Origin of the sequence: Flavobacterium sp. Arc3 (genome assembly GCF_041431375.1) — a bacterium.
Classification (GTDB): domain Bacteria; phylum Bacteroidota; class Bacteroidia; order Flavobacteriales; family Flavobacteriaceae; genus Flavobacterium.
In genome coordinates this window covers 1-115,343 of record NZ_JASMRI010000013.1, presented here as the reverse complement: position 1 = coordinate 115,343, position 115,343 = coordinate 1, and the positions used below count along the sequence as shown (strand labels likewise).

The following is a 115,343-nucleotide window of genomic DNA, read 5'->3' as shown; positions in this document are numbered from 1 at the left end:
CCATTACTATTGAGTCGCACCAATCTTCCTACTGCCGTGCCATTAAAATGCGTAAAAGAGCCTCCAATAATAATTTTACCATTATCTTGTAATAATGTGGAATATACTTTCCCATCAACACTGCTTCCTAAATTAAAAGAAGCATCGACTGTGCCGTCTGGTTTTAACCTAGTTAAATAAGGCAATGAAATACCATTAAAATATAAATATTCACCACCTACAATAAGATCCCCATCAGGTTGTAAAGCAACAGCCCTAACTGTGTTGTCAAAACCATCTCCTTGAAGTCCATCATCAGCGGTGTTAAATGTAGTATCTAACATGCCTTGCTGTGCCATAATACTTCCCGAAAAAAGTAAACATATCAAAAGTAAATAACAACGTAGTTTTGCATTCATAATGAAAAGGCATTAAAGATTAATACTGAGAAAAGACATTTTTTTAAGTAAGAAAACTGCTTTTAATTTTTTTAACTCAGTATTTACTGAACCAGCCATTAACAAACAATATCTTATAAAAGTATTCTTATTATTCTCTTTCTACAATACCCACTTTTAGTGATTTTTAAAATATAAAACACTGAATTTAAATACATACCAATAAAAAAGCATTAGCTATTTAAATCTGTAAAATATTTTCAAAACACAAGCTTTGTTTTAAATCTATGAACCCAATAAGAAAAATTGTTTCACTACAAAACCTTACTTTTTTAAAAAGCAACACCCCATTACACAATCGTATAATGGGGTGTTCTTTAACAGCTGTAACTGTATGTTTAAAATATAATCTTCTTAGTAACTACGCTATTATTTTGCAGCACAACCTTGACGATTAAAACTTGATCAGTATTTCCCATGTTGCTAATGATAAATTCATTTTTGTCTATTTTTGATTTTAAGAAAATTTGCTTCCCTGTTACATCATAAACAAATACTTTGTCTATATAATCTATTGATGCATTAATTTTGATTTCATTATTTTTACTTGTAATCACAACTTGATTTTCTAACACCTCAAAATCATTAGTTGCTAAAGTTACTTTATCAACATAACTTAATACAAAACGCTCATTGAAAGTCCCTGTTTCGGTGGTAAAAGTATAAGCACCCTTTTTTAGGTCATGAGTAGTATCAGTCAATCTATCCTCTAAATAAACAGCCATAGTAGATAAGGCTCCATCGGTTTTATCAATTGATATACTAAAATCTCCTGCGATAGTAGAACTATACCCAAGAGGTACAGCATCGTTCTCTTGAATAGGAAGTGCCCTACCTTGAATCGTTAAAAGGCTACTATTATTAATACTATAAAAATTGATAAAACTGTTTCCGTTAAAACTTAATGCATCGTAACCCCTATCGTAACTATTAGTTGCTCCGGTCATATAGCCTAATAGCACTTGTTTGAAAGCACCTTGAGTATTGGTTAAATTTAACCAAATTCTGCTTTTCTCTATTTTAGTAGTTGTAGTTACTTTTTCCGATTTCGAAGTAGAGACCGATTTTAAGAAACCGCTATTATCAAGGATTTTATCACCATCCAGTCTCATACTGTTAACAAACTTAGCTTGCCCTCCAGTAGTAGAACCCCTAGCAAAAAAACTTTGACCTGCTGCAATATAACCTGTCACCGAATTAGTTCCTCCTACTTTAGTAAAAGGTGAATAATCATCTGATGTATAGGCATACGTCCCAGAACCCGCTTTTTCGGGAGCAATGCCTGAAGCTAATTGTATAGCTGATTTATGCGTCCAAAAATACAATGCCCCTTCAAGAAAATCTGTTGTCCCTCCAGAAACATCTATATTCGCTGTTAGAAAGGCCTCACCATCTATAGCCGATGGATAAGGATTCCCTATCAGATTATTTTTCCCTGCTCCTACTATGGTTACTACTTTCTCACCATTGTTTGGCGCTCCAATAAAGTTAGCAGTCAAGGTAATATTACCTGTGTCAAACCATGTACCTGCGCCTCTAACGATATATCCTTTACCAGTATCCATTATTGTATTTGCATTAGCATTTACCCATGAATTTCCTGAACCATTAAACGAATAATACAAAGTACCCGTTTGTATTGCAGACAATTTAGCAAGAGCCACTGGTGATGACCAATAAACATAATCTGTTTTTAAGATTTCAGGAGTAGTTCTTTTGTATATTATATTTCCTGAGTTACTAGCGTTGTCATTTATTTGTACTAAACTGGCATTGTTTTCGAAGGTTAGTGTACCCGAACCTAAAACCTTTACTTCATTTACAATTTTCATCGTTTTTCCAGACTTAATGATAACGTTTTTGCTTCCTGTTACTATACATGAGCAGCCATTTACATAAGCGTCAACACTATAATCTTCAGTAAATTTAATCGCTTGTAAAATAGTAGGAGTACCATCAGACCAGGCTCCATTCCAAGTGTTGGTAATAGCAGGGTTAATAATAACATTTACTGATGCTATTGACGTACATCCGACACTATTTTTTATTGTAAATGTATGTGTTGTTGCTGTTAAGCCAGTCACAGTATAAGTTGTTCCACTTCCTCCTGCTACTATTGGACTCGCAACTCCAGTTTTATATAAATCCCATGTTCCTGATGATGGTAATCCATTCAATACCACAGTTCCGGTTGGAGTAATACAATCTGGTTGAGTGATTGTACCTACTGTAGGTCGTTCTGGCGTTTCCAACATTGCTGCATTGCTAAATGATCCAGATGCTGCCGAAGTACACGTCCCTTTCTTTGAAGTAACAGTATAAGAAGTACCGATGGTCATTCCACCTACCAATCCACCCGCTCCCACTGTCGGGCCTGTTGGTGTAAAAGTATAGGCGTTAGACGCAAGGTAATTGCTGATATTTGTTGATCCTGCTGCATAACAAGTTGCTGCTGTGGAAGATATTGTTGAAACTGATAGTGTTGCAGGCTGCGCATTAATAACCACATCAGCTGAAGCAGGAGAACCGCAAATTGCACTTGGAAATAACTGCGATTGTGGAATAATTTGAGACGTTTGACTTGGACTACTCCACGACAGCCTTGACACCGCACCACCAGCATTTTCATAATACTCTAATACGATATTATATTTTACACCCGCAGTAAGTGTTATACTACCTGATCTGTCCGCTGGACCATGGTCATTCCAATCATCAATGAGTTTTACACCATTCACCCATAGTCGGACACCGTCATCACTATTGGTTGTAAAAGTGTAATTTTGACTGTATAGCGGCTCTACTTGTCCCGACCATCTTACTGAAAATCTATCGTTAGGAATTGAAGCGTCTGGACTTAGTCCTCCCCAATTGAAATCAACTCTGGGATCTATACGGGTTAACACAGGTGCTCCAGTAAAATTCGCATTGTTAAAATATTCTCCTTTTAAACCTTTCCTTGTATCAACTACTGAATAGGTGTATGTATTTGGAGATAGACCTGAAATAGTTGTACTGGTTCCGATTCCTGTTGTTGTAGTACCTCCAGGATATTGTGTCAATGCCCATTCAGGAGGCAAACCGTTTAAAACGACACTTCCTGTTGCCGTCGTGCATGTTGGCTGAGTCCTGGTTCCTATTGTTGGAGCTGTATTTGTCGCAGATACTATGATTGTCCCAGTGGCATTTACAGAGCCACAGCCTCCTGTTAGCGGAATGCTATAATCATATATTCCACTAGCAGTTGGCGTTCCACTAATCGTAATAGTATTTGGAGTAAAACTTGATATAACTCCAGCAGGTAATCCCGCAGCCGCACCTATTCCTGTAGCTCCCGTAGTTGTATGCGTAACAGCAGTTATTGCTGTACCCACACATACATTAGGAGAACCGAAAACAACTGTAGCAGTATTGTTTGCATTTACCGTAAGATTGGCTGTTTTTCCAGTAAATGTAGTTTCACAACTCCCTAAAGTCAGTTTAGTAACTGTGATCGTGCTAGATCCAGCCGTTGTTAAGCCCGTTACAGAAAAACTACCAGTCCCAGCAGTTGAAACCGTCATTGTTGCGGTTAGCCCCGTTGCTGATGGTGAACTTCTGTTATAAGTCACTGTATAATTTCCTATAGGTAACCCTGTGCTTGTTGAGCTGATTATAGCTGTTGAAGTTCCTGACATACATGCATTAGTCGCGGAAACACTATTTATTATATAAGTTGGACATGGAGACGTTACATTTACGGTATAATCTTCCGCTTGACCATATCCACTGCCACTAAAGCATGGATCGTCAGAGGTATTATAATAATATTTTATCACCCTCATACTAGTAGATCCAAGACTCGCACCTAAAGGAACAATAATGTTATTATTAGTAGCTTTTCCACCGTCAATACCATTTGAATTTGTAATGGTCCCTACATCATATTTTTCATTTGCATTATTTCCATATACACCATTTTTATCCCAATCAATATATACTTTAATACTTTCAGTATAGTTTCCTCCTGTATTGCCTTGAACAGAAATTGAATTTGTAGAACCTCTCACTACAGAAGCTGTAGGAGAACAAAAAACTTCTAAACTTGGACCTCCGAGGTCATTTGTTGTCGTTTTGTTAATACCTGCAAATGTGACATTTGTAATTGGCTCCACACCAGAGTTAAAACTAGGAGTACAATAATTATTTAATGAAGAAGTATAGGTGACTTCTATTCTTCCGTTTCCGCCTTTACCACTAGAACCACTACTTGTGCCACGTTCTCCTCCTCCTCCTCCAGGAAAAAAACCATCTTCACCGTTACCGGAGGTTCCTCCATTTCCTCCACTTCCTCCTCCATTAGTTCCACTTGCTCCAGTTCCAGTAGTAGTACTATTTGCATTTCCCCCATTGTTTCCACTGTTGGTTGTTCCAGCTGCAGCACCACCTCCAGCTCCTCGAGTTGAGGTGCTAGTACCACCGTTACCTCCATTCCATACTATATCCCCAGTACTTGCACTAGCACGCCCACCTCTTCCAGGGTTACTTCCACCATTACCACCATTACCACCTTTTGCAATCACAACACTTCCGAAACTAGAATCTTCTCCGTTGTCACCTGTTCCTCTTGCGCCTCCCGCACCAACAGTTACTGCATAGCTGGCACCAGCACTTACACTAAAAGTGCTTTGAGCAAAGGCACCGCCGCCGCCGCCGCGGTTGTAGGAATTATCCCCACCACCACCAGCCCCCCAAACTTTGACGGTTATAGAAGTTACATCGCAAGGAACAGTAAAGGTGCCTGAGAAGTTAAAAGGTATCATAGTCTGTCCAGAACTTGCACTAGCTACCAACATCAAGCAAATAAAAAGGAATAAATTAGTTGTTTTTGATATACAAAAAAGGGCATTCTTGGGGTAAAAATTCTTCATGTGGTATTTAATGATTTCGTGGTAAATCTTTTAGCAAGTGGTTTTTTTGTAAGAAAAAAAACTATTTGCTATTGTGCGCTAATTAACTAAAATAGATTTTCGCAAAAAAATAAACTCGCTCATCTGTACTGTTTATTCGTTAAAGTACATGGATTAGAAAATTCTTACAAAATACTAATTTCACCGCTTCTCTAATTTTAATCACTTAGTAACAAACTTATTTACATAAGAAACATACCCTTGGTTGTGTCAATTTTACCCTTTTTTTTGATTCTAAAGCACAATTACTCTTAAAGAAAGGAACGCACTTCCTCCACGCTTTTCTCAAAATTAAAACTGAATTTATTAAGCTAAAAAATTTAAATTAATGCACATTTAGACAGGCTTAAAATGCGAACAATGAGAAACCCACACTACAGAGAGAACTATAAAAATAGAGATGCTATTATAAGATTTCATGAACTAATATAATTATAATACCAATCTATTAAACACTTTAACATTAGCACTATTTCAATTTAGAGAAATCAAAAAAGGGTCGAACAGTACTAGCTTAACAAGCCAACATCCTTTTAAAAAGACATGAAACTCAAGCAAAAGTCATATTATTTGTAAATCCAATTAAAAACCCGAAATTTGAATCCAAAACTTCCAATAATATCAAATTTAAACCGAGCATGAACGATGTATATTCCATTAAAGACGCCACAAAAAAAATAGAACACTATTGTGCGTATCAGGAACGTTGTCATGAAGAAGTAGAGTCTAAACTGCGATCTATGAAAATGGACTCAGATGAAATTGATCAAATTATTGCTAGACTCATATCTGACAACTTCCTTAACGAAGAGCGCTTTGCTTGCAGTTTTGCGCGTGGAAAACATCGTATAAAACACTGGGGAACTATCCGGATTACAAACGAGCTTAAATTCAGAAAAATAAACTCTCGTTTGATTACCACAGCTCTTAAAGAAATCACTCCAGAAGAATACTTAGAAACTTTTCAGAACCTGGCTGACAGAACTTGGGAAAACAGCTCAGAGACGAATGCTTTGAAAAAGAGAAAGAAATTTTGCGACTATCTGCTTCGGAGAGGTTTTGAGAGCAATTTAGTCTATGAAAAAGTTAAGGAATTAGAGGTGATGGAACGCGAATGAGACAGATTTTACTTTTAAACATATAAGTCATATAAGTATTTCCTGAGAATGCAGTTAAAACGCTCTTTAGTAAATGATATAAGATCATATAAGTGGCGTATAAACGAAATATAGATCGAAAAGATAAAAAAGTCAAAGAAGTAGAGGCAATGGAACACGGATGACACGGATGTTGCGGATCAAAACGGATTTTTTTTTAAATCATTTGAATCTGCGGCCAAAAATAGCACTGAGATATTTACTTTTCTAATCAGTGGAAATCTATTAAATCTGCGGTAAAAAATAGCGCTGAGATATTTACTTTTTTTATGAGCTTCGTGTGGAAAAATGATATGCATTGCTCAAATAGCAACACACAAAAGTATCTTGATGAAAAACAGGAAGAGACACGCTATGTCAAGTGAACGTAAAAAGAGTATACAAAATCCAACACTAAATTAGCATTATTATACACCAGTTTATAAATCCTAAAAAAATGCCTGTCGAGTAGACAGGCATTTTGCTATTCTTCTTTTAATTCGTCAATTACTTTCTTGATTTCTTTGGCATACTTTCCATAAAAAAGTTCTGCATGTGCCTTTATAAGAGACCAACAGCCCGTTAACCACAAAACAAAACCAATTATCAGTCCAACAAACAGTATTTCTGGACTTTGCATACCTTCAACTATTTTTATGATTTTTTCCGTTTTTGAACCCAAAGGAATTAGAATCATATAAATAAAACCAAAAGGAATAGAAACAGTAGAGATAATTTTATAGACTTCCATAAATAATTTTATTTCATAATAGGTTTCATACAAATTGTCTTTTGTGCTAATATTTTTATTATTTACAATTTTATAAAAGTCTTTAATTTTTATTAAAAAATAGGTACTGACCATAACTGATATGAAATACACTAGGTAAAAAAGCACTAGATAATTCAAATTAAATTTAATAAATACTGGTACAAGCCCACACACAAGGATCAAGATTTGAAGGTAGGCCTCCCTTTTTAAACCTTTTTTTATATGAGTCAGGGGCATACTGGCTGATTGTATTTTTTCTAGATGATTTGGCACCCTAATTTCTCCTGTGTTTTCATTGTTCCACGCGTTCTGTATATCGTTAAAATCCATATCCTTGATTTTTAATTATTTCTTTTAATTTTTCTTTTGCTCTATTTAATTTCACTCTGGCATTCCCTTCAGAAATACCTAAATTGTCTCCAATTTCCTTATGCGAGAAACCCTCCAGTTGATAAAAAATAATAGCCTTATCTATTTTTTCTAATTTTTGAACTGCTTTATAAAAATGTTCAATTTGGCTTTCCTTAATCTCTGAATCGTCAGTTTCTTCTTTGATATTTTGAGATACGATCTCATATTTATCGACTTTTCTCTTTTCTTTCTTTAGAAAAACGATAGCTGTATTAATAGCCACCCGGTACATCCAAGTCGAAAACTGACTCTCGTTTCTAAACGAATCATACGATTTCCAAAGTTGGCAGACAATCTCCTGAAATAAATCCTGTTGATCATCGTGATTGTCCATATACATCTTAGAAACTTTATATAAAATTCCTTTGTGTTTTTCAATCCGGTTTAAAAATTCTGGTTCTTTCTCTTTCAAAATGGTATTAATTCAGAATAGGTTTAACGGTATACCCTTTTTTTCTCAATAGATTTATCACTCCTTGTTATCCCAATAAATGACCCGCTCCTACAGCAAAAAATGTGCTTTTATCTTTCATCATATTCGGCATATTAACAATCCAGTTTTCATTTCTCACATCTAATAACCATTTTCTGGTTTTTTCATTCATCACTTTAGGAGCCGTAATGTCTTTATATATTTCTGGAAGGTTTTCTTGAATATAATTTTGAACTAACTTTTTTGCATCATCATCATTTGACTCTTGCAACAGTGTTATCACCTCCACATCAGAATAAGCATTACTTAAAAAATCATTTTGCGATTGAAGTGTTTCAAAACCAGCAATACTTTTACTTGAACTTTTAGCCATTTCAATAAATTCCATTTCATACATTTTAATATCAGCGCAGCCAAAGGATTTCATAGTAATCAAACTCATTACTGCCATTATACTGAATTTATCAACTTGTTTGACTGTCATTCCTGTTCTCTTTTGCAACAAAACATCAAAATCATTTAATTGTTGCGGACTCAATGTTTTACTCAATGGTTCTTTTCCATATATAAATTGCTGAGCACTGCTTATTTCTTTTGGATCGGCTAAATTCACCTCTAAGACTAAATTGTCAGTAGAATCAAAAGCTTTCTTGGTTTTATCAGATAGAAAATAATCATTTCCACAGATCATATGAATCGTGCCATATAAATAAGAGGATTTCGATAATCCATTTCCTGAAATTTCCCATAACAGCGATTTTTCATTTAACGGTGCTGAGGCTGCTTTTTTTGCTTGTGCAAATACTCCGCTGGAAATTAACAATACTGCTACTACTGCAATTGATTTAAATAATTTTTTCATAATAATTTGATTGATGATTGATTTTTGATTTGATGATTGAAACTCGTTAAGAATTACTTACTATATTTTGATCTTAAGACCGAAAGTACGCCAGCCAAAAAGAAGCAAGACATCATCAATAACATTTCAAATTTTGGCTTGTCATAAACGTATTGGTTTACTACAGCATGGCCAAGTCCAATTGAACTGATAAAAATCATAACAGGTCCGAAATCATTTCTTTCGCTAAATTTTTTTGTTGTTACTGTTCTCATAATGGTTTTGTTTAATTTGATTACTACTCGTAAGTAATTAAACAAGTAAAACGTTACAAAAAATTTAAATTTATTTTTTGTAAGCTAACAAAAACTAGGGTTTGCACGATATTTTTTTTCGAAAAGGAATACGAAAAAAAGTCTATTGAAAGAGAAACTTGCTCAACAATCGCAACAGTTCGCTAATTTCTTCTGGAGAATTATAACTGTGCAAACAAAAACGAAGTCGTTCCTGCCCTTCGGGAACCGTTGGCGAAAGTGTCGCTTTCACATCAAATCCTTTTTCTTGTAGTTTTTGGGCTATAGATGTAACATTTTCTTTACCCGGAATGATGGCCGATTGTACTGCTGATTTACTGTGTACAAACAATTGTTTCAGTCCTAACATGTTCTTTTCCTGATTGAAATGAATGATGTTTTTGCGAAGTTGCGCTATGGTTTGTTGTTCTTGTTCTAAATGTTGATATCCAGTCAAAATCGCGGTAACGGAACAGAGCGAAAGCCCTGTGGTGTACTTAAAACTTTGATCCAAATTTACTAAACAATCCCTCAATTCAACCGAACCTACAATCGCTGCTCCCTCACATCCTAAAGCATTTTCGAAAGTCAAAATACGAGCAAAAATAGGGTCTTGCAAACCTGTCATTTGAACGAATCCTTCGCCTTTTGAACCAAAAACACCCAAAGCATGTGCTTCATCAACTACTAAATAACAATGGTGCTTATCTGAAATCCGCACTAATTCTTCCAGATTGGGACAATCGCCATCCATAGAAAAAACAGATTCGGTTACGATATAAATCCTTGTTGGGTCTTGGGTTTTAGGTCTTGGGTTTTGGATTAACCTTTCTAAATCTTCAAAATCATTGTGATTGAATTTACAGGCTTTGGCACTCGACAGTTGAATTCCGTCAAGAATAGACGCATTACACAATTCATCGTATAAAATCAAATCTCCTTTTTGAGGAACTGCACTAAAAAAACCAATAGTAGCATCGCAACCCGAATTGAAAATTAACGCTGTTTCGGTTTGATGGAAATTAGCAATAAAACCTTCTGTTTCCTGATACAGTTTGCGGTTCCAGGATAAAAACCGGGAACCGGTCGCTGCTTCTTCAATGCATTTATTTTTACTTAAATACTCCTGCCTGTCCTTAAAAATAATCTCTGACTGAGAAAAACCTAAGTAATCATTCGATGCGAAATCGATTAAATCATTGGGCAAAGCGCCTTTCTGCAAAGCATCGTTTTGTTCCTGTTGATTTAGTTCCGGCTGTATTGATTTTGAAAAACATTTCATATACCGAAAATATAAAAAGTCTGCCGATAATCTGGAACTTTAAGTTTAGATTGTTATTGTCTATCTAAAATTATATTGTACTCCAAACAATAAATTACCTTTTGGCATAGGAACTAAATTCGTTTCTGTATACTCCGTGTTGAAAATATTGTTGGCAAACAAAGAGAGCTCAAAAGCATTTAAAGCATAGGAAGCACCCAAATCTACAACTGAATATGAATCTCCAGCAATTCGTTCCGCATAACGATACGAAATCGTATTGCTGAAATTTTTCAGGAATTGCATATTGTAACTCCCCACAAACTGATTCTTTAGTGAATTCAAAGAATACTGTGAGAAAGTAAAGGTGCTTTCTTCTATATCATTCTGAATAAAAGAATAACCAAATTGTAACTTTTGAGCAAATGAATTAAGATTAAAGGTATAAAGCAGTTGCGTTTCAAAACCTTTGGTGGTAACATCCTGAATGTTTTGGGCTTGCCAGGGATCCGTAAGCTCCATTTTTACGTAATCAATTAAATGATTAGAATTGCGATTAAACACTGCCGCAGACACATTAAAATTAGAGGTATTCCATTTCAAACCAATTTCTTGCGAAAATGCTTTCTCAGGTTCTAAATCAGGATTACCTATCGTAGTTGGAGATTTATAATTCAAATCAGTAAAAGTTGGAATTCTGTAAGTATAACCCAAGTTACCATATACCTTCAGGTTATCAAGCAATTGATATCCAACATCTATACCTGGAAAAGCAAAAAATTTGAAGTCAGAAAAATAAGTCACAGCTACTCCCGGAGTAATATCTAATTTTTTATTGAACAATTCAATACGCTGCTCTAAAAACAAAGTACTTAGAAAACGGTTATTATCCCCAAGATTATTACTCGAAAGAAACACTTTAGCCGTTTCTATACCAAAGCCGGTAACACCGATATTTGACGTATACGATCCATTTAATTCTGCAGCAATTTTGTTTGAAATATGCAAATTCCTGTAAACAGACGGATTCTTCCTGATAAAAATATATTCGTCTTGATTACGTCTCCAATATACCTTTGGTTTCCAGGTAAAATTACCCTTTTTAATAATCGTTGAAAAACCAACTAAACTAGCATTAGTTTCCTCATATTGCTCAGTAGCTGCTGGCGAAGAATAAAAACCATTTGCCCCAAAGTTTTTTTCCGAAAGAGCAACCAACATCGTTATTGGCAATTTGTTTTTATTAAAAACACTCTTCAACACAAAATTCTGATTGTCAAAATCTGTATTATAGCGATAGCCATTCGATATGTTTTTTGAAAAGTGCAAAATATGATTGCTTTCATTCAAACTAACTCCTGCGGTAACAGCAGCACTAAATTGACCATAAGAACCCGCCTGAAGCCTTAATGAAGCATCATTATCAAGCGAATCCTTTGTAACGATATTGACAGCGCCGGTAAAAGCATTTTGACCAAATACACGACTTGCTGGCCCTTTTATAATTTCAATTCTCTTAATAACTTCAATCGGCAAAGCTAAATTCATCGAGTGATGTCCAGTTTGAGCATCATCTACCTTGAATCCATCTATAAGTAGCAGCGTTTGATCAAAACTTCCGCCCCGTATATATAAGTCTGCTTGCATACCACTAGTACCGCGACGTCTTACATCAATACCTGCAATTTGCTGCAAAGCATCGGCAACATTTGTCACTCCGGATTTTTTTATATCCTCGGCAGTAATCAACTGAATGGTTCTGGAATTTTCCTTGAAAGGCAAATCAATCCTACTGGATGTAATAACAACTTCTTCTAAGGTATCTGTCTTTTGTGCGTTTTCCTGTGCATTTACTATGAAAGAACAGATAAAAAAAAAGGCTGAAAAGTATTTCTTTTTCATTTATTAAAGTATTGAATTATTTTAAAACGTTGCAAAAGTAGTACCTTTCCGGACTACTAAAATAGTCCAGTTTTGAAATGATAGATAGTCCGGTTAATGCGTTGTTAAAAAGGCTGATCCACTTTGATAAATCAAGTGCCAGCCCTGTGTATATACAAATCTCCCAACAAATCATCAATGCTATTCAGCGTAGTTATTTAGCAGGAGGCTCTTTATTACCCGGAACTAGAATCTTTAGCCAATTAATACATGTGCACCGCAATACAGCCGTTGCGGTATATGATGAATTAGCTTCTCAAGGTTGGGTTGAAATAATTGCTAACAAAGGGACTTTTATATCAGTTCCAGAACAGAGAACAGCCACAATAAAAGCGGGTTCGAACCAATTAGGAGACATTTATAACTTTGCAGAAACAACTGGATTTCCCTTTCAGCCCTCTTTTCATTTATCATCAACGCAAGAATTTTCAGAAGCAAAGTATGAACTAAATGATGGGCAACCCGATTTAAGGCTACATCCCATTCATGAATTTTCAAAATGGTATGGCACTTCCATGAAACGCAAATCATTGATTTCGAAATGGAATCAAAATAAAAAAACAAGGTATTCTGTATTTGAAAACCAACTGTGTAATTACCTAAATGCTACAAGGGGACTTCACATAAAACCAAAAAATGTCATCAGCACCAGAAGTACAGAAATGAGTTTGTACATCATATCGCAACTTTTAATTCGCCCAAAAGATGTAGTTTTGGTTGGGGATCTGAGCAGTTATGCTGCCAACATGATTTTCCAACAATCAGGCGCCATTATCAAAACAATACCCATTGACGAACAAGGCTTAGATGTCGATTATATTAAAACACATTTTGTAAAAGGGGCAATTCGCTGTGTTTATATTTGTGCCAATCGTGATTATCCTACAACCGTTTCATTAACAGCAGAACGTCGCTTAAAACTGTTACAACTTGCAAAGGAATACCAGTTTGCCATTATAGAAGATGATTATGACTATGATTTTCAGTTTGAAGGCTTGGCTATGCTACCTATGGCCAGCTCTGATGCAAATGGAATGGTAATTTATTTGGGAAAGCTTGGGCAGTCTCTATTTCCCAGTTTTCAAACAGGATTTGTCGTAGCCCCAGAAAATTTAATTTCAGAAGCCAAAAACTACTTGCAAATGTTAGACCGTCAAGGCGATTTAACACAGGAACAAATGCTATCAGAACTGATTTATGAAGGTGAGATTCATCGATTGCTCAAAAAAAACATCCTAGTCTATAAGCAAAGACGCGATTTTTTATACCAATGCCTTGAAGAAAACTTTAAAGATGCTATCCGTTTTAAGAAACCAACGGGCGGTTTGGCAATATGGTTACAGTTTAATACAGTACTTCCATTGGTTCAACTTTCAGAACAAGCGCTACGCTATGATTTGTTTTTGCCTAAAACCATACTTTATCAAGACAAAGACACTTGCGCTATTCGTCTAGGCTTTGGCCATTTGAATGAAGAAGAAATAGAGATCATAGTAAAAAAACTGAAACAGGCTTATGATTCGACCTTAAAATAAAAAAGCCTAACAGTTAAGTTAGGCTTTCCTTATATATTCAAATTATTTTAGTCGACTAAAACAATTACTTTATTGTCTTTCATTTCTAAAGTTCCTGCAGAGATAGCTAATGTATAATTATCCGCATTTACTTTAGTAAACAATCCTGATGTTTCTTTATCAAACTCAAAACTAGCAGCAGTAATACTTACTATTCCTTTTTGAAGTAATGAAACTATTGGTGCGTGATTATTTAAAATTTGAAAACTTCCATCAACACCAGGTACAGATATTGAAGTTATTTCTCCTTTGAATAATGATGCTTCCGGCGATACTATTTCTAATAACATATTTTTGTAGTTAAAGGTTTAAAAGTTCAAAGTTTAAAGTTGCTTGTGAACCTTAAACTTTAAACCTTAAACTATTTTTTAAGCTTCTGCTAACATTTTTTCTCCTGCTTCGATAGCCTCTTCAATAGTACCTTTAAGGTTAAATGCTGATTCTGGCAAGTGATCTAATTCACCGTCAATAATCATATTAAACCCTTTTATAGTATCTTTGATATCTACTAAAACCCCTTTTAATCCTGTAAACTGCTCAGCTACGTGGAAAGGTTGAGACAAGAAACGTTGAACACGACGTGCTCTAGAAACAGCTAATTTATCTTCTTCTGATAATTCTTCCATACCTAAAATTGCGATAATATCTTGCAATTGTTTGTATTTTTGAAGAATCTCTTTTACTCTTTGTGCACAGTCATAATGCTCATCACCAAGAATTTGTGGTGTTAAGATACGAGAAGTAGAATCTAACGGGTCAACCGCTGGATAAATACCTAACTCAGCAATTTTACGAGACAATACTGTTGTTGCATCCAAGTGAGCAAACGTTGTTGCTGGTGCTGGATCTGTTAAATCATCTGCAGGAACGTAAACCGCTTGTACAGAAGTAATAGATCCTTTATTTGTAGATGTGATACGTTCTTGCATCGCTCCCATTTCTGTAGCTAATGTTGGTTGGTATCCTACTGCAGATGGCATACGACCTAAAAGTGCCGATACCTCAGAACCTGCTTGTGTAAAACGGAAGATATTATCAACGAAAAACAAAACGTCTTTCCCTTGATCTGTTCCAGCTCCATCACGGAAATACTCAGCAATAGATAATCCAGAAAGCGCTACACGAGCACGAGCTCCTGGTGGCTCATTCATTTGACCGAAAACGAAAGTAGCTTTAGACTCTCTCATTCCTAGCATATCAACTTTAGATAAATCCCATCCTCCATTTTCCATAGAGTGCATGAATTCATCACCGTATTTTATAATTCCTGACTCTAACATCTCACGAAGTAAGTCATTCCCTTCACGTGTTCTTTCTCCTACTCCTGCGAATACAGAAAGTCCACCGTGACCTTTTGCAATATTGTTAATCAACTCTTGAATCAATACTGTTTTACCAACACCTGCACCACCGAACAATCCAATTTTACCCCCTTTTGAGTAAGGCTCAATTAAATCAATTACTTTAATACCTGTGAATAAAACTTCAGATGAAGTTGATAGATCTTCGAATTTAGGAGCTTGACGGTGAATTGACATTCCGTTTTCTCCTGTTTTTGGTAAGTTTCCTAGACCATCAATCGCATCTCCAATTACATTGAATAAACGACCATAAACATCAGCACCAATTGGCATTTGGATAGGATTCCCTGTTCCAACTACTTCATAACCTCTACTCAAACCATCTGTTGAGTCCATCGAAATGGTACGAACTGTGTTTTCACCAATGTGAGATTGTACTTCAAGTACTAATAAAGTACCATCTTTTTTTGTGATTTCTAATGAATCATAAATTTTTGGAAGTTCAACATCTACGCCGTTGAAAACTACGTCAACTACTGGGCCAATGATTTGGGCAACTTTTCCTATTACTTTTGACATTACTTATGTATTTATTAAATAGCTATTTAGGTTTATGAAATAGAACTAACCAAAACTTATCGATTAGACCTTTTTATCAGGGTGCAAAGATAATTTTTTAAAATAAAAAATCAACACCTTTTTCTATAAAAACAAGAAAAAAATAATGCATTGTTTAAAAATCAATTTTCAACAAATAAAAACAGCAATATTTGGTTAAAAATAAAAAGCCATTCATCTCTCGACGAATGACTTTTATCTATTATTAAAACCCCACTAAATTAAAGCGAGCTTGGAAATAAAATTCTATAATTCCCTAGATCTACTTCTTTTAAATTAGAGCCATACGTGGCATTAATAGCACTAATGAATTTGTTCGCAAGCACTGCGTATCCTCTTGGAGAAGGATGAACACCATCTGTTGAAAACCCACCACCAGTAATAAAAGCACCCGTTACTGCAAATCCGTTTGCTGTAAATCCACCATTTGAAACCTGACTCAACAAAGCATTAGAATCAACAAAAGCTAAGCCTTTTGCCGTTGCAACTGCTTTAATTTTTGCATTATAAGCATCCGTAGCAGTTTTTACCAAAGCTACTTCACTTGCAGTTAAGGTCGATTTATCTTCCATCGGATAGGTCACTCCTATTGTACTATTGTCTACTGGATAACCTGCTTTTGTAGTCCCAATTAAACCACCTGCGGTTAACAATATATAATCTCTAGTTGCTGCCGCATTACTAGCATGACGGGCTTTACCATACAAATTTCCTAAAAACCCGGCAGTTGCTGCAGGGTACTTAAATGGAGCTGCTTGAAAAGCCGCAGTAAATAAGGCCGTAGCATCATAAGCTAACATTTCATCTGCAATTAACAATGGATTAGATGAACTTACAGTTAATGCCTGAAAACGAGCCGACTGCCCTACTGACGCCAACATACTATTCATAGCTCCAAATAATGGATTTAACGCCCCAACTTGCGAAGCGTTTAATGGCACAGGGTTTGCCGCTATATATGTAAAAAACGGCAAAGTATTCACATAAGGAATATTTGCCACAACTCCTTTTGCTCCTCCAGAAGTTAGCGAATTCACTAAGGCTTCATATGTAGCATCAAAACCAACTCCCGAAACTCCCGCTGAAGGAGTTATAGGGTTTGAGCCATCACCTCCAGTTGTAGCATAACCTAAAATATCATTATTTCCTATCCAAAGTGAAAAGAAAGTTGGCGCTTGAGACATTGCATAATCCAAAACAGAAGCAGCACCATCTTTTGGAGCAAAACGAACATAATAAGGATTCGCTGTTCCTGCTAGTATACCTAAAGGACTACCGTAAATTTTCGATAATAAATTAAAACTTTTTGCACCAGGAACGCCACAATTATTATACGGACCAGCAGCAGCTATGGAAGTTAAAATCTCTGTCGAAGGAGTTCCCGCAACTGCAACTGGCGCTCCTCCGCCAGTCGATGCTAATCTCGCTCCAGAAGCAATAGTTCCATTAATTTTAAAACCACCTATATTGTCAGCCATAAATGGGGTTTTAAATTCTCCACCACCAACTGTTGCAAATTTTTGTGCCATTATATTATTATAAGAAGATTTCTGACCTTCTACAAACAAGGCTCCATCTGAGTAACCTGCTGCCATTGAATCTCCTAATGAAACAACTTTAGAAAAATTAGCAGATCCCGCCGTTAAAGGTAATCCGTCAGATGAATTTGAAATTACCGTTACGTCATCATCACTATTACACGCTACAAAGCTTAATGAAACCAATAGTAGCCATTTGAAATTTTTTATCATGGTTGTATTTTTTTTTAAAATTTTAAAAGTATTACGGGTTAATTGTCCAAGAAGCAAAATATTGTTGTCCTATCAATCCAGCACCTAATACTTGCGCGTATTCTTTACCACCAATATTTGAAGCCCCTAACTTAAGTGTTGACTTTAATTTAGGCATTTCATAATTGATTTGAGCATCAATCACAGTAGCAGCATCGATCATACCATCGACCATACTAGATTGCCATAAATACGCACTACTATATCTTCCACTAACATTGAAACCAAAATTTTTGAATAATTTTTCGTTACCGAATGATGCTTTTACTTTGTTTTTTGGAGTATTAAAACCGGCTTCAAAACTTGGATCTTTTGCTTGATCATATTTAAATTCAGCATAGTTATAATTAACACCTACTTCAAAATCTCTATATACTTTTTTAGAAAGACCTATACCAAAACCAAGAGATTCAATCTCAACTTTAGTATTTGTATACAATTGAAAAGCTCTGAAATTTCCAGTTGAAAGAGCGTGTACAGACTGAAATCCTAGGTCTGTTGCACTTGGAGTAGCGTTTGGCGAATCTTGAGCCGTACCATATAAGGGCGCAACCACATTAAGATTCCCAATGAAATCATTATAAATATTATAATAACCATTAATATCTACTGAAACCCCTTCAATAAGTGAACGATACCCTAATTCAAAAGCTTTTACTTTTTCTGGTTTAACATAATCAACATTAGTTTTCTTCAACAATGTAGGATTTCCAGCTGCTGAAAATGCAGCAACCGATGTAGCCGTATAAGAATTATTATAAGCATTCAACCCATTAATCGTAACAGTTGAACCACCAGCAAATGCCTGACCTGTAGCTGTTGAAACAGGAAGAACTTCGCTAAATCTTGTTAAGTTATCCGGAGCTGACCCTAATAAAACTGCACTACCTACATCAAAACCGATGTATTGATCTTGAGTAGATGGATTTCTAAAACCGGTTTGAAATGAAGCTCTAAAATTATGCCTTCTACTTTCACCACCAGAATATACTAAAGAGACTCTTGGAGAAACATTCCCATCAAAATTTTGTGCTTTATCATAACGCATAGATCCAGTAAATTTCAACCTGTCATCCATGAATTTTTTTGTTAACTGCGTATAAACTCCATACTCATTGTACAATATAGGTCCATCTTTATCAGTATAAATTCTACCGTGCGAATTTAGCTGGTATTCTCTATAAGAACCACCTACTTGAATTTCAGCAAATTTGATAAGATCTTTAAAGTTATAATTAGCATCTGAATGATATATCTTCGAATTGTCAACCAATTTAGACCCCGAAAGCACACTTGCTTCATTAGTCACTTTATCAAAAGCAGACTTAAATGCAGCCGTGCCAGGAATTAACCTTCCCGTATCTGCAGCATTTCTTGCAGCAATATGTGCATTTTCAGGTGTTGAACCAGCTAAGGTAGCACCAGCATAAGTTGCTGCATACTGCCCAAACCAAGTTTTATCATCTTTCCAAACTCTATTAATATTAATCCCAGTAAAAAGCATGTCATAAGAATTTCCTCCATCTTCTGTAGTAGTATATCCTCTCACGAAAAAGTTTTTACCTTTCACCTCTAATTTATGTTGTTGCATAAAAAAGTTATTCAAGTAATACCTATTCGCACCTTGATAAACCGCATTTCCATAACCAAACTTACTTTGCCAAATAACTTCCAAATTTTCGTTTCCAAAAGGTCTATAATGTAACGAAAAGTCAATCTTAGTATTACTAGCCTTATTATCCGTTAGATCAGTTTCATTATACCCAGTTCTACTTACATTATAGTTAGGAAGTATATTATTAAACGCTGTATATTGCGACTGAGTGATAGCCCCCGCACTAAACAGTCCTGCAGCAACTCCTTTTATATTTGTAGTAACTTCATCACCATAAACATTTATACCGTCATAATTCACATGACTCCTATCTCTTCCCGCAACAGTCTTGTCATCGTAGTTCGTAGCATACCAGTCCGTACCACGCATATAGGTAAAGTTAGCTTTTGCAGCTAGCTTAGGACTAAATGCATGCGCCATTCTAATTCCATAATCAACATAGTCGTTTGAACCAGCCGCTTTTTGACTCGTTTGTCCAAATTTTGCGTAAGCAGTAATTCCTTGGCTTGTAAATGGACTTTTACTATTCATAAATAAAATACCATTAAATGCATTTGCACCATATAAAGCAGAAGATGCCCCAGGCAGTAACTCTACACTTTGAACGTCAATTTCTGAAATTCCAATCATATTTCCCAATACAAAATTCAATAAAGGAGAAGCATTATCCATTCCATCAACCAACTGCATAAAACGCGTATTTGCTACAGTAGCAAAACCACGGGTATTAATAGACTTAAAAGAAAGACTACTAGTATTCATCTGCACTTCTTTCATGTTTTCTATACCGTCATAAAAAGTAGCAGATGCCGACTTTTTAATATCAGCAATTCCCATTCTTTCGATGGTAACAGGAGACTCTAAAACTCGTTCAGGAGTTCTTGAAGCCGAAACTACAATTTCATTAAGCAGGTTCGACTCATCTTTTAAAATAACATTCACCTTTTGGTTCTTTGATGAAATAGTTACTTTTACAGAAACAAATCCAACACTAGAAATCTCAACTACATAAGGTAATTGGCTTGTTGAATTTAAAGTAAACTTCCCCTCCCCATCAGTAATTGTGCTGGCAGTGCCTCCAACAATCCTAACGTTGGCTCCAATAACTGATTGCGCGTCACTGTCAGTAACCGTGCCTGAAATTGAATTTTGAGCAAAGCTTAGGCTGCAAAAAAACAATGTTAATAAAAGTAAATAAATTTTCATTTGGTTAGTTTTTTTTATGATTAGTGCTACCAAAATACAAATATTTTTGATATCAACATCAAAATGAGTAATTAATTAAATATACGGTAATATATTTAGATGATTTTAACACAATTGCATCAATATGATTTTTATATTATAACACGATATATTGTTAAAAAAATACAAAAAACTATGCACGCATAAGGAAATCAGCCAAAAATTGAATTAATCATAAAAATGTGTCTTTTTGACTTTATTCCATAAAAAAAGCGAGATAAATATCTCGCTTTTAAAATCTATTGTAAAATACTGCCTATTCAACAGTTACTGATTTTGCTAAATTTCTTGGTTGATCTACATTACAACCTCTCATAACTGCTATATGGTATGATAATAACTGCAATGGTATTGTTGTAATCAATGGAGACAATGCATCTGAAGTTTCAGGAATTTCAATTATATAATCTGCTAATTCTCGAACTTGAGTATCTCCTTTAGTAACAATAGCAATAATTCTACCGCTTCTTGACTTAATTTCCTGAATGTTACTTACGATCTTATCATAATGACCTTGCTTAGGAGCAATAACCACGACGGGCATTTGCTCATCAATTAAAGCAATTGGCCCATGTTTCATTTCGGCTGCAGGATAACCTTCAGCATGAATATAAGATATCTCTTTAAGCTTTAAAGCGCCTTCTAGTGCCACTGGAAAGTTATAACCACGTCCTAAGTACAAACAATTAGGCGCGTCTTTAAAAGTAGCTGCAATTTCTTTTGCGCGATCATTAGTTTCCAATGCTTCTTTAACTTTCTCAGGAATCAACTCTAACTCTTGTAAATACATATGGAAATCCGAAAGAGATAATGTTCCTTTGGCTTTTGCCAAACGTAAAGCAATCATGGTCAAAACTGTAATTTGAGTAGTAAAAGCTTTAGTAGAAGCAACACCTATTTCTGGTCCCGCATGTGTATAAGCACCTGCATGAGTTTCTCTTGAAATAGAAGAACCTACTACATTACACACTCCAAAAACAAAAGCTCCTTTCTCTTTCGCTAATTTAATAGCAGCCATTGTATCAGCCGTTTCACCAGACTGTGATATAGCAATTACTACATCATTACTATTGATAATGGGATTTCTATATCTAAACTCTGAAGCATATTCTACTTCAACAGATATTCTTGCAAACTCTTCAAAAATGTATTCAGCAACTAATCCCGCATGCCATGATGTACCGCATGCAACAATAATAATTCTGTCTGCGTTTAAGAATTTTTCTAAATTATCCTCAACACCAGCCAATTGAACAATTCCCTCATTAGCATGTAATCTTCCTCTATACGTATCTTTAATTACACTAGGCTGTTCGTATATCTCTTTCAACATGAAATGATCATAACCCCCTTTTTCAATTTGCTCCAAATTCATTTGAAGTTCTTGAATATAGGGATTAACCAAAGAATCGTCTTTAATTTTTCTTACTTTCATGTCTTTATGCAACCTAATAATAGCCATCTCGCCGTCCTCTAAATACACCGCATTTGAAGTATATTCTATAAATGGAGAAGCATCTGAAGCAATAAAATACTCGCCCTCGCCAATACCAATTGCCAGCGGACTACCTAAACGAGCCGCTACAATTTCATCTGGATTTTTTTTATCAAAAACAGCAATCGCATAAGCACCCACCACTTGATTAAGCGCAATTTGAACTGCTTTTCCTAATTTAATATTATCTCTTTTTTGTACTTCCTCAATAAGATTAACAAGTACCTCTGTATCTGTATCTGAATGAAAAACATACCCTCTTTTAATTAATTCTACCTTTAAGGGAGCATAATTCTCAATAATTCCATTATGAATTATCACTAAATTCCCAGAATTAGAAAGATGAGGATGTGAATTTACGTCATTAGGAACACCATGTGTCGCCCAACGCGTATGTCCAATCCCAATTGTTCCATTAGTTGTGATTTCTTTTGAAGCTCTTTCTTCAAGATCCACAACCTTTCCCTTTGTCTTGCATAATTTGATGTCATCACCATCATATATCATGACACCTGCGCTGTCGTATCCTCTGTACTCGAGTCTTTTTAATCCTTTTATAACTATAGGGTAAGCTTCTCTATGACCTATATATCCAACAATTCCACACATACTCTTTTAATTAGGTTTTGTATAATAAATTTCTAATTTCAATCTTTTATCATCAGCAACTGCTGCGCTACTACCGTAAAAAATTGTTCCTAATGGACTCATAACTGAAGCCTTAGGGAATTGCGAAATAACACCACTTGTTGATCTTAACTTATATGAACTTATGGTATTGATGTCTTCTGTAACTACTATACCTAATTTTACATTTGTAGAATCGGCATTTTTAATTAAATTTCTAATATGATTTGTAATTCTTACTTTATAAGTATTGTCTTCCGTTTTTTCTGTATTTAAAATACCTCCAAAAACAGCTTTTCCAGCACTTCCATCATTATAATAATCTACAATAGGACGATTATTATTTAAATCATATAGATAGATACGATTCGGTTTAGCCGCAGTTCCTAAAGCAGTAGGGTCAACATGGAAAACAATACTAGCTTCATTTATCAACCATCCGCTATCTCTAATTGTTTTTAATTCAGTTGTATTAAAAATTTCCAAAACTGACATCGAACCTTCACCACCTTTTATATATAATTTCGAGTCTCCAAGTGTTGTATTAATATTAGCAGTATTTGTCGCATTAGCATACGAAGTATTTGTATTACTTTGCTCTAATAAGCTTACTGAATTTCCTGTAAGTTTAAGTACAATCGACTTTTCAATTCTTGTAGCATCAGAATCAGATGTATCCTCTTTATATTTAATAGTAATCTTACCTTGTCTAAAGTCTAACAAAGCCATATTAGAAGAACTACTTCCTGATTTCTCAACTTGAAAATATAATCCTCTAAAGTATTCTTTAAAAACATCATTAGTCACCAACTTACCTGAAGCCGAGGCATCAATAATTTTTGTTTTAAAATAACTAGTATTCAAATCCAAACGCATTCCTGGAGCAACGCGAGTAATCACATCTTTCCCGTCTGTAGTTACTGTAGTTTTATACTGAGCAGCACTAAAGAAAAAAGCATCATTTTGACTTTGATCCAAAGAGCTATTCAAACGACTACCTACCTTAGCAGTATTGAAATCAGAATTTTGATTAGTATAATATTTTTGAGCTTCCTGAAAATTAGCATTAGGATCTAAATCCCTCATAAAGTAACCTGACTCGTAAACACTCAACTTAATTTTACCAACTGAAGGACCTTGAATTGAATCCAACTCATACGTTCCATCCCCACTAGCATCAGTAGCGGTTAATGTACTGAAATACGGGATTGTTAAAACAACACTTTCAATTACTGGATTCTTGCCAATCGTTGGATTAATAGTTTCTAAAACGATTTGTGTTGCAAAACTTGCAGTCGTTGTTCCAAAAGCAGGGTTGTCATAAATCCCTAATGCATTTACAGCAAGATTATTGGATTGTATAGGCCCAACTTTTTGATTATAAGCAACAACATTAGATGTATATTTTACAAAATCAAAATGGTTATCCCCTATTAAACCATCTCCAATTGAATTATAATCTTTATCACAAGAATAAAGAAAAACAACACAAGCCACTAATAGAATTTTCTTAAAAAAAGAATTATTGTACATATTCGATAATAAAAGTTTAAATTGATAGAACCACGTCTCTATAAAAGTTAGAATACGCTTCCGCGAATTCATCTTTAGGGACGAAAGGTAAAAAAGGTTTTCCTGAAGATTCTATAAATTTTGTTAAACTTGGAGACAGACTATCTGAAGCAATAATAACAGCATCAGAATGCTTAATCGTTGCTTTAATAATACTTTCATAATCCGGCGTTTCTAAATCAGCAATAGCATCTAAAGGAACTCCGTCAAGTTTTATTTTATTTATCATTTCTGCATCTAAAGTTCCTTCAAAAGACTGACTATAAACAGAAGTAACGATTTTTGTATCAGAAAACAACGCTTCGTTTTTATAATAATGTTTCATATAGATAGGCAACATTGCTGCCATCCAGCCATGAACATGAATAATATCCGGAACCCAATTCAGTTTTTTAACCGTCTCAACTACTCCTTTTGCAAAGAAAATCGCACGCTCATCATTATCTGCATACATCACACCTTCTTCATCAGCAAATGTCGCTTTCCTTTTGAAATATTCATCGTTGTCAATAAAGTAAACTTGAATCCTCTCTTTAGGTATGCTAGCCACCTTTATTATCAAAGGCATATCCAAGTCATTTACAACCAAATTCATCCCTGAAAGCCTAATTACTTCATGTAACTGGTGTCTTCTCTCATTAATATTCCCATATCTCGGCATAAAAATTCTGATTTGCCCACCCTGATCATTAATCATCTTTGGCACGTCGTAAGACATTAAAGAGACCTCGTTCTCAGCTAAGTAGGGCACCACTTCAGATGATACATATAATATCCTCTTATCTTTCATATTGTAATTTGCTTAATTTATTGGTAATAAAAACCATGCAAAATTACAAAAATTTATGCAGTTATTAACTAATATATTATGTTTGCATTAAATTTAAACAAAATGCCCATGCCTATTTTCTATGGAAAAGCAGCTTTGATAGACTATTTGAAATCTATTAAGACTCAAAAATCTACCATTGGTTTCGTCCCCACGATGGGTGCATTACATCAAGGACACCTTTCCTTAATGCAACAGTCATTGACTGAGAACAACACTACCGTGGCTAGTATTTTTGTAAATCCCACTCAGTTTAACAACCCTGAAGACTTATCAAAATACCCAAGAACATTAGAGGCAGATATAGATAAAATAAACGGATTAAGTACTGATATTATTTTATATGCCCCCACTGTAGATGATATTTACGAAGGAAAAGTACTATCCCAAGCTTTTGACTTTGCTGGATTAGAAAATCAGATGGAAGGAAAATTCAGACCAGGCCACTTTGATGGAGTAGGAACAATCGTAAAACGTCTTTTCGAAATCGTAACGCCTACAAATGCATATTTTGGAGAAAAAGATTTCCAACAGTTGCAAATCGTAAAAAAGATGGTCGCTAAAAACACGCTTAACGTCAATGTTATAGGATGCGATATTTATAGAGAACGTAGCGGTCTCGCTATGAGCTCCAGAAATGAGCGATTAACTGATCAAGAGCGATCAGATGCGGCTCTAATTTTCAAAACATTAAATCTCGCCAAAGAAAAATTTAAAACAAACAGTGCAACAAAAGTGACAGAATGGGTAGCCAAATCATTCGACACAAACAATTCTTTTGACTTAGAATATTTTCAAATTGCAGATGAAAAAACACTCAAACCTTGTTTAAGAAAAAGTAGCACTAAAAAATACCGCGCTTTTATCGCGGTTACCATCAATAACATAAGATTGATTGACACCATTTCATTAAATTAATTTACTTTTGTAGTATGCAAATTCAAGTATTAAAATCAAAAATTCATCGGGTAAAAGTAACCGGAGCCGATTTAAACTATATCGGTAGCATTACTATTGATGAAAACCTGTTAGAAGCCTCAAATATAATTGAAGGCGAAAAAGTTTCCATTGTAAATATCAATAATGGAGAACGCTTTGAAACTTACGCCATAAAAGGAGAGCGTAATTCAGGTGAAATAACTCTAAATGGACCTGCCGCAAGAAAAGTCCAAAAAGAGGACATTATCATTATTATCTCTTACGCTACCCTAGAGTTTGAAGAAGCAAAAACCTTCAAGCCCTGGATTATTTTTCCAAATGAAAAAGACAACTCATTGACTTAAAATAAAGTCATAGACAATTTAACGCTTTTTATAAAAAGACAATGGAAGTAATTCCACTGTCTTTCTTTTTTTAATTTAACTTTGAGATTTAATTCCTTTAATCCTTATGTCGAAAGTAAAAACTTCTTTTTTCTGTCAGAATTGTGGCGCCCAATATGCCAAATGGCAAGGACAGTGTAACTCCTGCAAAGAGTGGAACACCATAGCCGAGGAAATCATCCAAAAACAAGAAAAAGTAGCTTGGAAAAGCGAACCAACTGCAACAAGTAAAGCACCCAAGCCTTTAAAAATAAATGAAATCGATTCTACTCAGGAAATCCGTATGGATACTACTGACTCTGAATTAAACCGAGTACTAGGAGGCGGAATCGTTCCTGGTTCCCTAATATTATTAGGCGGCGAACCCGGAATAGGGAAAAGCACATTATTGCTTCAAATTTCGTTAAAGCTACCCTACAAGACTTTATATGTTTCAGGCGAAGAAAGCCAAAAACAAATAAAAATGAGAGCCGAAAGAATCACTACTTCAAGTGAAAATTGCTACATCCTTACCGAAACGAAAACGCAAAACATCTTCAAACAAATTGAAGCTATTGAACCCGAAATTGTAATAATCGATTCGATTCAAACGCTACATACTGACTATATTGAATCTACAGCAGGAAGCATTTCCCAAATCCGGGAAACAACAGCTGAGCTAATCAAATTTGCCAAAGAAACGAATATTCCCGTTATTCTGATTGGTCATATTACCAAAGACGGTAATATTGCCGGTCCAAAAATATTGGAACACATGGTCGATACTGTTTTACAGTTTGAAGGAGACCGCAATCATGTCTACCGTATTTTACGGTCCTTAAAAAATCGTTTTGGTTCTACGGCAGAAATAGGAATTTATGAAATGTTAGGAAGCGGACTACGTGAAGTCTCAAACCCATCTGAGATATTGATTTCGCATAAAGACGAAGAACTTTCAGGAACTGCGATTGCTTCTACCCTAGAAGGTATGCGTCCGTTAATGATCGAAATCCAATCCTTAGTCAGCACTGCCGTTTACGGAACACCTCAGCGCAGCACAACAGGTTATAATGCGAAACGCCTCAATATGATATTGGCCGTTCTGGAAAAAAGAGCTGGTTTTAGGCTTGGCGCCAAAGATGTATTTCTAAACATAACGGGAGGAATTTCTGTAGATGACCCAGCTATCGATTTAGCTGTGGTAGCTGCCATTTTATCCTCTAATGAAGACATCCCAGTAAACAAGGATTTTTGTTTCGCTGGAGAAGTAGGACTATCAGGAGAAATTCGTCCTGTAAACAGAGTAGATCAGCGCATTCAAGAAGCCGAAAAATTAGGATTTTCCACCATTTTTGTATCCAAATACAATAAAATCACATTAAAAAATACCGGAATAAAAGTGCAACTTGTGGCAAAAATAGAGGACGTAGCCAGCATGTTATTTGGGTAACAAAACATTCATGACTAAAAGCAAAACTAAAATACTGTTATAGCAGCATAATACTCTTTGTTTTGATATTTAGTTATTTACCTGTTAATTTTTAAGTTATTCTTAATTTATATCGTATTTTTATAAAACGAACCTGTTTTTCATTTCAAAGACCATAAAGCGTTGGCATTTGATAAAAAAGGGTTAGAATTTATCAATCTAAAAGCCATTTTAGAATAGGTATTTAATATCATTTTTCTTTTTAAAATTAAAATTCTCTACTATAATTAATAACATTATTAAACGTATAAAAGATGAAAAAGCAAACAGGTATTTGGATTGACTCAACAAAAGCAATCATCGTAACTCTTGAAGACGGAAAGGAAGCAGTTAGTGAAATTCAATCCGATCTTGAGAATAGGGTATATCATGATAAAGAAGGCGACAAAGGGAGCTTCTTTGGCGGTCAACATATTGATTCTCAAAAATCCTTTGACGAAAGAAAGAAACATCAAATCAACAACTATTTTAAAGACATTATATCCACTGTTAATGAATCTGATGAACTTTACATTTTTGGACCTGCAGAAACAAAAACGAAACTCCAACAAAAAATTAATGATGAAAAATCGACTATTGCAAGTAAACTTAAATCTGTTGAAACGGCGGATAGCATGACTTCCAATCAGATTATTGCCAAAGTAAAAAAATTCTACAATCAAAAATAATACTACTTACCGCACAAACATGGCAGTATTTAAAATATAAAACATCCTGTTAAAAAACTACAATAAATAATACTGTAGTTTTTTTTTATGTCCAAAATTAAAATTTGAGTCCTACCCAATAATTATTCGAATTAAAAAAAGAGAGTAACATATATTCATTTAAATTTGTTTCTCAATCGATTATTAAAATAGTCTACAATTTATGAAAACTGGAAAACAGAAAATAATTTTACTTCTGAAAGTACTTATAGTATTCCTACTACTAATTACTTTTGGTTTTTTTATTTTTAGAGATTCTATTTTGCAGCAAGCAATCGGAGGCGTTTCATCAAAAATTGAACAAAAATACAACAGTAAGTTATCTATAAAAGAAGCTTCTTTTGACGGATTTTCAGGAATAAGCCTGACTGAAATCACCTTAGTTCCTAAAGATGCAGATACATTGTTTAGCATTCAAAAAATGAAAACCAGTATTAATTTCTGGCATTTATTACTGGGTAATGTACAACTAGGTACTCTGGAAATTAAAAACGGAATGGTACAACTCACGCAGAAAGGGAATGTGAAAAATTTTGCCGCTTTCCTCAAGAAAGACGATGAGGAATCTACTACCAATAACAAGAGAGATTATGCCGCTTTTGCTTACAGAATTATTTCGAAAGCCTTAAACCTTATCCCTACAGATATGAGCATCGAAAACCTGAAGTTCAAGATCGATGATAATGGCAAAAAAGCAACTATCGACATTAAAAAATTAGTCCTTTCTGATAAAGAGCTCGAAACTTCAATAGATGTTCAAACCAATACTTTTGCGCAGCACTGGAAAATTAGCGGTTTTGCCGATCCACGAAATAACAAAGCAGACATTAGAATCTTTAATAAAGATACCGGAGCAATCAAAGTACCGTATTTTGATGAACGATACAATCTAAAATCTAGCTTTGATTCGATTCGGTTAAATATTGAAAATATCGATAAAAGCGGTGGTGAATTGCACATTGATGGTTTCACCTCCATTACAAACTTTAGAATGAACCACCCAAAAATAGCCAGCAAGGATGTCGTAATTAAAAACGCACGGTTTGACTATCGTTTCTTAATCGGTTCCGATTTCATATCAGTAGATAGCAGTTCCACGGTCCAATTCAATCAGGTTAAATTCCGCCCCTACATTTCCTATGATACAGAAGCTGACACGATCTACAAACTGAACGTGGTTATTCCGAAAATGAAAGCCCAAGATTTCATCTCCTCACTACCTAACGGATTATTTACCCATTTTCAAGGAATGCAAGCCGAAGGGACTTTTGATTATAAACTGGATTTTAAATTCAATAAAAATAAACCAGACCAACTTGTTTTTGATAGCAATATCAATAAAGAAAATTTAAAAATAACTAAATACGGAGAAGCCAACCTAAACAAGCTCAATGGCGAATTTATTTACAGAGCGATTATAAAAGATGTGTTGCAACGCCCAATTTTAGTAGGTAACGCTAATGCAAATTACACGCCGATTAATCAGATTTCACCCTACTTAAGAAAATGTGTTTTAACAACAGAAGACCCCTCTTTCTTCTCCCATCACGGATTTATAAACGAAGCATTCAAACAGTCGATTGTCAAAAATATAAAAACAAAAAAATTCTCCCGTGGCGCTAGTACCATAAGTATGCAATTAATAAAAAATGTTTTTCTAACCCGTGAAAAAACAGTTTCTCGAAAACTAGAAGAAATTTTATTGGTTTATATTTTAGAAAACAACCGCATCGTAAGCAAAGAACGCATGCTCGAAGTTTATTTTAATATTATCGAATGGGGACCTAACATATATGGGATAGGCGAAGCCAGCCGCTTCTACTTCCAAAAAAGCCCTTCTGAACTAACGTTCAACGAGTGTTTATTTCTGGCTCGAATTATACCTAGCCCTAAAAAATTCATGTATCAGTTTGATGACCAAGGCAAGCTGAAATATTTTGCCATTAAACAGGAATCATTTTTAACGAACATCATGACTAAAAGAGGGCTACTAAGTATTGACGACACGATTTACAAATCACATCCCCTACGTATTTCAGGTGCTGCAAAATCATATCTTCGATTAAAAGAACAAGATTCAATCCCACTTGACACGCTGTCAATTAATGAAGAGTTTGAGTTCTAAACAAGAAACTCCTTTAAACACAAAAGCCCAATTAGTATGAAACTAATCGGGCTTTTGTACTATTTGAGGCAATACATCTTATTAAGGAGCTGGATCAGGAAATATAGCCTGAACTTCGTCAATTGCTTTCAAAATTTCATCTGACAATGATACTTGAATAGTATCTATATTTTCTTTTAGCTGTTCCATCGTTGTAGCTCCAATAATAGTACTGGTAACAAAAGGCTGTTGTGCTATAAAAGCCAATGACAATTCCGTTAAGCTTAACCCATTTTTACGGGCAATTTCTTGATACAGTTTAGTTGCTTCAGTACATTGCTCGCTGTTGTACCTTGAATATTGAGGAAATAAATTAATCCTTGCTTTAGGATGCTTTTCTCCCGTTAGGAATTTTCCAGACAGGACTCCAAAAGCCATTGGAGAATAGGCTAACAAACCCACATTTTCTCTATAACCTACTTCAGCTGAACCATTTTCATAAAGCCTATTCAATAAAGAGTAAGGATTTTGGACCGTTTTTATCCTTGGCAAATTATGGTGCTTACTTTCTTCCAGAAAACGCATGATACCCCACGGGGTTTCGTTAGAAAGTCCGATGTGCCTAATTTTTCCTTCCTTTATAAAATCACCCAAAGTATCTAAAACGGCGTGAATATTATCTTCCCAACCATCTTCTTGCACTTTAAAGCCTCTCTGCCCAAAAAAATTAGTTTTTCGTTCTGGCCAATGCAATTGATACAAATCAATATAATCTGTTTGCAGACGTTGTAAACTATGATCTAAAGCATATTTTATACTTGCAGGTGAAAAATCATTTTTATCACGCATATAACTAAAATTAGGGTTAGGACCTCCAATTTTAGATGCAAGAACTACTTCTTCCCTCTTTCCGGTTTTTTTGAACCAAGTTCCCAGAATTCTTTCCGTGCTACCATAAGTTTCCTCACGTGCCGGAACAGAATACATCTCAGCTGTATCAAAAAAGTTAACTCCTTGTTCAAGTGCATAGTTCATTTGCTCATGTCCTTCTGCTTCTGTATTTTGTTCACCAAAAGTCATAGTACCTAAGCATATTTTGCTGACTTTTATTTCAGTATTGGGTAAGGTTGTATATTTCATTTATTCTAATTTAAGAAGATAAAGATACAAAGGTAGATTTTATTGATAATGTTCTACGAAGGTATTAACAGATATTTTAGAAACTCAAGACGTATTTAAATACAAAAAGATTCAGAGTTCTCACTCTAAACCTTTTTTAAATCAAAACTACACAACTTAGTTTATTTCATTCAACATTTCAGCGATTTCATCTAGTCTTGGCGTTAAGATAATCTCAATTCTTCTGTTTTTTGCTTTTCCTTCTGCTGTTGCATTGCTAGCCAATGGCGAAAATTCCCCACGTCCTGCAGCAGTTAAGTTTTGCTTATTAATATTTTTATTTTCGCTTAAAATAGCAACAATTGCAGTCGCTCTTTTTGTCGATAAATCCCAGTTATTCGCAATGGGTCCAGAGCTAGAAAAACCATCATCATCAGTATGACCTTCAATCAAAACTGAAATATCTGGATTGTCACCCAAAACTTTTCCTAGTTCTACTACCGCTTTTTTACCCTCAGCACCTACTGAATAACTACCTGAATTAAAAAGCAACTTATTCTCCATAGAGACATAAACCTTTCCATTTTTTTGTTCTACTGTTAATCCTTTCCCTTCAAAACTGTTCAAGGCTTTAGATAAAGTTTCTTTTAATTTCTTCATAGTCGCTTCTTTTGCAGCAATCAAAGATTCCATTTCTTGCAAACGCTGTGAGCTTTTGTTTAAACGCTCTTGTTCAATTGCTAACGCCTTTCCTTTAGCATCTAACTGAGCAAGCAAATCGCGATTTTTACTCATGTTGGTTTGTAAAGCCTCATTACTATTTTTCTCCAATGCTTTATAGGACTCATTAAGCAAATCCATTTTATTACTTAAAGCACCGTAATCAGCAAGCCATTTATCACGCTCTGACTTCACTTTACTTAGCTCTGAGTTTAGCGCATCACGATCTAGTTCCAGTTGATTCTTTGCTTGTAAAAGGTCTGAGTTTTCGTCAGCTAAAGTTCTGTTTTCTTTCTTTAAATCCGTGAACTTATTTTCTAAATCATTGTAGATTTTCTTGGAAACGCAAGAAGTTGAAAGTGCTACAATTAACAGTCCTAGTGAAATTCTTTTTATCATTTTTTATACTTTAAAATTATGCTTTATTATAATTATTAATCTATTCTATCTCTACTAAAACGGGACAGTGGTCAGAATGTTTTGCTTCGGGCAAAATAAGTGCTCTTTTTATTCTTTCTCGCAAAGGTTCACTGACTAAACAATAGTCAATTCGCCAACCTTTATTACTTGGTCTTGCAGTAGGAACGCGAACGGTCCACCACGTATAGTTATCTGGTTCTTTGTTTAAAAAACGGAAACTATCAGTGAATCCGTTTTTCAAAAATGTATCAAGCCATGCTCTTTCTTCAGGTAAAAACCCAGATACTTTTTTATTTCGAATAGGATCATGAATATCTATCGCTTCATGACAAATATTATAATCGCCGCAAATTACAAGATTAGGAATGGCATCCTTTAAATCTGTAATGTAATTTTGAAAATCATCCATAAACATAAATTTATGATCTAATCTTGCACTATTTGTTCCTGAAGGCAGATATAAACTCATCACTGATAAATCATCAAAGTCCACACGAATAGTCCTTCCTTCGAAATCCATATGCTCAATCCCTGTTCCAAACACAACATTATTCGGTTTTACTTTTGATAAAATAGCCACCCCGCTATATCCTTTTTTTGTAGCCGGAAACCAATAATGATAAGGATATCCTGCTAATTCAAAATCCAATAGCGGCAGTTGTTCCGGAGACGCCTTAATTTCCTGAAGACAAACTACATCAGGATTTGCCTGCTGTAACCAATCAATGAATCCTTTAGAAATTGCAGAACGAATTCCGTTAACATTATAAGAAATAATCTTCATTTATATAAAATTTTGAATTTCAAAAGTAATAAAAATACAAATGAAACAGTGGAAAAAACAAGAAAATCCAATGCTTCAATAGCCTAATAATAGACTTTTTGTCTATCTTTGTTGTTCGCTCAAAAAACAATACGTAAATGGGTTTAGTTACCGCAAAAGAAGTTGCAAAAGCAATAAATGCTGAAAAATATGGAGTTCTCGGAACTTTTTCCGGTTGGCTTTTAATGAAAGCGCTAAAAATATCTAAGCTCAATGAATTTTATGACGGTAATAAGCATTTGAAGGATGTTGAATTCTTAAATGCCATATTAGACGACTTACAAATAAAATTTGAAATACCCGAAGAAGATTTTAAAAGACTACCAAAAGAAGGTGCCTATATAACCATTTCTAATCATCCATTAGGTGGTATAGATGGTGTTTTGTTATTGAAATTAATGCTTGAAAGAGAACCAAATTTCAAAATAATAGCAAACTTCTTATTACATAGAATCGAGCCTCTTAAAAAATACATCATGCCGGTTAATCCTTTTGAAAATCATAAGGATGCTAAATCAAGTGTGATAGGGATCAAGGAAACTTTACGTCACTTGAGTGATGGAAAACCTCTTGGAATGTTTCCTGCAGGCGAAGTTTCTAGCTACAAAGACGGAAAACTTATGGTCGACAAACCATGGGAAGAAGGAGCTATTAAGGTAATCCGTAAAGCGCAAGTTCCCGTTGTACCTATTTATTTTCATGCTAAAAACAGTTGGTTTTTTTATTTCCTTTCTAAAATTAGCGGAACCTTTCGTACTGCAAAATTACCGTCAGAAGTTTTTAGTCAGAAGCATCGCGTCATAAAAGTCAGAATCGGAAAACCTATTTCTGTCGCAGAGCAAAACGAATACAAAACAACAGAGCTTTATTCTGAATTCTTGAGAAAGAAAACTTACATGTTGGCCAATCCCTATGAGAAAGAAAGTAAATTATTGACCACGCCACATTTAAAAATTCCAAGAAGTCCTAAAGAAATAGCTACTCCTGCAAATGGAGAGAAAATAATTGCAGAAGTCGATGCCTTACGAAATACGGATTGCAGACTATTACAGAGTAAAAACTACGAGGTGTTTTTTGCGGAAGCAAATTCAATTCCGAATATTCTTCATGAAATCGGACGATTGCGTGAAATTACTTTCAGAGAAGTAGGAGAAGGAACAAACGAGTCTATCGATCTAGACAAATTTGATCAATACTACCACCATCTTTTCTTGTGGGACGATGAGGCAAAGAAAATCGCAGGAGCATATAGAATGGGATTAGGCTCAGAGATTTACCCAAAATATGGAATCGAAGGTTTCTACTTGAATGAACTTTTCCGTTTTGAACCAGAACTTCATGACATGATGAATAAATCTATAGAAATGGGACGTGCATTCATCATCAAAGAATACCAACAAAAACCGATGCCGCTTTTCCTTCTTTGGAAGGGAATCATTCATACCACTTTACGTTTTCCAGAACATAAATTCCTTCTTGGAGGCGTAAGTATAAGCAATCAATTCTCTGATTTTTCTAAGTCTTTGATGATTGAATTTATGAAATCAAATTATTACGATCCTTACATCGCACAGTATATTCATCCTAAAAAAGCGTACAAAGTAAAACTTAAAGATGCTGATAAAGATTTTATCTTTAATGAAACTGAGGCCGACTTAAATAAATTCGACAAAATTATCGATGAGTTGGAACCAGGAGTTTTGCGTTTGCCAGTCTTAATCAAAAAATACATCAAACAAAATGCAAAAGTAGTTGCTTTTAATGTTGATCCACTGTTCAACAATGCTGTTGATGGTTTGATGTACATTAGAATCTCTGATATTCCAGAAAGTACAATGAAACCTGTTATGGAGGAATTTCAGGCAGAACTGGAAAGAAAACTAGCTGAAAAAGAAGATTAGTTAGCTCTAATCACGTCCAAATAAAAATAAAAAAGTCTCGACAATGTCGAGACTTTTTTATTTTTAAAACCATGCTTTTTTATTTACTTGATAGGTTTGATAAAACTCCTCATCTGATTTAGTTAAGTACACAATTCCTTCTATAAGTCCTAATAATGTGGTCACTGCACCACAAGTACAGAGACTAATAACCAACCATATTATCCCTTCTTTTGTATATCCCAAAAGGAATTTATGAATTCCAAACGGCGCTAAGAGAATCGCTAATAAACCGGCTGCTATTTTTTTATTATCTTCATGAACCGGTTGTGGACTATTCCAAGCTTCATGTTTTGAGTTTTCCATAGTAGTTGATTATTTTATAAAAATTAGTGAGAATAAATATATTAAACTTTATTTAAAAACGCGATCAATCGGCTCCCAAAGTTCAATTTTGTTCCCTTCAGGATCCAAAATCCAACCAAATTTACCATAATCAAAGCTCTCCATTTCTCCCACAATACTGACACCTTCCACCTTTAACTGCAACAATAGATTATCTAAATTATGTACTCTAAAATTCTGCATAAACTGTTTTTTACTTGGCTCAAAATAAGCCGTATCCTCAGCAAATGGCGACCATTGCGTAGAACAATCGTTTCCATTACTATCTTTCCACCAAAAAGTAGAACCGTAATCGTCTGTCTTTAACCCTAAGTGTTTGCCATACCAAGCAACCAATTCTTTAGCGCTTTTTGATTTAAAAAACAAACCACCTATTCCGGTAACTCGTTTTTCATCGACCGCAATTTTATCTTCGCCAAAATACTTCACTTTAATTTTATCTACTATCACTTGCGCTAGCCTTTCATGGCTCTCAAAAGTCCATCCAGCAACGTGAGGTGACAGTATCACATTATCTGCTCCTAATAAATATTGAAATGCTTCAGGCGTGTTCTTATCTTGAAAAAGAGTTTCAAAAGATAATTTTTCATACTCTAAGACATCCAGCCCTGCACCTAGAACTCTTCCCGCAGTCATAGCAGCCACTAAATCTGCTGTTACAATATTCTTACCTCTAGACGTGTTAAAAACCCAGAAAGGCTTGGCAAAAGCCTTGATAAAAGCTGAGTCAACCATTTTATTAGTTTCTGGTGTCCATGGAAGATGCAAACTCAAAACGTCCGCCTTCTGCTGTAATTCTTCCAGAGAAACTTGTTTTGCATTGGCATCACCAACATTGTCTAAAATATCATAGCATAATACTTCAACATCAAAACCACGTAGTTTTTTAGCAAAGGATTTTCCCATGTTTCCATACCCAATAATCCCTACCGTTTTACCGTCTAGTTCATGTCCTCTATTGCTTTCTCTGTTCCAATGTCCGGATCGAATTTCTCTATCTGCTTTATTTAAATTATTGAAAAGCGACAAAATCATTCCTAAAGTATGCTCTGCTACCGCATTTCTATTCCCTTCGGGAGCAGCAATGAGCGTAATGTTTTTTGACACTGCATAATCACAATCGATACTTTCAAGGCCAGCACCCACGCGGGCTATAAACTCTAAATTAGTGGCTTTGTCTAAAAAGGCTTTATCAATTTTGAATCGACTCCGAATTACAATCCCTTGGTAAGACTCTATTTTGGACTCAATTTCCTCTTTCGAAGAAGTAAAATCCTCGTGATTTTCGAAACCCAATTCTTGCAATTGCCTCATTAAAATGGGATTGTTGCTATCAATATGAAGAATTTTAATATCCATGAAAATGTTTCTAAGTTAGAAATCAAAAATAATAAAAAAACATGGTTTATAGTTTTAATAACCGAATAGATTCAAATTTCGACCTCGTGAAGCATAAAAAAACCATCTCCAAATTATTTAAATTTAGAAATGGTTTCCCACTTAATACTATTCCTATTGAATACTACTATAAGTACCTTCATTTAAAACACCTTGTCTAACCCTTTAAAATGGAGAAGCTTTTTGCCCCCCATATAAAAAATTAGAAATTCTCTCGTAAAGATTGTAAAGTAAATTTTTCATCATAATGTATATTAATTGTTAATATTCAATTATACCATTAGTCAGAAAAGTCGATGTAGATTTATAGGGCTTTCGCTAATTTACGATAAATTACATTTGAAAGAAAACACCCCGTCTTCTTTTCGACGAACTGCGTTTTAATCCGACGAACTACCTGTTATTTTTATAAATTAAAAAAGGCTAAAGCCTTAATAAACAATGTCTTAAAAAGATGATTAACCTTTTATCTGATTCAGAGAAGTTTTGATTCCACGTATCAATGAGGAGCTAAATCCATGCATTTCCATTTCGTTAAGTCCTGCAATGGTACAGCCTTTAGGAGTTGTTACTCTATCTATTAATTGTTCTGGATGTACCTGTTCTTCCATAAGCATTTCGGCAGCCCCTTTCACCGTTTGTGCCGAAATAGCTAATGCCGTTTTCCAATCAAACCCTATTTCGATACCAGCTTGCATCGATGCTCTAATGTAACGCAATGCAAAAGCAGTTCCACTTGCTGCCAAAACAGTAGCGGCATCCATCAATTTCTCATCAATAACTGGTGCTGTACCAAGATCCTCAAATAAAGAAATAACGGCCTCAGCTTGTAGTTTATTATTTTCATCGAATGAAATACACGTTGCTGATTCCCCAAATTGGGCCGCAATATTAGGCATGATTCGCATCGCCTGATTGTTGCCCCCTATTTTTCCTTGAAGCGCTTCGATAGACAAGCCACTCACTGCCGAAGCGATTGTTTTATTCGTTATTTTAGGCAGTATATCAGCCAAAACGACATCAACTTGATATGGTTTTACAGTAAGGATAATTACGTCTGCTTCTTCGATATTATGTGTATTGTCTGAAGAAATCGTTATTCCCGCCTGTTCGAGATACACAATACTAGCCGTATTTCTTCTAGTAACGGTAACCTGATTATTTTTCGAAAATTTAGATATCCCTATTGCGATTGAAGTCCCAAGGTTTCCCCCTCCTATTATATGTACTTTCATTTCTATTTTTTGGTTTTTTGGTTTTTTTAAATCAATAACTTAGCCATCAGTAAAAAGGTATTATTTTTTAAAATCAGAACCCTATAATTAAAAGCCTAATATAATTCTTGCAATTGAGAAATAGATAAGAATCCCACAGATGTCATTACTGGTCGTGATAAACGGACCTGTTGCTAATGCAGGGTCAATTCCAAATTTATCTAGCAACAACGGCACGAATGTTCCTATAAGCGAGGCAATTATAATTACCGAAACTAATGCAATAGTAACAATTAAACCAATGACAATTTCGACATTCAAAAGAAAATGACTTCCCACGAATAATATAACTGCGAGAATTAAACCATTAAGCAAACTTAGAGAAACTTCTTTCATCAAACGACTAAATAAAGATCCCGTCAAGGTATTGTTTGCCAAACCTTGCACAATAATTGCCGATGATTGCACCCCTACGTTTCCTGCCATTGCCGCAATTAGTGGGGTAAAAAAGAATAATTCTCCATGCTTTAACATAGCGCCCTCAAATAATCCAAGTACTTTTACGGAGATAAAACCTCCTAACAGCGCTAAAACTAACCAAGGCAAACGTGCTTTTGTATGCTCTAAAATACTATCATCAGCTTCTACATCCTTAGAGATACCCGCAGCTAACTGGTAATCCTGATCTGCTTCGTCCCTGATGACGTCAATAATATCATCAATAGTAATCCTCCCTACTAAACGTCCCATCTCATCAACAACAGGAATAGCTTCTAAATCATATTTCTGCATGATTCGGGCCACCTCAACATCTTCAGTATCTACGTTAACGGAGTTTAATTTCCGAATATAGATATCCGTAATATTTGTTTTTGTTGACGTGGTTAATAAATCCTTTAATGAAAGTCTTCCTTTCAACCTATTTTCATCATCGACCACATATATAGAATGTACCCGAGAAACGTTTTCGGCCTGGATACGCATTTCTTTAACGCAAGTCAGAACATTCCAGTTTTCATTCACTTTCACTAACTCTTTCCCCATCAATCCCCCGGCAGAGTTCTCGTCATAACGCAATAAATCAACAATATCTTTTGCATGCTCAACATCATTCAATTCAGAGATTACTTCGGCTTTTAGATCCTGAGAAAGTTCGGCGATAATATCGGCCGCATCATTCGTATCCAGCTCATCTAATTCCTCCGCGATCTCTTTTGCCGAAAGGCGACTTAATATATTTTCACGCAGGTCATCTTCTAGTTCCAGAAGAATTTCAGCGGTTTTATCACTGTCTAATACTTTAAAAATATAGGTTGCCTCATCAAAATCAAGCTCATCCAAAATCTCAGCAATATCAGCATGGTGCATGTCATTCAATAAGGCTTCCAGTTCCTTATCGTTTTTATTGACAATGTGTTGCTCTAATTCGAGTATTAAGTTTTTGCTGATTTTAAATTCCATCCGCTTCTATTTTTTGGGTAAGTTCTATAAATTGCGCAACGTCTAACTGTTCTGGGCGAAGGTCAAAGATTGGATCTTCTCTTAGGCTATCAGATAAGTTCATTGTTTTTAAGCTGTTTCTCATGGTTTTACGACGTTGCTGAAAAGCCGTTTTCACTACGGTGAAAAATAATTTCTCCCCACAAGGCAAACTATAATCTTTCTTTCTTCGCAAACGTAAAACACCTGATTTTACTTTTGGTGGCGGAATAAAAACATTTTCATCAACTGTAAACAAATATTCTGCATCATAAAAAGCTTGTACTAAAACAGAGAGAATTCCATATGCTTTAGTTCCTTTCTTTTCACAAATACGCTGTGCCACTTCTTTTTGAAACATTCCTGCAAATTCAGGAATCTGATCACGGTATTCTAATGTTCGAAAGACAATTTGTGTCGAAATATTATAGGGAAAATTCCCAATGATAGCGAACTGCTTTCCTTCAAAAATTTCGTTTATGTTATATCTCAAAAAATCTTTTGAGATAATCTTATCCTTTAATTTTGGATAATTTTCGTCCAAGTAGGTTACGGATTCGGTATCGATTTCTATTACATAGGTCGTAACAGGTTTGTCTAATAAATATTTAGTCAAAACACCCATCCCTGGTCCTATCTCCAATATATCATCATACCCTTCCAAGTTCAACGTGTCGGCAATATCCTTAGCGATGCTTTCATCCTTCAGGAAGTGTTGTCCGAGGTGTTTTTTGGCTTTTACTTTTTCCATTTTTATGCTGAATTAATTTCAGTATCTTTTGTTACTATTAAGGTACTAAGACCCAAAAATATTTATTTTATTTCTTTAGAACATATCGTTTTAAATCTTCTAATATATAACGACATGAGGTTACTTCGTTTTTCGAAATGACATGAATACTGACCTTATCACTAAATTTAGTGTTCAGAAATCACTTCCAATTCTGTTCTAAACGCAAGCATTTTTTCTCCAAATAACTTGGATCCTTCTTCACGAAATCTTGGAGCATCTTCCTGATAATATTTCTCCAGTGTCTCCTTACTATCTGTTGTGTACTGTGCTGAATAAGTCACACCGCCCATTTCTTCTTCTATTAATACACGAACTAATCTGGCGGCAGTAAATTTGCCTGTAGCCAAAATTTCAGGAATGTGCTTGTGCTGCATCCATATCATCCATTGGTCGTGAACACTTTCATGTATGTTTGTGGTAACGTTGTATATTATCATTTCTTCCTTTTTAATAGTTGATTTGCTTAACCGCTTAAACGATTGAACATTTTCTTATAAATTACTATCTCCCCGCAATTGCCTGAAATTTTTTCTGGCTTCTACAAAGTAGATACTGTCTTCATGATTGAAAATTATCTTTTCATATAACGGCTTGGCTTTTTCTACCTCTTTCAGCTTTTTATTATAAATCTCTGCCGAGAAAAACAAAGCCTCATCAATGTAAATTCCGTCGTTATGATGATCAATAATTTCTTGATATTGGCTTAAAGCCAAATTATATTCGGTTGTTTTCTCATAAATCTTCCCTAAACGCAATAAGGTTACCGCTTCAATTTCCTGTCCCTTATACTTCTTTAAGATCGATTGAAACTGAGCTATCGCTTCCTGATTTCTATTTTGATATAAAAGATAATCTCCTTTTGCGAATTCCTTCAGGGCTGTTTGTGTCGAATCAGCCGCAGTATTGTCATTTATCAACAGGAAATATTCTAAAGCATCATTTGCTATTAGTTGGGTATTGGCTGATTTTAGCTCCTTGAACTGTTTCAATGCCCACGCAAAATCAGTTTTAAAATAGCTCGTTTTAGCGGCTTTTAAACTGGCTTCATGTGCTACCACATCATTTTTTAAATCCATCTCAATCTGAGAATAATAGATCAATGCCTGATTGAATTTTTCTTCGAAAAGTAAAATATCCGCTAATTCCATTTTGGCCTGCGCAACTTTATAATCATCCAATCGTAAGTCAAGCGCTTTTTTGATAATTGCTCTTCCTTGTTCTGGATTTTTTAAATTAAAAGCCACAAAATGTGCCTGAATTAATTGCAAAGATAGGGTAAAAGGGCTGATTTCATATTCTGTCAGCAAAGCTTCTATTTCTGCATTAATATTTGCAAAATCTTTTTCCTTCGCCTTTTCTATTTTTATACTAATCAAATAGGTTTGTGCCTGGATAAGCAATTCTAAATCTTTTGTGTTCTCTAGTACAAATCCTAAAATTTCAACTGCCATTTCCTGATCGTCTTCTTCAACAGCAAGATGTGCTAAATTGACAATATTAGACAGTGACTCCGGATTGCGTTTGTAAATGGCTTTCTCTTGAATAAAGGCTTTCGAAAACTCTTTTTGCTGAACATAAAACCAACTCAGATAACGGTTCCAAAACAAATCTTGACTTTTTTGTACTCGAAGAATTAATCCTTTTCTGAGCATCTCACTAAAATTACCATCACTATCATCAGACATGAATCGAGACAATTGATTTTGAATCATTATCGAATTTTGCGGAGTAGCAAATGATTCATCCAGAAAAGTGGAAATCATCATTTCTGTGTTACCTAATTGCCCGTAAAGCAACCCAGTTTGATAATTAAAATTATATTTGGGCTCTACCTGCGAGGCAGTTTTATAGGATTTTAAAGCATAATCTAATAATACTTTTTTCTCAAATGAATTGGCTATGCCATAGACTTCATTTGGATTTTTATTGATTCGATCTATCGCTTGATCGTAGTAATTTTTGGCTTTAGCCTCATTCTTTTGTAGCTGAGCATTGTAACCCAATTCTACTAAAAGGTTTCCCTGATTGTATTTGCTAAGTCGGGTTTGAATCGCTTTCTCTGCATTGTCAAATTCCTGTAATTGTTGGTAACAATCAACAGTCCTTAAAAAATACTGCATATTTTGAGGGACGCTGAGCAATAATTCCTCATACCCCATTTTAGCTTTTTCAAAATCGCCTTTATCATAGTAATATTGCGCTAATTGTTCGTTTTGAGAAAAACAAATCAATGAAAAAAACAGAGTTATATGTAGAAAGAGTTTTTTCATTATTCTTGTTTATAATCGCAACAAACATTTCCATCACAAAGCTGAGTTAACCGAAAATTCGCAAATTATTTTAAATAAAACATACAATTTGCGAATTTATGGTCAATAAAAACTGCCTATAATTAATCTATAATATCAAATCCGCAGTATGGACGTAAAACCTCTGGAATTACGATTCCTTCTGCTGTCTGGTAATTTTCAAGGATTCCTGCCAAAACTCTTGGCAAAGCCAATGAACTTCCGTTTAAGGTATGTGCCAATTGGTTTTTACCGTCTTTATCTTTGAAACGCAATTTTAAACGATTGGCTTGAAAAGTTTCAAAATTAGATACAGATGAAATTTCTAACCAACGGTCTTGTGCTGTAGAAAACACTTCAAAATCATAAGTCAATGCCGATGTGAATCCCATGTCTCCACCACAAAGGCGTAAGATTCTATATGGTAACTTCAATTCGTTAAGAATGTCTTTTATATGTTCAACCATTCCGTCTAAAGCTTCATATGATTTATCAGGATGCTCCACGCGTACGATTTCTACTTTATCAAATTGATGCAAACGATTTAATCCGCGTACATGCGCTCCATAAGAACCTGCTTCACGACGGAAACATGGTGTGTAAGCTGTAGTTAGAACAGGCAACTCATTTTCGTTTAAGATTACATCTCTAAACATATTTGTTACTGGAACCTCAGCCGTAGGAATTAAATATAAATTATCAGTTGCATCGTGGTACATCTGTCCTTCTTTGTCCGGCAATTGTCCGGTTCCATAAGCAGATGCTTCGTTTACCATATGAGGTACTTGAACCTCATTGTATCCCGCTGCAGTATTTTTATCTAAGAAATAATTGATTAACGCACGTTGCAATCTTGCGCCTTTTCCTTTATAAACCGGAAATCCTGCTCCGGCGATTTTATTTCCTAACTCGAAATCAATAATATCGTATTTCTTCACTAATTCCCAATGTGGTTGCGCACCTTCGTGTAAAACAGGAACTTCACCCGCTTCAAAAACGTTTAAATTTTCCTCAGGCGTTTTCCCTACCGGTACAATATCAGCTGGAAGATTAGGTAAAGTATATAGTTTCTCGGTAAGTTCAGCAGCAAGTGCATCTGCGATTTCTGATAACTTCTTACTTTTCTCTTTGTTTAAAACCGTTTTTTCTTTCAGAATAGCGGCTTTTGATTTCTCACCGTTTTTCATCAATTCGCCTATGTCTTTGGACAGTTTATTAGATTCAGCTAAAATTCCGTCTAACTCTACTTGCGTAGCACGACGTTGTTCGTCTAGTTTTACGACATCTTCCACAACACTTTTGGCATCCATATTTCTTTTTGCCAAAGCTTGGATTACTTTCTCTTGATTCTCTCTAATAAATGCAATTTGTAACATAGCTTGAATTTTATAACTCTTGGGTTTTTATCTCTATAAAGAAAGCAAATTTAAGGAAATGTTTGAGACTTATCAGACAAAGTTTTGGGGAAATAACTATTTATGTCGCTCTTTTTCGATTAGCGCATCTCTGTGTAATACCATAATAATAGTTATTTCGCAAAGACGTGCTCAATTCACGCTCAGAAACGCTATGTTTATTTGTTTACCTAAAATTAGAACGTGAATCAAACTGATTGCTGTGGATTTCAAAAACTACTTTGCAAAACTCTATGCTTACCTTTTCCGCATTCTCCACGATTCTCTGTGTATCTTTTTACTAATTCAAGATTCTTATTATATTAACTCCATTTTTTTTAATTTCTATTTTATTCACTTGTTTAATTAAATTATATACATATATTTGGAAAACCAAATTGGTTACCCAGTTTTTTGTATTGCTCAATTTGCTGATTTATACTATTATTTAAACGATTTTTACCTTAGAAGAATCATTCCAATTGATTCACCAATATAAATCGTTGACTAATAGATTAATGTCGGTTTAATTTTAAAAAAACTATGACAACAAGAAGAGAATTTATATCAAAAACAGCTTTTGTCGCTGGCTTAATGCCATTTGCTTCTTTTCCTTTTTCAAATTTATTTGACGAAGAATATAGCGATATCTTAGATGTAAATATTTTTTCTAAACATCTTCAGTTTTTAGATTACAAAACGACTGGTGAAATCGCTGCCGAAATGGGTTTTTCTGGCGTCGATCTCACAGTACGTCCAGGAGGCCATGTGCTTCCAGAAAACGTAAAAACCGACTTACCAATAGCAGTAAACGCAATTAGAAAAAGTGGTATTAACTGCACCATGATTACCACAGCTATTGAAAGTACAAATAATCCGCTGGACATAGACATCCTTCAAACTGCTGCTGCAAATAAAATCACCTACTATCGTCCCAATTGGTATAAATACAAAGAAGGGCAGTCTATGGAAGATGCTTTACTTTACTATCAAGAGGAAATAAGAAAATTAGGCATGCTAAACAAAGAATTAGGACTCATAGGTTGCTATCAAAATGTTGATGGTACCGTTGTGGGAAGTTCTTTTTGGGAAGTCAAAAAAATTATTGAAACCGTAGATCCAAAATATTTTGGCTCGCAGTATGACATTAGACATGCGATGGTAGAAGGAGGGAATTCTTGGCAAAACGGTCTTCAACTTTTAGAGCCCAACATTAAAACTATTGTTCTAAAAGATTTTAAATGGGGAAAAGTTAACGGGAAATGGGAAGCAATCAATGTACCCGTTGGCGAAGGAATGGTAGACTTCGATAAATATTTTAAATTATTAAAACACTATAAATTAAAACCGCCTGTATCCCTACATATTGAATATGATTTAGGAGGGGCAGAACAAGGGAAGCAAAAAATTACGGTAGATAAAAAAATAGTTTTTGATGCGATAAAAAGAGATTTAAAGAGCGTACAAAAACTATGGAAAGAAGCCTAATAGCTAAAATAAAAACTAAAAATAATTTTGAAAATTAATTGATAATGAAAAGAATCGTATCCATTTTAAGTCTGCTAATTTTACTTGTTTCTTGTAAAGAAATAGCTGTAGCAAACAACTTGAAACCAAAAAACAACATCAAAGTAAAGAATCTAACCGAGCTTCAGAATGCTATAAAAAACAGCACTGCTGGTGACAACATCATTTTAGCTAACGGTATTTGGAAAGATGCTGAAATTAAATTTTACGGAAAAGGAACAAAGGAAAACCCTATCGTTTTGAGAGCCGAAACTCCAGGAAAAGTTTTCATCGAAGGAGTTTCTAACTTAAAATTAGCAGGTAGCTATTTAGAAGTAAGAGATTTATATTTCAAAAATGGATATACACCTTCTAATGCCGTGATTCAATTTAAAATCAACAATGATTCTATTGCTAACAATTGCAAAGTCACGCAATGTGTTATTGAAGAATTCACTCAACCTGACAGAGATGTAAGCGACCATTGGGTAGAATTTTGGGGTAGACACAATGAGCTAAGCAATAATTATATTACAGGAAAATCTAATTTTGGACCAACAGTACGAGTATTCCTTGATGGTAACGAACATGTTAATAACTACCACCAAATAATAAACAACCACTTTGGACCAAGACCTCGTAAAGGAGGACCACATGGAGAAACGATTCAAATAGGCGATAGTGAAACTTCAATGACGCCTTCCTACACGAACGTTTACAACAACTTATTTGACCGTTGCAATGGTGAAGTAGAAATTATTTCGAGCAAATCTAACTTTAACGAATTCAAGAATAATGTGTTTTTTGAAAGTGAAGGGTCTTTAGTTTTAAGACACGGAAATTATGCTAAAATTGACGGAAACGTTTTCATAGGAAATGATAATTCTGACCAAATGGGAGGTATTCGCGTCGTAAATACAGGACATTGGATAACAAACAACTATTTCTACAAAATAAACGGAAATTCATTCAGAAGTGCTATTGCAGTTATGAACGGGATTCCAAAATCATCTTTAAATCGCTACAACCAAGTTACAGATGTTGTTGTAGCCCACAATTCTTTTATTGACTGTAAATCACCTTGGCAATTTAGCGTAGGTTCTAATGTAAGTCAAAAAGAAGTATTGCCTAAATCTGAAATTCGTTCTGCACGTCCTGAGCGCGTAGTAGTAGCAAACAACTTAATTTACAATGAAACTCCAGATACAAACCCTATCGTAAACTATGATAAAGTTGATGGTGTTAATTTTAAAAACAACTTCATTAACAACGAAAATAAAAGTGAAGTTAAGCCCGCAGGATTAATCAGTAAAGATTTTGCAGTTACTAAAGCAGCAACCGATTTATTTGTATTGAAAGAAAACAATCCAGATGTTTATGCAGGATTTGACTTTGAAACAATTAATAAAGATTTCTTTGGAAACGATAGAACTGCAGCTAACAACAGCGTTGGTGCAATTGTAAATCCAATTAAAGCAAACCCTATTTTAGTCGATAAAAGCAAATACGGAACCAACTGGTTTTTAGTTGAAAAGCCTAAAGCTGCAGCAAACAAGATAAGCGTCTCTAGTTCAACAGAACTTGTAAACCAACTTAAAAAAGCAGTTTCTGGAGATATTATTGTATTGAAAAGCGGCACTTTTAAAGTTAACGAAGCGCTTCTTATTGACAAAGAAATTACCATTACTTCTAGCGATGCTAAAAAGAGATCTAAACTAGTATTTACTTCCGCAAAAACGGCTTTTGAAATGCTACCTAAAGGAAATTTAATTCTAAAAGACATTATCCTTATGGGGAATAAGTCGCAAAATGCCTTTACAACTTTAGACAAAAACATGAGTAAAGCTTATGATTTACGTATCGAAAATACAGCCATTTCTAACTTTAAAAATGTTTTAGAAGTATCAAAAGGATCATTTTCAGATACTATTTTAGTTAACAATTCAGTGATTACAGATTGTGAAAATGGTTTTCTTCTAAATAAAGAAACGAATGACGGTGGAGATTACAATGCCGAATTTGTAACTTTTACCAACACTAAATTTGATAACATTCAAGGATTAGTTTTAGATTATTACCGTGGTGGTTATGACGAATCAACCATTGGTGGAAACCTAAAACTTCAAGGAAACACTTTTACAAATTGTGGAAAAGCACAACCAGAACACATTTTAATTAAAAATAGAGGGGTTGTATTTGTGGAAATTTCGAACAATACTTTTACAAATAACCCTGTAAAAACAATTGCGGTATTATGGGGAGAAAAAGGACAAGAACCCGTAAACAATACAATTACCAATTCAGGGAAATTTGAGATTGTTCAAAATCTAGAAATGAAGTTGATGTACTAATGATTCTAGTTATGAAATACTTAAAAAATAGCCTCATTGCTTTAAGCTGTGTCATTTCTATGAGTAGTTATGCCCAAAATATTGCTGCTGAAAAAGTCATTGCTAACAATAAATTAGTTGACTATTTAAAACCCGATGTACAACAAGTACTTGGTGGTGTAAACGCAGTAACTGATGCTAAACTAGCACAGTATTTTAGAGACAAATTTTCGGAACGATATTTTTACAATTGGAAAAATAATGACGCCCGTTTCAAAGCCTACGAATCTTCTTATCCTGACGCTAAAAATGGACATATTGAACGCGCTTTAGATCATATGGGTAAGTATCCTGCCGTTGCCCACTGGAAACTGCCCTATACATACCAAAATGGCGAAGCAGTAAACGCCTATGCTATGCGCCACTTAGCACGCCAACACAAAATGGTGGATGTTGCTATGTACTACAATTATCAAAATAAAAATCCAGCGTATTTAAGCTACTTTAAAAACCAGCTAAAATCACTTAATACAGCTTTAGAAGCCAATAAATATGAAACCATAGAAGATGGTAATGGAACCTATGAAGCCTTTCGATCTGGTTATCGAATACTGAACTGGTTAGAGATTCACAATATGTTCTTGGGAGAAAAAGAGTATTCTGACGAAGATCAATTAACTACCATTGCGACCTTACTACAGCATGCTTCTAATCTTTACGAAAGTAATACCGAGTTTGTTCCAGGAAATCATCAAACACGAGGCATGTCTGCCTTAGCAATGCTTTCCATTTTATTTAAGGATTTTAAAGATTCTGATAAATGGAACGAGCGTGCTATGACTATTTTAGAACAGCATTTATCTAAAGAAATCAATGCAGACGGATTTCAGTTTGAGCGCACGGTACATTATCACATTAGCGATATTGACACCTACTATTATGTGTATCAATTAGCAAAAAACAGCAATATAAAAGTAGGCGAAGTTTGGGAAAACAAACTAAAATCGCTGTTTACCACCTTAACTAAAATTGGATTTCCAGATAAATCAGCACCCGTTTTTTCTGATGACACAAACGAACCTTGGGCAGAAAAAAATGATATCTCAGGAGCATTAACATTGGGTTATTTACTCTTCTCAGATCCTGAAATGGGTTATTTTGCTAATAATCATGTGGAATCGGATATGTTTTGGTTTTTGAATGATGCGCAATTAAAAATGCTAAGTAATCTCGAAAAGAAAACCCCTCAATTTACCTCTGTAGATTTTCCCGAAACTGGCTATTACATTATGCGCCAAGGCTGGAACAAAGACGATAAAATGATGGCTATTTCTAACGGACTAGATCCTGACAAACCAGATCATCAGCATGGTGATATGCTTGGAATTCAGGCGATGGCTAACGGACAGGTTATTTTACCCAATTATCAAGTACGCTATTCACTTAAAGATTATGAATTTTTCAAAAATTCTATGGTTAAAAACGTGGCTTTGGTTGATAATGAACTACAAGGAAAAGAGTATGGAGGCAATCAAGGAGGAAGTGGTTTTGGTAAATTTAAAACCTTACCACACCCTAAAACGATTGCTTGGAAAACCAACAAAGATTTAGATCTTTTTATAGGAAGTCATGATGGGTTTGAAAACATTGGAGTCAATTATTCGAGACAAGTTATTTATTTAAAAGATGATTTTTGGATTGTGAAAGACAACTTCACAGCAGACAAACCGCATACCTACAAACAAGTTTGGCAAGGTCATTATAGCAAAGAACTCGCACCTAAATTGCTTCGTTCCTCTTTTAACGATGGTTCCGGAAGTGATATCTACCAATTGACAGCTACTGACTCAGTGTTAACTTCAGGAGCAAGAGGTAAAGAATGGGCTGTGGTTTCTAAGAACAATAATTCGGCATATAGTTTTATAACCGCAATTGTTCCTTTTAAGAAATTTGAAGATAGAATAGATGAAGAGATTAGCAACCTAAAAATAAAAGGATGGGAAGTAAATAGTTCAAAATGGACTAGTGAAGGGGCGCAAGTAAATTCATTATCTAAAGAAAATATTTCGGTGTTTTTCTCAGTTAAAAAGCTACGACTAAACGGTATTCAAATTAGTTTTTCTGAAGAAGGGGATGTCTTTATAAAGCTCGACAAAAACAAACTGACAATTCAATCGTTAAGTAAGAATGAATTGCAAATGACATTTACAACTAAAAAAACAACTAAAAAGGCGTTGCTTAAGCCGGGAGAATCGGTAGAATATGACTTTAAATAGCAACACACCATTTTAACTCCTTTAGCGGTTTAATATAAAATAGCCACTAATTACCTCAAACCCGGGATAATTAGTGGCTATTCTTTTTTCATTCTATAACTTACCGTTATTAAAACCTATTCTTTTACTTTTAGCTTTTATCAACAATCCTGTTAATAGAGCTTGTCAATATTAGATCCGAACAAACTTTTTAGCCGACTTGATTTTACGAAGTCATATCATTCAAACCTCTGATGTTTCACAGAGGCATAGAGCCTGCTTAAAATGAGCTACAGTATTGATTTAGCAAAATTTAGTACTGGATAGTCGTCATGGTTATTTTAACTGTTAAGAAGCGACCTTTTTAAAACTTTACCTACATATCAAAAAAAATATACCGACCTAAAATTCAAGTCGGTATATCTACTAAAAACAAAACTAATCAACTAATTCTATTTTTGGGGATTATTTTTAACAACCCCTATTTTGTACTAGTTTCTATTAAAGAACTATTTGTTCATTACAAACATTTAGCTCTGATTTAATACAATAAACCCAAAGAAAACTAAATTTTTAAAAATTATTTCAACCCTAGTATCCAGGATTCTGAGGCAATAAGTTAGGATTTCTTGTTATCTCATTTGCAAGTATTGGTAGTAAATAATCATCATCAGTAAAACCTGCTTTAGCACCTTCTAATCCAGAAGCACTAAATACGTTATATGGCGCACCGCCCATTTTTCTTCTAACAATGTCATACCATCTTATACCTTCAAAAGCAAGCTCTAATCTACGCTCTTCTAATACATCTGCAACAGTAACTGCTCCAGTAAGGTCTGCCGGTAAAGCATTTGCACCAACTGTAACTTCAACACCACCTTTCTGAGTTGCACCACCTTTTCTAGCTCTAGCTCTTACCTCATTGATATAAGTACGTGCTAATGCATTATTAGTTGTTATAGATGCTTCGGCAGCAATTAATAATACCTCTGCATAGCGAATCATAGAATAGTTATGACTTGTTGCTCTAGCATTTATACGAGCAAATGCTCCTGGATAACGATCGTATTTAGCGATATAAGGTTGATTTTTAGCAAACTTATGGCCACTTATCGTAAAGTTAGTATAAGGCACTAACGTCCCATTAATTGATGCTCCATCAGACATACTTACTGCTCTTCTATAATCGTTTGCATTCCAAGTTGTATATACTTTAAGAGCTGGAACAGCAACAGACCAACCTCCACCTTGATTTCTATCGTCTCCTCTAATACCCGTTATTGGGGCCAATTGATCATAACCATTGTCAGACCCCTCAAAATTATTATAATCTAATGCAAATATTGGTTCTTTAGAAGCATCGATTTTATTGGCATTAAATAAATTTTGAAAATCTCCATCTAAATCTAAGTTATAAAGTGCTTTATTATCAATCACATGTTTAGCTTCACTGAATGCTTTTCCTAAAAGCACAGCATTATCTGTATTCCCTGCCATTGTTAAATACACTAAAGCCAGATAAGAATGTGCTGCTGCTTTTGAAGGTATTGCTCTTGATGTAGTTGTATTGGGTAACCAAGTTATTGCATATTCCAAATCAGCGATAATATTATCATACACTTGTGCTGCTGGTGCTCTACTTATAGTTGCCGATGCTGGTATTGCTGGACTATCCATATAAGGAACAGCTCCAAACTGTCTTACTAGATGAAAATACATAAACGCTCTTAAAAAATGAGCTTGTGCCGTAATTGGATTTTTAACCGCATCAGCTACATCTACATGCGTAGCACCTGCAATAGCCTCGTTACAAGCAGCAATTGCTTGATACGATCTTGGCCAAAAGTTGTCAATCATTTTATTATCAGTCAAAGTAGTAAGATTGTTCATCTCCATTCTTTCTGTTTCTGTAGATGCAAGACCCACCATATCAGAACGTAACATTAATGCTATGGCTTGTTTTCTTCCCCAAAACTGTTCGTTAATCATGTGCCCATAAGTAGCATTCACTGCTGTTTGTATATCTTTTGGAGTGCTAAAAAAACCTTCCGGTGACAACAAACCTACAGGCTCTTCTTCTAAATTTGAGCATCCGACGATTGATAAACCTACCAATAGCAGGATTAAATATTTATATGTTTTCATATTGTATATTTTTAATTATTTGATTAAAATTTCAAATTAAGACTAATATTTACAGATCTAACTGTTGGATAATTTCCAAAATCAAACCCTTGAACGGTATTAGACGATCTGCTATTATCACCACTTCTTCCAAAATAATTCACCTCAGGATCTAAACCAGAATACTTTGTAAAAGTCAATAAATTTTGCGCGCTTACCGTCAATCTTAGGTTTTCTACACCTAAACTTTCAATAATTGTCGATGGAAAATTATACCCTATCGCTATGTTTTTCAATCTAATATAGCTACCATCTTCTACAAAACGAGAAGATATCTCTCTATTACTATTATTTCCAACACGAGGTGTGTTTGTGTCGGTATTGGTAGGAGTCCAAGCATTATTAAAAAAGTCTTGAGTCGTATTTGAATCACCATTAAACAACTGTACATTAGTCATATTAAAAATATCTCCACCTTGAGAACCTTGGAAAAAGATGTTCAAATCAAAATTTTTGTAGCTAAAGTTGTTAGTTATACCAAAAGTATAATCTGCATTAGGATTACCTATTATCGTTTTATCCGCTGCTTCAAGTTTAGTATTACCATCAGTATCTGCAAATAATGGATCTCCTGCTACACCACCTGGTAAAGTAAGTGTTCCTGCAGGTAAAGCACCTCCTTGATAAACCCCTTTATATTCATATCCCCAAAAAAGTCCAACTTCTTCACCTACTCTTAAAATAGAAGTGTTACTAATAGTACCTGACATATAACTTGGAGCGGCATTATCAAACAAATCAATACCTTTTACTAATTTTACTACTTTGTTTTTATTAGAAGACAAATTAAAATCCGTAGTCCAACTAAAATTGTTATTAGTAATATTTTTAGTGTTCAAAGTAATTTCAAATCCTTTATTATTAATCTCTCCTAGATTAGCTAAAATTTTATCATTAAGGTAACCTAAAGTTTGAGGTAAACCCGTATTTTCTAAAATTAAGTCTTTAGTATCAATGTTATAATAGTCTAACGAAAGCGATACCTTGTTATTTAGCAACCCTAAATCTACACCAAAATTTGTTTGGTATGAAGATTCCCATTTCAAGTCTGGATTAGCCGGTTGGTATGGCGTAATAGTATTTACAGTTTGTCCATTACTAGAAGCATAAATACTTGAATAACTTGCTAAGGATTGGTACGGGGCAATTGATGGGTTACCCGTAACACCATAACTTGCTCTTAATTTTAAGTTGGAAATAGTTTCATTATCTTTCAAAAAGTCTTCTTTTGATACTTTCCAACCTATTGCACCTGAAGGAAAAATAGCATACTTATTATTGGCTGCAAAATTTGATGCACCATCTCTTCTTACCGTAGCAGTTAATAAATATTTATCATTATAATCATAATTTGCTCTAGCAAATTGAGATAGAATTTCCCACTCACTTAAAGAAGAACTTGGTTGTAAATAAGTTGCTCCATTTCCTAGATTGTAAAAAAAAAACTATCGGAAAGAAAACCACTCGCCCCAGCAGAAAATCTTTCTGTTACATTTTTTTGATAAGAATACCCTGCCAATAGCGTTAAATCTCCTTTACCTATTTCTCTTTTATAAGTCAAATAATTTTCACTCAAAATATTTGAATTTCGGTAATTTTCGATTGTAGCTCTTCCTCCACCGGAACCTGATTTTATTAATGTTGATGGAAGAAAAATTCCTCTAGTTCTATTTTCATTACTTAAACCAAAAGTAGTTTTAAAAGCTAGTCCCTCTATAATATCATAGTTGGCATAAAAATTTGCTCTAAAGTTATCCGTTTTAGTATTGTCTATTCTCTCCGTTGCAACAGCGTACGGGTTATCAACTTCGTCCCCTATTTTATCATTTGTAGAAAAACTTCCGTCTGCCTCTCTTATTGGTTTATCTGGCGCCATTCTCATTGCTAATGTGATCACATCATCTCCACCTCCAGAAACTGAACCGTTTGATTGGGTAGCAACTCCATTTTTAATTGCTCTACTTCCAAAAAGATTAAGCCCTAATTTTAATTTATCAGTCACTTGTGCATCTACGTTTGTTAAGAACGTTGCTTTTTCAAAATCAGAATTAATTATAATACCATCTTGTTTAAAATAATTACCAGAAGCATAAAAATTAATTTTATCGGAACCTCCAGAAAAAGAAAGTTGATGATTCGCTGTACTACCACCTCTATAAATTAAGTCCTGCCAATCTGTATTTGCAGTTCCTTGAACATATGGAGTACTACCACCACCATTCGTAATTATCCTATTTTGATAAGTCGCAAAATCATCTGCATTTAATAAGTCTATTCTGTTTGCAGTATTTTGAGTAGCATAGGTACTATTCATTTCAACAGTTAATTTTCCATTTCTACCTTTTTTAGTAGTAACCATAACCACCCCATTAGAACCTCTAGAACCATAGATAGCAGTTGCCGAGGCATCTTTTAAAACCTCAATAGATTCAATATCACTAGCCTGTGGCATAGTCGCTCCCACAAAACCATCTACCACAATAAGAGGAGAACTGCTTGCACCAATAGAAGTGTTACCTCTAATTTTTATAGCGATAGGCGCTCCTGGCTCACCACCATTATTAGATTGAACAACTACACCAGCTGCACGTCCTTGAAGAGCTTGAGCTGCGTCTGCTACAGGAAATGCATTTATTTCTTCGGCCTTAATCGAAGATACAGCTCCAGTGATATCACTCTTTTTTCGAGAACCATAACCAACAACGACAACCTCGTCAAGTTGACTTTCATTCTCAACCATAATTATATTAAGTGTCTTTTGATTTGTTATAGTAATAGATTGCTTTACATAACCTAAATACGAAAATTGGAGTACATCTCCACGCTTAACTTCCAATTGGAAATTTCCATCGAAGTCAGTTACCACTCCATTTGTCGTTTTGGCAACAATTACGTTGGCACCAGGAATTGGCATTTTTCCCTCATCTGATACCGTACCAGATATTTTATATCCGTCTTGTGCAAATAATGATACATTGAATATCAATAGTAGCATTAATGTTAGTTTAATTTTTAAATTCATGGTCAATTTGTTTGTGATTAAATTAGTTAACTAAAGGATTAAACAATCCTTTTAAATTAAATTTCGCATTTCATTTAGAAGTAATATTTTATTGGTTAGTAATTAAATAATATTGAATCCTGAAAATTGACGCACCAATCTGGTTTACCAATCTGATTCACCAAATATATGTATTATTTTTTTGTTAAAAAAAATATTTTTGCTGTTTATTCAAAATAATGGGATTAAAAAACCAATAATTAAAAAAAAACGAGTAAAAAATTGCTCTTTTAGCATAAAAAATGAGCTTTTTAGAAATAGACGTAGAAAGCAACTCATCGTAGACTATAAAAGGTTTAAGAATGTTTTTCATTTCTAAAGTCTGGCTAATTTAAAATCGCTTTTTCATCAACTGGTTTACCAGATTTCAAAATTTTAGTAATTTTTAAGATAAATAATTTAATTAACAGTCTATTTCCTATATTACTGTCAATTACAGAGCCTTTTACAGCATGTAAAACGCTTCTATACATAAATTAAAATCAATAAAATCCGTATTTTAAATACAATTATGTAATGGAATTTAATAATAATAACGAATTGTGTTTTTTATTTCATTTTTTTAAATTTTTCTATCCTTTCCTATTTTTTATTGGTTAAAAAAAAGTTAAGTTTGCTTTGCTGATTGGTTAACCAGTTTGGTTGTTTAGTTTTAATTAAAATCAAGACTCAATATTTTAAACATACTCAATCGATGTAGCAATAAAAATTGAAAGGCTATTTCAAACAAAAAAAACTAACAAAAAGGATTAAATTATGAAAAAAACGATTTTAATGTTTCTCCTGGTTTTCTCATCTATTATGAATGCTCAGACTGATAAAATTAAAATATCAGGAAAAGTTGTTGATAATACTGGTCAAGCTATTCCCAATGCCACTGTTTCTGTCGATGGCAATAGTATCGTAACTGATTTGGACGGGAAATATTCAGTAGTAGCAAATAGTGCAAAGTCAGCACTAAGCTTTTCTTATTTAGGATTTGATACAAAATCAGTTCTAGTGGGTAAAAACACAGTCATTAATGTTTCATTACAGGAATCTAACAATGTCCTTAACGAAATAGTTGTAGTAGGATACGGAACACAAAAACGTTCCAGCGTTACAGGATCTGTAGCTAAATTGAAGAGCGATAAAATTGAGAATGCACCAGTATCACGTTTAGATCAAGCAATTCAAGGAAAAATTGCGGGTGTTAGAGTACAAAACATATCATCAGAAGCAGGAGCTACTTCTCAAATAAACATTAGAGGTATTAGTTCTGTTAATGCTGGTTCTGGACCACTAATCGTGGTAGATGGACAACCTATGGCTGACGGAATGGGATCTGTAAACAACGCTGATGTAGAATCGGTTGAGGTTTTAAAAGATGCTGCATCTGCTGCTATTTACGGATCTAGAGGTGCAGGAGGAGTAATCTTAATTACAACAAAAAAAGGTAAGGAAGGTAAAACTAAATTTAAATTTAGTAACACAACAGGTATCAAAAGCGCTTCTAAAACTTATGATGTTATGAGCACAACAGAATATGTAAATTTATTATATCCTGAATCTGCTTTACGTATTAACGATCCATTATGGACTGGAGGAACTACTCTTGCAAATACTATTGGATCTTTGGGTAAATTTCAATCTCAATATGCTATCGAAAAAGAACTTTTAGATGGTAAAGGAACAGATTGGCAAGATGAAGCATTAAGAACTGCCTTTTACCAAGATTTACAATTCAATGTGTCTGGTGGTAGTAAGAAAAATAGCTTCTACATCTCAACAGGATATCAGAATGATCAAGGTTTGATGTTGAAAAGTAATTACCAAAAATTAAATTTCAGATTTAAATTTGATTCTCAATTAACAGATAAAATTAAATTAAACGTTAATTTGAATCCTTCGAATACTCAAACTGAAAAGCCTGCTGCTAACTTTATAGATTTTGCTAGGTTCCCAAGTTTTATGCCAGTTTATCATACTCAAAAAACTGCCAATTACATTAACGCACAAGACCCTACTAGAAACATAAAAGCAGGAGATTTTGCAGAGGATGATGATTTTTCAGGAATATCATACTCAAGTATAGATCCACAAGGAAACCCTTATACAGTATCTAACAATACAAACAACAGACCTTTTAATACCTCGAATACAAATCCTATTCGTAATTTAACTCAGCAAGACGATCACACAAATGATTTCCGTTTTCAAGGAAGTGCTGGATTAACTTTTAACGTAGCTAAAGGTTTGTCCTTCAAAACGACTCAAAGTATTTACTTTAGAAATTCAGAAAGAACACAAACTGGTGAAACAAATGCAGCTAGATTTGGAAACCCAAATTATGCGACTTACACAAGTTCCCATTTTTACGATTTCTTAACTGAGAATACTTTAAATTACAACAAAACTGTTGGAAATCATGATTTCACAGCCTTAGCTGGTGCTACCTATGAAACTACAAATACTAAGTCACTAGTAACTGCAGGTACTACATTTTCAAGTGAAAGCATTCGTAATTTAAACTGTGCTACAGTTATTTTACAACCTGTTCAATCAAACATCACTACAGGTTTAACATCATTCCTTGGAAGATTAAATTATGCCTACAAAAACAAATATTTACTTAGTGCTAGTTATCGTACTGACGGAAGCTCATTATTTGACGTAGGTAACAAATGGGGAGGTTTCCCAGCGGTCTCTTTAGGATGGGTAGTATCAAAAGAAAACTTTTTAGCAGATGTTACAGCTATCAATAGATTAGCATTTAGAGCTTCTTATGGAGCTACTGGAAACAATGCTATTACACCATTTTTATACCAATCAACATTAAATAGTTCTAACTATGTAAGCGGTATAGGAAACGGTACTGTTTCAACTGGACTTGCAAATTTAGCGAGTGTTTACAGTAACAAAGACATCACTTGGGAAAGAACGTTCTCTACCAACTTAGGATTTGACTTGTCTATGTTTAAAAGTAGAGTAAACTTAAATATTGATGTTTTTCAATCGAATACTGAAAAATTATTACTTGAAAATTCAGCGCTATTAATAACAGGATCAAGCTCTATAATTACAAATGCAGGTAGTTTACAAAATAGAGGATTTGAAGTTGAGCTATCTACTGTAAATATTAAAACAAAAGATTTTACTTGGACTACTGACTTTAACATTTCACAAGCTAAAAATAAAATTACCGAACTAGGAGATAAAACATCTTTAATATCACCTACAATTGATGGTAGAAATGGATTAAACAACTACGCTATCGTAGGACAACCATTAATTAGCTTCTTTGGCTACAAAACAGATGGTGTATGGAATAGTACTGCCGATATTAATGCTGCCAAAGCTGCTGGTTTAACTTCTACCTTAACAGGTGATCTTGTAGAAGGTGGATTGAAAATTGTCGATGTAAACGGGGATAAAGTAATCGACACTAAAGACCGCGTTATTTTAGGAAATCCTTATCCAGATTTGACTTGGGGTTTTACAAACTACTTTAAGTACAAAAACCTAGATTTAAATTTCACATTACAAGGAGTTATTGGAGGAGATTTAATCAATGGTGATGTTAATTATAACGAAATCAAAGAAAGAGTAACAAATTATATGGGGAATAGATGGGTAAGTCCTAGTAATCCAGGAGATGGTAAGACACCTTACTTAACAAATGGAGTTAACCCTTTATTTACTGATGCTGCTGTAGAAGATGCTACCTACTTTACATTAAGAGAAGTTGCTCTTGGGTATAATTTTGATGCGTCAAAACTTAAATTATCTAATTTAAGATTTTCTTTAACAGGACAAAATTTATTATTTGTGAACAACAATAGCTATAAAGGTATTAACATCGAAGCTAGAACATCACAAACAAGTCCATTAATTGATGGATATCAAAGAGGTGGATTCCCAATACAAAAAACGGTTCTATTTGGTGTAGAAATTGGTTTTTAATAAAATAATTGATAAGAAACGGAATCGTTTTAATGAATTTTTTAGAACTTTTTAAAAATATAAATATGAAAAATTACAACAAAATAAATAAACTCTTTATTTTATTTTCGGTTTTTTCACTAGCAAGTTGTTCAGACAGCCTAGACGTTGAAAACGTAAATACGCCAACTCAATCGGACTTTTACAAATCCACATCTGATTTTACTGTTGGGTTAAATGGTTGCTACAGTACTTTAAGAGCACCTATAGCTTATGAATGGATGTTAACTGAAGTACGCTCAGACAATACCTACCTTAATAACTATGGAACTACTAATCCTCAAAATTTACAAATAATAAGTAATGATGTTTTTGAGGCGCCTTCATTTGATTTGTTTATCGAGCAGTATTGGGCGACAACTTACACAAGCATACGTAGTATTAATGGTTTAGAGGACGCACTTGGTGTTACTTACAATAAATCAGCTGGAACGATTGATTATGGAACGATTAGCGGTACTTTTCCTTTGTCAGTTTCTGAAAGAAAAAGAATTGCCGGGGAAGCTTCCTTTATGCGTGCATATCACTATTTTAATCTAGTAAGAACCTATGGAGGTGTATTTTTGTTAGATAAAATTGTTACACCAGATGAAGCATTATTGCTTTCTAGATCAAGTGTTGCAGATATTTATAAATTCATAATTGCGGATTTAAAAAACGCAAAAGACAACTGTACTACTGCAAAATATGCTGCAACAGCAGGAACTGGTGGAGCTGCAACTAAATGGGCTGCAGAGGCATTGTTAGCTAAGGTATATCTTACTTTAGGTCAAAAGTCAGATGCACTATCTTTATTAACTGATGTAATTTCTGGTAGTGGGCATAGTCTTCTTACAGCCGGTACTACTCCGTATGCCGATGTATTCTCATCTACTAATGAATTAAATGCGGAGATTCTTTTTGCTATTCGCTTTAAATCCGGATCATTAGGATACGGTAGTTCTTTATCGAATTTATTTTCAAGTACAACAGATCAAAAAATAAGTGGTTTAGTATACCCAACTGGAACAAGAGGTGGATACAACAACCCAACTCCAGAACTGTACACCTCTTATGCGAGTACTGATACAAGAAGAGCTTTTAATATAAAAACAAAGACTGCTACACCTGCTACTTCTCAATTATTCTGGTCAGGAAAACATAATATAGCGGTTGCTAGTCTAAATGACTCTGAATTAGATTGGCCTGTATTAAGATATAGCGACGTATTGTTGATGTATTGTGAAGCTGTAGGTGTTTATAACGCAACTACTTTAGGTTATTTAAACCAAGTGCATACGAGATCAATTACGACCGCTATAACTGCCGCAAACGTAAGCACACAAGCAAACTATGAAAAAGCGGTTGCTAACGAAAGAAGATGGGAATTTGCTATGGAAGATCAAAGATGGTTTGACTTGTTGCGCTTTACAACGACAATGCCAACAGTAAGTGCTAAAGCCGTTATGAAAAATCACTTCTTATTAATGAATACTTACTACACACAGTTTAACAATCCATATACAACTGCACAACTACAAGCAAAAGTTGATGATCCAAAATTTGAGTTATCACCAATTCCAAATGTTGAAATTGTAACAAACACTAAAAATGCAATTACTCAGAATCCTGGTTACTAAACATAAATGTTTTTATTAAATTTAAATAGAAGTTAGTTTTGGAGTTTTGTTTTTGTAACACTCAATGACCCTTGTTTTCCTCGACAAGAAGTTATTGGGTGTTTTTTTTTATGGCATAAGCTGTCCTGATAATTATTTTTACAGAAGCGAATTAGCTAGAGGCAGATAAAAAAAAATCCCAACTTACAAATACATGTAAGTTGGGATTTTTAGTGAATCAGTCTTTCGACTAAAGGGGTATTCTTAAATAATTTTAGCTTCTAAGGTCACTAATAATTTCGATACACTTTCTTGTTAGAGATTCTATTTTTTCTAAATCAAAATTACCATCAGCATCAGCTTTGATTAATTTCGAACCTAATCCTACGCAAGTCACGCCTGCTTCAAACCAAGCTGTTAAGTTTTCAACTGTTGGCGAAACTCCTCCTGTAGGCATTATAGACGTCCAGGGCTGGGGCCCTTTGATTCCATTTACAAATTCAGGTCCGTAAATATCTCCAGGGAATAATTTTACAATTTCGCAGCCTAATTCTTCTGCTCTTGCAATTTCAGTTAATGTTCCACATCCTGGGGACCACAATACTTTACGACGATTACAAGCAATTGCAATATCTTCCCTAAATACTGGTGTCACAATGAAATTAGCACCTAACTGCATGTATAATGAAGCAGCTGCCGCATCTGTTACAGAACCAACTCCTAGAATCATTCCTGGAAGCTCGGCAATGGCATATTTGTTTAAAGCTCCGAAGATTTCGAAGGCAAAATCACCTCTACTAGTAAATTCTAACAAACGGGCACCTCCGTCATAACATGCTTTCAACACTTTTTTACTTACTTCTACATCTTTATGATAAAACAAAGGAACAATTCCTGTTTGTTTCATTACTTCTGCTACTTCTATTCTTGTAAATTGAGCCATAGTTTTTTATATATTTATCTTGAAACTTTTCCTGAGAAATCACCCGATAGTAATTTTTCAATTTCTGGTTTAGTTACTAAATTATAATCTCCTGAAATAGTGTGTTTCAAACAACAAGCTGCAACAGCAAAGTTCAAAGCTCTTTGTTCGTCCATAGGTTCTTCATTCAAACCATAAATTAACCCACCCATAAATGCATCACCACTACCCACTCTATCCACAACTGGAGTCACCTCTTGAACAGCAGCATTGTACAACTTATTACCATCATACATGACACCACCAATTCTTTGGTGAGAAGCACTTACAGAATAACGCAATGTTGTAGCTACGTATTTCATTCCAGGACAGAGTTCGAAAATTTTATCATACAAAGCGGGTAATGCCTCACTTTTTGTATAATCCGGATCTACCTTATCTAAACCTAACATAAAATAAGCCGTATCAATATCGCCCAGAATTACATTACTGTACTTTAACATCTCTGGCATTACGTCTTTGGGTTGTTTACCATAAGTCCACAATTTTGCACGGTAATTCAAATCGGTTGAAATAGTTAAGCCCAATTCATGAGCAATTTCGATTGCTTCTAAACAAGCTTCAGCTGCATTTTGAGACAAAGCTGGTGTGATACCACTCCAATGAAACCAAGTCGCTCCTTTTAGAATTTTCCTCCAGTTAATTTCTCCTTTTTGCAAATTAGCCATAGAACTATTCGCTCTATCGTAGATCACGTTACTAGCACGTGTGCTAGTTCCTGTTTCTAAAAAATAAATTCCCAGTCGGTCACCACCAAACAAAACATTGTCGCAACCTACATTAAGTTTACGCATTTCTTTTAAGGCACTAATTCCTAATTCATTATTAGGTATCTTAGTCACATAATCTGCAGTCATACCATAATTGGCTAATGAAACTGCCACATTAAATTCACCCCCACCATAAGTAGCCTTGAAAGATTCTGCTTGAGAGAATCTCAAATGTCTATCGGTCGATAAACGGAGTAAAATTTCACCGAAAGTGATCACTTTTTTCATCTTTATTAAATTCAAAATTTATTAAAAAACAATTAACTACAAAGATAGAAAGCAAAGTAAAACTTTGCTTTCTATCTTAAATCGGTTTAAAAACAACCGTTTTTTTTTAGGTTGTAACTTAATTTATTTTTAGCTAAAAGCCAAATCTCTATCGATATCAGTCCTTTCCAGTTAATGACGAGAATTCATCAGGAGCCAAATTTGCTACCTCACAAGTATTTCCTCCTCCTCTTAATGGTGTTCCAGCTGCAAAATTTGTACGAAATTGATCTTTTATTATCTCATCGTGAAATCAGTTGCAATCATACCTAGATTCAAAGCATTTACTCAAATCCCTTAAGTCCCTTATTTTATAAAAAATTAATTATATCCCTAGAGCTTGACCTCCACCAATTTGGATCGTTTCTGCTGTTATGAAAGAAGCATCAGTACTCGCTAAGAAAGCAACTACATTAGCTACTTCTTCTGGCTCACCAAGTCTTCCTAATAAAACACTACTTTTCCAAGAAGCAAAAACTTCAGGTTTAGTCGCTTTAATTTGAGCGTGAAACGGAGTATCAATTGTACCAGGAGATACTGCATTTACTCTAATTCCGTATTCAGCTAAATCTTTAGCTAAAGCTCTAGTGATCGATTGTACTCCTCCTTTAGAAACTGCATAAATACCAGCTCCAGGTCCTGCACCGTTCCATGCAGCATTTGAAGTATAGTTAATAATTGAAGCATTTTCACCTTTTTTAAGGAAAGGAATAGCAGCTCTTGAAGCATAAAATACAGAATCAAGATTCAAAGCCATAACGAATTTGTATTCTTTAGTTGTCATTTCTTCAAATCTAGCTCTAACACCAATACCACCAGTGTTATTTACAAGAACATCAATTTTTCCATATTTTTCACCAATTTTAGTGATATTAGCAGTTACTTCTTCGTCATTTGTCATGTCAAATCCGTAATATTCAGCTTTGATTCCAGCAGCAGTAAGTTCTGCAACTTTCTCAGCACCAACTTTATCTTCTATACCGTTCAAAATCACAGTATATCCATCTTTACCTAATCTTTTAGCTACTGCAAAACCAATTCCTCCTGTTGCACCAGTAATAACTGCAATTTTTCCTTCTACTTTACCCATTTTACTCTATTTTAATTATTTAAAATCCTTGTTTTTTACTCTATTTTTTATGCTATTTATTTTATGCTACCGGCTGTATTCTTTTTATTAAAAATAGTATTGATCCTATAGTCAACGGAGCTAATACCGCTATAATAATAAATGCTGGAGTATAAGAAACTGTTGTGATTTTTGGTATCAACCAGTTCATGATAATTACTGATACTGCTCCAACACTTCCGGCTAAACCGGCTAATGTTCCCACAGATGGTCCTTTAAACAAATCACTTGATAAGGTTTGTAAGTTTCCAATAGCAAATTGAAAACCAAAAAGTACCACAGCAACAATGTATATGAACGACATAGCGCTTTCTCCATCGACGAAAAAGATAATTCCTAATAATCCCGCTAAAATCAATGCACAACCAATTCCAATCGTAATTTTTCTTGCGGCATCAACTGATTTTGTTTCAATTAATTTTCCGCAATACCATCCACCTACAAGACTTCCTGCCATTCCTCCTAAATAGGATATCCAAATAGTAGAACCAATTTCGACAATACTAAAACCATAAGCAGAATGAAGGTACAATGGCATCCAGCCCACAAACAACCACCAAATAGGCTCTATGAAAAAACTAGCTACTAATACTCCCCAAGCTTCCTTATGTTTTAAAATACTTGCAACGCTTAGACCTTTTTCCTTTACAACAGCAGCACCATGATCCACTTTACTACTATCAGCAATACTACTACCAACAATAAGATTTAATTCTTCTTCAGTAATCCAAGGGTGCTTCGCTGGTGTTGATTTATTAATAAACAACCACGGAATAACCCATAAAACTCCTAAAGCACCAATGATGATATAAGTCATTCTCCAACCGTATGCTCCATATAAAAAGGCAATAAGAACGGGAGCAATAACACTACCTAATGAAGCTCCAGCATTAAAAATACCTTGCGCAATGGCTCGTTGTTTTACTGGAAACCATTCGCCATTACTTTTTACAGCACCAGGCCAGTTACCCGCTTCACCTAATCCTAAAAGTCCTCTAAAAAGAGTTAATGAAAATAATCCTCTGGCAAATGCATGGAAAATGGAAGCTACAGACCACAAAATAATCGATACTGTAAAACCCAAACGAGTTCCAATAATATCATACAATTTCCCTGATAAAAACTTTCCTGCCGCATAGGTTATCATAAAGATATTTAGCATAATCGCATAGTCAGCTTCATCCATTCCTAAATCTTTACCCATCTCTGGCCACATGATTCCAAATGCAGTTCTATCTATATAATTAATTACTGTAGCTAAACATATCAATGCTATAATCCACCATCTTAATCCTTTTACTTTCATATTTTTACCGTTTATTTTAAGCTTTTTTTTCGCTTTAAAAAAAGCCAAAAAATACCTATACCTCTATTTTTCAATAAGGTGAAATTTGTATTAAAATCTAAAAAAGAGTTGTTTTTTAAGTTCTAAATGCACTGTAGCTACTAAGTACATTTTTCACGACTTATTTCATTTATTATTCTTTTACATTATAACAATATTCATATAATGCTTTGAAATGTTCCTTCATTTTTTGTTTAGCTAACTGTGGATTTTGATTAACAATGGCATCATAAACCTCGGTATGTTCCTTAATCCTTTCGAGACCATCACTCTCATTTTTATCACAAACGTGATATTTTTCGAAGTTGGTTAAAATTTCAGGAGTAATGATTAACATTAAACTATTAATCGTACTGTTTCCACTCGCTTTGGCAATAGCCAAATGAAATATTAAATCTTCTTGTACCGCATCTTCACCAGTAACTACTTTGTCTGCATAAGCATCTAAAGCCGCTTTGATGTTTACCAAATCTTCTTCAGTTCTTCTAGTAGCCGCTAGGCGAACGGTTTTCAATTCGATTAAAATCCTTGTTTCTACCAATGATTTAAAATCAGATGTTCCCAATCTCAAAATGTCATCTATTATACCATTGATGGCTATTTTACCAATGTTTGCAACAAAAGTTCCACTTTGAGGAATTGATTTTAGTATACCGTAAAATTCCAATTTCTGGATTGCATCACGAACACTACTTCTACTCGCCCCAAATTTTTCTGATAGCATACGCTCTGACGGAAGCTTATCCTGTGGTTCTAAATTTTTATAATTTATATAATCTCTAATTTTTCCAATGATCTCATTTAAGGATTCCTTATTATCTTTTCTGGCAATTACTTCTAACTTCATACATCCTAATTTTAATTAAAAACTCTGGTTAACCAGATTGGTTGGTAAATTTATAAAAAAAAACAATATAGAAATTAAAAAGTACTATTTTAAAAAACAACCTATTAAAATTCTATTAATGAGATGTTTCTAAAGAATATATTTTCACTTTAGCAAATGAACCTGCATTCTTCGATTGGAAATAATTTCCAGCCTTAAAATAATTCTCAAAAACGCCCCATTTTTTAATATTAATGTCATTATAAACTAAGGATTCAGAATTATTTAGAATCACTTCTAATCTTCCGTCAGAAACTTTAATTTCTAAGGTAAACTTGTTAAAATCAACTTTTTCTTTAAAATTAATCCCTTCATCGTCAGCCCAAGCATCTGCTGAAAGCATTTCTTTTAAAGATGCATTACGATTTTTCAGCACTTTAGTTTTCACTCTAATCTTTCCTTGATCCCAATAAATTTTCAATATTGGAGCTGCATTATTGTCTTTTTGACCTATTAAATCTCGTTGTGCATCTGATAGTCTACCATGAATTTGCGCTATAATAACGCGGCTGTACTTCCCGTCGTCCTCTTTAGAAACTTGATCAATAGCATAAGTCCCTTTCATTCTTCCTCCTTGAGCAAAAGTCCAGTTTACATCTTTATCACCTACTGTCATCGTTTCTCTCAACTCTGATCTTGAAAAATGACTATTAGCCGTTGATGTCCCTGATGGATAAGCATAGAAAACAATGGATCTATCTTTTAAGTCTTCATACATATACTTTTTAATAGCATCATTTGAAGCAAAATCCAATATTTCAGGATAGTCTAAATCTAAGGTTTTACCTGGCTTATTAGGGTCTTCCCCTGGCGTTGTCACTGTCCAGTGCGACAAGTCAATATTTGTCTTATTCTTCTTCTCTTTTCTATCCTGAGCATAACTAACAGTAGCGATAGTTAATGACGTAAGAAGTGCAATTTTTGAAAATTGTAAATTCATTTTTATAATTTTATTTTAAAATTTACTTGCTTAAGAAACTAGTGTTTAATAACCTACCAGTTTGGTAAACCACTTTGGAGAACCAAATATAGAAACTAATTTCAATTAAAAAAAATAAAAGTCTCTTTTATTTATATAAACCTTTAAAATAGTGTTAATTTTTTAATTTTCAGCATATTGAAAGACAACGAACGTGTTACAAACCTAAATATATCCTCTAGCATATAATTAAAAGACAATACTATTTTTGCACTTTAAATAAGCGTATCGATGTTAGCTTTTACAACTTCGAAAAACTTTAAAAAAAAATAACCGCAAAACATTCTAATGAATGCCTTGCGGTTTACCTCCAACCAAATATTTATTTAAACTAATAATGCTCTTTATTCATAAAATCTTCGCGTATTGGACTGAATACATCAATCAAAACACCATCAGCCAAACATAATGCACCATGCAATACATGAGGCGGAATATAAAAACAGTCTCCCCCTTTTAGCAATTTCTTATCATCACCAATACTTACTTCGAATTCACCACTAACTACATACGTTACTTGTGCATGGTAATGCTCGTGCAAAGGCCCGATACTTCCCTTTTTAAAATCCACATTCACTAGCATGATCGTATCATCATAACCCATGATTTTGCGTTTCACTCCTTCACCTACTACTTCCCACTCAATCTCATCTCCTAGTAAAAACTCTTTACTTGCTCCAAAACTTTGCATATTGATTTATTTAATTGTTGAACTATAATGTGCTCCAACCCATGAATGGGTTTTTCCTTTTATTTCTAATGTGTGATTTTGATCTGCAGAATTATTTGCTGTTGCTAAGATAAACAAAGAAATACTTCCATTTTTATTTTCGATAGTTACTGCTACATAATTATTATCTTCATACACTAATTCAACATTAGCAACCGAACTAGAAGCATTCAATGCATTCTCCGTCACAGTACTGTAGCTTCCATGTGTTTCTATAACATTGACAAAAGTGGCTTTTCGACTATTTTTTCTACGAATAATAATTCCTGCATCTCTTCGCAAATTAAAACTAGGATCATTAGCTCCTAAACGAATTAATAACAACTCATCATCAGGCTTTGTTGCCGAAGTCAGTGTGTAAAAACTACCATCATGCATCCAAGAGAATTTACTGTTTCCTGTCCCAGCTTTTCCTATTCCTTCTTTCCACAAATGCTCGTATCCAAATGATTTCCCTAAAGGCTCCAATGTTTTAGGAGTTTCATACTTGAAATTAGCAGTCATCATTTGTCCTAAATAATAAAACGGTAAATCATACTGATTTGCAGTTTTTGAATCCACTTGAAAAATATCTAATAACAATGGTCTTTGATAACCTTCTGCCTCCAGCATCACCATGGTACGATGCATTTTTGTTCCAGGGTAAGCATTATCTTCTGTCGCACTAATGATTTGAACTTTAGGATTGCTGACATCAAACAAATATTTTTTGGATGAAAACAGAGTCCCCTTTTCAAAATCTCCATCAAAATGAGAAGTTTCATTTTGAATAACAGTATTGTGCGCTATAGTTTGCTTTGCCCAAGTAGAATTCTCCTTCAGATAATTTCCGCCGCCTTTTTGTTCAATATTAACAAATCGTGCCAAACCATAATCTTGTAAAATCTCTGAACTATTATTATAATATGAAAATGACAATTTATCAAAATGTCCATGGCTCGATCCCTGAGCGGCATATTTCATGACCAAAGTCAATTCATCATCTTTGGTTTTATTTCGAATAATGGCCACACCACCTTGTTCCCCATCTGATCCATCAGACAAGTCAATCGATTTTTTCACAAATGGCTTTGCCAATTTATTTTTAACTCCTAAAGCCACTGCCATACCTGAATTATCTAACTGCACACGCCCTTGTTTTTCAGCAATAGACAACAAAGAAGCGTCTCTACCACCATATAAATAAGCAATATCCACAGCCGAAACTAATTCTCTTGAATAATACGACATTCCTTTTTGACCATCATTCAAAGGAAAAAACTCTCCATCTGAATTTGTCAAATTCAACAATGCATAAACAGATTTAACTAAAATTCCGTTCTTGTATTCAAAAATCTTTAAATCAGGTTTAGTATTCTGTAATGCTTCTGCAAAAACCATAAACGGGTACATCGCATAACGTTGATAATAAGGTCCTTCATTATAATATCCATCTGGTGAAAAAGGTTCATCGACATTTGCTAAAAACCCTGTTTTTTGACCTTCTTTTTTTATTAACCCACCATCATTATCTTTCATCCCTACCGGCAAAGTATCTTCTTTAAGGCCATTCAACGCTCTATCTAGTAATTCGGCGTCATCCATTACTAAGGCAATCATACCAACAGCTACATTCCCCCAGGTACTATGATTGTGTACACGGTTAAAAAATTGAGGAGAACCTGTAGAAATAAAATCGGCAAAAGGTTTGAATAAATCTTTCTCAATAAGCGCGCGGTCTTTGGCTCCAATGAAATCATATACACAATCATAAGCTTGACTTACATATACTAACCAGTTAGAATCATTTAATGCCTGCCAAAACAATTTACCACGAGCATAAGAACGCTCCTGAGGATGTAATGGTAAAGTAGGATATAATTTAGTGTATGCCATCAACATATCTTTTACATAAACTGCATATTTTTTATCACCAAGAATTTGGTATAAAACACCTGCTCTTTGCATCATCAACCAGTTCTTTTTATGGCGCTCATGTGTATATCCACCAGAAAAATCTTTGGGCAACGGCACATCAATTCCTAAAGCCATTTCAGCATCTACTTCTTTTTTAACCTCAGCAACCGAAGCATCAAAAAGAGGGACTTTACCTAATTGCGCTTTTATTTCCTGAACTCCTTTTTTAGTTAGCACTAGGCTAGGATGTCCTTGAGCGATTCCGTTTTGAAATACTAATAATAGCAATCCCAAAACGGCCGTTTTTAACCAATTATCTTTAATGCAATTCATTATTATTTTTTTTATAATTAATACCACATCTGAACTATTCATTTCAAAGTCGAAGTCGCATTTAGCTAGAAAACTTTTTTTTTCATCGTCTCTCAAAATCCGTTGTGTTTTTCTGATTTACCTGACTATTATTTATAATGCGAAAACATCGCAATAAGAACAGAAATGTTTAACGTTTGTTTTTTATTATTTTAAACCTTATATTTGGTTTACCAATTTGGTTTGCCAAATATATCTATTTTTTAAGAAAATAAAAAACAATCCCCAATTTATTCCTCTTTTCTTTTACATTAATGTAAAAAAAAGTCGTCATATTCTATAAATACAAATAATAAAACCTCAAAAATAATGAGCAATACTAAAACCTTTTATGCAGTAAATCCAGCAACTAACGCCCCACTAGAAGGCATGTTTATCAATGCATCAGTAGAAGAAGTGGATCAAGCAGTTCAAAAAGCAAAAGATACATTTGACACTTATAAAAAAAAGGACTCTAACTCTATTGCACTTTTCTTAGAACAAATTGCAATTGAAATAGTAAATCTAGGGGATGCACTTCTAGAAAGATGCCACCTAGAAACAGCTCTACCACTTGCTAGGTTACAAGGAGAAAGAGGAAGAACAGTAAATCAACTGAAGTTATTTGCAGAGGTAGTACGTGAAGGATCATGGATTGATGCCAGAATCGACACAGCAATTCCAGACCGAATCCCCGCACCTAAACCAGATATTAGACACATGCTAATACCACTTGGGCCAGTTGCCGTATTCGGAGCGAGCAACTTTCCATTAGCCTTTTCGGTTGCCGGAGGAGATACCGTATCTGCTTTAGCAGCTGGTTGTCCAGTAGTAGTAAAAGCACATCCCGCGCATCCGGGCACTTCGCAAATGGTCGCTACTGCGATTCATAAAGCAATTCAGTTTTGTCAAATGCCCGAAGGGATATTCTCCTTAGTACAAGGAAATACAAATGAAGTGGGAGAATCATTAGTAAAACACCCCGATATTAAAGCAGTAGGTTTCACAGGCTCTTTCAAAGGTGGAAAAGCTTTGTTTGACCTTGCTAATGCAAGACCGGAACCTATTCCAGTTTTTGCCGAAATGGGAAGCACAAATCCAGTCTTTATCCTACCCCGAATTCTAGAAGAAAAATCAGAAACAATTGCTACAGGTTTAGCCGGTTCAATTACATTAAATGGCGGACAATTTTGCACCGCACCCGGACTTACTTTTATTGAACAATCAGAAAATGCCAGTACTTTCAATTCCATCTTAATCGACAAAATAAGTGGCGTTTCAGCACCAACGATGTTAACCTCAGGAATCAGAAATGCTTACAGCACCAAAATAGAGAATACGCTTAGCTTAAGTACAATTCAAGAAATAGGAAAAGGACAAACCAGTAGCGAACCAACTACCGCTGTTGCACAAATCTTAAAAACAAGCGCAAAAGCATTCTTAGAAAACTCAGTTTTAGAAGAAGAAAACTTTGGACCATCTAATATCATTGTCGAAGCACAATCAAAAAAAGAAATTCTTGAAGCGGCTAAAAACCTCAAAGGACATCTTACCGCAACCATTTTTGGTACTGATGCAGATCTTGCTGAATACGGCGAACTGTTTGCAATCTTAGAGAAAAAAGTGGGACGCTTAATCTTAAACGGATATCCTACAGGAGTTGAAGTTTGTCATTCTATGGTACATGGAGGACCTTATCCGGCGACTACAGCGTCACAATCAACATCTGTCGGGACAAATGCAATAAAACGATTTGCCAGACCTATTTGCTTTCAGGATTATCCTGATTTCCTTTTGCCAGAAGCATTAAAAAAAGGCAATCCGTTAACTATTTGGAGACTGCTGAACGGAGAATTTACTAAATAGCAATACCATATAAAATTAAAAAAGGCACAGCAAAACGAATCGTTTTAAGCTTGTGCCTTTTTTCTATTATTTAAAATAGTTTATAAAACCTTTCCGATAAGTACTATTGTCTGTCTTTTTTCCAAGTCTCGAACGTTACTAGATTGCTTTCATCCGTCGCAGGATATAAACCTATTATGGACTTACCACTAGCCACTTGTTCTAAAACGAAGTCTTCATAGAGTGTCATTTTAATACATTCATCAGCAACTTCATCAGCAATCTCAGACGGAATTACCATCACTCCGTCATCATCCCCCACAATTACATCTCCTGGAAAAACAGCAACATCACCACATCCTATTGGCACATTTATGTCAATAGCTTGATGTAAAGTTAAATTAGTAGGCGCACAAGGTCTTTGATGATAAGCCGGCATATCCAGATTAGCAATACCTGCAGAATCTCTAAATCCGCCATCAGTTACAATACCAGCTCCCCCTCGCATCATCAATCTAGTTACCAAAATATCTCCAGCAGAAGCTGCTCTAGCATCTTTTCTACTATCAATAACTAACACAGCTCCTTTAGGACACTCTTCAATAGCTACTCTTTGTGGATGTTTTGGGTCCCTAAACACTTCCATGGGATTCAAATCTTCACGTGCAGGAATGTATCGCAACGTAAAGGCTTCACCAACCATGGTCGGTTTTCCCAATTTTAATGGCTTTACATTTTGAATAAATTGATTTTTTAGTCCTCTTTTAAAAAGACAGCTCGCTATCGTGGGTGTACTAACTTTTTTAAATTTCTCCCTGGTTGCATCTGATAATAAATTCATAAGCGTTTCAAAATTAAATACATTATATATACTACAAATATACGTTATAGTGGATAACCAAATTAAAAAACCAATTATTTTGTTAGATAAATACGCTACAAGTAAGTACTAATTGAAAGGATAATTGACCCTCCAAAAGCTTTTAAGGTCTTTCTGTTTATTTGCACATCGCCGTTAAATAACTAAGCTCTTTTTATCTCATGTCCTACAAATTCTTCAAGAACTGCAAACATATCATCTACCGAAAGCACTTCTAGATCTGGATGAGATTTCAAAAAATCAGCATTTAGGTGCACTAAGTTTTCTTCTATTTCGAAAAAAGTATCACTGTTCATTAAATCTCTTACTGGATTTACTCCTTCTAGTTTTCCTTTAAAGAATTTATCTCTCTTAACGCTACTCATCAATTTGACTTTTTTGCATTGCTGCTGGAATAATTTCAAATGCTTTTCAGCGCCAAGCAATTGTAAACCTTCTTCAATTAATTCGTTTAGCTCTAAATTCCATTGAGAATTGTACACAAACTGTGCAAAATTACCTTCGGTATATTGGGAAGTATAATAATCTAAATAATAACTCATCAACGCATCTTCATGAATTAAATCATCATCTATTTTCTCTTCGCGCATCAAGTTGATTACCGAAATATTAGAGTTGATAACGTCTTGTGGGTTTTCACTAGCTGCTGCAGTTTCTGAAATAATGATTTTACCGAATTCCATGTGGATTTGTTTTTAATAAGTTGGGGACAAATTTCGGATAAAATAATGAGGGATAATAACTCAAGTAAAATTTTATTTGGATTCAGAATCCTCACTATTCTTCTTCTGATTCATTTTTGTAACCAAAGCTTTCAAGCGCAATGCCTTTTCTTTTTTTTCTTCTTGCAGTTTTGCGTTTTTTCGATTTAGCAATTTGGTGTGCAAAGCCTTGTTTTTAGTATTTTTTTCGGGTCCTTTTGCCATAATTTACAAGCTTCATTAATTACGTTTACAAATATAAATAACGAGATAATAAGAACGGGGTAAAATCTCACCGATAACATGAATCTCCTTAAATTAAAAATTTCTATCACGAAAGTCTTGTGTTTTTATGCTTTTCACTAAAGAAGAAAATAAATCCGCCTGAAAAATATAAAATCACATCAATCCAGTCTGCAGTATATCTTGGATTCACTTTTGGTAGATAATATTCGAAATAAAAAGAATAATAGCAAGCCAAAAAAATAACAAACCCAATGGAGAACTGAAAGGAATTATCTTTTTTAAGACGTCTGATTAAAAAGGTCATCGCGCCCAGCAATAAGGGAAGACACAGCAAATCATTAACATAATTATTGATCAAAAAAGGTAATGGCAAGCTGAATCGCTGCATGACGTAGATTGTCATAGCGGTCAGCAACATCACAATGTAAACAACTCTTCTAAACATACAAAATACCGGCTGTCCAAGCCGAAATAGCTGCTAGAATCGCTCCTATTCCCCAAGAGGAACTAAACACTTTAGTGACTGTTCTCAACAATAAATTTTCACTCTTAGCCTGTCTTTTAAAAAAAGTATCCTGGCGATTTTGTTTCGATATCTTCATTTCTATTATTTGTTTAACCTGCTGCAGCTGCTACAACCAATGAAATAAGTGCTCCAATGACTATTGCAAAGAAAATCCAAATTGAATACACGGCTTTAAAAAGAATTCGCACTACGAGGTTAGGGTGTTCTGCACCGTTTTTTAAAAATAGTTCAATTTTACTTGGCTCTTTTTTTGTTTTTTCTTTTCGCTCAATTTTCTCTTTAATTTTTTTTTCGCGTTCAAGTCTGCGCTTGAGAACAACATCCAGTATCGCTCCGCAGTTGCTACAATACTCATTATTTAAGTTAACCGTACCACATTCTGAACATGTTATGTAACTTTTATTCATTCGAATTTATTTTATATTCTGAAGTCACTTAAGTAATTTTAAAGCTTCACTTTGAGTTCTTTGTACTTGAAATATTACTTTGGATATTTAAATACCTTCCTAATCTTTTAAGCTAAATTCAAAGTTACAAAATTTTAATAATTTATTTAGATCTGCACCATCTCATTAACTAATGCTATCCTTTTATTATTTCCAGCTAAGTACTTGTTGAGAAACAATTTTCTGGCCCTGATTGCAATGGAAATCTTTTATGCAGTTTTATTTAACATTCCCAAGAACAAAATAAATACTTTCAAGTTTTTGTATCCAATAACTTAACTCATAATATGAAAATTTCACTTACAAATTCAATAAATTAATCTTAGAAAAATTCATTCATCAACAATCTTTTTAGTAGGTTTACGAAGACAAAAACAAGTGTATAATTCTTTTCTCCAAAAAACAGTCAGCACCTTAAAAAAATGAATTCCATAAATTTAAAATTACTTGAGTTAAATGCTAAAGAAATAAGGGAAATTGATATTGAAGGCTGGGCTAATTATACTCTAAAGGCTCTTTAATAATGAGATACAAATTAAGATAATCTCACAAAAAAACTTTAGACAGACATATTTTCACCATTGCCATGGTTGTTAAAAATTAATAACATCGTTACGATTAACCTAACATTATTGAAATATAAAAAATCAAATACTATGCAAATGCTTAGTAATAAATTTCTAAAGAAGGACTGGACCTTCGACTTTATATACCTCTTTTTAATTCTTATTGTAATCAACATTGTTTTTTTAATTTCAACGTATCTGATATTTAATAAGCCATTATTTCAGGCAGATGATTTAAAACTTTTAAGAACGCCTGAAAAATTACTGATGGCTGTAATAATAATCCCTATAATTGAAGAATTTTCAATGAGGGGATTATTTGTTGTAAATAATAAATTAAATATAATACTATGGACATTATGTTTAATTGCTATTTTTTTTACCTTTATTTCACAACCGTGGGTTTTAACACCACTAATGTTAGGGCTAATCACTTTAAGTCTAATATTATTTTTCAATTTTGAATTTAGACGAACTTTCAATCGTTTTATATCAAACTATTTTTTAATCTTTTTATGTTTAACTTCTATCGTGTTTGGACTTCTACATTTAAGCAACTATCCTATACTTGATACGCATACTGTATTAAAGATTTTTCCTAGAATATTAGGTGGTTTTTACCTAGGCTATATTGCTAATAAATACGGAATAAAGTATTCAATATTGATGCACTGTATAAATAATACCATCCCCCTTTTGATGGTAGTTTGTTACCAATATTTCGCAATTAAATAATATTTATAAAAAATTAATGACTTTGATTGACTACTTGTAATATAAGAATTGAACTGCCGATGTAAACATTAATGACTTTATATCATAAATCAATTTACTAAACTACATACGTTACCTACCATATTATTATGCCAAGAAATCCCCAAAACTTAAAATAAAACTGACATAGAAGTACTAAGTGGGATTGGTTCGTACCTCGCAATGACGTGTATAATCAACACAAAAATTCTGTAAATCTCAAATCCCTAGCCCCGATAGCAGTGGAAATCCTTTTACTTTTTTCTTTAAAAAGTAAAAGATTGCAACGAATAGCGGGAAATAGCTCCTAATCGTTCGACTGTGCTCAGGAAGACAATAAATAATTTCATATTTTTGCACCTCGTTCTGAATTAATTTCAGAATCTAAAAATAATTATATGATACAGAATCCAAAAAGATATACGATTACAGCGGCATTGCCTTATACAAACGGACCCATTCACATTGGCCATTTGGCGGGTGTTTATGTACCATCAGATATTTATTCTCGTTACCTGCGATTGCAAGGTCGAGACGTTTTGTTTGTTTGCGGAAGCGACGAGCACGGTGTGGCAATTTCTATGAAAGCCAAGAAAGAAGGAATTACTCCGCAAGAAGTAATTGATAAGTATGATGGGATTATTCGTAAATCGTTTATTGACTTTGGAATTTCGTTTGATAATTATTCTAGAACATCGGCTAAAATTCATCATGATACGGCATCAGAGTTTTTTACAACATTGTATGAAAAAGGCGATTTTATAGAACAAGTAACCGAGCAATTGTATGATGCAAAGGCAGATCAGTTCTTAGCAGATCGTTTCGTTATAGGAACTTGCCCAAAATGTGGTAACGAGGAAGCGTACGGTGATCAATGCGAAAAATGTGGTTCGACTTTGAACGCTACGGATTTAATAAACCCAAAATCTACTATTACGGGAGAAACTCCTATTATGAAGTCAACGAAGCACTGGTTTTTACCTTTGGATCGTTACGAAGATTTCTTAAAAGAATGGATTCTTGTTGGGCATAAAAATGACTGGAAACCCAATGTTTACGGACAAGTAAAATCTTGGATTGATGGCGGACTTGAGCCTCGTGCGGTAACGCGTGACCTTGATTGGGGAATTGATGTTCCCGTTGAAGGTGCCGAAGGAAAAAAATTATATGTATGGTTTGATGCACCGATTGGTTATATTTCATCTTCGAAAGAATGGGCTTTGCGCGAAGGAAAAGAATGGGAGCCGTACTGGAAAGATCAAGACACTAAGTTGGTTCATTTTATAGGGAAAGACAATATTGTTTTCCACTGTATTATTTTCCCTGCGATGTTGAAAGCCGAAGGATCTTATATTTTGCCTGACAATGTTCCTGCAAATGAGTTTCTGAACTTAGAAGGAAATAAACTATCGACTTCTAAAAACTGGGCGGTTTGGCTGCACGAATATTTAGAGGAATTTCCAGGTCAGCAGGATGTTTTGCGCTATGCTCTAACTTCTAATGCACCAGAAACTAAGGACAACGATTTTACTTGGAAAGATTTTCAGGCTAGAAATAATAATGAGTTGGTAGCGATCTTTGGAAATTTCATTAATCGTGTGGTGGTTTTAACCAATAAATATTACAACGGAATTGTTCCTAGTCCGAACACATTCTCAGAAGTAGACGAGGCGACTTTAACAGAGCTGAAAGCCTATCCAGCAGTAATTTCTAGTTCTATTGAACGATATAGATTCCGTGAAGCTTTGGGCGAATTGATGAACGTAGCGCGTTTAGGAAATAAATATTTGGCTGATGAAGAGCCTTGGAAAATGATAAAAACCGATGAAGGCCGTGTACAAACACAAATGTATGTAGCCCTTCAAATTGCAGCTGCTTTGAGTGCGCTTTGCGAACCATTCTTGCCGTTTACAGCAACTAAGTTATCCCGAATATTAAAAATAGAATCTCCATTGTCTTGGGCCACAATTTCAGAAACATCTGATTTGATTGAATCTGGACACCAAATTGGAGAAGCCGAATTGCTTTTCGCCAAAATTGAAGACGAGGAAATTCAAAAACAAATAGACAAACTGGAAGCTACAAAAACAGCCAACATTGCCGAAAACAAAGTAGCGGAACCTCAAAAAGAAGCAATTCAGTTTGACGATTTCTCAAAAATGGATTTGCGTGTTGGAACCATTCTGGAAGCAGCAAAAATGCCAAAAGCAAATAAGCTTTTAATTTTGAAAGTAGATACTGGAATCGACGTTCGCACGATTGTGTCAGGAATTGCAGAGAGTTTTAAACCAGAAGACATCATTGGTAAAAAAGTAACTGTCTTGGTGAACTTGGCTCCCAGAAATCTTCGCGGTGTAGAAAGTCAAGGAATGATCTTAATGACAACAAATACTGAAGGAAAACTAGTTTTTGTAAATCCGGATACTGAAGCAGCGAATGGTGAGACTATAAATTAATTAAAAAATTAAAACACGAATTTCACGAATTGACACTAATAAATTGGTAAAAATTAGTGAAATTCGTGTTTTTAATAGTTAATAGCAGGAAAGATGACCGACGCAAAACCAAGATTAGCTCTCGCTTTTGGAATACTTTGTATTTCTATTTTTCCAATATTAGTTAAACTAAGACTAACTCCCGGCTTGATTTCGGCATTTTATAGAATGGCAATTGCTTTTTCCTTATTACTGCCTTATATTCTTATTACTAAAAAATTTAAGCTTCCTGAGAAAAAATATTTACTACTATCGATAATTTGTGGCGTATTATTTGCCTCAGATGTGGCCGTTTGGAATATTGCTATTCAAGAATCGAGTGCTACTCAAGCTTCCTTGCTTACTAATTTGTCCCCACTATGGGTGGGTATTATTTCCTATGTTTTTTTAAAAACGAAGCCTGCAACTAATTTCTGGATTGGAACAACAGTGGCATTATTTGGAATGGCAATGTTAGTGGGTTTTAAATTTTTTCTCGAATTGGATTTTGACAACGCTTTTATTCTGGCCGTATTATCAGGGATATTTTACTCTATTTATTTATTAGTGAGTAAAAAAGTACTTTCTCAAATGGACGTACTCTCTTTTATGACCATCAGTTTGCTGGCGTCCACGGTCTATTTAGCCATAGTATGCATTTGGATGAACGAACCTTTTTCTGGCTTTTCAGATATGGGTTGGTTCGTTTTACTCATTCAGGCGGTAGTGTGTCAATTGATGGCTTGGCTATCGATTAGTTATGCGACGCAAAGTATGCGCCCCACAAGAGTTTCGCTGAGTTTATTGGCGCAAGCTGTTATTACATCCATTTTAGCTTGGTTGTTTCTAGATGAAAAAATTACCTTAAATATGATTATTGGTGGTCTTATTTTACTTTTAGGTATCCGAATTACCTTTTACACCAAAACACTTTCGATAAAAAACAGTTAACAAATTCTAATGAGGATTCCTCTTTGGAACCAAAAAAAAATAACATGAAAAATTTAAAAGTAATTGCATTTGATGCAGATGACACTTTATTCATTAACGAAACCTATTTTGCCGAAACAGAAGAAAAATTCTGTAGTTTAATGAGTGATTATCTATCACATCAGGGGATTTCAAAAGAATTGTTTAAGATAGAAATTGATAACTTAAAATTATACGGTTACGGTATCAAAGGTTACATTCTTTCAATGATTGAGGCTGCGATGACCATTTCTAATAATACAATCCCTATTGAAGTTGTTGAAAAAATAATACAGTACGGTAAAGAATTAACTGAAAAACCTATCGTATTATTAGAAGGCGTAGAAGATACTCTTGAAGCCTTACACGGAAAATATAAACTAGTTGTTGCCACCAAAGGCGATTTACTAGACCAACGTAGAAAACTACACAACTCAGGATTAGGGCGATATTTCCACCATATCGAAGTGATGTCAGATAAGCAAGAAATCGATTATAGCGACTTAATCCGACGATTGGAAATACAACCTGAGGAGTTTTTCATGATTGGAAACTCTCTAAAATCAGATGTCTTACCGGTTCTGGCCATCGGCGGGCATGCCGTTCATATCCCATTTCATACAACTTGGGCGCACGAAAAAATTGATCACAAAATAGTACATGAAAATTTTATGGCCTACGAAAAAATATCTGATGTGTTAAAACAGCTGTAATAAAGTGCATTTTCCTATTAAAAAACTGGTGCTAAATAATATGAGTCCCAGAATTGAAAATGAAATCGCCCTAAAAAACCCCTTTTACCTTAATAAAAACGCAACATAAAGTTGGTATTTTTACATTTTTTTCCTTTTTTTATGGAATTTACTTTAATTTTTATATAATTTACTGTTCGAAAATTCTTATTAAACAAAATGAGTTACTTTTGCACAAATTCTAATAAATAGAAAAAAATGAAAAAAGTAATACTTACGTTGATTTGTGCTTCGGCATTCGCAACATTATCAGCTCAAACTGAGCCTGTAAAAACAATTAATCCTGAATTTAACAAATGGTCAGTTGAATTAGCTGGCGGACTTAACAAACCAATGAGACCTATGACAGCAGGTTATAGAACTGCAGTAGCAAGCTCATATGTAGCTGACTTAGGTGCTAGATACATGTTTAACAACAAATTTGGTTTAAAAGCTGATTTTGGATACAATAGTTTTAAAGAAGGTGAAGATTCAAGAAGTTTTGATACAAAATACTATAGAGTAGATTTACAAGCTGTAGCTAACTTAGGAAGAATCATGAATTTCGAAACTTGGACTAACACAATTGGCTTATTAGGTCATGCTGGTTTCGGTTTATCATTTTTAGAAAACGAAAATCCTGTCTATAAAAAAGACAAAATGGGTAATTTCATGGCTGGTGTAACTGGTCAAATTAAATTATCTGACAGAGTTGCTTTAACAGGAGATTTCACAACTATCCTTAACTCTAAGCAACAACTTGCTTTTGACGCTGCAAGCACTGTTGGTTCAAGAGGATTCGGTGGAGTTCTTTTTAATGGTACTGTAGGTGTAACAGTTTACTTAGGTAAAAATGCTAAACATGCTGACTGGATTACTCTTGTAGATAAAGATGTTTTAGCTTTAACAGAAAGAGTTGATAACCTTGAAACTATGTTGATTGATACTGATCAAGATGGTGTTGCTGATTATTTAGATCTTGAAAAAAACACAGTTTCTGGTGTGATGGTTGATTCTAAAGGTAGAGCTATTGATTTAAATAACAATAACGTTCCTGACGAATTAGAAAACTATTTATTAGCAAACTACGTTAACAAAAACGATAAATCTACAGTAACTAATAACGAATTGATTAAAAGCTTAATCAACGGTGGTTATGTAGCTACTTACTTTGATTTTGACAAAACAAACCCAACAACTGTATCTACTGAAGGTATTGATTTTATCTTAACTTACTTAAGAAACAATCCTACTGCATCTGTTGATATTATTGGTCATGCTGACGAAATCGGAAGATCTGCTTACAATGACAAATTGTCTAATACAAGAGCAGCTAACGTTAAAAAGATTTTAATGAAAGCTAATATTGATGCTAATAGATTGAATGTAATCGCTGCTGGTGAAGATACTTCAGTTGAAAAAGATTCAGAAGGTGCTAGAAAATTAGTTAGAAAAGTTACTTTCAGAATAAAATAATTTATTCTTAGATTATACAAAAGCCCTAAAAGGAATTCCTTTTAGGGCTTTTTTTATACTCTTATCTTTCCTTTTACACTCCTCTTTTAACAAACGTAAAAAAGAATGTAATACTATTACCCAAGCTTTAGCTAACTTTATTAATTAAAGGCGTAATTAAAAGAATTGCTGTACTTTTGACTACTAAATAAAGTTAAAAAATTTGAAAACACTTTTAGATCTCGATAATTGGCCACGTAAGGAACACTTCCATTTTTTTAAACAATTTGAAGAACCTTTCTTTGGCGCTACAATAGATATTGATTGTACCAATGCCTATACAAAATCGAAAGAACTAGGAGCTTCCTTTTTCATATACTATCTCCACAAAACATTAGTCGCAGTCAATAGCAACGAGCCTTTTCGATACCGTATTTTAGAAGACAAAATATACATTTACGATCGCATTGACGCTTCAGCAACTATAGGTCGTGCAGACGGCACTTTTGGCTTCTCTTTAATACGTTACAACCCTGATTTCAATGTCTTTAAAGAAACTGCATTAGCTGAAATTGAGCGTATTCAGAATACTACCGGACTTTTTACTCGAACGTTTGAAAACGATAACGTAATTCACTTTTCGGCAATACCATGGCTAAACTTTACTTCCTTATCTCATGCGAGAAGTTATACTTTTCCAGATAGTTGCCCCAAGATCTCTTTTGGTAAAATGACAGTTTTAGAAACTGGAAAAAGAAGCATGCCCATGTCAATTCATGTACACCACGGATTAATGGACGGCTTACATTTGTCCCAATTTGTAGCTTTTTTTCAAGAAATCATGAATCAGTAGTACTCGTTTTTTTGTAACTTTACAAGAAACACCTTTATTATGTTATCTAAAACTATTGAAACAGCACTGAACAAACAAGTTCGTATCGAAGCCGAATCTTCGCAAATATATCTTTCTATGGCTTCTTGGTCTGAAACTAATGGGTTAGAAGGAATTTCGAAATTCATGTATGCCCAATCAGATGAAGAACGCATCCATATGCTTAAAGTAATGAAATTCATAAATGAACGTGGCGGTCATGCTCAAGTTACCGAATTAAAAGCGCCAAAAACAAATTATGAAACATTCCAGGAAATGTTTGAAGAACTATACAAACATGAAGTTTTTGTTTCCAATGCTATAAACGAACTGGTTCATATTGCCCTCACTGAAAAGGATTATGCGTCGCACAATTTTTTACAATGGTTCGTCGCAGAACAAATTGAAGAAGAAGCACAAGCTAAAAACATATTAGATAAGATCCACCTGATAGGCGACGACAAAGGAGGCTTGTACTTATTTGACAGGGACATTCAACAACCAAATGTGAAGGGAGTTAAATAATAAAAACGATTTACAGTATATAAATAAAAGACCTCTTTATTCTGGTTTTAAATTTTTACAAATTGGGTAAAAAGAAAAAAAATAAAGAATCCAAAAAGGATAAAAACAAACTCCTTGAAAACGGCAAGAATGAAAAAGGCCTCAAGTCTGAATGCTGTGAAAAATATAAAAAAGGAGAACACAAAAGATGCAAACGGTGTCCTGGATTTGATTTACTTAATAATCTCCCAAGACTATAAACAACATTAACGTTCCCTAATACAAACAAAAGTCCCGGCTTACACGTTTAAAAAAACTGTAAACCGGGACTTTTCAATAATCTATAAACGACTACTTCCCTAACAAAAGGACTTCCGTTACGACTACCTCAGTAACATAGCGTTTCTCCCCATTTTTGTCATCATAACTCCTGTGAGCTAACTTCCCTTCTATTGCAATTTCTTTACCCTTAGTAACGAATTTCTCAATAATATCGGCCGTTTTTCCCCAAGCAATTAATCGATGCCACTGCGTTTCCTCTACTTTTTCTCCTTTATCATTTTTATAGCTCTCATTAGTGGCTAATGTAAAAGTGGCTAGTTTTTTTCCTCCCTCAAAATTTTTGATTTCTGGATCATTTCCTAAATGTCCGATCAACTGTACTTTGTTTCTTAATGCATTCATGGCGTGTAAAATTTAAATGTTATAATCTGAACTCATTTCAGATTCTTTTTGTGGTTTATATTATTAAAATCATTGTTGTTTGATTTCGACATTGCAAAGATTAGATACTTTGAAAAATTTATTCGGTTAACGTTCAATTACTTTCGGTTGTAAATACTTGTAACCGTTTGTAAACGGATACTATTTTTCTTATCTTAGCAAAAAATAAACACCATTTATGCCAGCAAATATTAAGTCAATTGAGTTACGTAACTTAAAAACTGAAGATTATAAAGAATTAAAAAAATCCATGATTGAATCTTATCCAGAAATGGCAGAGTCATTTTGGAAAGAAGATCAAATAGAACTTTTATTAAAGAAATTTCCTGAAGGGCAATTGGTAATAGTAGTAGATGGAATAGTCGTTGGTTCAGCACTATCATTATTAGTTACAGAAGATTTCGCTTTTAAAACCCGTTCTTATAAAGCAATTACAGGAAATTTTTCGTTTTCAACGCACAACACAGAAGGAGAAGTTTTATATGGTATTGATGTTTTCATTAATCCTCAATATCGCGGACTTCGATTGGGTCGTCGTTTGTATGATGTTAGAAAAGAACTATGTGAACAATTGAATCTAAAATCTATCATTTTTGCGGGACGAATCCCTAATTACGGAAAATTTAAAAATGAAATTACCCCTAAAATTTATATCGAAAAAGTAAAGAAAAAAGAAATTTACGATCCTGTTTTATCCTTTCAGCTAAGCAATGATTTCCATGAACTTCGTGTCCTTAAAAACTACCTTGAAGGCGATACAGAGTCTTTAGAATATGCTGTTTTATTAGAATGGAACAATATTTATTATGATGATAGCCCAAAGTTAATTAACACTACAAAAAGCGTAGTACGTCTAGGATTAATTCAATGGCAAATGCGTTCGTTAACTAATTTAGATGCTCTTTTTGACCAAGCCGAATTTTTTATTGATACCGTTTCTGGTTACGGCAGTGATTTTGCTTTGTTCCCAGAGTTTTTTACGGCGCCATTAATGGCTGATTTCAACCATTTGTCGGAGGCAGAAGCGATTAGAGAATTAGCCAAGCATACCGAAGCTGTAAAATTAAAATTTCAAGAATTTGCGATTTCCTACAATATCAATATCATCACAGGAAGTATGCCTTTTATAGAAAACGAACACGTATACAACGTAGGTTTTCTTTGCAAACGCGATGGTACAAACGAAATGTACCGTAAAATCCATATTACACCAAATGAAGTTTTTCATTGGGGAATTACAGGCGGCGACACTATTCAGACTTTTGACACTGATTGTGGAAAAATAGGAATCGTAATTTGTTACGATGTGGAGTTCCCAGAACTTTCTCGTCTAATGGCAGATCAAGGTATGAATATTTTATTCGTTCCTTTCTTAACGGACACTCAAAACGGATACACGCGTGTAAAACATTGTGCGCAAGCAAGAGCTATTGAAAACGAATGTTATGTAGCTATTGCCGGTTGTGTTGGAAATTTACCAAAAGTAAATAATATGGATATTCAATATGCACAAGCTGCAGTTTATACGCCTTCTGATTTTGCTTTTCCTAGTAACGGAATCAAAGCAGAGGCAACACCTAATACAGAGATGACTTTAATTGTTGACGTCGACATTAATCTGCTAAAGGAATTACACGAGCATGGAAGTGTAAACACAATGAAAGACAGAAGACACGATTTATATAGTTTGAAAAAATTAAAATCATGAAGAATTGTTTAGAATGTGGTGAGAAAATTGTGGGTCGAGAGGATAAAAAATTCTGCAGCGATGGTTGTCGCAATGCCTATAATAACAAAATCAATAAAGACAGTAATAATTACATGCGCAACATCAACAACAAGTTGCGCAAAAATTATCGCATTCTATCTGAACTTAATCCCGACGGAAAATCCAAAACAACGCGAGCAAAACTCCTTAGCAAAGGTTTTGATTTTGAATTCTTCACTAATATACTGAATACCAAAACAGGGAATACCTACTATTTCCTATATGACTTAGGCTACATGCTACTAGACAATGATTACTATATGTTAGTCAAAAAAGACACTTAATACCACACCCCCCAATTTCCCAAAATATGAAAAAAAGCCTTTCCTCTCTTTTTGCTGTTGTTTTTATTTTAGGCGTTCTAGCAGTGATTTTCCTTACTATGATGCCCCAATGGACCTCAGACAACACGATACCACTTTCCGAATTTTCAACTGAAAGGGCATTAGAAAAAGTAAAAGCCATTTCAAAACAACCGCATTATGTTGGCTCTCAAAATCACGAGCAGGTTGCTGTTTATCTACAAAAAGAACTACGAAAATTAGGACTGACCACCTCAACCCAGGAAGGCTACACGTTGACAGAATGGGGAAATTTAGTGAAATCAAAAAATATTTTAGCTCGAATCAAAGGCACTTCCAGTAATTCTAAAGCATTGCTGCTGCTTTCTCATTACGACAGTGCACCACATTCCTACTCTCATGGCGCTAGCGACGCCGGATCTGGAGTAGCCACAATACTAGAAAGCGTTCGTGCCTTCTTGTATAATAAAAAGACCCATAAAAATGACATTATCATCCTGTTTACGGATGCAGAAGAATTAGGGTTAAATGGAGCGGCTCTTTTTGTAACCCAACACAACTGGGCAAAGGAAGTAGGCTTAGTCCTTAATTTCGAAGCCCGCGGTACTTCGGGGCCAAGCTATATGTTAATGGAAACAAATGCAGGAAATGCGGGTATGGTAAAAGAATTTTCGGCTGCGAATGCAACTTTTCCAGTATCAAACTCATTAATGTACAGTATTTATAAAATGCTACCTAATGACACTGATCTAACTGTTTTTAGAGAACAAAAAAGTATTCAGGGGTATAACTTTGCGTTTATTGACGATCACTATAATTACCATACTGCCCAAGATGATATCAATCACCTCAACAAAAATACCTTAGCTCATCAGGGAACTTACTTGATGCCTTTGCTGAGTTATTTTTCGAATGCTGATTTGAATACGACAAAATCTGCTGAAGATTATGTCTACTTCACCATCCCATTTACATTTATAAGTTATCCTTTTAGTTGGGTATTACCAATGGTTATTATAGCATTCGTACTCTTTCTATTTTTAGTTTTCATCGGAATTGGCAAAAAAATACTAACCATTCAAAGAATTGCGAGAGGATTTATACCGTTCTTAGGTTCGCTAATTTTTACTGGACTCATTACTTTTTTTGGTTGGAAAGGATTACTACAACTCTATCCGCAGTATAATGACTTACTAAATGGATTCACCTACAATGGACATGACTACATTGCTGCTTTCGTATTGCTGGCGTTAGCGATAACCCTGTTTTTTTATCACCTTTTCTCATCAAAAAAAGTAACCGTAAATCATTATGTGGCCCCATTATTTATTTGGTTAATTCTTAATGGACTATTGGCTGTTTATTTAAAAGGCGCTGGGTTTCTTATCATTCCTGTTTATTTTGGCATCTTCCTATTTGGTTACTACATTATCACGCAAAAGAGTAACAAAACACTAAACCTTATTTTTAGCATTCCAGCATTGCTGTTATTAGTTCCTTTTATACAAATGTTCCCCATAGGTTTGGGGTTAAAAGTACTGTTTGGAAGCGCTATTCTTACTGTTTTAACCTTTGGATTATTGTTACCTACTTTGGGTAATTTCAACAAAAAAGGATTGTGGTCCTTTCTTTTTCTAGTTCTCTCAATTGGCTTTTTTGCGAAAGCACATTATGAATCCGGTTATGAAGAAGGAAAAGCAAAATCGAACAGTTTGTTGTACATCTACAATGCCGATACTGATAAGGCCAATTGGGCGACATATGATGTCAATCTTGACTTCTGGACTAAACAATATTTGGGTGAAAACCCAAAACCTGCTACAGCTTTGAATCAAACGCCATTGTTCAGCAAATACAATTCTGGTTTCACATATGCGGCTGCTGCTCCAAAAAAGGAACTACTAAAACCAACTATCCAATTTTTGAAAGACAGTATCGCTGGAAATAAACGATATCTTAAACTTCGCATTTCTCCAAACCGATTGGTAAATCGTTATGATGTTTTTGCTAATAAAAAGATGGAATTCTATAATTTAAAAGCGAATGGCGCCACTCATATCAATCAAAAAGAAAAGCAGTTTAACCGAAAAGGCAAGAAAATATTAAGTTATTATGTAGTGGATAATACCCCGCTTGAAATGGAATTCAACATCAACGCAGGAACTGTTTTTGATATGGAACTGATAGAAAGCTCCTTTGATCTAATGCGAAATCCATTATTTTCGATTACAGAAAGGGCTGATTGGATGATGCCAACTCCTTTCGTCCTCACTGATGCCGTAGTTATCAAGCAAAGAATAAAACCAACACCTAGAGTTACTGAAGTACCTCTTGTTACCTTACCTTCTAAATCCGTTAAAAAAGAAAGTAAACTAATTGCAAGTGATACTACCAAAGTCAGATAATTTTATTCAAATTTGCACTAGCGTAGCTTGCTATGCTTCTTAAATTTATTGAAAATTGGATATTACAATGAAAAAAATAAGCGTTTTAGGTTGTGGTTGGTTAGGATTCCCTTTGGCGAAAGCTTTATTAGAAAAAAAATTTCGTGTAAATGGCTCGACAACTTCTGCAGATAAGATTTCGAAATTAGAAAACGTAGGCATTCATCCCTTTTTAATTTCACTTGAAACCGATGGAGTTACTGGCAGGATCACAGATTTTTTGAAAGACAGCTCGATTTTGATAATTGATATTCCTCCCAAGTTAAGGGGAACCAACAAAGAAAACTTTGTTAGTAAAATAGAGGCATTAATCCCATTTATCGAAAAATCAACAATTGAAAATGTCCTTTTTATAAGTTCAACTTCAGTATATGGCGACGCTAATGACCAAGTAACCGAAGAAACTCCATTAAACCCTGATTCTGAAAGCGGAAAACAATTAGCTATAGTGGAAGGTGTTTTGCATAACAACAGTCGTTTTAAAACCACCATTCTTCGTTTTGGAGGTTTGATTGGCGAAGATAGAAATCCAATTAAATTTATAGCAGCTAAGGAGAATCTTGAAAATCCTGACGCCCCTATTAATTTAATCCATCAAACGGACTGTATTGGTATTATTCTTAGAATAATCGAAAAGAACTCTTGGGGAGAAACGTATAATGCGGCGACTCCAGTGCACCCTTCTCGCAAAGTCTATTATACCCAAAAAGCATTAAAATTAAATTTAATTCCGCCCACGTTCAATCACGAAAAACCCTCGCTCGGAAAAACAATTCTAACGGATAAATTAGTAAAAAACCTTGACTATACTTTTACAATAACGGATCTATAAAGTGAAAACTAAAATTAAAGCTGCTCTTTCCACCAGAATAAACGCTGTCGGATTGCCAATATTAGCACTGTCCTGCGTATGTTTATTTTGGGGAACCACATGGATCGCTTCAAAACAAGGGGTAAGGTATATGCCGCCATTACAATTGGCAGGGATAAGACAACTTATAGGAGGAATACTTTATGTTTCTTTTTTCTTGTACAAAAAAGAGGCCTGGCCTAAGGGAAAACAGTGGAAAACAATCATCATTTTAGGTATTCTCAATTTTGCCTTAAGCAACGGACTGAGTACCTGGGGCGTAAAATTTATCAGTAGTGGTTTAGGGGCAATTTTAAATGCCGTTTTCCCCTTATGGATTGTTATTATTACTTTTTTTAGAGGCGAAAAATTAGCACGGCTAGCAATTGTGGGACTCATAATCAGTTTTAGTGGCGTTTGCGTCATTTTCTATGACCACCTTAGCGATTTCCTGCAACCTGATTTTAGATTTGGAATTCTTCTTTCCTTAATCGCAACGATTAGTTGGGCTTTTGGAAGCTTATACACGAAGAAAAAAGCAGCTACTTTTAATCCTTATTTTAGCCTTGGCTTGCAAATGTTGCTTTCGAGCTTTATTCTTTTTGCCGTTACAGGTGCTACTGGAACTGGAGTTAACATCCTGTCAATTCCAGCAATTTCGTGGTGGTCCATTGCCTACTTGGTCATTATAGGTTCCGTATTAACGTTTATTGCTTATGTCTATATGTTACAAAAACTACCCCCAGAAATAAATAGCATTTATGCTTATATTAACCCCATTGTGGCCGTATTATTAGGTGCCGTAATTTTTGGAGAATCACTATCAATGGCGATCGCAATTGGAGGAGGAATAACTATTTTTGGTTTGTACATGGTTAATCATTCCATTAGAAAAACCCGTCGATTGGCTGCAGCCAGTATAAAATAAACAATCAATTTTCGGCTTTCGCCAAAGTAATATAAACAAAAAATCCCAAGCGCTAACTTGGGATTTCTTTTGATATAAATTATTTTTTTCTACCAGATTCTAACTCTTTTTTCTGGAGCGATGAACATTCCGTCATTCGGCTGAATATTAAATGCTTTATAGAAATAATCAATGTTTTGCAACGGTACATAAGAACGGTAAATACCCGGAGAATGTGGATCTGTTTTTACTTGGTTTTTTATAGCCTCATCACGAGATTTAGTACGCCATATAGTTGACCAAGAAATAAAGAAACGTTGTTCTGGCGTGTACCCATCAATTAACCCTGGATTTCCATTTTCTTTCAAGTACAATTGTAATCCATCATAAGCGGCACTTACACCTCCTAAATCACCAATGTTTTCTCCCAAAGTAAACTTACCATCAACAAAAGTTCCTGGCAACGGTTCTAATGCGCTGTATTGATCTGCAAGAGCCGTTGTTAAAGCTGCAAATTGTTTTGAATCTTCAGCAGTCCACCAGTCAACTAAATTTCCATCAGCGTTGTATCTTGATCCTGAATCATCAAAGCCATGAGAAATTTCGTGTCCGATAACTCCTCCAATTCCACCATAATTTACCGCTTCATCAGCTTGGTAGTTATAAAAAGGCGGTTGCAAGATAGCTGCTGGAAATACAATCTCATTGTACGACGGATTGTAATAGGCATTCACGGTTTGTGGTGACATTCCCCATCTTGTTTTATCAACAGGTTTGTTCAAGTCGACTAAATCTTCTTCGAATGACCATTTAGCCATACTTTTTGCATTGTCAAAATAAGTACCCCCCTCTTCTGGGCTTTTAATAACAAGCTTAGAATAATCTTTCCATTTATCAGGATATCCAATTTTAATTTTTGATTTGTGTAATTTTTCAACTGCACTCACCTTAGTCTCAGGAGACATCCATGTCAAATTATTAATTCGGTTTTCAAAAGCGACAAAGATGTTCTTGATCATCTTCTCTGCTTTGGCTTTGGCTTCAGCTGGAAACTTTTTCTCTACATATAACTTTCCTAAAGCTTCCCCTATTCTACCATTGATTACTTGCAGTGCGCGTTCATCACTAGGTCTTTGCTTTACAGCACCTGTTAATGTTTTTCCGTAAAACTCAAAATTTGCATTTTCAATCGCAGTTGTTAATTGACTTGACGCTCTGTTTAACAATGACCAGCGCATATAGGCTTTCCAGTCGTTCACTTTGTTTTCCTTCAAAATGGACTCAAAAGCAGTCATGTATTTCGGTTGTGAAACGATTAAAGAATCTACATTTTTCAAGCCTATTTTTGTAAAATACGTGTTCCAGTTAATTGATGGAGTCAACTTTTGTAAATCGGCAATTGTCATCGGGTTATACGACTTCCTTCTGTCTCTTCTTTCTACACGGTCAAATCTAGGTTTTGACATTTCGATTTCAAGCGCTAGAATTTGTTCTGCATGTGCTTTAGCTTCGGCTGGTTTTTCACCAAGGAACCCAAGCATTTTTGCAACGTGCAGCACGTATTTTTCTCTTTTTTCTTTGGAGTCAGCATCTTCAGAAACATAATAATCTCTATCTGGTAAACCGACACCACCAGGCCCCACACTAATTACATTCCTATTGCTGTTTTTAGCATCGGCACCAATATTAGCACCAAAGAAACCAATTCCTCCCAAAGGTTCCATTTCGATTAATAAGGCTTCTAAATCCTTAGTATTTTTAACGGCATCAATTTTCTTCAAGTAGGGCTTTAATGGAGTTATCCCTAATTTATTGCGCCCTACAGTATCTAATATTGTTTTATACAAATTGATAGCCTTCCCTTGATCAGTATCTGATTTGTATTTTGGGTTTGTTGCAGCTTCTTTTAGTATTGCCAAAGCATCAGCATCTGTCCTTTGTCTTAGTTCGTCAAAACTTCCCCAACGCGTTCTGTCAGATGGAATTTCAGTATTATCTAACCAAGTACCATTTACATAACGGAAAAAGTTATTACTGGGCTTTACCGCCTTGTCCATATAATTGACATTAATACCAGGCTCTTTCGCCGTTGAAGCTGTTTGTGCCTGTGTCACCGTAAGTCCTAAAAGTGCAGGAATCACAAAAAGTAACGACCTATTGCTGTTTTTTTTCATTTTTTTTAGTTAATTAGTTGATTTCGTATTGCTTATTCCTACTATTTGAAATAGTAATAGAAATAATTTATAAATATATAAAAGTAATTTTCAATTAGAATAACTTTAACATTTGTTGACGTGTGCTTTTTTAAAATAAGAAATCCCTAGCTTTCACTTGGGACTTCTTATCTATAATAGTTTAACGACTACCAAATCTTAACTCTTTTTTCAGGTTCGATATACATACCATCTCCTTTTTTAATATTGAAGGCCTTATAAAAAGCATCTACATTTTGAACTGGAACATACGCACGGTACATTCCTGGAGAATGTGGATCTGTTTTTACCTGATTTTTAATCGCTTCATCACGAGATTTAGTTCTCCAAACTGTAGTCCAAGCAATAAAGAAACGTTGCTCTGGTGTGAATCCGTCAATAAGACCTGGATTTTTATTGTCTTTTAGATACAATTGCAAACCATCATAAGCGGCATTTACTCCTCCTAAATCTCCAATATTTTCACCTAAAGTAAATTTTCCATCAACATGAACACCTGGAAGTGGTTCCAACGCACTGTATTGATTAGAAAGCGCAGTACCCAGAGCTGTAAACTGTGTTAAATCATCGGCAGTCCACCAGTCTACTAAATTACCATCGGCATTGTAACGAGCACCTGAATCATCAAAACCATGAGAAATTTCATGACCTATTACAGCTCCAATTCCTCCGTAATTCACCGCCTCATCAGCTTGGTAATTGTAAAAAGGTGGCTGTAATATCGCTGCTGGAAATACAATTTCGTTATAAGATGGATTGTAATAGGCATTTACCGTTTGTGGCGACATATACCATTCTGTTTTATCAACTGCTTTGTCTAACTTGTCGATATCTTTTTGGAAATTCCAACGAGAAAGACTCTTCATGTTTTCAAAATAGCTTCCACCGTCTGCAATACTTTTAATTTCTAATTTAGAATAATCTTTCCATTTATCTGGATATCCAATTTTAATGCTAATCTTATTCAATTTTTCAATCGCTTTCACTTTTGTCTCTGCTGACATCCAAGTTAAATTATTGATTCTATTTTGGTACGCCAAAATAATATTACGAATCATTTTCTCTGCTTTTTCTTTTGCTTCAGCAGGAAACATTTTCTCAACATACAGTTTCCCTAAAGCTTCACCTACAGTTCCATTAACAGTTTGCAACGCACGCTCTTCACGAGGTCTTTGTTTGATTGCCCCTGTCAACGTTTTTCCGTAGAAATCAAAGTTAGCTTCTTCGATTTTTGTAGATAATAATCCCGTTGAATTATTCAGTAAGTTCCACTTCATGTATTCTTTCCAAGCAGCCACATTATTTTCTGTGAAAATAGTTTGCAAGGCTTTCATATACTTAGGTTGTGAAACAATTACGCTGTCTAGCTTTGTAAAGCCAATACCAGTAAAGTATTCTTTCCAATTAATCGCGGGTGTCATTTTCTGCAATTCTGCAATAGTCATAGGATTGTATTGCAATCTACCGTCTCTGCGCTCTACTCTATCCAAACGGGGATTAGACATCTCTGTTTCTAAAGCTAGAACCTTGGCTGCACTTACTTTAGCTTGCTCTGGAGCTTCACCTATAAATTGTAGCATTCTACTTACATGTTGCCCGTACTTCTCTCTTTTTTCTTTGGTGTCTTTTTCTTCTGATGAATAATAATCTTTATCTGCCAAACCTAATCTCGCAACACCAATACTCAATGAATTTTTAGCACTGTTCTTGTCATCAGCACCTACTCCAACTCCGAAAAAGCCAATACCTCCGATAGGTTCCATTTCAATTAGCAACTTCTGTAAATCTTGAATGTTCCTAACATTATCAATTTTGGCGAGATAAGGTAGTAACGGAATTATATCCTGTTTGTCTCTTGCTACAGTATCTAAAATTGAATTGAAAAGGTTTATTGCTTTTCCTTGATCCGTATTTGATTTATATTTTGGATTTTTAGAAGCATCTTTTAAAATTGCCAACGCATCTTTATCAGTTTTTTTAAGTAGTTCATTAAAACTTCCCCAAGAAGTTCTGTCACTAGGAATTTCGGTTTTATCAAGCCAAGTTCCATTTACGAAGCGGAAAAAGTCATCTGCGGGCTTAACTTTATTATCAAAGAACGTGGTATTAATTCCCGGTTCTTTGACTGACGTAACTTTTTGAGCTTGCGCCTCAGCAAATCCAATTATTGCAGGAATCACTAAAAGAAGTCCCTTATTCAGTTTTATTTTCATTTTTTTAATTGAGTTAGTTAATATTACAAAGCTATTAATAAAAAATATAAAAATGTTTAATATCATATTAAAATTACAATTGCATAAATTTACGTTTGAAAGCTGCCTTTTTTGTATTTTTGCATAAATTATTTTTTTTATGAAATCTATTTTCAAGAAATACCGAATTTTTATTGGTATTTTCATAGTCTTCTCAGCCATTACTTTATACTTGTTTTACGGCGCATTAAAGCCTAGCAAAACCTTACCTATCTACAATCCGTCTGATGTAAATCCTGAATTAGTAGACAGTACCGTGCAATATATTAGTAAGTACCACACCATTGCTGATTTCTCGTTTACCAATCAAAATGGAAAAACGATTACTCAAAAAGACTACGAAGGCAAAATATATGTCGCTGATTTTTTCTTTACGACTTGTGGTTCGATTTGTCCAAAAATGACGGCTAATTTATTTGAAGTCCAAAAAGCTATCAAAAACAACCCAAAAGTGATGTTGCTTTCTCATACCGTGTTTCCAGAAGTTGACAGTGTTCCTGTTTTAAAAGCATATGCGATAAAGTATGGCGTTGATGATAAAAAATGGAATCTAGTTACTGGCGATAAAAAAGAGATTTACACCATGGCCAGAAAATCTTATTTGGCTGTCAAATTAGGAAAACCAAGCGAACTATACGATATGGTTCATACCGAAAACTTTGTTCTTGTAGATGCTAAAAGAAGGGTACGTGGTTTTTATGATGGCACAAAAAAAGAGGACATCGAAAAATTAATTACCGACATTAATTTTTTAAGCAACGAGTAATAAGCTAAAAAATAATTTTTACTTTTTAGACACTAGGCCTTTACCAGTTATTCATACTCTTAATATATTCAACAGACGTTACAAAAGTGATAATTATCATATGATTTAGTATTATAATATGTATTTTTGCAATATTAATTCAATCTAAATAAGTCTTGCGAACTACAATAAATTCACTTAAAAAAGGAGAAAAGGCAATTATCAAAGATTTTGATATTGATGTCATTCCTTTGAAATTACTTGAGATGGGATGTTTACCTGGTAATACGGTTGAACTGCTTCAAATTGCACCTTTTGGCGATCCCCTATATTTAGATATAAATGGTTCTCACTTGGCCATTCGTGTGGAAACAGCCGCAGAAATTGAAGTTGAATTAATCAAAATCCAATTATAAAATGATTAATCAAAATATCAATGTAGCATTAATAGGAAATCCTAATGTGGGTAAAACCTCCGTTTTTAATCAACTTACAGGATTAAACCAGCAAGTAGGAAATTATCCTGGGATTACGGTTGAAAAAAAAATAGGTTTTTGCAAATTACCCAATAATGTTAAAGCAAATATCTTAGACTTACCCGGAACTTATAGTCTTAATGCTAGTTCTATTGATGAAAACGTAGTAATCGAATTACTTTTAAATAAAAACGACAAACTCTATCCTGATGTTGCCCTTGTAGTGACAGATGTAGAAAATCTAAAACGAAATTTATTACTCTTTACCCAAATAAAAGACCTTGAAATTCCAACTATTCTTGTCATTAATATGGCTGACAGAATGGAACATAAAGGGATTACTTTAGACATTCCCTACCTAGAAGAACATTTAAAGACAAAAATTGCCTTGGTGAGTTCTCGGAAAGGTTTTGGAATAAACGAATTAAAAAAATTAATAATCACTTACAAAACCATTTCAAGCGAACCTTGCCTGAATGCCTCCGTAATTGATCCCGAATATTTTGATAGCTTACGCAAAGCATTTCCTAACCAATTAATTTACAAATTATGGTTGGTAATTACCCAAGATGTAAACTTCTTAAATTTAGAACGTAAAGAGATTCAAAATTCTTTTACTAAATCTCATTCTGATTTAAAACGTTTACAGCAAAAAGAAACCATCAAGCGCTACCAATTTATTAATGACGTTTTAAAAGAAAGTTTAAAAATAGATGCTACAGTCGCAAAAGATTTTAGAAGTAAACTAGACCGCGTGTTAACACATAAGGTTTGGGGTTATGCAATTTTCTTTCTTATTTTGTTTGTCATTTTCCAATCGATTTTTGAGTGGTCAAAAATTCCAATGGAATTTATAGACAGTTCTTTTGCATCTTTAAGCGCCTTAGCTAGTGAATCACTACCCGCAGGAGTTTTGACAAATTTAATATCTCAAGGTATCATTCCTGGTATTGGCGGAATATTAATTTTCATCCCTCAAATTGCCTTTTTATTTCTTTTCATATCGATCCTAGAAGAAAGTGGCTATATGAGTCGTGTAGTTTTCTTGATGGATAAAATCATGCGAAAATTTGGTTTATCTGGTAAAAGCGTTGTGCCTTTAATTTCTGGAACCGCCTGTGCTATTCCTGCAATTATGGCGACTAGAAACATAGAAAATTGGAAAGAACGATTAATTACAATTCTAGTAACTCCGTTTACTACGTGCTCTGCTAGATTACCTGTTTATGCCATTATTATCGCACTTGTTATTCCAGACACGCATGTTTTAGGGATATTTAATCTTCAAGGCTTAACGTTGATGCTTTTGTATCTTTTAGGCTTCGGAATGGCAATATTCTCAGCTTATGCTTTGAATAAAGTAATGAAAATAAAAGGAAAAACTTTCTTCGTGGTCGAAATGCCTAATTACAAATTGCCCATGTTTAAAAACGTGGCGATTAACGTGATCGAAAAAACAAAAGCCTTCGTTTATGGTGCTGGAAAGATTATCCTGGCAATCTCTATTGTTTTGTGGTTTTTAGCTTCTTACGGACCAGGAAAAAAATTCAATAATGCCGAAGAAATAATTCAGTCAAAAGCGGAAAACACCTCTTTAACTCCATTAGAATTAGAGAGTAAAGTGTCTTCTTATAAATTAGAGAATTCGTACATCGGGATTATGGGAAAAAGCATTGAACCCGCGATTTCTCCTTTAGGATACGACTGGAAAATAGGAATTGCGGTTATTAGTTCTTTTGCCGCTAGAGAAGTTTTTGTGGGAACACTTGCAACAATTTATAGTGTAGGTGGTAGCGACAATGAAGATACTATCAAAAATAAAATGGCTGCTGAAATAAATCCAGAAACTGGCGAGAAAGTATTCAATTTTGCCTCTGGAATATCATTGTTATTGTTTTATGCTTTTGCATTACAATGTGCCAGCACACTTGCCATAACAAAAAAGGAAACTAACTCTTGGAAATGGCCCGTAGGTCAACTTATTTTCATGAGTGGATTTGCTTATATCGTAGCGCTAATTGCCTATCAAATTTTAAAATAAAAGATTATGCTTCAAGAAATAATAGCCTTTACAATTCTAGCTTTAGCTGTTGGATTTCTCATTAAAAAATACTTTTTTAAGAAGAAAAAATCGGCTAGTAATTGCGGGACCGATGATTGTGGCTGCCATTAGTAAAATCAACTTTAATAACTAACAAAAAAACGCAAAGCAGTTCAATACCACTTTGCGTTTTTTATTACTAAAATATTACTAATTAATTAATCCTCTTTTTAACGTTTTGCAACATAATTAATTTCTGCCCCTGCGCCTCGATTTCATCAGTTTTACTTTTCATCACTTTATATTGTGTTGAATTTCATCTTCGCTATATTTTATTAAGTCCTTCGCTTTTTTGATTTCTTTCTCTAATTTTTCACAACCTTCAGCTAACTTCTCTTTTTCTTTTTCTTTTTCTTTTTTAAACTCTCTAGTACTTTATTTTCTGATTCTAAAACGCCATCCATGTGCATTTCAGATGCTTTGACAGCAATGCTTTTCACAATATCATAGGCATATTGAAATTTCTCAGCACTATATCCATTATCTAGAAACAAACCACCCATATTAAAAAAAACAGTGTAATTGTAACCGCTGTCAGTTTTAGCGATAACCTGATCAATACCTATTGTACTAGTGCTAATTTTGTCAATTGCAGCGTTATCTAAATAAAATTCACTACCCTTCTGATTTTTGTATCCTCACCTTTAAAAGGCTTTGTAACCTCTTTACTGGCGTCTTCAACATTATCTTCAGAGACATTAGGTATAAAAAATGTAATCCCGCAGGCTATGATCCAGCACTCATTTGTTGAGTTACCGCTTTTGGTACTATCAATTGAGAATTACCTAAACTACTTGACAATAAAACGACGAAAGTAATTTTGTATTTCATGATTTTTATTTAATATTTATGCACAAAAAATAGTCTTAGAATCCTAATTTACCTTTACAAACAGATTGCTTGCTATTTTGTTCGAAATCGTTAAATTCTTCCCGTCTACCTTTATTCTTAAGGACAAATCAAAACTCTCTTTACCCATGATTTCAATTTTTGATCCCAAAGCAATTTCTTGCTTATCTAAATATTTTAGAAATTCAGATGAAGTATCTTTAACTCCCACACATATTCCGCTTTTACTAACAAGCAGTTCTGAAAGTAATTGTTTATCCACTTTTAAAATTTGTCCTTGTGCATTAGGAATTGGATCACCATGAGGATCTTCGGTAGGATTACCTAGAAAGTCATCTAGTTTGTTAATCAGCTTTTCTGACTTGATGTGTTCTAATTGTTCTGCGATATCATGTACCTCATCCCAAGAAAAATCTAATTTCTCTACTAAGAAAACTTCCCAAAGGCGGTGTTTTCTAACAATCATTTTAGCCGCAAGCTTCCCTGCATCCGTTAAGGAAACCCCTTGGTATTTTTTATAATTAACCAAGTCTTTCTCTGCTAACTTTTTGATCATGTCCGTCACTGAGGAAGCTTTGGTCTCCATCATTTCGGCAATTGCATTAGTACTCACATCCGTATTTGAAACTACAGTAAGATGGTATATGGCCTTGAGGTAATTTTCTTCTGAAAAAGTCATTGAGTTTTTGATTGATGATTAACGATTTTTGATTGTAGATATCCTAGCTGCAATCAAAGCGAAAATCCGTGTTGTTTTTTATTTAATAGAGATAGCCTCCCAATGTTTCAGGAGCAGGAAATAGCTCCTGAGAATAATAGCAAATTAATTAAAGAATTTAATCTTTCACAATCAATAACGGAATCGTAATTTTATGTCTTAATTTATCTACGGTTGTTCCAAAAATCAAATCCTTGAAACCAGTGTGGCCGTGTGTTCCCATCACCAAAATATCAAAAGCACCTTCATTTATGATTGTTGGGATTACTTTATTTGGTTTTCCAAAGCCTAACTGAATATCCACTTTAAAACCTCTTTCAGAAAGCATTTCTTTGTATTCATTCAGTAGTTTTTCGTCGACCGATGTTTCGTGATCATCAATATTCTCACCGTAAATCAACGCTCCCACGGTTTCTACAATATGAATTAAAGTGTAATTAGCTTGTTTTCCTCCAAGTTCAAAGGCGCTGTTCAAAGCAACCTCATCAGCACTTGAGAAATCGACGGTAACAGCAATATTCCTTTTATCATAAGCTTCAGATTTAGAAAATCGAAGCTTTAAATTGTGTGGTGAATGATTATGGAAATTTACTTTTGACTTAGAAATAAAAGGTTTGATTACAATATATAATAATAAAATTAAGAAAGCAAAAGCCAATGGAACTACGGTAAGCCAAAGCACAATTGGGTTCTCAGAAGTTTCTAACCAACCGGTGATTTCATCTAAAACTAATTTTCCATTTAAGATTACAATAATCGAAGCCACAGTCCAGGAAGCCATTTGCGTCCATTTACCTATGTGAAATCCTTTCATTTTTGATTTATCACTCACAAAGTGAATCAGCGGAATAATCGCAAATCCCAATTGTAAACTCAAAATCACTTGACTAAAAATCAACAGTTTTCCAGTTACGCCTTCCCCAAAAATAGTAATTACAATTACAGCTGGGATGATGGCAATTAATCGTGTAATAATTCTACGTACCCAAGGTTGGATTCTTAAATTCAAATAGCCTTCCATGATAATTTGTCCGGCTAAAGTTCCTGTAACTGTCGAACTCTGTCCTGCAGCAATCAAAGCCACAGCAAATAGTATAGGCGCCCATTTAGTCCCTAAAAGCGGTTGTAAAAATTTGTGAGCATCTTGAATTTCGGCAACATTATGCATACCAACTTTATAAAATGTGGCTGCTGCCAAAATTAAAATAGCGGCGTTGACAAAAAAAGCAAGGTTTAAGGCAATTGTAGAATCGATGAAATTGTATTTCAAAGCTTGTTTAATTCCTTCTTTAGAACGGTCAAACTTTCGGGTTTGTACTAATGATGAGTGTAAATATAAATTGTGAGGCATCACCGTAGCTCCAATAATACCAATGGCAATGTATAGCGCAGTTTCATTAGGCATTGTCGGGATTAAACCTAATAGTACTTTATCCATTTCTGGCTGTGCAAAAATCATTTCGAAAATAAAAGAAACCCCAATTACCAGTACTAAAGCAATAATGAAGGCTTCCATTTTTCGAATCCCTTTATTTATTAAAAACAACAATAAAAACGTATCCAGAACCGTAATCATTACTCCTTCTATCAGCGGAATATCAAACAATAAATTAATACCAATCGCCATTCCTAAAACCTCAGCAAGGTCACAGGCTGCGATGGCAATCTCTGCCAAGAAATAAAGGATGTAATTGATAAAAGGGGAATAGGTTTCGCGTGAAGCTTGTGCTAAATCGCGCTGGGTTACTATGCCTAATCGCGCACTTAAACTTTGTAAAAGAAGCGCCATGATATTACTCATTAATAAAACCCAAAGTAAGGAATAACCAAATTGACTCCCTCCGGCAAGATCCGTTGCCCAGTTTCCCGGGTCCATATATCCAACACTTATTAAGTAGGCAGGACCAAAAAATGCTAATATTTTACGGAAAACTGATTTTTTATTCTGAGTTGAAACGGACTCGTTTACCTCTTCTAATGATTTACCCATCGTATAACTATTTGAGACAAATATAATTGTATTTTTTTGTTTTATCACATATAATTTTTAGATTTGTCTAAAAATTAATTTAAACCTAAATGAAAAAAATAATTACTTTACTCTTTTTATCTATCACAGTACTACTAAATGCACAAGAAGGTAAAATCATTGGTAGCGTATTTTCAAAAAATGAAGTTGTTCCTAATACAAAGGTTTTATTAAATCCAGGTGCAAAAAGCACTAAAACCGATGTTAATGGTAAATTTATTTTTACCAATTTAAATGCGGGAACTTATGAAGTTCAGTTAAGCGGCATCAGTTTTCAAACGGTGAAAAAGAAGATTGAAATCAAAGACAATCAAATGCAAGTTGTCAATTTTGATTTAACTAATTTTCAAAATGACTTGCAAGAAGTAGTAATAACGGGAACAAAAACATTCAAACGAAAAACAAATAGTCCCGTCGTTGTGAATGTTCTGGACAGTAAAACATTAAATAATTTACAAGTTTGTAACTTATCCGAAGGGTTGAAATTTCAGCCTGGTCTTCGTGTTGAAACTGATTGCCAAACTTGCAACTACCAACAACTTAGAATGAATGGATTAGCTGGTGGATATTCCCAAATCCTTATTAACGGCAGACCTATTTTTAGTCCGTTAATGGGATTATATGGACTTGAGCAATTACCTGTAAATATGATTGACCGAATTGAAGTTGTTCGTGGTGGTGGCTCCTCACTATACGGTTCCAGCGCCATTGGTGGTACAGTGAATGTGATCACTAAAATCCCTCAAAAAGACTCATTCGAACTGAATACTTTTTATCAAAATATGGATGGTCAATCTAATGACTACTTGGTGAACGGTAATGCCTCTTTTGTTTCTGACGATAGAAATGCAGGAATCTCCCTTTTTATGACTCATAGAGAACGCGGATATTATGATCAAAATGCCGATAACTTTTCGGAAATCCCAATGATTGAGAATAACTCTTTAGGGGCGAATATATTTTTTAAACCTACCAAAGATCAGAAAATTGAAATTAGTTTAAGTAATCTAAACGAATACCGATTTGGTGGTGAAATGGTAGATAAGCCGGCCTATTTAACGCAACAATCCGAAGAACGTAAGCACAAAATATGGTTGGGAAGTTTAGATTACCAAATTAATTTTAACGACGGAAAATCTTCATTGATAACTTACGCAGCATGGCAAAACACAGATAGAAAGCATTATACCGGTATCTTTCCTGACGATCCAACCGAAGTAGAAAATCATTTAATAAATCCACCTTACGGTATTTCGACCACTGAAACAATTCAAGGGGGCTTACAATTCAATTATAAATTAGATGAATTTTTGAACGGTACTAATACTTTCACTGTAGGATCAGAGTATATTTCTGATAAAGTTTTTGATGAAATAAGCTCGTACAATTATTTAGTAGATCAACACACCAAAGATTTTGGTTCTTTCATACAAAGTGACTGGGAAATCACACCAAGCATAGATTTACTTTCGGGTGTTCGTATGGATGTTCATAATTTAGTAGATAAGGTAGTTTTTAGTCCAAGGTTAGCGTTGTTGTATAAATTTCGCAAAAACACACAATTCCGATTAAGTTACGGTACTGGTTTTCGTGCTCCCCAAGCATTTGATACTGATTTACATATTGCCTTTGCGGGTGGTGGTGTTTCAAGAGTTATTTATGATCCAAATTTAATTGAAGAACGTTCTAAAAGCTGGAGCGCTTCGATCAATTATGACAAGGCAACCGAAAAATTCATTGGAGGATTTACGTTGGAAGGTTTTTATACCCACCTAAATGATGCTTTTGTATTAGAAAATATCGGTCAAGATGAATTTGGTCAGGTTTTCGAAAAACAAAATGGCGACGGAGCAACAGTTCAAGGGGTAACTCTAGAATTACGCGCTAATTACAATCAAAAAATACAATTAGAGTCGGGTTTTACTTTTCAAACCAGTACTTATGAAAACGAGGTGAATTATATAGAAGGCGTTGCTCCAACTAAAGATTTCCTAAGAACTCCTAATACTTATGGATTTGCAAATCTTACTATGACTGCAACGGATCGATTAAAATTGAATCTAAATTATGTATTTACCGGAACAATGAAAATCGCTCACTTTGCCGGAGCAGAAAATCAAACAACAGATGAGTTTTTAAATACACCCACCTTTTCTGAAGTGAATAGTAAAATCGCATATACAATTCCGAGCGAAAAATACAATATGAATTTTGAAATTTATGGCGGACTAAAAAACATGTTCAACCAGTATCAATCTAATTTTGATTCTGGTAAAAATCGTGATAGTAATTTTGTTTACGGACCCTCTTTGCCAAGAACAGTATTTGTAGGAGTTAGATTTTTTAATTAAAACGGATTAGCTTCGCAAGTAATTCTTATTTTTGAGAGCAATTTCCTTTTCACTTTATGAAACACTACGATTACATTTTTACAGGCTCGGGTTTAGCGGCATTGATGACCACATACAAAATGATTTTATCTGGAAAATTCATAGATAAGTCTATTTTACTAATTGACGCCGACAGTAAGAAAACCAATGATAGAACCTGGTGTTTCTGGCAAGAGGATAAATCAATTTGGGAAGCTTCTATTTCTAAAAAATGGGACTTGGCTTTATTTGCTAATGCTGACTTTAGTCGGGATTTAGAACTAAAGCCTTATAAATACAACCAAGTAAAAGGACTGGATTTCTACAATCAAGTATTTGATTTAATTTCGAAACAAAAAAATATCACTTTTTTTAATGAGGAAGTAACGGATATTAACGAACTTAAAACACACGTTTACGTTGCTACAGCATCTGAAAGTTTCACGACTGATAAAGTTTTCAATAGCATTTATCGAAAAATAGAAGCCGGAAGCCAAACTAAATATCCCGTTTTACAACAGCACTTTATAGGTTGGTTTATAAAAAGCAAAGAAGCCGCTTTTAATCCGGAGCAAGCTACTTTCATGGATTTCTCTGTGGAGCAAAAGGGCAATACCCGTTTTATGTATGTTTTGCCTACTTCTACAACCGAAGCTTTACTAGAATATACTTTGTTTTCGCATACGCTTTTAGCAAAAGAAGAATATGAAAACGAAATTAAAAAATACCTAAAAAACCTCGAAGTTACAGAATACGAAATAATCGAAAAAGAACAAGGAAGTATCCCGATGACCTGCTATCCCTTTTGGAAAAAAAACACCCAACGGGTATTAAACATCGGTACTGCCGGTGGATGGACGAAAGCTAGTACAGGCTATACCTTTAAAAGCTCGGACAAAAAATCAACCAAGCTTGTTTCATTTTTACAAAGAGAATCCGACTTCAAAAAATTTCATACCAAAACGAAGTTCTGGTTTTACGATTTGCTGCTGCTCGATATTCTAGATAGACATAACGAACTTGGCGCAAGCATTTTCTCGTCTATGTTCAAAAAAGGGCGTCCGGCGCTTATTTTTAAATTCTTAGATGAAGAGACCTCTTTTTACGAAGATATAAAAGTGATTTTAAAGTGTCCAAAAATGCCTTTTATTAGTGCATTGGTTAGGTGCGTTCGTTATCTATTCTAGCAAAATCAATAACTATCAAACAATAACAAAACTTTATAGTTCATCTTATAGAGTTCTTTTTAAACTTCGTAACTTTGCTCATTCAAAATTAATATTTAAAATATAACGATATGTATCCACAAGAAATGGTAAACCCAATGCAAGCTGAATTAACAGCAGCAGGTTTTCAAGATTTACATAGTGCAGAAGCAGTTGAAAACGCAATGAAATTAGAAGGTACTACGCTAGTTGTAGTAAACTCTGTATGTGGTTGTGCTGCTAGAAATGCGCGTCCGGGAGCTAAAATGAGTTTAGAAGGAGCAAAAAAACCAGATCATTTAATTACTGTTTTTGCAGGAGTTGATAAAGATGCTGTTGATGCTGCAAGACAACACATGTTCCCTTTTCCTCCATCATCGCCAGCTATGGCTTTGTTCAAAAACGGAGAATTAGTACACATGCTAGAACGTCACCACATTGAAGGTCGCCCAGCTGAATTAATTGCTGAGAACTTACAAGACGCATACAACGAGTATTGCTAATACAATAAACTTCACGAAAACGTCCCGATCCATCGGGACGTTTTTTGTTTAAAGTCCACTTATTTTGAATTCTAACCAAGCTCCCATACGATTCACGGTAATAGAAAATGACACCATACATCAGGTGAGTACACATCACGGCGCATATCCTAATTTGATGTTTTTGCTAAAGGAAGAATTCCTATTAGAAAGTTTTGGTGAGTGTGGCGGCGTGGGACGATGTGCAACCTGTCTTGTCACTGCAAAAGTAATCACAGGCGACTCCTTAATTAAGGAACGGAACGAGCCTACCACATTAGAGCGTTTAGGCTACATAGATGAATCTACACGTCTTTCCTGCCAATTGTACCTCACAAAAGATTTAAACAATGCCGAAATTACGATTCTAGAAATCTAGGCGGGTTTATTCGCATTACTAAATTTAGAATAAAAAATTGTCCACAAATTACTTTAAACCTTGGATTCCTGCAAAAATTCAAACAAAGATTTACATCACCGTTTTTAACTCTTCATCAAATAATAATAAGTGAATTAGTGGCCACTTAAAACCACCGCAGATTCGCAGATTTATTCTTTTCTAAAATCAAAACTATACTGATTTTCGATACAAAATACATACCCCATCTTTACACCATCATAAAAAATAATCAGTGAATTAGTGACCATTTAATACCGCCGCAGATTCGCAGATTTATTCTTTTCTAAAATCAAAACTATACTGATTTTCGATACAAAACGCATACCCCATCTTTACAACATCATAAAAAATAATAAGTGAATTAGTGACCATTTAATACCGCCGCAGATTCGCAGATTTATTCTTTTCTAAAATCAAAACTATACTGATTTTTGATACAAAACGCATACCCCATCTACAACATCATAAAAAAATAATAAGTGAATTAGTGGCCACTTAAAACCACCGCAGATTCGCAGATTTATTCTTTTCTAAAATAAAAACTATACTGATTTTCGATACAAAACACATACCCCATCTTTACAACATCATAAAAAATAATCAGTGAATTAGTGGCCGTTTAATACTACACAAAGCTTATTTTTTTTTAAATTCGTAGCTATTAAAAACCAAAAAAGCCACAACATCTCTGCTGTAGCTTTCTTTATACTTAATACTTTTAAACTTATCTTTTCTTTACATAATCCAGTTGCTCGTCTTCATCTATAAATTCTAATTCGGCATCTTTTTCCCAAATCTCCATTTCACACGGTTTGCAGTTAAATTTCAATTTGTATTCGTTTTCTCCATGTTTTAAAGTCAAGGGTTCCACTACTTTTTCACCCATGGTTGCTCTTTGAAAACGGGCGCATTTCCCTAATTCATACTTCACACAATATTTAGTGGTCATTACACGCGCTTTTCCTGGATCCCATTGCAATTCAAATGCTTTTTCAATCTCAGTTACACCATGTCTTTTATAGAAGGCTCTCGCCAGCTTATTCGAAACATTAAAGGTGAAATCTAATTTCTCTGTTGGATAAGGATGATCAGTTTTCGTGATTTGAAATTCTTCTCTATGATACTCATTGATTCTAATATCAATTAACTGTTCTAAAACAGTTCTTCTTACTTCGTTTACTTTAGAAATAGGCAAAAACCAATTGTTAGTAAACTCCACTTCGATGTCATCCACTATAAACGGAGTATTTCCTGTTTTAGAAAGGTTTCTTTTAATATTTGGAATCACAGATTCTTCACTTTTGGCAGCCTCTTTTTCGGTTTCCAAAGTGGCAATACTCTCGTGACCGTCTTCATCAATCGCACGCAATTGAAAACCATCAGCGGTTTCGGTAAAATGAAGCGTAACGCCTATTTTTCTAACAGCACTATTTTCTTTCTCTACAATTCGGTTGAACTCCGCATCTGAATTTCGATAAATAACCGTTCCTACTGCGATGTTTTTAAACGTATTAGGCACCACAATATCATTTACAATAATATTAATTTGTACCCCATCAGCCACACCCGCTTCATTGATAAAATACAAACCATCACCATTGTTTAATAGTTCATGATTCTCAATCACATAGCCATTGGCTTTAATTTCGGTTATCGCACCGATCAACTGTCCTTGTGATTTTGGGCTATCCCAGTTTCCTATTTTTTCTGTACGTTTGTTCACGAAATAATCGGTGTACCCTCTATTAAAACTTCTGTCCATTTCTGGCACAAAATTATAGAACGTTCTTCCCGAAGACGCTTTTTGGAACGTATCATTATTTTCCAGAAAAGAATCTAATTTCTTTCTTAAAAACGAGGTGTTATTTTTTACATAAACGATGTCTTTCAATCGGCCTTCAATTTTAAACGAACAAATTCCCGCTTCAATCAAATTAGGTATTTGATCGCTCAAGTCTAAATCTTTAATCGATAACAAATGGCTTTCGGTAAGCAAGGTCGTTCCATTTCCATCCGTTAAATTGTATGGAAGACGACAGTTTTGTGCACAAGAACCACGGTTAGCACTTCGCTCTCCACCAGCGATACTCATATAGCAATTTCCGCTAAAAGAAACACATAATGCTCCCGAAACAAAAAACTCCAACTCGACATCTGTTTCTGCAGCAATATCTCTAATTTGGTCTAAATTCAATTCTCTCGCCAAAACCACACGTTGCATTCCTGCATCTTTCAAGAATTTCACATGCTTAGGATCGCGGTTATTTGCTTGTGTACTGGCGTGAATCACTATCGGAGGCAAATCCATTTCCATAATTGCCATGTCTTGTACTATAAGCGCATCCACCTTTATATCATATAACTCATGAATCAATTTTCTACATGCTTCCAGTTCTTTATCGTACAAAATGGTATTGATAACGACAAAAACCTGAGCCTTAAACAAATGGGCGTATTTCACCAATTCGGCAATATCTTCCACGGAATTCGTTGCATTCGTTCGTGCTCCAAACAATGGCGCTCCAATATACACAGCATCTGCACCAGCATTTATAGCAGCTATTCCTTGAACCAAGTTTTTTGCAGGTGCAAGAATTTCAACTTTCTTTTTCATACGTAGATAATATTTGTTTTTTATTGGAATATGGAATTCGCATATCTTCATTTGTGCTTGCGACAAATTTTAGTTCATGCTCATTTCATAATCTTCCTTCTTAATCATTGTAGTTAGGCATCATTTGTAATGAGCATTTTTGTTTTTGGTAAAACCAAAAATTTAAATTTGCTCATTGCGCACGAAGTAAAAGAGATAACGGCGTTTCACTCCCGAAATCAAGCTGCAAAATTATAAAATACTTATTAAAGAATGGCGTTCTGATTGAAATTTAAAACTAGGTCGCGGAGATGTGTTTTTTTGGAGCTAGATCCAGCTATTCGCTACAATCTTTTTTCCCGCTAAAAAGCGAATAAAAAAGGATTTCCACTTCTATCTGGGCTAAAAACGTTTTGTGTTATAATGAAGGAAGTTGTTTATATTTGAGTAAAATAACAAATAGTTAATATTAGAATGAAAAAAATTCTATTCGTCATCTTAATAGTGAGTTTAAAAGTCAATTCCCAAGAGCTAGTTGGGAGTTGGAAAGTCGTCTCTTATGAGGATGAAATTTGCTATTTCAACAAAACAACCGATTCAATTTCATATAAAGATGCTTCCCGAAAAGGTGAAGCTGAAAATTTTCGTAAAATGTCAGAAATACTAATATTTCCAATTAGTTATAATTTTGAGAGCAATGGAAACTACACTCTGACTCAACCAATGATTGGTGAAATTAATGGCCAATTCAGATTTGATCAAGTAAATAAAAAAATCGTTTTTATTGATGATGAAGGTAAAAAATATGAAATACCATTCCTATATAGAGATAACATCCTCTTTCTTGATATGAAAATGGAAACTGACTATATTAAAATTGGATTAAATAAGAATTAAAAAAATTCTCATCCTAAAAAATACAAAAACCGAACAGCAAATTTACTACATGAGAAAAATCTTTATTTTTATAATTATATTTTTTGCAACTCAAAAAAGCTACTCTTGTTCGTGTACAGAAAGACCATCTGTAAAGGTAAATTGGGAAAAGGCAAATGAAGTCTTTATTGGTAAAATAGTTAAAATTGACACTTTACTCTACGGAAATCATGGTATTAAAATTCACTCTTATACTGTCGAAATTCTCAAATCATTCAAACAAAATTTTTATAAAGATAAAAAATTCAGAACTATTTTAAGTCAAGATGAAGCTAGCTGCGATTTTATGTTTGAACTTGGAACAGAATACTTAATATATGCAAAAACAGACAGTCAAACTTTAGCATGTTCAATCTGTTCGAGGACAAATACACTTAAAAACATAGAAAGCAGCGAAATGCAAGAGCTTGAAAAAATATTCCAAATCTATAAATCTAACAGAAGCGGTGTTAATACAATCAAATTTGAAAACAACACTTCTTATCAAGTTGGTTTAGTGAAGAACTCTTTTGAAGAAAAAATAAAATCGCAGAAATTAATAATATATTTACTTTCAGGAATAATAATATTACTAATTGTAGTAGTATTAATTTTTCGAAAAAGAAAAAGTTGAGAACAGCTAACGCAGAATTCAATCTCGATCACGCAGTATTCATCACATAAGTTAGCAAAGGTATTTAGCCCGACCGCGCAGTATTCCCCACTCGTGAACACAATAGTATATAATACCCCAGGTCGCGCAGATATATCTCAACAGTTAGCGCAGAATTGTATTCTGTGCCCATTCCAACCCGCTAAAAAGCGGTTCTACTATTCTACTTTCCCGATCGCGTAGATATACCTATCCTCAACAATTAGCCACAAAAAAAATTAAAAACTGTACTTCTAGATTTAGATCACAATTAAATACTTGACCCTCTTTACGGACACGGATTAAAAATCTGCGCTATCTTTACGTCAAGCATTTGCAACGAATATATACAAACCGAGGAAAAAAGAGAACGAAATAATGACAGTAAAATTTTTGCTACATTAAAGACAAGAAATAAAAAGGAAAGACAAACATGAAAATTACAAAAACTAAAAAAAGCTGGGGCATCATTTTCTTATTGCTGGCCATCATTGTCATACTGGCTTTTTATCCGTTGCCGCCACAAGCTCCCATAAAATATTACGACAGGGAAACTGGGGTGTTAAAAACAGAAAAAGTGGCTGCCGAAAAGTGGTTGGTTTGGCTTTATAATAATCCAGTTGGCGAAGCAACATTGTGGACTCTGGTGAAAAGAAAATTCGTGTCGTCTATTTATGGCAATATGATGGATCGTCCTTCATCGACTAAAAAAATACAACCCTTTATTGAAGAATTTGATATCGATAGGAACGTCTTTCAAAAACAGGAGTTCCACTCTTTCAACGATTTCTTTACCCGAAAACTAAAGAATAATGCCAGACCGGTGGATACTAACGCAGCTATTACAGCGTCCCCTGCCGATGGAAAAATATTGGCTTATGCAGATATTAGCAACAGCGATTTTATTATCAAGGGATACCGCTTTGATATTTTATCATTTTTAAATAATGCCGAACTTGCTAAAAAATATATGGATGGCAGCTTAGTGATCATCCGGCTTGCCCCTGCCGATTACCACCGTTACCATTTTCCCCTTAGCGGAAGTGTATCATCCAACACCAAGATTGACGGAGATTATTATTCAGTTAACCCACTTGCTTTGCGCAAAATGACAGAAATATTCTGCCTCAACAAAAGGGAGTATACGACCGTTACAAACCCTGTGTTTGGAAATGTTATCATGGCCGAAGTAGGCGCAACTATGGTGGGAAGTATGATACAAACCTATTCTGGAAACTTTGTTAATAAAGGAGACGAGAAAGGATATTTCAAATTCGGGGGATCTACGGTAGTACTGCTGTTTGAAAAAAATAAAATTCGCATCGATGACGATCTATTGATTAATACTTTAAAAGGTTATGAAACTTCCGTCAAACAAGGAGAAAAAATTGGCGTTTCGATGATTACTCTATAATGGTAAGAATATACGAAACCTCCCGTCTTCGTACACATACCCATTGATACTAAAACAAATCTATTAAATCCTTACATTTACCTTTAAAATAAATAAGTAAAAGTTTGCGAGCAGCTTTTATAGTGACGATTTAGAAATTGAATAATACTAGCAAGCCGCTTTCGAAAATTAAAAAAAACAGAATGGACAAGTACTTACGACAATTAATCACAATAGAATTTGACGACAAAAAAGAAATTTTTAGCGGTTTTCTTATTGATTGGACTGAAGATTGGATCTTAATTAAAAATAATCCTGTCGATTTTATAATTGATGGTTATACGATATTGAGGAACAAAAATGTAAAGGCGATTATCCAAGATAAAGATCATGAATTTACCGAAAGAGTAATTAAACTGAAAGGATTAAAAACAAGTGCCGCCGAAATAATTCCGCTTACCGATATAGCTGCAATTATCTATTTTTTAGCAAGTAAATATGAAATTTTCCAAATTGCAACAAAATCTGATAAAGCTGTTTATCTGGGTAAACTCATAGAAATGGATGAGGAAGAAGTGGTAATCGACTTTTTGGGATCTGAAGGTGAATTTGAAGGCGAAATGAGTTTTAAGCCAAACAAAATAAGAGTGATCGAATTTGATACAGATTATATCAATTCGCTGAAACTAATTGTTGATGAAGAAAAGAAAAAATAAAGACCTCAAATCTATCCAATTTACCGCAATCGAAAATGGGAGACAAATCCCCATAACAACCTATCACGGTATTTCTTTAAGTAATTGTTGTAAAACGAAATTTGGCGCTAAAGGAACGCACTGAGCCAAGGGCTTTATACAAAATGGCGATTGACGAAGAGAACATCTGGTTCTCTTATCACCTCCGAATCAAATGCATCTCCACAATTAAAATGATAGCTTATAAAACAAAAAACAGCAGTAAAATTTTGCCTACTACTGTTTGATAATTGTACTTTTATTTTACATTAATTCTCTATCATTTTTTCAGGACTAAACACTTAGCTAAATCAAGAGATTTACAAGAGAAAACTATTCGTTCATTGCAGATGACTAATGATAAAATATAACTAATTTAATTTTCAACGTTGGTTGGGTAAATCAAGCTGCTCTTTCTGTAACTTATTTCACTTGTGTACCAGTCGTCATAGGTAACTCCGCTACTTTGTGCCCAATCTTTAAACTGATTGTAAGCTCCAGTTATGTTTTGATATTCAATTACCCAATCAAATTTTTCAGCAATATTAATCGCCGACGGCAAATTATCACCGGTTACAAAATAGCGTTCGTTAGCCGGAGAGGAATCGTCGTTAGATTGTCCAAAATAACTGGTGTCAAACAAATCTGAAGGTTTGTAATTTGCTAAATGCACTTCCTTACCTCTAGATCCTGGCGCACCGTTTACTGAAGTGCCCACAATCATAAATGGATTAAAAGACCCGATGTTCAATTCGCTAAATGTTAAAGCATTATTAGCTAGAATAATAGTTACAACAATAGTTACAGGTTCAGTGTAACCATAAGCTAATTGTGTATTCGCACCAGTACCTCCTGTTGCTGTTGGCATTACTCGGTAAGCATCATCAAAAACAATTATCGTAGGCTCACTTTGACCATTTTCGAGTCCGTTGCTTGCGATACTAAAAACGGTATTGTTTTTAACATCATACCCACTTACAGAAACCACATCGTTAGGATCAACTGTTGGCAATGTAAATCCAAATCCATTGTGTGCAGAAGCTCCGTATGCTTCAATTACGAATGTAGCAGTTATACTCTGTACTACCTCTTGATTATTCTTGACGATATTAAAATCATAATCAACAACTAGATCGTTAAAGTCATAATCTCCTTTAGCAGGCCATAAATCTTCATAAGCTAAGGTTCCGCTATATGAAGGAAGCGGAATTAAAGTACGGCAATTAAGCAAACTAACAGCTCCCGCAAGAGATAGCATTCTCCCGTTTAGTTCACCACCAGCACCCATAGAAACCGCTCCAGGATTAGCAATTATATTTCCACTAATACTAGTTGAAGCAGCCATCGCACATGCACCTGTTGCTAACCAAAACACATTCTCTGATGAAGCACCATTAATCAGTACCACTTTTGCACTAGCAGCGGTTGTAAATGCTCCTCCAATTTTAAAGATAAATTGGGCATTGCTATCTCCTTGACCATCTAAGGTAAGAGTACCCGCTACTGATGCTGCTCCTCCTATAGCATAAACTCCTGGAGTAAGTGTTTCAGAACCAAAAACTGGAACATGAGCCGAATTTGTAGTTACTGTCTTGCCTATTTGAGCAACAATATCTTTTAAATCTAAGGTTGCTTGTGAAGTAACAGTGTTAGCATTTTGAATAATCCCATTTAGAGTTGACGGAGTGCCAAAACCTGTTATGGCGCCCAAATTTGTTCCAACATCACCTGTAATATTTGAAACACCTACATTTGATACCGCACCTGAAACTGAATAAAGCGTAAAGTTTGTAATTGATCCAAGAGCAATTGCAGAAACAGCACTTTTACTTGCTGATTTATTTGCAAATTTATTTACTGTATTAAAATTATACGACATCGAAACGTTACTGACTAAATCAATAGTTGCGCCATTAGCGCCATTGTAAATTAACTTCAGTTCATTTATGTATGAAGGGATAGTGATTATAGTATTTACTGTTCTTGATCCATCATCTGGATATCCTTGGAAATATCTTTTCGTACCTGAACTGTTAGTTATAATTAATGGTTGGATATCTCCATCATTCGGTAAAACTACAGATACGTTTAAAGTTTGAGTGGTTTTCCAATCAAAGCCAGCAGGAACAATAAAATCACCTAACAATTCAGTTCCTGAATCTGGTTCAAGTAGATCACCTGGTTTTGCACAACTGTGCAATACAATTGTTAGTAAGAGTGGAAAAACCGGTCAAATTGACCACCCAATTCCAGTGCAAATTGACCACCAGTTCCGGAGTAAACTGACCACCCT

At 34.5% G+C, this 115,343-nt stretch carries 89 protein-coding genes and 1 pseudogene (1 of these 90 running past the window's edge); 39 read left to right on the top strand and 51 right to left on the bottom strand.

The window, feature by feature from the left end; translation table 11 throughout:
* Positions 1-398: the 5' portion of a T9SS sorting signal type C domain-containing protein gene (locus QO200_RS11360; protein WP_371539980.1), read on the bottom strand. Its footprint begins 3,463 nt before the window's first position; only the first 398 of its 3,861 coding nucleotides appear in the window; its start codon is at positions 396-398; the stop codon falls past the left edge of the window.
* A gap of 377 nt (positions 399-775) precedes the next feature.
* Entirely contained in the window at positions 776-5,239 is a 4,464-nt protein-coding gene (locus tag QO200_RS11355; protein ID WP_371539978.1) for a PA14 domain-containing protein, read from the bottom strand.
* Between the two features lie 785 nt (positions 5,240-6,024).
* Between QO200_RS11355 and QO200_RS11350 the strand changes: the two genes are divergently transcribed.
* Positions 6,025-6,504, top strand: a complete 480-nt coding sequence (locus tag QO200_RS11350; protein WP_371539975.1) for a regulatory protein RecX — start codon at positions 6,025-6,027, stop codon at positions 6,502-6,504.
* A 502-nt stretch (positions 6,505-7,006) separates the two neighbouring features.
* Here QO200_RS11350 and QO200_RS11345 read toward each other — a convergent pair.
* The 6 genes from QO200_RS11345 to QO200_RS11320 form a co-directional block, all read right to left on the bottom strand.
* Positions 7,007-7,624, bottom strand: a complete 618-nt coding sequence (locus tag QO200_RS11345; protein WP_371539972.1) for a hypothetical protein — start codon at positions 7,622-7,624, stop codon at positions 7,007-7,009.
* Positions 7,614-8,117, bottom strand: coding sequence for an RNA polymerase sigma factor (locus tag QO200_RS11340; protein ID WP_371539969.1), 504 nt, complete (start codon positions 8,115-8,117; stop codon positions 7,614-7,616). Before QO200_RS11340 ends, QO200_RS11345 begins: the two co-directional genes overlap by 11 nt.
* Positions 8,118-8,184: 67 nt before the next feature.
* Positions 8,185-9,000, bottom strand: coding sequence for a TraB/GumN family protein (locus QO200_RS11335; RefSeq protein WP_371539966.1), 816 nt, complete (start codon positions 8,998-9,000; stop codon positions 8,185-8,187).
* 53 nt (positions 9,001-9,053) lie between these two features.
* The gene (locus QO200_RS11330; RefSeq protein ID WP_371539963.1) at positions 9,054-9,254 is read right to left on the bottom strand and encodes a hypothetical protein; all 201 of its coding nucleotides are present in this window, start codon (positions 9,252-9,254) and stop codon (positions 9,054-9,056) included.
* Between the two features lie 142 nt (positions 9,255-9,396).
* Entirely contained in the window at positions 9,397-10,554 is a 1,158-nt protein-coding gene (locus QO200_RS11325; protein ID WP_371539959.1) for an aminotransferase class I/II-fold pyridoxal phosphate-dependent enzyme, read from the bottom strand.
* A gap of 60 nt (positions 10,555-10,614) precedes the next feature.
* Positions 10,615-12,435 carry a TonB-dependent receptor plug domain-containing protein gene (locus QO200_RS11320; protein WP_371539954.1) on the bottom strand — a complete coding sequence of 607 codons (1,821 nt, stop codon included), beginning with the start codon at positions 12,433-12,435 and terminating at the stop codon, positions 10,615-10,617.
* Positions 12,436-12,512: 77 nt separating this feature from the next.
* Between QO200_RS11320 and QO200_RS11315 the strand changes: the two genes are divergently transcribed.
* Complete coding sequence (locus QO200_RS11315; RefSeq protein WP_371539949.1) at positions 12,513-14,009, top strand: PLP-dependent aminotransferase family protein; 1,497 nt, start codon at positions 12,513-12,515, stop codon at positions 14,007-14,009.
* A gap of 47 nt (positions 14,010-14,056) precedes the next feature.
* On the opposite strand, the gene QO200_RS11310 is transcribed toward QO200_RS11315, so the two are convergent.
* The 7 genes from QO200_RS11310 to QO200_RS11280 form a co-directional block, all read right to left on the bottom strand.
* Complete coding sequence (locus QO200_RS11310) at positions 14,057-14,338, bottom strand: F0F1 ATP synthase subunit epsilon (protein ID WP_371539944.1); 282 nt, start codon at positions 14,336-14,338, stop codon at positions 14,057-14,059.
* A 78-nt stretch (positions 14,339-14,416) separates the two neighbouring features.
* The gene (atpD, locus tag QO200_RS11305) at positions 14,417-15,928 is read right to left on the bottom strand and encodes a F0F1 ATP synthase subunit beta (RefSeq protein WP_371539940.1); all 1,512 of its coding nucleotides are present in this window, start codon (positions 15,926-15,928) and stop codon (positions 14,417-14,419) included.
* A gap of 260 nt (positions 15,929-16,188) precedes the next feature.
* Positions 16,189-17,718, bottom strand: coding sequence for a G-D-S-L family lipolytic protein (locus QO200_RS11300; RefSeq protein ID WP_371539937.1), 1,530 nt, complete (start codon positions 17,716-17,718; stop codon positions 16,189-16,191).
* 31 nt (positions 17,719-17,749) lie between these two features.
* Positions 17,750-20,578, bottom strand: coding sequence for a TonB-dependent receptor domain-containing protein (locus QO200_RS11295; RefSeq protein WP_371539934.1), 2,829 nt, complete (start codon positions 20,576-20,578; stop codon positions 17,750-17,752).
* Positions 20,579-20,873: 295 nt separating this feature from the next.
* Positions 20,874-22,721, bottom strand: coding sequence for a glutamine--fructose-6-phosphate transaminase (isomerizing) (gene glmS / locus QO200_RS11290; RefSeq protein WP_371539931.1), 1,848 nt, complete (start codon positions 22,719-22,721; stop codon positions 20,874-20,876).
* Positions 22,722-22,727: 6 nt separating this feature from the next.
* Positions 22,728-24,272 (bottom strand): DUF4270 domain-containing protein, encoded by a 1,545-nt coding sequence (locus QO200_RS11285; RefSeq protein ID WP_371539928.1) that lies wholly within the window; start codon positions 24,270-24,272, stop codon positions 22,728-22,730.
* Positions 24,273-24,288: 16 nt separating this feature from the next.
* A complete protein-coding gene (locus QO200_RS11280) occupies positions 24,289-25,101 on the bottom strand; it encodes a glycogen/starch synthase (protein WP_371539923.1) in 813 nt (270 codons plus the stop codon).
* A 78-nt stretch (positions 25,102-25,179) separates the two neighbouring features.
* Here QO200_RS11280 and panC point away from each other — a divergent pair, with 78 nt between their 5' ends.
* The 5 genes from panC (at position 25,180) to QO200_RS11255 (ending at position 30,762) form a co-directional block, all read left to right on the top strand.
* Positions 25,180-26,058, top strand: a complete 879-nt coding sequence (panC, locus tag QO200_RS11275; RefSeq protein WP_371539920.1) for a pantoate--beta-alanine ligase — start codon at positions 25,180-25,182, stop codon at positions 26,056-26,058.
* 14 nt (positions 26,059-26,072) lie between these two features.
* Positions 26,073-26,423 carry an aspartate 1-decarboxylase gene (gene panD, locus QO200_RS11270; RefSeq protein ID WP_371539918.1) on the top strand — a complete coding sequence of 117 codons (351 nt, stop codon included), beginning with the start codon at positions 26,073-26,075 and terminating at the stop codon, positions 26,421-26,423.
* Positions 26,424-26,529: 106 nt separating this feature from the next.
* Positions 26,530-27,891 carry a DNA repair protein RadA gene (gene radA / locus QO200_RS11265; protein WP_371539916.1) on the top strand — a complete coding sequence of 454 codons (1,362 nt, stop codon included), beginning with the start codon at positions 26,530-26,532 and terminating at the stop codon, positions 27,889-27,891.
* A 293-nt stretch (positions 27,892-28,184) separates the two neighbouring features.
* Entirely contained in the window at positions 28,185-28,598 is a 414-nt protein-coding gene (locus QO200_RS11260; protein WP_371539914.1) for a hypothetical protein, read from the top strand.
* Positions 28,599-28,800: 202 nt separating this feature from the next.
* The gene (locus tag QO200_RS11255) at positions 28,801-30,762 is read left to right on the top strand and encodes a transglycosylase domain-containing protein (RefSeq protein WP_371539911.1); all 1,962 of its coding nucleotides are present in this window, start codon (positions 28,801-28,803) and stop codon (positions 30,760-30,762) included.
* Positions 30,763-30,843: 81 nt separating this feature from the next.
* On the opposite strand, the gene QO200_RS11250 is transcribed toward QO200_RS11255, so the two are convergent.
* The 3 genes from QO200_RS11250 to QO200_RS11240 form a co-directional block, all read right to left on the bottom strand.
* Complete coding sequence (locus QO200_RS11250; RefSeq protein ID WP_371539909.1) at positions 30,844-31,881, bottom strand: aldo/keto reductase; 1,038 nt, start codon at positions 31,879-31,881, stop codon at positions 30,844-30,846.
* A gap of 156 nt (positions 31,882-32,037) precedes the next feature.
* Entirely contained in the window at positions 32,038-32,979 is a 942-nt protein-coding gene (locus QO200_RS11245) for an OmpA family protein (protein ID WP_371539908.1), read from the bottom strand.
* Between the two features lie 40 nt (positions 32,980-33,019).
* Positions 33,020-33,784, bottom strand: a complete 765-nt coding sequence (locus QO200_RS11240; protein WP_371539906.1) for an exodeoxyribonuclease III — start codon at positions 33,782-33,784, stop codon at positions 33,020-33,022.
* A 137-nt stretch (positions 33,785-33,921) separates the two neighbouring features.
* Here QO200_RS11240 and QO200_RS11235 point away from each other — a divergent pair, with 137 nt between their 5' ends.
* Positions 33,922-35,724, top strand: coding sequence for a GNAT family N-acyltransferase (locus QO200_RS11235; protein WP_371539903.1), 1,803 nt, complete (start codon positions 33,922-33,924; stop codon positions 35,722-35,724).
* A 63-nt stretch (positions 35,725-35,787) separates the two neighbouring features.
* On the opposite strand, the gene QO200_RS11230 is transcribed toward QO200_RS11235, so the two are convergent.
* The 8 genes and pseudogenes from QO200_RS11230 to serS all read right to left on the bottom strand — a co-directional run bounded on the left by QO200_RS11230 (position 35,788) and on the right by serS (position 44,656).
* Positions 35,788-36,069, bottom strand: a complete 282-nt coding sequence (locus QO200_RS11230) for a TM2 domain-containing protein (RefSeq protein ID WP_371539899.1) — start codon at positions 36,067-36,069, stop codon at positions 35,788-35,790.
* A gap of 459 nt (positions 36,070-36,528) precedes the next feature.
* Positions 36,529-37,467 (bottom strand): annotated as a pseudogene (locus QO200_RS11225) (2-hydroxyacid dehydrogenase); the annotation flags it as partial.
* A 497-nt stretch (positions 37,468-37,964) separates the two neighbouring features.
* Positions 37,965-38,741 carry a pyrroline-5-carboxylate reductase gene (gene proC, locus QO200_RS11220; protein ID WP_371539897.1) on the bottom strand — a complete coding sequence of 259 codons (777 nt, stop codon included), beginning with the start codon at positions 38,739-38,741 and terminating at the stop codon, positions 37,965-37,967.
* A gap of 87 nt (positions 38,742-38,828) precedes the next feature.
* A complete protein-coding gene (gene mgtE / locus QO200_RS11215) occupies positions 38,829-40,181 on the bottom strand; it encodes a magnesium transporter (protein ID WP_371539895.1) in 1,353 nt (450 codons plus the stop codon).
* Positions 40,171-40,950: a 16S rRNA (adenine(1518)-N(6)/adenine(1519)-N(6))-dimethyltransferase RsmA gene (rsmA, locus tag QO200_RS11210; RefSeq protein WP_091085786.1), complete on the bottom strand. Its 780-nt coding sequence runs from the start codon at positions 40,948-40,950 to the stop codon at positions 40,171-40,173. Before rsmA ends, mgtE begins: the two co-directional genes overlap by 11 nt.
* Positions 40,951-41,117: 167 nt before the next feature.
* On the bottom strand, positions 41,118-41,429 hold the full coding sequence (locus tag QO200_RS11205) for a DUF4286 family protein (RefSeq protein WP_371539892.1): 312 nt from the start codon (positions 41,427-41,429) through the stop codon (positions 41,118-41,120).
* A gap of 54 nt (positions 41,430-41,483) precedes the next feature.
* Positions 41,484-43,262, bottom strand: coding sequence for a tetratricopeptide repeat protein (locus tag QO200_RS11200; protein WP_371539890.1), 1,779 nt, complete (start codon positions 43,260-43,262; stop codon positions 41,484-41,486).
* 122 nt (positions 43,263-43,384) lie between these two features.
* The gene (gene serS / locus QO200_RS11195) at positions 43,385-44,656 is read right to left on the bottom strand and encodes a serine--tRNA ligase (protein ID WP_371539889.1); all 1,272 of its coding nucleotides are present in this window, start codon (positions 44,654-44,656) and stop codon (positions 43,385-43,387) included.
* Between the two features lie 561 nt (positions 44,657-45,217).
* On the opposite strand from serS, the gene QO200_RS11190 reads away from it, so the two are divergent.
* The 3 genes from QO200_RS11190 to QO200_RS11180 are packed head-to-tail and all read left to right on the top strand — an operon-like array spanning position 45,218 to position 50,786.
* The gene (locus QO200_RS11190; RefSeq protein WP_371539886.1) at positions 45,218-46,162 is read left to right on the top strand and encodes a sugar phosphate isomerase/epimerase family protein; all 945 of its coding nucleotides are present in this window, start codon (positions 45,218-45,220) and stop codon (positions 46,160-46,162) included.
* 44 nt (positions 46,163-46,206) lie between these two features.
* Entirely contained in the window at positions 46,207-48,531 is a 2,325-nt protein-coding gene (locus QO200_RS11185) for a chondroitinase-B domain-containing protein (RefSeq protein WP_371539883.1), read from the top strand.
* 11 nt (positions 48,532-48,542) lie between these two features.
* The gene (locus QO200_RS11180) at positions 48,543-50,786 is read left to right on the top strand and encodes a heparinase II/III family protein (protein WP_371539878.1); all 2,244 of its coding nucleotides are present in this window, start codon (positions 48,543-48,545) and stop codon (positions 50,784-50,786) included.
* Positions 50,787-51,356: 570 nt separating this feature from the next.
* Here the strand turns inward: QO200_RS11180 and QO200_RS11175 are convergent.
* Genes QO200_RS11175 through QO200_RS11165 form a run of 3 tightly spaced genes read right to left on the bottom strand, consistent with a single transcriptional unit; the run spans position 51,357 to position 55,971 of the window.
* The gene (locus QO200_RS11175) at positions 51,357-52,910 is read right to left on the bottom strand and encodes a RagB/SusD family nutrient uptake outer membrane protein (protein WP_371539875.1); all 1,554 of its coding nucleotides are present in this window, start codon (positions 52,908-52,910) and stop codon (positions 51,357-51,359) included.
* A 23-nt stretch (positions 52,911-52,933) separates the two neighbouring features.
* Positions 52,934-54,325: a SusC/RagA family TonB-linked outer membrane protein gene (locus tag QO200_RS11170; RefSeq protein WP_371540043.1), complete on the bottom strand. Its 1,392-nt coding sequence runs from the start codon at positions 54,323-54,325 to the stop codon at positions 52,934-52,936.
* 50 nt (positions 54,326-54,375) lie between these two features.
* The gene (locus tag QO200_RS11165; protein ID WP_371539872.1) at positions 54,376-55,971 is read right to left on the bottom strand and encodes a SusC/RagA family TonB-linked outer membrane protein; all 1,596 of its coding nucleotides are present in this window, start codon (positions 55,969-55,971) and stop codon (positions 54,376-54,378) included.
* Between the two features lie 795 nt (positions 55,972-56,766).
* Between QO200_RS11165 and QO200_RS11160 the strand changes: the two genes are divergently transcribed.
* On the top strand, positions 56,767-59,952 hold the full coding sequence (locus tag QO200_RS11160; RefSeq protein WP_371539869.1) for a SusC/RagA family TonB-linked outer membrane protein: 3,186 nt from the start codon (positions 56,767-56,769) through the stop codon (positions 59,950-59,952).
* A 65-nt stretch (positions 59,953-60,017) separates the two neighbouring features.
* A complete protein-coding gene (locus QO200_RS11155) occupies positions 60,018-61,610 on the top strand; it encodes a RagB/SusD family nutrient uptake outer membrane protein (RefSeq protein WP_371539866.1) in 1,593 nt (530 codons plus the stop codon).
* 253 nt (positions 61,611-61,863) lie between these two features.
* Here QO200_RS11155 and QO200_RS11150 read toward each other — a convergent pair whose 3' ends face one another.
* From QO200_RS11150 to QO200_RS11115, 8 genes are all read right to left on the bottom strand, one after another.
* Positions 61,864-62,532, bottom strand: coding sequence for a bifunctional 4-hydroxy-2-oxoglutarate aldolase/2-dehydro-3-deoxy-phosphogluconate aldolase (locus QO200_RS11150; protein ID WP_371539865.1), 669 nt, complete (start codon positions 62,530-62,532; stop codon positions 61,864-61,866).
* Between the two features lie 14 nt (positions 62,533-62,546).
* A complete protein-coding gene (locus tag QO200_RS11145) occupies positions 62,547-63,569 on the bottom strand; it encodes a PfkB family carbohydrate kinase (protein ID WP_371539864.1) in 1,023 nt (340 codons plus the stop codon).
* A gap of 364 nt (positions 63,570-63,933) precedes the next feature.
* The gene (locus tag QO200_RS11140) at positions 63,934-64,698 is read right to left on the bottom strand and encodes an SDR family NAD(P)-dependent oxidoreductase (protein WP_371539862.1); all 765 of its coding nucleotides are present in this window, start codon (positions 64,696-64,698) and stop codon (positions 63,934-63,936) included.
* A gap of 61 nt (positions 64,699-64,759) precedes the next feature.
* The gene (locus tag QO200_RS11135; RefSeq protein WP_371539860.1) at positions 64,760-66,043 is read right to left on the bottom strand and encodes an MFS transporter; all 1,284 of its coding nucleotides are present in this window, start codon (positions 66,041-66,043) and stop codon (positions 64,760-64,762) included.
* A 172-nt stretch (positions 66,044-66,215) separates the two neighbouring features.
* Positions 66,216-66,929 carry a FadR/GntR family transcriptional regulator gene (locus QO200_RS11130; protein ID WP_371539857.1) on the bottom strand — a complete coding sequence of 238 codons (714 nt, stop codon included), beginning with the start codon at positions 66,927-66,929 and terminating at the stop codon, positions 66,216-66,218.
* A 115-nt stretch (positions 66,930-67,044) separates the two neighbouring features.
* A complete protein-coding gene (locus QO200_RS11125) occupies positions 67,045-67,908 on the bottom strand; it encodes a polysaccharide lyase family 7 protein (RefSeq protein WP_371539855.1) in 864 nt (287 codons plus the stop codon).
* A gap of 370 nt (positions 67,909-68,278) precedes the next feature.
* Positions 68,279-68,638 (bottom strand): cupin domain-containing protein, encoded by a 360-nt coding sequence (locus tag QO200_RS11120; protein ID WP_371539853.1) that lies wholly within the window; start codon positions 68,636-68,638, stop codon positions 68,279-68,281.
* 6 nt (positions 68,639-68,644) lie between these two features.
* Positions 68,645-70,906, bottom strand: coding sequence for an alginate lyase family protein (locus QO200_RS11115; protein ID WP_371539851.1), 2,262 nt, complete (start codon positions 70,904-70,906; stop codon positions 68,645-68,647).
* 348 nt (positions 70,907-71,254) lie between these two features.
* Here QO200_RS11115 and QO200_RS11110 point away from each other — a divergent pair, with 348 nt between their 5' ends.
* Positions 71,255-72,790 carry an aldehyde dehydrogenase (NADP(+)) gene (locus QO200_RS11110; RefSeq protein WP_371539847.1) on the top strand — a complete coding sequence of 512 codons (1,536 nt, stop codon included), beginning with the start codon at positions 71,255-71,257 and terminating at the stop codon, positions 72,788-72,790.
* Between the two features lie 103 nt (positions 72,791-72,893).
* On the opposite strand, the gene QO200_RS11105 is transcribed toward QO200_RS11110, so the two are convergent.
* The 6 genes from QO200_RS11105 to QO200_RS11080 form a co-directional block, all read right to left on the bottom strand.
* Positions 72,894-73,610 (bottom strand): ribonuclease activity regulator RraA, encoded by a 717-nt coding sequence (locus tag QO200_RS11105; protein ID WP_371539844.1) that lies wholly within the window; start codon positions 73,608-73,610, stop codon positions 72,894-72,896.
* A 182-nt stretch (positions 73,611-73,792) separates the two neighbouring features.
* Positions 73,793-74,332, bottom strand: a complete 540-nt coding sequence (locus tag QO200_RS11100; protein WP_371539841.1) for a hypothetical protein — start codon at positions 74,330-74,332, stop codon at positions 73,793-73,795.
* A 72-nt stretch (positions 74,333-74,404) separates the two neighbouring features.
* Positions 74,405-74,575, bottom strand: a complete 171-nt coding sequence (locus QO200_RS11095) for a hypothetical protein (protein WP_371539839.1) — start codon at positions 74,573-74,575, stop codon at positions 74,405-74,407.
* A 106-nt stretch (positions 74,576-74,681) separates the two neighbouring features.
* Positions 74,682-75,041 carry a hypothetical protein gene (locus tag QO200_RS11090; RefSeq protein WP_371539836.1) on the bottom strand — a complete coding sequence of 120 codons (360 nt, stop codon included), beginning with the start codon at positions 75,039-75,041 and terminating at the stop codon, positions 74,682-74,684.
* On the bottom strand, positions 75,034-75,198 hold the full coding sequence (locus QO200_RS11085; RefSeq protein WP_371539833.1) for a hypothetical protein: 165 nt from the start codon (positions 75,196-75,198) through the stop codon (positions 75,034-75,036). Before QO200_RS11085 ends, QO200_RS11090 begins: the two co-directional genes overlap by 8 nt.
* A 13-nt stretch (positions 75,199-75,211) precedes the next feature.
* Positions 75,212-75,529, bottom strand: a complete 318-nt coding sequence (locus tag QO200_RS11080) for a hypothetical protein (RefSeq protein ID WP_371539830.1) — start codon at positions 75,527-75,529, stop codon at positions 75,212-75,214.
* Positions 75,530-76,224: 695 nt separating this feature from the next.
* Between QO200_RS11080 and QO200_RS11075 the strand changes: the two genes are divergently transcribed.
* The 8 genes from QO200_RS11075 to QO200_RS11040 all read left to right on the top strand — a co-directional run bounded on the left by QO200_RS11075 (position 76,225) and on the right by QO200_RS11040 (position 84,151).
* The gene (locus QO200_RS11075) at positions 76,225-76,869 is read left to right on the top strand and encodes a type II CAAX prenyl endopeptidase Rce1 family protein (protein ID WP_371540038.1); all 645 of its coding nucleotides are present in this window, start codon (positions 76,225-76,227) and stop codon (positions 76,867-76,869) included.
* Positions 76,870-77,285: 416 nt separating this feature from the next.
* Positions 77,286-79,343, top strand: coding sequence for a methionine--tRNA ligase (gene metG, locus QO200_RS11070; RefSeq protein WP_371539827.1), 2,058 nt, complete (start codon positions 77,286-77,288; stop codon positions 79,341-79,343).
* A 93-nt stretch (positions 79,344-79,436) separates the two neighbouring features.
* On the top strand, positions 79,437-80,312 hold the full coding sequence (locus tag QO200_RS11065; protein WP_371539824.1) for a DMT family transporter: 876 nt from the start codon (positions 79,437-79,439) through the stop codon (positions 80,310-80,312).
* A gap of 44 nt (positions 80,313-80,356) precedes the next feature.
* Positions 80,357-81,043 carry an HAD family hydrolase gene (locus tag QO200_RS11060; protein WP_371539821.1) on the top strand — a complete coding sequence of 229 codons (687 nt, stop codon included), beginning with the start codon at positions 80,357-80,359 and terminating at the stop codon, positions 81,041-81,043.
* A 237-nt stretch (positions 81,044-81,280) separates the two neighbouring features.
* A complete protein-coding gene (locus tag QO200_RS11055) occupies positions 81,281-82,537 on the top strand; it encodes an OmpA family protein (RefSeq protein WP_371539819.1) in 1,257 nt (418 codons plus the stop codon).
* Positions 82,538-82,739: 202 nt separating this feature from the next.
* A complete protein-coding gene (locus QO200_RS11050) occupies positions 82,740-83,369 on the top strand; it encodes a CatA-like O-acetyltransferase (protein ID WP_371539816.1) in 630 nt (209 codons plus the stop codon).
* Positions 83,370-83,408: 39 nt separating this feature from the next.
* A complete protein-coding gene (locus QO200_RS11045) occupies positions 83,409-83,912 on the top strand; it encodes a ferritin (protein WP_371539814.1) in 504 nt (167 codons plus the stop codon).
* A gap of 62 nt (positions 83,913-83,974) precedes the next feature.
* Entirely contained in the window at positions 83,975-84,151 is a 177-nt protein-coding gene (locus QO200_RS11040) for a hypothetical protein (RefSeq protein ID WP_371539812.1), read from the top strand.
* A gap of 91 nt (positions 84,152-84,242) precedes the next feature.
* On the opposite strand, the gene QO200_RS11035 is transcribed toward QO200_RS11040, so the two are convergent.
* Positions 84,243-84,575, bottom strand: a complete 333-nt coding sequence (locus tag QO200_RS11035) for a single-stranded DNA-binding protein (protein WP_371539810.1) — start codon at positions 84,573-84,575, stop codon at positions 84,243-84,245.
* Positions 84,576-84,792: 217 nt separating this feature from the next.
* Here QO200_RS11035 and QO200_RS11030 point away from each other — a divergent pair, with 217 nt between their 5' ends.
* The 5 genes from QO200_RS11030 to QO200_RS11010 all read left to right on the top strand — a co-directional run bounded on the left by QO200_RS11030 (position 84,793) and on the right by QO200_RS11010 (position 90,906).
* On the top strand, positions 84,793-86,322 hold the full coding sequence (locus tag QO200_RS11030; protein ID WP_371539809.1) for a GNAT family N-acetyltransferase: 1,530 nt from the start codon (positions 84,793-84,795) through the stop codon (positions 86,320-86,322).
* Positions 86,319-86,666 carry a hypothetical protein gene (locus QO200_RS11025; protein ID WP_371539806.1) on the top strand — a complete coding sequence of 116 codons (348 nt, stop codon included), beginning with the start codon at positions 86,319-86,321 and terminating at the stop codon, positions 86,664-86,666. The genes QO200_RS11030 and QO200_RS11025 overlap by 4 nt, the downstream gene beginning before the upstream one ends.
* 98 nt (positions 86,667-86,764) lie before the next feature.
* Positions 86,765-89,089: a M28 family peptidase gene (locus QO200_RS11020; RefSeq protein WP_371540027.1), complete on the top strand. Its 2,325-nt coding sequence runs from the start codon at positions 86,765-86,767 to the stop codon at positions 89,087-89,089.
* 67 nt (positions 89,090-89,156) lie between these two features.
* Complete coding sequence (locus QO200_RS11015; protein WP_371539803.1) at positions 89,157-89,960, top strand: SDR family NAD(P)-dependent oxidoreductase; 804 nt, start codon at positions 89,157-89,159, stop codon at positions 89,958-89,960.
* Position 89,961: 1 nt separating this feature from the next.
* Complete coding sequence (locus QO200_RS11010; protein WP_371539800.1) at positions 89,962-90,906, top strand: DMT family transporter; 945 nt, start codon at positions 89,962-89,964, stop codon at positions 90,904-90,906.
* An 89-nt stretch (positions 90,907-90,995) separates the two neighbouring features.
* On the opposite strand, the gene QO200_RS11005 is transcribed toward QO200_RS11010, so the two are convergent.
* Positions 90,996-93,059 carry a M13 family metallopeptidase gene (locus QO200_RS11005; RefSeq protein WP_371539798.1) on the bottom strand — a complete coding sequence of 688 codons (2,064 nt, stop codon included), beginning with the start codon at positions 93,057-93,059 and terminating at the stop codon, positions 90,996-90,998.
* A gap of 188 nt (positions 93,060-93,247) precedes the next feature.
* Positions 93,248-95,311 carry a M13 family metallopeptidase gene (locus QO200_RS11000; protein WP_371539796.1) on the bottom strand — a complete coding sequence of 688 codons (2,064 nt, stop codon included), beginning with the start codon at positions 95,309-95,311 and terminating at the stop codon, positions 93,248-93,250.
* Between the two features lie 139 nt (positions 95,312-95,450).
* Between QO200_RS11000 and QO200_RS10995 the strand changes: the two genes are divergently transcribed.
* The 4 genes from QO200_RS10995 to QO200_RS10980 all read left to right on the top strand — a co-directional run bounded on the left by QO200_RS10995 (position 95,451) and on the right by QO200_RS10980 (position 98,744).
* Positions 95,451-96,116, top strand: coding sequence for an SCO family protein (locus QO200_RS10995; RefSeq protein ID WP_371539794.1), 666 nt, complete (start codon positions 95,451-95,453; stop codon positions 96,114-96,116).
* 155 nt (positions 96,117-96,271) lie between these two features.
* Positions 96,272-96,511, top strand: a complete 240-nt coding sequence (locus tag QO200_RS10990) for a FeoA family protein (protein ID WP_026707881.1) — start codon at positions 96,272-96,274, stop codon at positions 96,509-96,511.
* 1 nt (position 96,512) lies between these two features.
* Positions 96,513-98,612 (top strand): ferrous iron transport protein B, encoded by a 2,100-nt coding sequence (gene feoB / locus QO200_RS10985; protein WP_371539790.1) that lies wholly within the window; start codon positions 96,513-96,515, stop codon positions 98,610-98,612.
* A 6-nt stretch (positions 98,613-98,618) separates the two neighbouring features.
* Positions 98,619-98,744, top strand: a complete 126-nt coding sequence (locus tag QO200_RS10980; protein ID WP_371539787.1) for a FeoB-associated Cys-rich membrane protein — start codon at positions 98,619-98,621, stop codon at positions 98,742-98,744.
* A gap of 254 nt (positions 98,745-98,998) precedes the next feature.
* On the opposite strand, the gene QO200_RS10975 is transcribed toward QO200_RS10980, so the two are convergent.
* The 3 genes from QO200_RS10975 to QO200_RS10965 all read right to left on the bottom strand — a co-directional run bounded on the left by QO200_RS10975 (position 98,999) and on the right by QO200_RS10965 (position 102,229).
* The gene (locus QO200_RS10975) at positions 98,999-99,166 is read right to left on the bottom strand and encodes a hypothetical protein (protein WP_371539785.1); all 168 of its coding nucleotides are present in this window, start codon (positions 99,164-99,166) and stop codon (positions 98,999-99,001) included.
* Between the two features lie 380 nt (positions 99,167-99,546).
* Complete coding sequence (locus QO200_RS10970) at positions 99,547-100,200, bottom strand: metal-dependent transcriptional regulator (RefSeq protein WP_371539783.1); 654 nt, start codon at positions 100,198-100,200, stop codon at positions 99,547-99,549.
* A 157-nt stretch (positions 100,201-100,357) separates the two neighbouring features.
* Complete coding sequence (locus QO200_RS10965) at positions 100,358-102,229, bottom strand: Nramp family divalent metal transporter (RefSeq protein ID WP_371539781.1); 1,872 nt, start codon at positions 102,227-102,229, stop codon at positions 100,358-100,360.
* Positions 102,230-102,318: 89 nt separating this feature from the next.
* On the opposite strand from QO200_RS10965, the gene QO200_RS10960 reads away from it, so the two are divergent.
* The 4 genes from QO200_RS10960 (at position 102,319) to QO200_RS10945 (ending at position 106,742) form a co-directional block, all read left to right on the top strand.
* The gene (locus QO200_RS10960; RefSeq protein WP_371539779.1) at positions 102,319-104,619 is read left to right on the top strand and encodes a TonB-dependent receptor domain-containing protein; all 2,301 of its coding nucleotides are present in this window, start codon (positions 102,319-102,321) and stop codon (positions 104,617-104,619) included.
* A 56-nt stretch (positions 104,620-104,675) separates the two neighbouring features.
* A complete protein-coding gene (locus QO200_RS10955) occupies positions 104,676-105,824 on the top strand; it encodes a lycopene cyclase family protein (protein ID WP_371539776.1) in 1,149 nt (382 codons plus the stop codon).
* Between the two features lie 110 nt (positions 105,825-105,934).
* Entirely contained in the window at positions 105,935-106,345 is a 411-nt protein-coding gene (locus QO200_RS10950; protein WP_074720125.1) for a BrxA/BrxB family bacilliredoxin, read from the top strand.
* Positions 106,346-106,409: 64 nt separating this feature from the next.
* Entirely contained in the window at positions 106,410-106,742 is a 333-nt protein-coding gene (locus tag QO200_RS10945; protein ID WP_371539775.1) for a hypothetical protein, read from the top strand.
* A gap of 745 nt (positions 106,743-107,487) precedes the next feature.
* Here the strand turns inward: QO200_RS10945 and QO200_RS10940 are convergent.
* On the bottom strand, positions 107,488-109,377 hold the full coding sequence (locus QO200_RS10940) for a U32 family peptidase (protein WP_371539772.1): 1,890 nt from the start codon (positions 109,375-109,377) through the stop codon (positions 107,488-107,490).
* 453 nt (positions 109,378-109,830) lie between these two features.
* Here QO200_RS10940 and QO200_RS10935 point away from each other — a divergent pair, with 453 nt between their 5' ends.
* The 4 genes from QO200_RS10935 to QO200_RS10920 all read left to right on the top strand — a co-directional run bounded on the left by QO200_RS10935 (position 109,831) and on the right by QO200_RS10920 (position 113,032).
* A complete protein-coding gene (locus QO200_RS10935) occupies positions 109,831-110,253 on the top strand; it encodes a hypothetical protein (RefSeq protein WP_371539770.1) in 423 nt (140 codons plus the stop codon).
* 49 nt (positions 110,254-110,302) lie between these two features.
* Positions 110,303-110,905, top strand: a complete 603-nt coding sequence (locus QO200_RS10930) for a hypothetical protein (protein ID WP_371539768.1) — start codon at positions 110,303-110,305, stop codon at positions 110,903-110,905.
* 451 nt (positions 110,906-111,356) lie between these two features.
* Entirely contained in the window at positions 111,357-112,337 is a 981-nt protein-coding gene (locus QO200_RS10925; protein WP_371539765.1) for a phosphatidylserine decarboxylase, read from the top strand.
* Between the two features lie 182 nt (positions 112,338-112,519).
* On the top strand, positions 112,520-113,032 hold the full coding sequence (locus QO200_RS10920; protein ID WP_371539763.1) for a hypothetical protein: 513 nt from the start codon (positions 112,520-112,522) through the stop codon (positions 113,030-113,032).
* 394 nt (positions 113,033-113,426) lie between these two features.
* Here QO200_RS10920 and QO200_RS10915 read toward each other — a convergent pair whose 3' ends face one another.
* Positions 113,427-115,250, bottom strand: a complete 1,824-nt coding sequence (locus QO200_RS10915) for an LruC domain-containing protein (protein ID WP_371539761.1) — start codon at positions 115,248-115,250, stop codon at positions 113,427-113,429.
* Between the last annotated feature and the right edge of the window lie 93 nt (positions 115,251-115,343).

Bases quoted from the DNA above. Each gene is read 5' to 3' on its own strand.
- QO200_RS11065 (WP_371539824.1), top strand. From the start codon at position 79,437: ATGACCGACGCAAAACCAAGATTAGCTCTCGCTTTTGGAATACTTTGT.
- QO200_RS11245 (WP_371539908.1), bottom strand. From the start codon at position 32,979: ATGATAAAAAGAATTTCACTAGGACTGTTAATTGTAGCACTTTCAACT.
- QO200_RS11090 (WP_371539836.1), bottom strand. From the start codon at position 75,041: ATGTTTAGAAGAGTTGTTTACATTGTGATGTTGCTGACCGCTATGACA.
- QO200_RS11055 (WP_371539819.1), top strand. From the start codon at position 81,281: ATGAAAAAAGTAATACTTACGTTGATTTGTGCTTCGGCATTCGCAACA.
- QO200_RS11320 (WP_371539954.1), bottom strand. From the start codon at position 12,435: ATGAAAAAGAAATACTTTTCAGCCTTTTTTTTTATCTGTTCTTTCATA.
- panC (WP_371539920.1), top strand. From the start codon at position 25,180: ATGTTTGCATTAAATTTAAACAAAATGCCCATGCCTATTTTCTATGGA.
- QO200_RS11300 (WP_371539937.1), bottom strand. From the start codon at position 17,718: ATGATAAAAAATTTCAAATGGCTACTATTGGTTTCATTAAGCTTTGTA.
- QO200_RS11075 (WP_371540038.1), top strand. From the start codon at position 76,225: ATGCAAATGCTTAGTAATAAATTTCTAAAGAAGGACTGGACCTTCGAC.
- QO200_RS11180 (WP_371539878.1), top strand. From the start codon at position 48,543: ATGAAATACTTAAAAAATAGCCTCATTGCTTTAAGCTGTGTCATTTCT.
- serS (WP_371539889.1), bottom strand. From the start codon at position 44,656: ATGTTACAAATTGCATTTATTAGAGAGAATCAAGAGAAAGTAATCCAA.
- QO200_RS11185 (WP_371539883.1), top strand. From the start codon at position 46,207: ATGAAAAGAATCGTATCCATTTTAAGTCTGCTAATTTTACTTGTTTCT.
- QO200_RS11015 (WP_371539803.1), top strand. From the start codon at position 89,157: ATGAAAAAAATAAGCGTTTTAGGTTGTGGTTGGTTAGGATTCCCTTTG.
- metG (WP_371539827.1), top strand. From the start codon at position 77,286: ATGATACAGAATCCAAAAAGATATACGATTACAGCGGCATTGCCTTAT.
- QO200_RS10980 (WP_371539787.1), top strand. From the start codon at position 98,619: ATGCTTCAAGAAATAATAGCCTTTACAATTCTAGCTTTAGCTGTTGGA.
- QO200_RS11150 (WP_371539865.1), bottom strand. From the start codon at position 62,532: ATGGCTCAATTTACAAGAATAGAAGTAGCAGAAGTAATGAAACAAACA.
- QO200_RS11235 (WP_371539903.1), top strand. From the start codon at position 33,922: ATGGGTTTAGTTACCGCAAAAGAAGTTGCAAAAGCAATAAATGCTGAA.
- QO200_RS11335 (WP_371539966.1), bottom strand. From the start codon at position 9,000: ATGAAAAAATTATTTAAATCAATTGCAGTAGTAGCAGTATTGTTAATT.
- QO200_RS10950 (WP_074720125.1), top strand. From the start codon at position 105,935: ATGTATCCACAAGAAATGGTAAACCCAATGCAAGCTGAATTAACAGCA.
- QO200_RS11145 (WP_371539864.1), bottom strand. From the start codon at position 63,569: ATGAAAAAAGTGATCACTTTCGGTGAAATTTTACTCCGTTTATCGACC.
- QO200_RS11030 (WP_371539809.1), top strand. From the start codon at position 84,793: ATGCCAGCAAATATTAAGTCAATTGAGTTACGTAACTTAAAAACTGAA.
- QO200_RS11325 (WP_371539959.1), bottom strand. From the start codon at position 10,554: ATGAAATGTTTTTCAAAATCAATACAGCCGGAACTAAATCAACAGGAA.
- QO200_RS11025 (WP_371539806.1), top strand. From the start codon at position 86,319: ATGAAGAATTGTTTAGAATGTGGTGAGAAAATTGTGGGTCGAGAGGAT.
- QO200_RS11020 (WP_371540027.1), top strand. From the start codon at position 86,765: ATGATGCCCCAATGGACCTCAGACAACACGATACCACTTTCCGAATTT.
- QO200_RS10970 (WP_371539783.1), bottom strand. From the start codon at position 100,200: ATGACTTTTTCAGAAGAAAATTACCTCAAGGCCATATACCATCTTACT.
- QO200_RS11045 (WP_371539814.1), top strand. From the start codon at position 83,409: ATGTTATCTAAAACTATTGAAACAGCACTGAACAAACAAGTTCGTATC.
- QO200_RS11250 (WP_371539909.1), bottom strand. From the start codon at position 31,881: ATGAAATATACAACCTTACCCAATACTGAAATAAAAGTCAGCAAAATA.
- QO200_RS11130 (WP_371539857.1), bottom strand. From the start codon at position 66,929: ATGAAGTTAGAAGTAATTGCCAGAAAAGATAATAAGGAATCCTTAAAT.
- QO200_RS11260 (WP_371539914.1), top strand. From the start codon at position 28,185: ATGAAAAAGCAAACAGGTATTTGGATTGACTCAACAAAAGCAATCATC.
- panD (WP_371539918.1), top strand. From the start codon at position 26,073: ATGCAAATTCAAGTATTAAAATCAAAAATTCATCGGGTAAAAGTAACC.
- glmS (WP_371539931.1), bottom strand. From the start codon at position 22,721: ATGTGTGGAATTGTTGGATATATAGGTCATAGAGAAGCTTACCCTATA.
- proC (WP_371539897.1), bottom strand. From the start codon at position 38,741: ATGAAAGTACATATAATAGGAGGGGGAAACCTTGGGACTTCAATCGCA.
- QO200_RS11280 (WP_371539923.1), bottom strand. From the start codon at position 25,101: ATGAAAGATAAGAGGATATTATATGTATCATCTGAAGTGGTGCCCTAC.
- QO200_RS10940 (WP_371539772.1), bottom strand. From the start codon at position 109,377: ATGAAAAAGAAAGTTGAAATTCTTGCACCTGCAAAAAACTTGGTTCAA.
- QO200_RS11315 (WP_371539949.1), top strand. From the start codon at position 12,513: ATGATAGATAGTCCGGTTAATGCGTTGTTAAAAAGGCTGATCCACTTT.
- QO200_RS11295 (WP_371539934.1), bottom strand. From the start codon at position 20,578: ATGAAAATTTATTTACTTTTATTAACATTGTTTTTTTGCAGCCTAAGC.
- QO200_RS10965 (WP_371539781.1), bottom strand. From the start codon at position 102,229: ATGGGTAAATCATTAGAAGAGGTAAACGAGTCCGTTTCAACTCAGAAT.
- QO200_RS11035 (WP_371539810.1), bottom strand. From the start codon at position 84,575: ATGAATGCATTAAGAAACAAAGTACAGTTGATCGGACATTTAGGAAAT.
- radA (WP_371539916.1), top strand. From the start codon at position 26,530: ATGTCGAAAGTAAAAACTTCTTTTTTCTGTCAGAATTGTGGCGCCCAA.
- QO200_RS11310 (WP_371539944.1), bottom strand. From the start codon at position 14,338: ATGTTATTAGAAATAGTATCGCCGGAAGCATCATTATTCAAAGGAGAA.
- QO200_RS11355 (WP_371539978.1), bottom strand. From the start codon at position 5,239: ATGATACCTTTTAACTTCTCAGGCACCTTTACTGTTCCTTGCGATGTA.
- QO200_RS11285 (WP_371539928.1), bottom strand. From the start codon at position 24,272: ATGTACAATAATTCTTTTTTTAAGAAAATTCTATTAGTGGCTTGTGTT.
- QO200_RS11060 (WP_371539821.1), top strand. From the start codon at position 80,357: ATGAAAAATTTAAAAGTAATTGCATTTGATGCAGATGACACTTTATTC.
- QO200_RS11120 (WP_371539853.1), bottom strand. From the start codon at position 68,638: ATGCAAAGTTTTGGAGCAAGTAAAGAGTTTTTACTAGGAGATGAGATT.
- QO200_RS11190 (WP_371539886.1), top strand. From the start codon at position 45,218: ATGACAACAAGAAGAGAATTTATATCAAAAACAGCTTTTGTCGCTGGC.
- QO200_RS11330 (WP_371539963.1), bottom strand. From the start codon at position 9,254: ATGAGAACAGTAACAACAAAAAAATTTAGCGAAAGAAATGATTTCGGA.
- QO200_RS10995 (WP_371539794.1), top strand. From the start codon at position 95,451: ATGAAATCTATTTTCAAGAAATACCGAATTTTTATTGGTATTTTCATA.
- QO200_RS10925 (WP_371539765.1), top strand. From the start codon at position 111,357: ATGAAAATTACAAAAACTAAAAAAAGCTGGGGCATCATTTTCTTATTG.
- QO200_RS11105 (WP_371539844.1), bottom strand. From the start codon at position 73,610: ATGAATTTATTATCAGATGCAACCAGGGAGAAATTTAAAAAAGTTAGT.
- QO200_RS11155 (WP_371539866.1), top strand. From the start codon at position 60,018: ATGAAAAATTACAACAAAATAAATAAACTCTTTATTTTATTTTCGGTT.
- QO200_RS11125 (WP_371539855.1), bottom strand. From the start codon at position 67,908: ATGAATTTACAATTTTCAAAAATTGCACTTCTTACGTCATTAACTATC.
- QO200_RS11005 (WP_371539798.1), bottom strand. From the start codon at position 93,059: ATGAAAAAAAACAGCAATAGGTCGTTACTTTTTGTGATTCCTGCACTT.
- QO200_RS11160 (WP_371539869.1), top strand. From the start codon at position 56,767: ATGAAAAAAACGATTTTAATGTTTCTCCTGGTTTTCTCATCTATTATG.
- QO200_RS11110 (WP_371539847.1), top strand. From the start codon at position 71,255: ATGAGCAATACTAAAACCTTTTATGCAGTAAATCCAGCAACTAACGCC.
- QO200_RS11230 (WP_371539899.1), bottom strand. From the start codon at position 36,069: ATGGAAAACTCAAAACATGAAGCTTGGAATAGTCCACAACCGGTTCAT.
- QO200_RS11240 (WP_371539906.1), bottom strand. From the start codon at position 33,784: ATGAAGATTATTTCTTATAATGTTAACGGAATTCGTTCTGCAATTTCT.
- QO200_RS10935 (WP_371539770.1), top strand. From the start codon at position 109,831: ATGAAAAAAATTCTATTCGTCATCTTAATAGTGAGTTTAAAAGTCAAT.
- QO200_RS11100 (WP_371539841.1), bottom strand. From the start codon at position 74,332: ATGGAATTCGGTAAAATCATTATTTCAGAAACTGCAGCAGCTAGTGAA.
- mgtE (WP_371539895.1), bottom strand. From the start codon at position 40,181: ATGGAATTTAAAATCAGCAAAAACTTAATACTCGAATTAGAGCAACAC.
- QO200_RS11080 (WP_371539830.1), bottom strand. From the start codon at position 75,529: ATGAATAAAAGTTACATAACATGTTCAGAATGTGGTACGGTTAACTTA.
- rsmA (WP_091085786.1), bottom strand. From the start codon at position 40,950: ATGGAAAAAGTAAAAGCCAAAAAACACCTCGGACAACACTTCCTGAAG.
- QO200_RS11255 (WP_371539911.1), top strand. From the start codon at position 28,801: ATGAAAACTGGAAAACAGAAAATAATTTTACTTCTGAAAGTACTTATA.
- QO200_RS11140 (WP_371539862.1), bottom strand. From the start codon at position 64,698: ATGGGTAAAGTAGAAGGAAAAATTGCAGTTATTACTGGTGCAACAGGA.
- QO200_RS11345 (WP_371539972.1), bottom strand. From the start codon at position 7,624: ATGGATTTTAACGATATACAGAACGCGTGGAACAATGAAAACACAGGA.
- atpD (WP_371539940.1), bottom strand. From the start codon at position 15,928: ATGTCAAAAGTAATAGGAAAAGTTGCCCAAATCATTGGCCCAGTAGTT.
- QO200_RS10960 (WP_371539779.1), top strand. From the start codon at position 102,319: ATGAAAAAAATAATTACTTTACTCTTTTTATCTATCACAGTACTACTA.
- QO200_RS11085 (WP_371539833.1), bottom strand. From the start codon at position 75,198: ATGAAGATATCGAAACAAAATCGCCAGGATACTTTTTTTAAAAGACAG.
- QO200_RS11115 (WP_371539851.1), bottom strand. From the start codon at position 70,906: ATGAATTGCATTAAAGATAATTGGTTAAAAACGGCCGTTTTGGGATTG.
- feoB (WP_371539790.1), top strand. From the start codon at position 96,513: ATGATTAATCAAAATATCAATGTAGCATTAATAGGAAATCCTAATGTG.
- QO200_RS11200 (WP_371539890.1), bottom strand. From the start codon at position 43,262: ATGAAAAAACTCTTTCTACATATAACTCTGTTTTTTTCATTGATTTGT.
- QO200_RS11205 (WP_371539892.1), bottom strand. From the start codon at position 41,429: ATGATAATATACAACGTTACCACAAACATACATGAAAGTGTTCACGAC.
- QO200_RS11175 (WP_371539875.1), bottom strand. From the start codon at position 52,910: ATGAAAACATATAAATATTTAATCCTGCTATTGGTAGGTTTATCAATC.
- QO200_RS11165 (WP_371539872.1), bottom strand. From the start codon at position 55,971: ATGAATTTAAAAATTAAACTAACATTAATGCTACTATTGATATTCAAT.
- QO200_RS11000 (WP_371539796.1), bottom strand. From the start codon at position 95,311: ATGAAAATAAAACTGAATAAGGGACTTCTTTTAGTGATTCCTGCAATA.
- QO200_RS10920 (WP_371539763.1), top strand. From the start codon at position 112,520: ATGGACAAGTACTTACGACAATTAATCACAATAGAATTTGACGACAAA.
- QO200_RS11095 (WP_371539839.1), bottom strand. From the start codon at position 74,575: ATGGCAAAAGGACCCGAAAAAAATACTAAAAACAAGGCTTTGCACACC.
- QO200_RS10930 (WP_371539768.1), top strand. From the start codon at position 110,303: ATGAGAAAAATCTTTATTTTTATAATTATATTTTTTGCAACTCAAAAA.
- QO200_RS10955 (WP_371539776.1), top strand. From the start codon at position 104,676: ATGAAACACTACGATTACATTTTTACAGGCTCGGGTTTAGCGGCATTG.
- QO200_RS11135 (WP_371539860.1), bottom strand. From the start codon at position 66,043: ATGAAAGTAAAAGGATTAAGATGGTGGATTATAGCATTGATATGTTTA.
- QO200_RS11350 (WP_371539975.1), top strand. From the start codon at position 6,025: ATGAACGATGTATATTCCATTAAAGACGCCACAAAAAAAATAGAACAC.